We start from the raw sequence: 115,343 nt of genomic DNA on the forward strand, positions 1-115,343 counted from the left end.
ATAAATTAATATCGCCTCCATCACTTTGTAGAAACGGGCGGATTTCATCCAATGCTTTTTCTACGTTTAATCTAAGTTCTTCTGTGCTCATCTAATTTTTTTTAACAGCAGAACAACCTGCCATTGTTGTGATTTTTATAGCTTCGGTAGCTGGTAATGCTTCATTACGGTTAACCACTTGTTGAACAACATCTCTTGTAATTGCTTCAAAAGCGGCTTCAATTGGTGTTGCGGTTTGCATTGCTGCTGGTCTTCCTAAGTCACCTGCTTCTCTTATGCTTTGAATTAATGGTACCTCACCTAAAAATGGCACGTTTAAATCTTCTGCCAAGTGCTTAGCTCCTTCTTTTCCAAAGATATAGTATTTATTTTCTGGAAGTTCTGCAGGTGTAAAGTAGGCCATATTTTCTATAATACCTAAAACAGGTACATTGATACTATCTTGCTGAAACATTGCCACGCCTTTTTTAGCATCTGCTAAAGCTACATTTTGAGGTGTACTTACCACAACAGCTCCTGTAATAGGTAATGCCTGCATAATACTTAAGTGAATATCTCCTGTTCCTGGAGGTAAATCGAGTAGTAAGAAATCTAATTCTCCCCAAGCCGCATCAAAAATCATTTGATTTAATGCCTTAGATGCCATTGGTCCTCTCCAAATTACAGCCTGATCTGGTTTTGTAAAAAAACCGATAGACAATACTTTAACACCGTAATTTTCTACAGGTTTCATTTTAGACTTTCCATCTACATTTACAGATAATGGACGTTCATTCGCTACATCAAACATAATAGGAATTGATGGTCCGTAAATATCAGCATCTAAAACACCAACTTTAAAGCCCATTTTTGCTAAAGTAACCGCTAAATTTGCTGTTACAGTAGATTTCCCTACACCTCCTTTTCCAGAAGCAACGGCTACAATATTCTGAATGCCTGGAATTGCTTTTCCTTTAATTTCGTTTTTTGGTGCTGCTGCAGGTGCATCAACTTTTACATTGACTTTTATTTTAGCTTTTTCGTAAACCTTTTTATGAATGGTTTGTAAAATTTCGACTTCTGTTTTTTTACGTGCCTGAAGGCTTGGGTTTCTTATTGTAATATCAACAATTACCTCATCAGCAAAAGTGACGACATTAGTTACAGCTCCGCTATCTACCATATTTTCACCTTCACCAGGTGCTGTTATAGTTTTTAAAGCGTTAAGTATATCTTGTTTTTTTAGTTTCATATCAATTATGAGTAGAGAGAAAAGTATCTAAATTACAGCGCCTAATCTCTTTTTATTAAGATTAATTCTATGCGCAAAGGTACTTAGAAAAGTTTAGAATTTGAAGCGCTAAAATTGAATTGTGCAATAGGTGGATTTGGTTTAGTAATCGCTCTAGAGATAGACAAAAAAGCAAACCTAAAATAACATCTAAATAGGTTACCAATACTCTCATTAGAAAGTAAAGCTATTATTTAATTAAAACTAAAGCTCTTTGGCAGGATCCCAAAAAATAGCGTCTAAATTTTGGATTTGATGATCTACAACTTCAATACCTTCACTCTCTAAAAGTTGCTGCATAAGATTGGTTCCTTCAAAATGGTGCTTCCCTGTTAACAATCCTTTTTGATTGACAACTCGGTGTGCAGGAACATCTTTACCATGAGAACCATTCATAGCATAACCAACAATTCTGGCACTTTTGCCTGCTCCTAAATATTTGGCTATTGCGCCGTAGCTTGTTACTCTACCGTAAGGAATTTGCCTTGCAACGCCATAAACACGTTCAAAAAAACCTAAAGTTTCTGGTTGCATATTACCACGCTTTTATAATATTAATAAAAGTAATTAAAGCAACTATCCCTGTAACACTACCTATAATATAGTTCATGTTTTTTTGTGAAGTAAAGGCCTTATCTTTAATCTTATCGAAAAAGAAAATATAAAAATATAACACTACAAATGTTCCTGTTGAGGCACCAGTAACATAAGTAATTATGCTTAATTTTTCAAAATTCATCCAGCCAAAAGACACCAAAGTAATGGTCATATAAGCTTGATATGGAATAGGAAATACATTTAATGCAGACAATAACATGCCATGTAATAATCTACCATGCCTACTTTTTATTTCGGTTTCTGGTTTTGACTCTTTTTGCTTTGATGCCAACACCAAAAAGTATATGGTAATAAGTACAAAAATAATAAAAGCTACACGTTTAAGAATTTCTACAATGTCTTGATGATTGGTTAAATACCTTGCAAAAATAGCGGCAATATATGTTTGAATAAATACAACAATACTAACACCTGTAGAAAACATAATGCCTCGTCCTGCTCCTTCTTTTAGGCTTATCCTTGCAGCTGTCATGTTAAGCAAACCTGGCGGAATAACACCAATAATTGCCACTATAAGCCCTAAAAAAAAAATAACAGTGATACTCAAGTTTTAGTTGATTTTGAATCTAATATACGTAATTGCTTTGTCTTTCTCTAAATACTGGCTTTCGTAAAAGGTTTGAATTTCAGTAACATCTTTAGGACTGCCTTCTAATTTATAAACATTGTGGTTGGCATACAACACTTCATAACCCGAACCATGTAACAAACCTAAGGTGTAACCATGCATAAATTCGCTGTCTGTTTTTAAGTGCATTACACCACCTGGCTTTAATATTTTTTTATAGCGTTCTAAAAACTGTAAATTAGTCATTCGGTGCTTTGTACGCTGGTATTTTATTTGTGGATCTGGGAATGTAATCCATATTTCATCAACTTCATTTTCTTCAAACACATGAGCAACTAATTCTATTTGTGTTCTAATAAATGCTGCATTTGGAATATTTTCTTCAATGGCTGTTTTTGCTCCTCTCCAGAAACGTGCTCCTTTAATATCTATACCAATAAAATTTTTATGAGGATAACGTTTTGCTAAGCCAACAGTATATTCTCCTTTTCCACAACCTAATTCTAAGACTAAAGGGTTATTATTTTTAAATACTTCGGCTTTCCATTTGCCTTTTAATTGGTATGTTGCATCAACCAATTCTTCTCGTGTTGGCTGATATACATTATGAAAGGTTTCGTTTTCCCTAAAACGCTTGAGTTTATTTTTACTTCCCACAATTATTCTAATTTCTTATTTTTATAATAATTCGGTAAAATTAAGGAAACATTTTAGGTTTACCTTTGTTTCGTAGATACATATCTAAAATAAATAATTACTGAAACAGAATCAAAACAATAAAAAGGTTTTAGTCGCCCCATTAAATTGGGGTTTAGGTCATGCTACACGATGTATTCCTATTATAAATGAATTAATACGTCATAATTTTGAACCGATAATTGCCAGTGATGGGATTGCACTTCAATTATTAAGAAAAGAATTTCCTAAGCTTGAATCTTTGGAACTGCCTTCATACAACATAACGTATTCTAAAAATCCAAAGAACTTTAAGGTTAAACTTTTAAAAGACTCACCTCACCTTTTAAAAACGATTAAAAAAGAAAAAAAAGCCATTAAAGCGTTTATAAAAACGAATCCTATAGCTGGTATCATCTCTGATAATCGTTTTGGAGTAAGACATAAATCTATACCTTCTGTATTTATAACACATCAATTGCAAGTTTTAAGTGGGAATACTACTTGGCTGAGCTCAAAAATGCATCAACATATCATTTCAAAATTTGATGAATGTTGGATTCCTGACTATAAAGGCTCTAAAAATCTTAGTGGTGTTTTAGGACATCCTGAAAATTTTGAAGCAACTTTAAAATATTTAGGTCCTTTATCTCGGTTTGAAAAACAAAATTTAAAAATCAAATATCAACTTCTAGTAGTGCTTTCTGGGCCAGAACCTCAACGCACTTTTTTAGAAGAAAAATTACTTATAGAATTAAAATCCTATAAAGGAAACATCTGCTTTATAAAGGGTGTTGTAGCCCCTAAACAAACCCAAACGCAACAAGAGCATATAAGCATATACAATTATATGACTAGTACAGAATTGGAAACGGCAATTAATACAAGTAATATGGTATTGGGCAGGTCTGGATACACTTCTATTATGGATTTAGCAAAACTTGAAAAGAAAGCCTTTTTTATTCCTACTCCTGGACAATTTGAACAAGAGTATTTAGCTAAAAAATTAAAGGCAGAACATATTGCACCTTACGCCAGCCAGGATGAATTTGATATTGAACAATTAACTGAGATTGAAAACTACAACGGTTTTAAATTTGAAGCATTTCAGGTAAACTACAACAAATTATTTGGACTTTTCTAGTGTAAAAGAAAACTCACTACCAACACCTAATTGGCTTTCTATATATATTTTTTCTTCGTGAGCTTCTATAATATGCTTTACAATAGACAAGCCTAAACCAGAACCACCTTCTTTACGAGAACCACTTTTATCTACACGATAAAAACGTTCGAACAGCCTTTGCAAATTAGCTTTAGCAATACCTTCACCATTATCAGTAACTCTAATAATAGCTTTATTTTTAATAAGGTTCTCTATACTAACTTCTGTAGTCCCTTTTTCACGTCCGTATTTAATAGAGTTAACAATAAGGTTGGTTAAAACTTGTTGAATACGTTCCTTATCTGCATAGACCATAATAGGCTTAGGATAATCGATATCAAAAATTAAGGTAATATTTTTTTTAGCGGCTTTCATTTCAAAAAGATCAAACACACTCTGCACCAATTTAACGATATCAAAATTCTCTTTCTCCAAACTAAGATCACCAACCTCTAATTTGGTAATCATATCTAAGTCTTTAATTATATAAGTTAAGCGTTCAACTCCTTTACTTGCTCGTGTAAGGTATTTTTTTCTAATTTTTTCGTCTTCAATACCTCCATCTAATAATGTGAGTAAATAGCTTTGAACGGTAAACAAAGGTGTTTTTAATTCATGAGAAACATTACCTATAAATTCTTTTCGATACTCTTCTCTTATTTTGAGCGTTTCGATTTCAAATTTTTTGTTTTTGGCATATTTATCAATCTCTTTGGTTAAGGTGCCCATATCTGTAGTTATGGGTTGTTGTCTTAAGCTCGTAGATTCTAGCAATGTTAAATCATCGTATATTTTCTTAACACGCTTGTATATAAAACGTTCAACCCTATATTGAATAATAAAAAAACATAAGGGAAAGCATAGTAGAGGGTAAAATACAAGATGCCAATTAATGGCGTGGTAAAAATGCAAAAAAGCACTAACAAGAACCGTTGTAAACAACGTTACATATAGTGCTGTTCGCAATGCGAATTTATAAGATTTCTTTAAATTTTTACTTTGCATTAGTCTACAAACTTGTAACCAACACCTTTAACCGTTTTAAAAGATTTGTCTCCAATTTTTTCACGAAGCTTTCTAATATGAACATCGATGGTTCTACCTCCAACAACGACTTCATTTCCCCAGACTTTATCTAAAATCTCATCACGTTTAAAAACTTTACCAGGTTTGGTTGCTAACAAAGATAATAATTCAAACTCTTTTCTTGGCAAAGTAATCTCTACTCCTTTATTAATGATTTTATATTCTTCTTTATAAATCACTAAATCACCAATCTTTAAGATAGTTTCAACATCACCTTCGGTTTGTTTAAGTCTTCTAAGCAAAGCTTTTACTTTACTTATTAAAACTTTAGGCCTTATAGGTTTTGCAATATAATCATCTGCACCAGCATCAAAACCAGCCACTTGAGAATAATCTTCGCCTCTAGCTGTTAAAAACGTAATGATTGTTTCACTTAAATCTTGTTGCGATCTTATTCTTTCACAAGCTTCAATACCATCCATTTTTGGCATCATCACATCTAAAATAATTAAATGAGGTTTATGCTTTTTTGCTAGTTCTAAAGCTTCTAAACCATTTTCGCCTTTAATAACTTGATAACCTTCAGCAGATAAATTGTAACCTACAATCTCTAAAATATCTGGCTCATCATCTACTAATAGTATCTTAATGTCTTTCTTTTTCAATGGTATATTCGTTTTAATAATTGTAAATATAAAATATATCCATCTTAACTCTCTAAAAATATTGAATTGATAACAATTCCCTAACATTGAAAATATAAATCACTGAAACTAAGAAGCCCCTGATATTTACCATATTAACTTATTGTAAAATGATAAGTATTAACGAATCTGATTCTTAAAATTCACTATTTGTTGCTATATTTGTAATCTAAACTTTTATAAATAATCAATTATGAAGAAAATTTACTTTTTATTATTTACCTTATTAATCGCTTCTTCCTCTTATGGACAGGAGTTATTAGTAAATGGAACTTTTGAAGCATGGGATGATGCTACGACTCCAACGGGTTGGACTGTAGCTGAAAGTGCAGAACAAGAAACTACCGTAGTACATGGTGGTACTTCTGCTGTAAAACACACTGGTGGCACAAGTGATTTAGGACAAAGAATATCTGGTATTACTCCTGGAACTTCTTATACACTTTCTTTATGGTATAAAGTAGAATCTGGCGATGGTACAGATGCTAGAGTTTGGTCTAAATGGGCTTTAGATGGCGCTAATGACAATACTACAGATGCAGATGTCTTACAAGGTGTAGGTTCTTCTGGTTATTTTGACAATAACGGCAACGAATGGACAGAATATACTACAACAGTAACAGCTCCTGCAACTGCTAACGAATTTTATTTTGAAGTAAGAACTTATAATGGTGCTGTTGTATATTGGGATGACTTTTCTTTCTTCCAAGAAGCTACTGCAATACCTACATTAAGTGTAACTTACCCTACAAATGGAGCATCTATTCCAAGTGCTGATGTTGACGTTGAAATAAGCGTACAAAACTTTACCGTTGGTAATCCAGGTGCTGGTATTGATGGGCATATCCATTATACACTTGATGGTGGATCTGTTGTTATGAAATATGATACAGACCCAATTAGCTTAACAGGCTTATCAATTGGAAATCACACATTAGATTTAGAATTGGTAGATAACAGTCACCAACCTTTAGCTAGCCCGATAACAACTAGTGTTTCTTTTGAGATCACAGGAGTTAACCAAGTAGCAGATATCACAGCATTACGTGCTGGAACAATTGGTGATTTTTACGAATTAACTGGTGAAGCTATTATTTCTTACATAATAACTGATGGAACAAGAAACCAAAAATACATCCAAGATGGAGGTGCTGGAATCTTAATTGACGATAATGGTGGTATATTAACTACTGCTTTTAACAATGGTGACGGTATTACTGGCTTAAAAGGACAACTTACTGAGTTTAATAACACACTTCAATTTGTCCCTAATGAAAACGCAACAGCTTCTTCTACAGGAAATACATTAACTCCGATAGTAGTAAGTGCTTCTGAACTTATTAATAACGGAGAAGCTTACGAAAGCCGTTTAATTACTTTAAACAATGTAACTTTTGCTGATGCAGGAACATTTACAGACAATACAAGCTATGACGTGGCTGATGGTTCTGATATTACTGTTGTAAGAGTTAATTTTGGAGATGAAGATTTAATTGGTAGTGCAATCCCTGCAGGAGCTGTAAGTGTTACAGGAATAGGTGGTCAATTTATTGATGATTATCAAATTTTACCTAGATATATTAGCGATATTGCACCACCATTAAGTGTTGCTAATTTTAATGCTAATACATTTAGCTTATATCCTAACCCAACAAATACTGGTTTTGTTTCTATTACATCTAGAAATAGTGAAGCAATCTCTGTTCAAGTATTTGATATTTTAGGTAAGCAAGTTAAAAACGAAACTTTAACTAACAACACATTAAATGTTGCTAACTTAAAGTCTGGTGTTTACATTGTAAAAATCACTCAAAACAATACTTCAACTACTAAGAAATTAGTGATTAAATAAGTATATTTTAAAATCATACTTAAAGCGTCTCGAAAATTATCGAGACGCTTTTTTATTTTCCATATTTTTGCGGCATGATTTCTAAAGACGACATTTTTAAGATTACATCTAGAGCTGAGTTTGATAGCCTAGCTTTAGACGTTTTTAAATTTCAGTTTGAACACAATAAAGTGTATCGCTCATTTTGTGACTTATTATATAAGCATCCTTCAGATGTAAAGTGCACTTCAGATATTCCGTTTTTACCTATTCAGTTCTTTAAATCGTACGATGTTTTAAGCACTGTACAACCTATAGAAAAAACCTTTTCTAGCTCTGGTACAACTGGAAGTATAACAAGTAAGCATTTAGTCACCGACGTAAAACTTTATGAAGACAGTTATACAAAAGCTTTTAAGCACTTTTATGGTGATATTGAAGACTATGTGGTATTAGCGTTACTTCCTTCTTATTTAGAACGTGATGGGTCTTCACTTATATATATGGTGAATGATTTAATTGATAAATCTAAACAAACTGAAAGTGGATTTTACCTTAACAATATTGAAGAGTTAGCACATACATTAAAAGCCTTAGAAACTAAAAAACAGAAAACACTGCTTATTGGAGTGTCTTTTGCTTTATTAGATTTGGTTGAGCAATTTCAGCTTAACTTAAATCATACTACAATCATGGAAACTGGTGGTATGAAAGGCAGACGAAAGGAAATTATCAGACAAGAGCTGCATCAAATTTTACAAACTGGTTTTGGTGTCGAGCAAATTCACAGTGAATATGGTATGACTGAGCTTTTAAGTCAAGCTTATTCTAAAGGTAATGGCATTTTTGAATGTCCGCCTTGGATGAAAATTTTAACGCGCGATACTGAAGACGCACTAACCATACAGCGGCCTAACAAAACAGGCGGCATTAACGTAATTGATTTGGCGAATATAAATTCGTGTTCATTTATTGCAACTCAAGACTTAGGAAAAGTCTATGATAATGGCCATTTTGAAATCATTGGAAGATTTGATAATTCAGATATTAGAGGCTGTAATTTAATGGCTTTATAATTTAAATTTGATATTCTAAAAGCAATAGGGTCTGAACGCTATTTGTCCAACTTAAATTTAATTAATTCAAATATTGTAAGGATAAAGATTTAGCTACGACTATTGTAAAGCTATGAAAAAGAAAGGTTTTCAATAGTTGATTGATTGGTTAGAAGTGCTCAGAAGTAATTTTGGGCACTTTTTTTATACTATAAAAACTATTATTTAATTTTTTAATAGGATTTTTTTAATCAATACTATTTGCCCCAAATGATAATAACTATGCTCAATCATACCATCAATATTTCGTAAAAATGTACCGTATTTTTTATCTACAAACTCATTGTTTAAGGTTTCTTCCGGTAGTTTTTCTATTAAATTAGCTAGTTGTGCGGTGTCGTTCCAAAATTGATTTAAAAACCTTTCCCACTCTTGTTGTGATTGTATTGGGGAAAAATCAAAGCTATACTTATCCCTTATTTCAAGTGTATTATTAACAAACACATTTGTTATTCCAGAGATATAATAATGAATATGCTGAGCTAAATCTGAAATGGTATTAAAGGATTCAAATTTTACATTTGCAAGCTTCCAATCTAAATCTTCTAATTGGTTTTTATAATTAGTGTTTGCAATCCAAGTACCATTAAGAATAACTTCTCTTAATCGATTTGCTAGTTGTTTTGTTTGCTTCATCTGAAGTGTAAGTTAATAAAAACCTAGTAATTTACTTTTATAAGCCTACCAAAGTTAGCCATAAAGCAAAAAAAAGACCTATCTTGTTTTTTAACTAGACAGGTCTTAAATAAAATTATTTTATTAGATTATTAAACCACTTTCAAAATAAAATTGGTTTTCTTACCTCTACTAAGAATAATATATTTATCGTGAATTAGATCTTCTGCAGACAATATATAATCTTCTTTTACTTTTTCTTTATTTACAGCTATAGCATTTTCTTTTAAAGCACGTCTTGCATCTGCATTAGAGCTTAAAAAGTTGGTTTTTGCAGCTAAAGCTCCAATCATATCCACACCTTCATTAAATTCTGATTCAGAAATTTCGGCATGCTTTACTCCTTCAAAAACATCTAAGAACAAAGTTTCTGGTAATTGTTTAATTTCATTTTTAAAATCTTTACTAAACAATATTTTAGAAGCTTTAACAGCATTATCGTAATCCTCTTTGCTATGTACAAAAATAGTAACCTCTTCGGCTAAGCGTTTTTGCAACAATCTTAAATGCGGAGTTTCCTTATGGTCTTTAATTAAGCTTTCAATCGTTTCTTTATCTAAAAACGTAAAAATTTTAATGTACTTTTCGGCATCTTCATCTGTAGAATTTAACCAAAATTGGTAGAATTTGTACACAGAAGTTTTATCGGCATCTAACCAAACATTACCACCTTCCGATTTTCCAAATTTAGAACCATCTGCTTTTGTAATTAAAGGACAGGTCATAGCATAAGCTTTTGCTTGATCTTCACCATCATGCATACGTCTTACCAATTCTGTTCCTGTAGTAATATTTCCCCATTGGTCACTACCTCCCATTTGCAATTTACAGCCCATGGTTTTGTATAAGTGATGAAAATCGTAACCTTGAATTAATTGGTAAGTAAACTCTGTAAAAGACATACCAACGCTTCCTTCGTCACCAGAAAAACGTTTTTTCACAGAATCTTTAGCCATCATATAATTTACTGTGATACGTTTACCAACATCTCTAGCAAAGTCAATAAAACTAAAATCTTTCATCCAATCGTAGTTATTCACTAATACTGGAGCATTTTTTTTAGTAGAATTAAAATCTAAAAAGCGAGATAATACGCTTTTTATTCCTGCAACGTTATGCGCTAAAGCGACTTCATCTAATAAATTACGTTCGTCACTTTTACCAGAAGGATCACCAATCATACCAGTAGCACCACCTACTAAAGCCACAGGTTTATGACCTGCTTTTTCTAAATGAACTAATAATATTATTGGTACTAAGCTACCAATGTGTAACGAATCTGATGTAGGATCAAAACCAATATAGGCAGTTGTCATCTCACTATCTAATTGTTCTTCTGTACCAGGCATGATATCGTGTACCATTCCTCTCCAACGTAATTCTTCTACAAACTTATTTGCCATTGCTTTTTAGTTTCAAATTGATTTGCGCAAAGATATGTTTCCGCTTTTAAAGACAAAAGACAATTTTAAACCAATTTAGGAATCAATAATTATGATATCCCTAAGCTTATTAACAAAGCTCTAACACTAAAATAGCTGTAAGATTTTTAACTTCGCCTAATGACACCTATAATTCGTTTATTTTCTGCTTATTTTTCATTTGAAAAGACAACTGCAATTATTGGCTCACTACTATTTCCTACTTCAACTCATCTAAAAATAATTCAATTTATTTATGCCTAATTTTAAAGATCAATTGGTATTAGTTACAGGTGGAACAGGGTTAGTTGGATCGCATTTACTATTTCAACTTTTAAAAAGTAACATTCCTATTCGTTCAATATATAGGAATAAGAAAACATTAACACGCGTAAAACATGTCTTTTCTTACTTTTCTGATAATGCCGAAGTGCTTTTTAATAAAATTGAATGGGTTGAAGCAGATCTTAATAACGTTCCAAAATTAAGTGATGCATTTAAAGGCGTTACTCACGTCTATCATTGTGCTGCTTATATCTCTTTTGAACCTAACAAATATAATACACTACGAAAAGTAAATATTGAAGGCACCGCTAACATTGTTAATTTATGCATAAGTCATCAGATTAAAAAACTGTGTTATGTAAGCTCTGTTGCTACTGTAGGACATCATAGTGATCCCGAAAAATTAATAAACGAACAAACCGATTGGAATCCTGAAGACGACAATAGTGTGTATGCCATAACCAAATATGGAGCAGAACTAGAGGTTTGGCGTGGAACTCAAGAGGGTTTAAATGCTGTAATTGTAAATCCAGGAATTATTTTAGGTGCAGGATATTGGAATGAAGGAGGTAGCGGTAGTTTATTTAAGCGAATATTTAAGGGCATGAGATATTACACCAATGGTATTACGGGCTATATAGATGTTTGGGATGTCGTAAATGCTATGGAACAACTCATGAACAGCAACATTAAAAATGAAGGGTTTATTTTAGTTTCTGAAAACTTAAGTTTTAAAACTTTACAGATTAAAACCGCTAAAGCCTTAGATGTTAAACCTCCAACAAAAGAAGCTAAACCATGGTTATTAGAAATTGCTTGGCGACTAGATTGGTTAAATCATAAGATTCTAGGAAGGCCAAGAAATTTATCCAAACAAAACGCAAAATCTGCCGTTAGAATTTCGAAGTTTGATGCTTCAAAATTGAAAAAAGCTTTAGATTTTAAATTCAAACCTATAAATGATTCTATTGAGGAAGTGAGTCAATTGTACCTAAAAGACCTTTAGCATTTTGCTTTTTAACCTTTACCCCGCCTCTTTTACTTTTATTCAAACTTTTAATAGAATCTTTACGTCTTTTTATTGAGTCGTTCTCTCTTTCTGCTAATTCTTGTAATTCTTGTTTTTCTTTTTCTAATCTTGCTTTTACACGCTCTACAATAGCTTTATAAGCTTCTGTATCATAAGTGTAATACGTATTACTATCTGCAAATTGAGCGCTATCAATATTGTGTTTTGTTAAAATATAAGACTCTGGAATAACGCCATTAGCTTCCAATATTTTTTTGTTTACTCCTTTTGCTGAATTAACAATATATAAGTCGTACAAAAGCTCAGACATCTGAGTTTCTGAAATTAAATTATCCGGCTTTTTGGGTTTATCAAAACCATTACATGCTAAAACCAAAATTCCTAATATTAATAATAAGCTAATTCGTTTAAACATTTTATCTATTAAAAGTTAATCGTTGCCCTGCTTTAACGTCTAAAACCTTAAAATTGTTATAGGCTAATTGCCCATTAACAAAAGTATGTGTTATTCTACTTTTAAATGTATTCCCTTCAAAAGGAGACCATCCACATTTATAAAGAATATTACTTTTATTTACAGTCCAAGGACTTTGTGGATCTACAACAACTAAATCTGCAAAATATCCTTCTCTTATATAACCACGCTTTTCTACATTAAATAATATAGCAGGATTATGGCAGGCTTTCTCTACTATTTTTTCTACTGAAATTTTACCTTGATGGTGCGCTTCTAATAGCGCCACTAAAGCATGTTGCACTAAAGGTCCGCCTGAAGGCGCACTGGTGTATGGATTATTTTTCTCTTCAAGCGTATGTGGCGCATGGTCTGTTGCTATAACATCTATTCTATCATCTAATAACGCTTTCCAAAGTTGATCTCTATCTTTTGCTGTTTTTACCGCAGGATTCCATTTTATATAGCTTCCTTTTTTAGCATAGTCTTCATCCGAAAACCACAAATGATGTACACAAACCTCTGCTGTAATCTTTTTATCTTTTAACGGAATTTTATTAGAGAACAAACTCGTTTCTTTCCCTGTTGATAAATGAAACACATGCAGTCTAGCACCTGTTTTCTTGGCTAATTCAATGGCTTTAGAAGACGAAATATAACAAGCTTCTTCACTCCTAATAATTGGATGTTTTTCCATAGGAATGTCATCTCCATACTCCGCTTTGTATTTAGCCAAGTTTTCTTTTATAGTTGCTTCATCTTCACAATGCACAGAAATTACCATATCTGTACTTGAAAATATTTTTTCAATCACCTTAGGGTCATCAACTAACATATTACCTGTAGAAGATCCTAAAAACAATTTTAAACCTGCAACAGTCTTAGGATCGATTTTTAAAATCTCATCTAAGTTATCATTTGTTCCTCCAAACATAAACGAATAATTAGCATGTGAAGATTCTGCAGCAATAGCAAATTTTTCTTCTAACCTTTCTACGGTTGTTGTTTGTGGATTGGTATTTGGCATTTCTATAAAAGACGTAATCCCTCCAGCCAAAGCCGCTTTAGATTCGGTTTCTATATTTGCTTTATGGGTTAATCCGGGTTCTCTAAAATGCACCTGATCGTCAATCATGCCTGGCAATACGTAATTACCTTCAACATCAATAACGGTCATATCCGCAGACTTTACACTTATTGAGATATCTATTTCTTTAATAATATTGTCTTCGATAAGAATATCTCCTTCGACAATTTTTCCTTCGTTAACGATTTTAGCGTTTTTTATAAGGGTATTTCGCTTCATGTGCTCTTTCTTACTTTGCAAATAAACTTTTAAATTTTAAACTAATCACACCAAAAATAGCTTCAGATATAATACTTCCACTCATTTTTGACTTCCCTTTTGTTCTATCTTTAAAGATAACAGGAATTTCTACAATTTTAAATCCCTTTTTATGAGCTTTAAATTTCATTTCAATCTGAAACGCATAACCTACAAATTCTATTTTTTCGAGATTAATGGCTTCTAAAACGCTTCTTTTATAACACACAAAACCTGCAGTAGAATCTTTAACGCGCATTCGCGTTATTAATCTTACATAGCGCGATGCTCCATAAGACAATAAAATACGAGACATTGGCCAATTAACAACTGTAATTCCTTTTACATAACGCGAACCTACCGAAATATCTGCTCCATCGTTGGCGCATGCATTATATAATCTTATTAAATCGTTTGGATTATGTGAAAAATCGGCATCCATTTCAAAAAGGTATTGATACGATCGTTCTAAAGCCCATTTAAAACCTGCAATGTATGCAGTTCCTAATCCGCTTTTTTCTTTACGTTCTACTAAAAATAATCGGTTTTTAAACTCGTTCTGTAACCCTTTAACAATATTACCTGTTTGATCTGGTGAGTTATCGTCTACAACTAAAACATGAAAGTCTTTCTGTTGCGAAAACACAGCTCTTATGATTGATTCTATATTTTCAATCTCATTATAAGTAGGAATTATGACAATTGCGTCAGACATTAACTCACTTTTTAATACGCTTTTAAACGGTTTTTAAAATTTGAACAAAAATAAAGTTTTTAATGGACTATATACTTTAATTAACTTTTTTGATAGAACTTAACTTATTCTATTTTTCTTTATAATTTAGCACAATGCGAAATTTCATTACATACGAATGGTTTACCATCTTTACAATTGTAGGGTTGCTTTCTATTGTAGCTGCAAAATTTGTAAACACACTTAGGTTTAATGATTTTCTTTATGTTATTGGCAACTCTAAATACCTAAAGATCTACACCAAAGATCAAAAATTCATAGATCAGTTTGATAGTTTTCTGTTTATAAACCTCGCTTTATCTTTTAGTATTTTTATTTATTTTGCCCATTCTACATTTATTTCGCCAATACCTTTTGAATTAATTGCATTCTTAAAACTGCTGTTTGCGGTTTCTACAATTATTATCATAAAAACGCTTATAGAACGACTAATTGGTAGTCTTTTTGAAATAGATAGCCTAATAGACCATTATTTATTTCAAAAAACAACATTTAAAAATTATTCTGGTATTGTATTTTTAATTGCAAATTTGTTTCTACTATACACCAATATACCTCTAGAGATTACCTTGATATCCGCGTTTTCATTGGTATGCCTTATAAACGTCATAGGTTTTTTAACTTCTTTCAAAACTTATCAAAAGCTAATTAATCTCAATTTTTTCTATTTTTTATTGTATCTTTGCGCTCTCGAAATTGGACCTTATATTCTTTTATTTAAGGTAATTAGAGAATATAACACATAAAAACACAAGGTTTACGTATGAAAGTGAAAACAATTTTAGTATCACAACCAGAGCCTAAAATAGAGAACTCCCCATACTTTGATTTGCAGGAAAAGCAAAAAGTTAAGGTAGACTTTAGACCATTTATTCATGTTGAAGGTGTATCATCCAAAGACATAAGACAACAAAAAGTTGATCTCAGTAAATACACAGCTATTATACTTACAAGTAGAAATTCAGTAGATCACTTCTTTAGAGTAGCAGACGAAATGCGCTTTAAAGTTCCAGATTCTATGAAATATTTTTGCCAGTCTGAAGCTGTTGCATATTATTTACAGAAATATGTCGTTTATAGAAAGCGTAAAATTTATGTTGGCAAGCGCACCTTTGAAGATTTAATGCCGCTTATTAAAAAATATAAAGACGAAGCGTTTTTATTACCTACAACAGATAAGGTAAAACCTATTATACCTGAGACTTTAGATAGTCTTGGTGTTAATTGGAAACAAGCAACGTTTTATAAAACGGTTATCAGTGACTTATCTGATTTATCAAATGTTACTTATGATATCTTAGTATTTTTTAGCCCTTCAGGCATAGAATCACTTTTCCATAATTTTCCAGATTTTGAGCAAAACGACACACGTATTGCTGTATTTGGTAACACAACGGTAAAAGCAGTTAAAGAAAAAGGCTTACGTGTAGATATTTCTGCACCAACACCTGAAACTCCTTCTATGACTATGGCTTTACAGAAGTATATTGATGCTGTAAATAAAGGGAAGTAGTTATAAAACGATTATAACATAAAAAAAAAGCGATTCTAAAATTTAGAATCGCTTTTTTGGTTTATATAATTTCGTATTTAAAACGAATAACGTTGAGGCCCTCCACGTCTTACTTCTTCTGAAGCATAAGACTCAAACTTTTTAAAGTTCTCTCTAAAGGCATTAGATAATTTAAATGCCATAGTGTAATAAGCTTCATCATCATTCCATGTGGTTCTTGGACTTAACACTTCTGTTGGTACTCCAGGACAAGTTCTTGGCTGAGCAACACCAAATACAGAGTGTATATGATAATCTTCATAAGTATAATCATTTAAGTCACCATTTAAAGCGGCATTAATCATAGCACGTGTGTATTTTAATTTCATACGTGTACCTACTCCGTAAGGACCACCTGTCCAACCAGTATTTACCAGCCAAACATTAACACCAGCTTCTTTCATTTTTTTGCTTAACATCTGAGCATATTCTGTTGGATGCAATGGCATAAATGGTGCCCCAAAGCAAGCTGAAAAACTTGGCACAGGCTCTACAACACCTGCTTCTGTACCAGCAACTTTTGCGGTATAACCAGAAATAAAGTGATATGCTGCCTGACTTGGAGTTAATTTAGATATTGGAGGCAAAACTCCAAAGGCATCTGCCGTTAAGAAAAATATATTCTTAGGATTCTTTCCTATAGAAGGCTTTCTAATATTATCAATATGATAAATTGGATAACTTACTCTTGTATTTTGTGTAATAGATGTATCAGCAAAATCAACATTGCCTTTATCATCCATAATAACATTTTCTAAAATTGCACCTTTTTTAATAGCCGCAAAAATCTCAGGTTCTTGTTCTTGAGACAAGTTAATCACTTTAGCGTAGCAACCACCTTCAAAATTAAATACAGTATTTTCTTTAGTCCAGCCATGTTCATCATCACCTATTAAACTACGATTAGGATCTGTAGAAAGTGTTGTTTTTCCTGTTCCAGATAAGCCAAAGAAAATTGCAGTATCTCCATCCTTACCAACATTAGCACTACAGTGCATTGGTAATGTATTTTTATATACTGGAAGTATGAAGTTTAAAGCCGAAAAGATTCCTTTTTTAATTTCACCTGTATAACCCGTTCCTCCAATTAAAGCAATTTTACGCGTAAAATCTAAAATTGCAAAGTTGTGCTGACGTGTACCATCAACTTCTGGATCTGCCATAAAACCAGGTGCGTTTACAACAGTCCACTCTGGTGAAAAGTCATTTAATTCGTCTTCCGTTGGACGCAAAAACATGTTGTATGCAAACATATTGCTCCAAGGATATTCATTAATAACTCTAATATTTAATTTGTAATTCTCATCTGCACAAGCGTAACTATCACGTACATAAATTTCTTTTTCAGACAAATAATCAGCTACTTTGTCATAAAGTTTTTGAAATTTATCACTATCAAAAGCAATATTGATGTTTCCCCACCAAACTTTGTCTTTAGTGATATCATCTTTTACAATGAACCTATCTAATGGAGAACGACCAGTAAACTCACCTGTGTTAACTGCTAAAGCACCAGAAGAAGACTCTACACCTAATCCTTTAGAAATGGTTTCAGCGTGTAATTCATCTGAAGATAGTTGATAATTAACTTTTGCATTTTTAATTCCATATTGATCCAACGAAATCGTTTTCGTTGATTGGGAATGATTTGCCATAATATTTGTGTTGTTTAGTACTGCAAAACTATAATTTTATTTTGAATCAGCATATATGATTTACATTAATCGACCTTATTTCTAATTATACCGACTAACATCACCACCCAAGCTAAAATTAGTAGTAATCCGCCTACAGGCGTTATAACTGCAATCGTCTTAAAATCAAAGCTTGAAAGCGCATTTGTAGCCAACCCATAAATAGATCCTGAAAAGAAAACAACACCTAAAATCACTAAATATAAAATTGCTTTTTTTATTTTTAAATTCACAAAAGAAGTGCTTCCTATAATTAGAAGAAAGAAGGCATGGTAAAGTTGATAACGCACACCTGTTTCAAAGGTTTTAATAGCATCTGGCTCTACCAGTTTTTCTAAACCATGTGCTGCAAAAGCACCTAAAATAATACCTAAAATTCCTAAAACAGATCCAGTAACTAATAATGTCTTGTTCATAATAAAAAATGTGAATTCGGTTTATTATACCTCTTGTATTTATTACATTCGTACAATACAAAATTAGTTATATAAACTCATTATGCGAAACATATTAATCATTGGAGCAGGAAAATCTTGTTCTTATCTTATAAAATATTTACTAGACAATTCACAATCAGAAAAGCTTCATATTACCATTGGAGATCTCAATGTAGATAACGCTAAAAAACTCGTTGGATCGCATCCTAATACAGATGTTATTCATTTAGATGTCTTTAATGCCAAATCTAGAGTTGCTGCAGTTAAAAAAGCAGATATTGTCGTTTCAATGCTGCCTGCACGTTTTCATATTGAAGTTGCCAAAGACTGTATTACCTATAAGAAGAATATGGTTACAGCCTCTTATGTTAGCCCAGAAATGCAAGCCTTAGATGCCGATGCCAAAGCCAATAACCTCATTTTTATGAATGAAATTGGTGTAGATCCTGGTGTAGACCACATGAGTGCTATGCACGTAATAGACCGTATTAGAGATAAAGGTGGTAAATTAATTTTATTTGAATCTTTTACAGGTGGCCTAGTTGCCCCTGAAAGTGACAATAACCTTTGGAACTACAAATTTACTTGGAACCCAAGAAACGTTGTACTTGCAGGACAAGGTGGCGCTGCTAAATTTTTACAAGAAAACCAATTTAAGTACATTCCTTATAACCGTTTGTTTAGACGCACCGAATTTTTAGATGTTGAAGGTTACGGACGTTTTGAAGGTTATGCCAATAGAGATTCTTTAAAATACCAAGAAGTGTATGGCTTAGACCATGTTAAAACTTTATATCGTGGAACCATTAGACGCGTTGGATTTAGTAGAGCTTGGAATGCCTTTGTACAATTAGGCATGACAGATGATAGCTACACTATTGACGATAGCATTAATATGAGTTATCGCGATTTTGTTAATTCATTTTTACCATATAGCCCAACCGATTCTGTAGAGCTTAAATTTAGACACGCCCTTAAAATTGACCAAGACGATATGGTTTGGGATAAGTTTTTAGAACTCGATATTTTTAACCCTAAAAAGATGGTAGAGCTTGACAAAGGCACTCCTGCTCAAATTCTTCAGAAAATCTTAATGGATAGCTGGACGCTTAGTCAACAAGATAAAGATATGATTGTAATGTATCATAAATTTGGATACGAACTCGATGGTAAAAAACACCAAATTGATGCCACCATGGTTACTCTTGGTCAAGACCAAACCTATACTGCAATGGCTAAAACCGTAGGTTTACCTGTAGCGATTGCTACTTTAGCGATTCTTAACGGTAAAATTAAAACGCCAGGAGTTCAAATTCCAATTACAAAAGAAGTATACACTCCAATTTTAAAAGAATTAGAATCTTATGACGTTGTATTTAAAGAATATGAAGTGCCTTATTTAGGTTACAACCCATTAAGTATTTAAACAAAAATTTATATAGATTAAACAATGAAAGCGTTTCAAATTGAAACGCTTTTTTTATCTTTAGCTTTCAATTTATTAGAACCTAAATTCATGAAGATTAACGACAATGGTATTTATATCGATGGTATTGATAAAAAAATACTACGCGCACTAATGGAAGATGCTAGAACACCAATTTTAGAAATTGCTCGTAACGTCGGAATCTCGGGAGCAGCTATTCACCAACGTTTAAAAAAACTAGAAAAATCCGGCCTTTTAGCTGGTTCTAAGTTTATCATTAACCCAAAAGCATTAGGTTATACCACTATGGCATTTGTAGGTGTTTACCTCGATAAAGCCATAAGTAACCCAGAAGCCGTAAAACAATTACGAAAAATTCCTGAAGTGATCGAATGCCATTACACCACTGGGAATTGGTCTATTTTTATTAAAATTCTTTCAAAAGACAATGAGCATTTAATGCATGTTCTTAATTCTGAAATACAAAGTATAAAAGGAGTGTCTCGTACAGAAACGTTTATCTCTTTACAAGAACAGATTAATAGACAAATTAAAATCTAAATTTTATGGTGCAGGATTAGGAATCTCTGCATGCACAGCATTAATAGCTTTCAAGACCTCATCAGATAACGATATATTTATACTATCAATATTCTCTTCTAATTGCTTAAGGTTAGTTGCTCCTATGATATTACTAGTTATAAAAGGTCTTTCATTGACGAACGCTAAAGCCATTTGTGCTAAAGACATATTATAATCTTCTGCAATTTTTAAATAACGTTTTGTAGCTTCTGTAGCATTTGCACTATTATATCTTGAAAAATGCGAATACACATTTAGTCTTGCATCTTTTGTCGCTGTTCCTTTTATGTACTTCCCTGATAATACACCAAATGCCATTGGCGAATAGGCTAATAAACCTATATGTTCTCTATGAGCAACTTCTGCCATATCACCTTCAAAAACTCTATTTATTAAAGAATAAGCATTTTGAACTGTAATCATTCTTGGTAAGTGATGCGTTTTAGATTCTTCTAAATAGCGCATTGTTCCCCAAGCCTTTTCATTAGAAATACCGACTTGCCTTATTTTTCCAGATTTTATAATCTCATCTAAATTGTGAAGAATTTCATTAAAATTATCTTCCCATTTATCATTTAAATTATACTTATAATCTCTAACTCCAAAAGTATTGGTTTGGCGCTCTGGCCAATGTAATTGATACAAATCAATATAGTCGGTTTTTAAACGTTTCAAACTACTATTTACCGCATCGTTAAGCGCTTCTTTACTAAAACCGTTAGTTCTTATATGAGCTGTATAATCTCCAGTTCCAGCAATTTTTGAAGCTAAAACAACCTTATCTCTGTTTCCTGTTTTAGCAAACCAATTGCCTATAATACGTTCGGTTTCTGCATAAGTTTCCTTTCTTGCGGGAACAGGATACAGCTCTGCTGTATCAAAAAAATTAACTCCTTTATTTAAAGCAAAATCCATTTGAGCAAAACCTTCGTCCTGAGTGTTTTGATTGCCCCAAGTCATGGTGCCAAGGCATATTTTGCTAACTTTTATATCCGTATGTGGTAGTGTTGTGTATTTCATAGCACCTCCTGCGAAAGCAGGAATCTCATTTTAATTATACTTCATTTTCTAATCTAGGTTTCAACTTACTGCCTAAGCTATCTTTAAGCAAAATATATTTTGCGTTCAATTAATGCTTACCTAAACATGACAAACAAAAATAAGAAGACCTCACAGGTAATAACAACTTGTGAGGTCTAAATGTTTGTTAAGGTTTCTAACCTAAGGACTTCTGCGTTTGCAAGAATTTGTTATATCTCATTCAATAACTTAGAAATCTCATCTAACTTCGGTGTTAGAATCACCTCAATTCTTCTATTTTTTGCTTTTCCTTCTACAGTATCATTTGTGGCAATTGGCGCAAATTCTCCACGACCTGCTGCTGTTAAGTTTTCAGGATTAATCGCGTCATTTTCTCTAAGAATATTTACAATGGCTGTAGCACGTTTTGCAGACAAATCCCAGTTACCACTCAATTGCGCGTTGCCTTTATATGGTACATTATCCGTATGACCTTCAATTAAAACTGAGATTTCAGGATTTTCAGCCAATACACTACCTAATTGTTTTACCGCTTGCTTTCCTTGTGCTCCAACATACCAACTTCCAGATTCAAACAACAATTTGTTTTCCATAGAAATATAGACTTTACCATTGCGTTGCTCCACGGTTAATCCTTTACCTTCAAAATTAGTTAAGGCTTTAGAGATAGCATCTTTTAGTTTATGCATTGCAGCATCTTTTGAGGCAATAACATTTTCTAATTCTGCAACACGTTGTGAACGACTTTCTAATTCTTGTTTCAAAGTATTTAAACGTTCATTCTCCGCTGCTAAAGCTTGTTCTTTAGCTTCTAACTGCGCTAAAAGTTCTCTATTCTTTTGAGCATTTTTTGCAATTGAAGCCGAACTATTTTCTTCTAAAGCTTTGTAGGATGCTTTTAAAGTTTCAAGATTTGTTTTGGCTGCAGCATAATCTGCTTGAAGCTTATCACGATCAGCAACAGCAGCATCATAAGCTGCTTGAAGTTTATTTAAATCGTTACTTAGTTTCGTTTTATCTTTAGATAAGGTTTCTAATTCATCAGACATACTGCGATTTTCCTTTTTAAGGTTCGCGTATTTATCTTCAAGATCTGTGTAAATCTTCTTTGACACACAAGATGAAAACAATGTAATTGTTAATGCTAAAATTGAAAGTTTTTTAATCATGATTTTGAGGCTATTTTTATTTTTATTAATCGTTTTGTAATTGCTTAAGACCTTATATATCTAATTCAAGCATAATCGGGCAATGATCACTATGAACCGCTTCCGTTAATATAACGCTGCGTTTTATTTTTTCTTGTAATGGTGAACTTACCATGGCGTAATCCAATCTCCAACCTTTGTTATTTGCTCTAGAATTTGCTCTATAGCTCCACCATGAATATTCCTGGCGCTCAGGGTGTAAATATCTAAAACTATCTATAAACCCACTATCTATAAATGCTCCTAACCACTCACGCTCTTCTGGTAAAAATCCTGAAACCCCTTTCATTTTTGGGTTATGAATATCGATTTCTTCATGACAAATATTATAATCTCCACAAACCACTAAATTTGGTTTTTCAGTTTGTAATGCGCTCAAATACTCCTGAATAAGGTTCATATATTCAAACTTATGCGACAATCTAGCGTCGTTAGTCCCAGATGGTAAATACATACTCATTATTGAAACCTCATCGTAATCGACTCTGATATTTCTACCTTCAAAATCCATAGACTCTATTCCTGTTCCAAACTCAATATGATTAGGCTTTTTTTTGCATAAAATAGCAACTCCACTATACCCTTTTTTCTGAGCACTAAACCAATAATTATAATCGTAACCAGCTTCAGTGAACACATTGAGGTCTAATTGCTCTTCCATGGCTTTAATTTCTTGTAAACAAACCACATCAGGATCTGTTGCTTTTAACCATTCTATAAAACCTTTATTTAATGCTGCCCTGATACCATTTACGTTATAAGAAACTATTTTCATGTATTTATATTTATTGTTTTCCAATGGTCACATACGATTTGCTATTTATCACTCTTTTAACAAAAAAGTTTAAGCATGCCTGTTCCCTTATCATCATTTTTTTGATGAACTGCTAAATTAAATAATACGCTACTTTTACACCATTATTTTAAGCTTCATTTAACGATAAAATATTTTAAGTTTAAAACAGTTATTATTCTACATGAAACATTCGTTACTTTTTCTATTATTTCTAACTGCTTTTTGGGGCTTTTCCCAAGAACAGGACAATAATTTTAGACAAAAAAAAGTAGCCGTTAAAGATATTATTCATATTGATTCTGTAAGTATTAATCCATCGCGTTTTCTTGTAAAGACCAAAGACAATAAAATTATAGACTCTACACTATATACTGTAGATTTTGCTAAAGCCATCTTACGTTTTAAACAGCCTAGTGAACTTGACACCATTCAAATAGATTATTTACGTTATCCTAAATTTTTGACTAAGGTTTACAGGCAATTGGACGATGCTGTTATTGTAGAACGTTCGTCACAATTTCAACAACTTTATACCTTACAAAATACCACTTCAAAAGACACCTTTACTCCTTTTGACGGTTTAACAACTTCGGGAAGTATTTCTAGAGGTGTTACCATTGGCAACAATCAAAATTCCGTATTAAATAGTGAACTCGATTTACAAATTTCAGGAAAACTGAGTAATAAAGTCTCATTAAGAGCCTCTATTCAAGATGCTAATATTCCACTGCAAGAAAGCGGGTATTCACAACGACTAGATGAATTTGACCAAGTTTTTATTGAATTATTTAGCGACGATTGGAACATTCGCGCTGGAGACATCGATTTGGAAAACACAACTAGTTATTTTGCTAATTTTTCTAAACGTGTACAAGGACTTTTAGTAAGTGCTAATTTAAGTGATAAAACATCTGTTTTTGCATCTGGAGCTTTAGTACGAGGCCAATTTACGACCACGCAATTTACAGCACAAGAAGGCAACCAAGGTCCATACAAACTACGTGGTTCTAATAATGAACTGTATGTACTCATTGTATCTGGAAGCGAAACAGTTTACGTTAACGGACTACCTTTAGAACGTGGAGAAAACAACGATTATATTATTGATTATAATGCTGGCGAGATTATCTTTAATTCTACATTTCCCATCACTTCCGAAATGCGTATTACAGTAGATTATCAATTTAGTGAGCGGAACTATTCGCGTTTTACCATCTTTGGAGGTGGAAATTTTAAGACCGAAAAACTAAACCTAAATGTCTCTGTATATTCTGAAAGCGATGCTAAAAACCAACCTTTGCAACAAAATTTATCTACAGAACAAACTCAAATTTTAGCAGATGCTGGCGACAACCAAGAGTTAATGACAGCGTCTTCTGCTACACCAACTTCGTATTCTGAAAATCGTATTTTATACCGAAAAGAATTGCTTGGGTCTGAAGAAATTTTTGTGTTTTCTAATAATCCTGAAGACGAATTATTTAGTGTGCGTTTTACCTTAGTTGGCACAAATCAAGGTAATTATATCTTGAGTAATTCTAATGCCATTAACAATATTTTTGAATACGTAGCGCCAATTGCTGGTGTTCCTCAAGGAAATTACGAACCCATTGTTAAACTTATTGCACCTGAGCGTTTGCAAATTGCGGTTGTTAATGGGCAATACCAACCCAGTGAAAAAACAGATGTCTTTTTTGAATTAGCAGGAAGTAAAGCCGATAAAAATTTATTTTCAAAATTGGATGATAGCGATAATGATGGTTTTGCTGGAAAACTTACCTTAAAACAAAAGATCATTAAAACGGATAGCCTTTGGAATTTATCAGCTTTAATTGATGCCGATTTTATTCAAAAAGATTTTAGAACTATTCAACGTTTGTACAGGGCTGAATTTAATAGAGATTGGAACTTAGACACTTCAGAAACCGACCAAGGAAATTTTAACTTCGGTAACCAACTGTTATTTACAACAGGACTTAAATTATCCCATTTAAAAAAAGGCACAGCTACTTACAACTTTGAACACCTAAATTACTCAGAAAACTTCAATGGCAACCGACATCAAATCACAACTAATTTGAAGTTAGGAGATTTTACTATTTTTTCAAACTCTAGTATTTTAAATAATGAAAGCACCATTAATCGCTCTACTTTTTTAAGATCTTTTAATCGTGTCGTGTACGGTAAAAACAACAAATGGACTGGTGTAAAATTTGCTACTGAAGACAATGAGCAACGTGTTATAGCAACCGATTCCTTAACACCTTTGAGTCAAAAATTTAAAGCTTACGAAGCTTTTGTTGGTATAGGAGACAGCACCAAGGTTTTTGCAGAAGTTGGATACATTAAACGATTTAATGATAGTTTAAGAACTAATAATTTAGAACGTGTAAACAGTTCTAACACCTATTATTTAAAATCGCGATTAATTCAGAACAAAAACACAACGCTTCAGTTGTTTGTCAATTATAGAGATTTAAAATCCGAAGATAGTAGTATAAAGGATGAGCAAAGTTTAAATAGTCGCTTAAATTATAATCAAAAATTATTCAACAACCTTCTAGTTTTAAATACCAGTTTTGAAACCAATTCAGGAACATCACCTCAACAAGATTTTACTTATGTTGAAGTAGAAGCAGGACAAGGAGCTTACACATGGATAGACTATAACGAAAATGGCATTCAAGAATTAAACGAATTTGAAATTGCGCAGTTTACAGACCAAGGCAGTTATATTAGAGTACTATTACCCAATCAGGTTTTTGTGCAAACACATCAAAATAGGTTTGGACAAACAATTACTATTAATCCGCAATCTTGGAATGTCTCAAAAAATAAATCGAAGCAATTTTGGTCTCATTTTTATGACCAAACATCCTTTATTGTAGATAGTAAAAAATTTAAAAATGGGAATTCATTTAATCTAAATCCTTTTGAAGCATTAAAAGATGATTTAGATACTGAAGAATTTATATCCTTAAACTACAGTGTTAGAAATGTATTGTTTTTTAATAGAGGAAAACAACACTACACCACCTCATATACATTTTTAACTAATAAGAGTAGAAATTTACTTTCTACAGGTTTACAACAAAATAAAACGAACAGTCATCAGCTTAACTTTAACCATAAATTTAATGTGAATTGGCTCGTAAACACATTGGCTAGTTTAGGTAAAGACGACAGTAAAAGCCAGAATTTCACCAATAGAAATTACACCATTGAAGAATATCAATTAAAACCAAAATTGAGCTATTTATTTAGTGAGAATGCACAGTTTGATATATTTTACCAATACACCTCTAAAGAAAACACTATTGGAAGTTTAGAAAGTCTAGCACAGAATAATTACGGCTTATCTTTTACCTATAACAACGCACAGAAAATTGCTTTAACAGGTGAATTTAACTTCTTTCAAAATGAATTTGAAGGCAACTCTAATTCGCCTGTTGCATACCAAATACTCGAAGGTTTACAACCAGGAAAAAACTTTACATGGAGCTTATTAGCACAGAAAAAACTGACCAAATATTTAGATTTAAATTTGAATTACTTTGGACGTAAATCGGAAACTTCTAAAGTAATACATACCGGAACAATTCAGTTAAAGGCTTATTTTTAAGCGATATGTAACCATTATTACATAGTCTAAATACGAAAATTTGTATCTTCGTAATCGTTATGAACAAAATAGTAGCTTTTACATATTCAATTTTGATACTTTTTCAAAGTTTCAATATAGGCATAGAAGATCTTTCTAAGTTTGGAATATTATTGGAGCATGCTGAGTTTCATAAAGAAATGTACGGAGACACCTTTTATCAGTTTCTAGCAGAACATTATGGAGATGCCAAGGTTGATCACGATAATGAGCATGATGAACATCAGGATTTACCATTTAAAGATGCACATCAATTATGTTCTCACATGAGCATCCCTTTTATAAATCCTATAATTGCTTTTAATTTTACTCCTCAAAGTTTTATAAAAACTCCTTTCAACTTTTATTACACAGATTCTCATACTAATTTTGAGAAACTATCTGTTTTTCAACCACCCAAACACGCATAATTCATTTTTAGATTTTTAATCCTGTTTATTAAAACAGGCATTTATTAAATTTTATCTTTTTGAATTATGTTAGAACACATTATAAAGTTCAGCTTAAAAAACAAGCTGATTATTTTCCTGTTTACAGCATTTATTATTGGTTTTGGTGTTTTATCCTTAACCCAAATTCCTATTGGAGCTGTTCCAGATATTACTAATAACCAAGTACAAGTTATTACCACATCGAGCAATTTATCGACGCAAGATGTTGAACAATTCATTACCTATCCTGTAGAATTGGAAATGGCAAATTTGCCTGGCGTAGAAGAAATCCGTTCCGTATCAAAATTTGGCCTTTCTGTAGTTACCATTGTTTTTGAAGATGATATGGGCACCTTTCTTCCTAGACAACTGATTGCCGAGAAAATAAAATCGGCAACAGAAAAAATCCCAGAAGGTTTTGGAAGTCCAGAAATGGGACCAATCACAACAGGTTTGGGTGAAATTTATCAATACATTTTAGATGTAAAACCGGGTTATGAAGACCAATATTCTGCAACCGATCTAAGAACCATCCAAGATTGGGTTGTAAAACGCCAACTTTCTGGAATTCCTGGGGTCGTTGAAGTGAATACTTGGGGCGGATTTTTAAAACAATACGAAGTTGCCATAAATCCGAAGCAATTACATGCTATGAACATTTCGATTTCTGAAATTTACAATGCATTAGAAAAAAATAACAGTGTTGCTGGTGGTGGTTATATTGAAAAAAATGATGAATCTTTTTTTATTCGCGGTGAAGGTTTAGTGAAAACCTTAGACGATATTGAAAATATTGTAGTTAAAAATGTAACGACACCAATATACATTAAAGATGTTGCCAAAGTTGGTTTTGGAAGCGCTACACGCTTTGGAGCTATAACTGGAAATGGTGAAGGCGAAAAAGTTTTAGGGCAAATAATGATGATTAAAGATGGAAATTCTAAAGCCATCATAGATGCCGTAAAAGAACGCGTAGCATCCATACAACATACCTTACCAGAAGGTGTGTTTATCAATGGTTTTTTAGAACGTAGCGAACTCATTAACAAAACGACTTTTACAGTTTCAGAAAACTTAATTCTGGGCTCACTCATTGTCATTTTTGTGGTGGTTTTGTTACTTGGAAATCTGCGTTCAGGCTTAGTAGTCGCTTCTGTAATTCCTTTAAGTTTATTGTTTGCCATTTCTATGATGAATGTGTTTGGCGTTGACGCCAACTTAATGAGTCTTGGTGCTATCGATTTTGGAATCATTATAGATGGCGCTGTTATTATCGTAGAGTTTATTGCTTTTCAAATTATTTCGCAAAGCGATAAATTAAAAGCACTCCATAAAGAAGCAAAACAGACAGAAATTGATGCTATTACACTAAAAAGCGCCTCTAAAATGATGAATTCTGCCATTTTTGGACAATTAATCATCTTAATTGTTTTCATTCCTATTTTAGCTTTAAGCGGTGTGGAGGGCAAAATGTTTAGACCAATGGCTTTGACCTTTAGTTTTGCTTTAATTGGTGCCATGTTGTTGTGTTTAACCTACGTTCCTGTGGTAGCTTCGTTATTTCTAAAACCTAATAAACAATCATCAAAAAACGTTTCGGTACGTTTAATGAATATTATTAATAAAGGGTATCAACCTATTATTAATTGGTCCTTAGCCCATAAAAAAGTGGTCATTATAGTATCGTCACTTTTATTAGCAATTAGTGTTTTAATATTCAGTAAAATGGGAGGTGAATTTGTACCGACTTTAGATGAAGGAGATTTTGTGATTCAACCCGTACTTAAAACGGGAACTTCATTAGGAAAAACCATAGAAATTACTACAAAAATAGAACAGATTCTACTTGACAATTTCCCCGAAGTAGACCAAGTGGTTACAAGAATTGGTGCGGCTGAAGTCCCAACAGACCCAATGTCTATGGAAGAAAGTGATGTCATTATTAAACTAAAACCTAAAACGGAATGGGTCTCTGCAGCAAGTAAAGATGAATTAGCCGATAAATTTAAAGAAGCACTCGCCATAATTCCTGGCATGGATGTCGAATTCACACAACCTATAGAAATGCGTTTTAACGAACTCATTACAGGAGTTAGAGCAGATGTAGCCATTAAAATTTTTGGTGATGATTTATCCGTTTTAGCAAAAAAAGCAGATGACGTTAAAGCCTTAATTGAACATGTTGAAGGAGCTTCCGATATTATAGTTGAAAAAGTTGAGGGGTTACCACAAATGAGTGTGATTTTCAATCGGCAAAAAATAGCACGTTATGGTCTTAATATTTCAGATATAAATCATTTGATTTCAATGGGATTTGCAGGAGGAACGGTTGGTAATGTGTTTGAAGGAGAAAAGCGGTTTGATTTAGTGATGCGTTTAGATGCGCATAGTAGAAAAAATCTAGAAAGTCTTCAAAATCTATATGTTGATGTACCTAATGGCAATAAAATTCCATTGAGCGAATTGGCCGAAATTACATATACCGAAGGACCTGCTAAAATTTCTAGAGACGACACTAAACGCCGCATTGTTGTTGGTATTAATGTTAGAAATAGAGATTTAGAATCGGTAGTAGATGATGTCAGATCAATTCTCAACACCCAATTAAAACTTCCTGTTGGCTATACGATTACTTACGGAGGTCAATTCGAAAATTTACAAAGTGCTAAAGACAGATTATTAATTGTTGTTCCAATTGCCTTGGCTTTAATTTTTATACTCTTGTATTTTGCTTTTGATTCAGTAAAGGAAGCTTTAATTGTATATTCTGCCATTCCTCTCGCTGCAGTTGGTGGCATTTTATTATTATGGTTACGCGATTTACCATTTAGCATCTCGGCAGGAGTTGGGTTTATTGCACTCTTCGGAATTGCTGTCCTTAACGGCATTGTATTAATTGAACATTTTAAAGCTTTACAAGAAGAAAATGCGAATGAAACGATTGAATCCATAGTAAAACGAGGAACTACTGAACGTCTAAGACCTGTATTATTAACTGCTTTGGCAGCCGCATTAGGATTTCTACCAATGGCCATTTCAACCAATGCTGGCGCAGAAGTGCAACGCCCTTTAGCTACTGTGGTAATTGGAGGCTTATTTACCGCAACCATCTTAACCTTAGTGGTTTTACCCGTTTTATACACATGGTTTAAACAAAAAACAGTTTTAAAAATGAATAAAACAACTGTTGTTACCATTATTGGTTTTCTATGCATGTGGAATGGCAATGCACAATCTAAACTTACCGTAACACAAACTTTAGATTTAGCAATAGAAAACAACGCTAGCTTAAAAGCGTCTAAATTACAAATTGAAAAAAGCGCAGCTTTTGTTGGAAGCGCCTTTAGTTTTGATAAAACAGAGCTCTATTATAATTATGACGAAAACAATATGGCTATAAATAATGAGCCCTTAAAAGTGCTTGGTATTGCTCAAAATTTCAAATTTCCAACGGTTTATTTTGCTGAAAAAAATGTAAATAAAGCCTTGGTTAATTTAGAAGAATCTAAACACAACATACAGTTTCAGCACATTAAAAAGCAAGTTTATTCGGCTTTTTATCAGTTGAGTTATATGAAGCAGAAGGCTGAAACCTATCGGTTTTTAGATAGTTTATATCAAGACTTTGCTAAAAAATCGGCACGCCGTTTTGAGCTCGGCGAAACCAATTACCTAGAAACGATTACTGCAGAGTCTAAACAGAAACAACTTGAAACCTTGTATAAACAGGCTTTGCAAGATGTAGCGTTTTCTAAAGAGCAATTAAAAGCCATTGTACAAGTAGACACTTTAGACATTGTAGACAAAGACTTAGTAAAGCTTAACTTACAAAGCCCTTCGCTTCAAGATAATTCTGGTTTATTGTATTTTGAAAATGCTAAAAAGTATCAAAATGCACGTTATAAAGCTGAAAAGCAAAACCTATTGCCAGACCTTAATTTTGAATATTTTCAAGGAACAAACGACCAATTGAACACCCATATAAAAGGCTATCAATTTGGCATAAAAATTCCGCTACTGTTCTTTGGAAATTCTTCAAAAATTAAAGCCTTAAAAATTGCTAAAGACATTATTACAGAACAAAAACAAGATTATGAAGTGCAATTAAATGCCGAATATAAATCACTTTTAACCACACTAAGCAAATACAACGCAGCTGTAAATTATTACGATACACAAGGAAAACGTTTAAAAGATGAAATTATAAAAACAGCCAACCGCACGTTTAAAGAAGGTGAAATTGACTTTTTTCAATACATCCAAAGTTTAGAAACAGCTAAAGATATTGAGCTGTCTTATCTAGATAATTTAAACGCTTACAACCAAACTGTCATCAACATTAATTACCTTATTTTAAAACTATTTTAAAAATGAAATATCTACATATTATAATATTCGCGCTGCTTATCACAGCTTGCGGAAAAGAAAAAAACAATGTATTGGAAGTTACACCAACTGAAGAGGTTCATGAGGATATAACCGTCACACAAGCACAATTTAAAAGTGAAAACATGGCTTTTGGAAGTATAGAGGAATTTGATTTTAACGAAGGCATAAAAGTCAACGGCATGATTGATGTGCCACCACAAAACAAATCGAGTATTTCAACTTTTATTGGTGGCTACGTTACTAAAACACCTTTATTAATTGGTAGCGAAGTAAAAAAAGGCCAACTTTTAGTTACGCTTGAAAATCCTGAATATGTCGAAATTCAGCAAAACTATCTAGAAGTCGCCGAGCAATTAAATTACTTAAAATCGGAATTTAACAGACAAAAAACCCTATTTGATGAACAAATTACGTCTGAAAAAAATTATTTAAAAGCAGAAAGCACCTATAAAAGCAACTTAGCACACTACAACGGCTTACGTAAAAAATTACAGATGATGCATATTAATCCACAACGTGTAGAACAAGGCACTATTTCGTCAAGCATTAATTTATATGCACCAATTGACGGATTTGTAACTAAAGTAAACGTGAGTAATGGCACCTATGTTTCTCCAAGTGATGTTATTTTAGAAATTGTGGACACACATCATGTTCATTTGGAATTATCGGTTTTTGAAAAGGATATAATGGCTATTAAAAAAGGACAAAAAATTAGATTTCAGATTCCTGAAGCTTCAGATAAAACCTTTAATGCAGACGTTCATTTAGTGGGCACCACAATTGACGGAGAGAGTAGACGAGTTCAAGTTCATGGTCATATAGATAACGACGAAGATCATTTTATTGTTGGCATGTTTGTAGATGCTGAAATTATTACTGATAGTACAAAACGCGTAGGTTTACCAAAAGAAGCGATAATTAGCTTAGAAGAGGCTAATTATGTTCTGGTTTTAAAAACGAAAAAAAACAATGAATTTCATCTCGAAAAAGTAAAAGTAACTATTGGAAAAGCAACAGAAGACGTTGTAGAAATTTTGAATTCGGAAGGTTTAAAAAACAAACAAATCTTAGTAAAAGGTATTGGCATGTTACTTAATGAAAGTGAAGGTGGACACAGCCATTAATTCTTTTCTATTATTAACATGGTCTTTTATAAAAAAACACCCAAACGTTATAGGTTTGGGTGTTTTTCGCTAAATATGAATATTTGTAATTCTTTTTTTAAAGCAATTTACATACGTTGAAGCCAATGTTTAACATCTACTTCAGCTTTTATAATAGCTTTTAAGTCTTCAATCTTAACACGTTTTTGTTCCATAGTATCTCTATGACGAATCGTAACAGATTGGTCTTCTAAAGTGTCATGATCTACCGTAATACAAAAAGGTGTTCCATTAGCATCTTGCCTTCTGTAACGTCTTCCAACGGCATCCTTTTCATCGTAAGTCACGTTAAAATCCCATTTTAAATCGTCTACAATCTGTTTTGCTACTTCTGGTAAGCCATCTTTTTTTACTAATGGTAAAATAGCGGCTTTGGTAGGTGCTAAAACTGCTGGTAATTTTAAAACGGTTCTCGTCGTATTATTATCTAATTCTTCTTCCACTAGAGCATTTGAAAACACTGCTAAAAACATACGATCTAAACCTATAGAAGTTTCTAAAACATATGGTGTATAGCTCGCATTATCTTCATGGTCAAAATATTGAAGCTTTTTACCAGAAAATTCTTCATGTTGCTTTAAATCGAAATCTGTACGCGAGTGGATGCCTTCTAATTCTTTAAATCCAAATGGGAATTTAAATTCTATATCAGTTGCAGCATCAGCGTAATGTGCTAATTTTTCGTGATCATGGAAACGGTAATTATCTTCACCTAAACCAAGAGACTTATGCCATTTTAAACGTGCATCTTTCCAATACTCAAACCATTCTTTTTGAGTCCCTGGTTTAATAAAAAACTGCATTTCCATTTGTTCAAACTCACGCATTCTAAAAATAAATTGTCTCGCCACAATCTCGTTTCTAAATGCCTTTCCGGTTTGTGCAATTCCAAAAGGAATCTTCATACGTCCCGTTTTCTGAACGTTTAAGAAATTTACAAAAATACCTTGAGCCGTTTCTGGTCTTAAATACAAGTCCATTGCAGATTCAGCAGATGCGCCAAGTTTAGTTCCAAACATTAAGTTAAATTGCTTAACATCGGTCCAATTGCGACTTCCTGAAATAGGACAAGCAATTTCTAATTCTTCAATTAACGCTTTTACGTCTGCTAAGTCCTCTTTTTCTAAAGATTGCCCTAAACGTTTTAAAATAGTATCGATTTTTTCTTGGTAACCAACAACACGTCCGTTAGTAGAAACAAATTCTTCTTTATTAAAAGCTTCTCCAAAGCGTTTTTCTGCTTTTTTAACTTCTTTGTCGATTTTTGCTTCAATTTTAGCACAATAATCTTCTACTAAAACATCTGCTCTATACCGTTTTTTAGAGTCCTTATTATCTATTAAAGGATCACTAAATGCATCGACGTGGCCAGAAGCCTTCCATGTGGTTGGATGCATAAATATTGCAGCATCAATTCCTACAATATTATCATGCATTTGTACCATGGCTTTCCACCAATAGTCTCTAATATTTTTCTTTAATTCTACTCCATTTTGAGCATAATCATATACTGCGCTAAGTCCATCGTAGATTTCACTACTCTGAAACACGTAACCATACTCCTTTGCGTGAGAGATTACTTTTTTAAATTGATCTTCGTTTGCCATAATACTGCAAAAATAGAAAACCGCTCTGATTAACAGAACGGTTTTTCAAAAATTATATCGTTATTTATTTACTTCTATTATATTAGAATAATACTTGTACTCCCTAATTTTATATTTCTGTGAAAGATATTGATAAAATAATGTCCTTTTTGAAAAGGTTGCTCATCCTTATCTGCAATAATTGCAGTACAAATTTCTAGATTTTCGTTATCATAATTTACAATTTCTCTTTTACTGTAATTTAATGATGCATCACCAAAAACCACTTCTCCTTTATCAGAAATCACGTTTCCTTGTGGACTCACAATTTGAATATAAATATCTTTTTTTCCTTTTAATGCTAGTGGATTTTCATTCAACGTTACACACACATCAATGGCATTGGCACGTTTTGCTTTATCTGTAAAACGTTTTTTACCAGACTTTAATTTATAAGATGTTGCATTAACATTACTCGCTTTTAAAATCGCTGCATTATAAATAGATTTGTGTAATGAGTCATTGACTTCTTCCAAATCACTATTAACCACTACTAATTCATTAATAGTACTTTTATTTTTTTTAATAGTATTTAGAGCATAACGTTTTTCATTCTGCAATTTAATATTAGCAGAATTTAGCGAGTCAATGGTGCGAAGTAGCACTTTACTCTTAGATTTTAAAACTACAAGCTGCTCTTTAAACTTAGTGATAATGGATAAATCACTATTTAATAATCTTAAAGAATCTAAGGCAACCTTAGTCTCTAATTTTGCTTCTTGGAGCTGAGAAGCCATAAGATCATAGTCTTGGCTCAGTTCGTCATAACTTAATAACAAGTCTGATAGTTCGGTTTCTATCAAAACTTTTTCTTGTTTTAAGAATTCTTCATAGGATTCATTTGACTTATATTTATTAAAGCTATATATTCCTAAAACAGTTAAAACGACTAATAAAGAACTTATAATTAATCTATAGTTAAATAATTGAGGGTTAACTATCATTATTATTTTCTTAATTTAATGCGAAATTAGAGTTATTTGTACAGCGATTTTATTTTATTCGATTAAGTGATGAAAAACTTGTTAAACTTGTTCTTTCCTAAGGTTTGCGAAGCCTGTAATTATGTTTTAAGCGATAATGAGATGGTTATTTGCACATCTTGCAGACACCATTTGCCTATTACCAACTTTCATTTTGATAATGCTGAAGACGTAAAAAAGGTTCTTTACGGCAGAGTAAAATTAGAAAATGCAACAGCATTACTTCATTTTTCTAAAAAAGGAATTGTACAACAAATGCTTCATAATTTAAAGTACAAAGGCCATGAAGCTATTGGAGGCTTTTTTGGCAAATGGCTTGGCTCCGAATTAGCAACTGTTGAAGCTTACAAAACTATTGATGTTGTTGTGCCTGTACCATTGTATAAATCCAAATTGAGAAAACGCGGTTATAATCAAGTCGCTAAATTTGGTAAAGAAATAGCTAAAGCATTAAATATAGACTATAACGATAGGGTTTTAATAAAAACAAAAGCATCCAAAACACAAGTTTTTAAAGGCCGTATAAAACGTTGGAACGATGACGGAGCATTATTTGATATTTCTGAAAACAAATCTTTAACAAAAAAGCATATTTTATTGGTTGATGACATTATCACAACTGGCGCTACAATTGAAGCCTGTGCTTCTGTTTTGTTAAAAATTGATAAAATTAAGTTAAGTCTTGCTACAATGGCAATTGCCGATTGATTTTTTCGTTTTAACACTCAAAGCATATATGTTTTGAGTAAAGACATTTATATTGTTTCTTTGTGCTAAATTATTTTGATAGATGCGTTTACATTTAATGCGAATTTTAAGTCTGATTTTAATTGCAATAAGCATTATTAGCTGTGCCAATCGTGGTACACCAACAGGTGGTGAAAAAGATACAGAACCGCCTGTAATAACGCAATCTAATCCAAAGAATTATTCTACAAACTTTAAAGGAAAAACGATTAAAATTCATTTTGACGAATACGTTAAAATTAAAGATCTTAGGAAACAACTTATTATTTCTCCTCCAATGGATTTAGATCCTATTGTAACACCTGCAAGCGGAGCAAGCAAATATATTTCTATCACCATTCAAGATACTTTACAAGACAATACGACTTATGCTTTTAATTTTGGTGAAAGTATTGTAGATAACAACGAAGAAAATCCATACCCTTATTACCGCTATGTATTTTCAACAGGAAACACCATAGATTCATTATCTGTAAAAGGACATATTGAAGATGCTTTACTTAAAGAACCAGACACATTTGTTTCTGTAATGCTTTACGAGGCAGATTCTACCTATACAGACTCTATAGTTTATAAGCAAAAACCAAGATATATCACAAATACACTCGATAGTGTCACGACCTTTAATATTGAAAATATTAAGGCAGGCACTTATAAATTGATTGCTTTAAAAGACCAAAATTCTAACTATAAGTTTGATCAAAAAAACGACAAAATAGGGTTTAAAGAAGGTTTTATAACAGTGCCAGCAGATTCCACTTCTCACAAACTAACATTGTTTAAGGAAAATGTAAACTTTAAAGCCTTAAAGCCAAAGCAAGATGGAGAAACTAGAATTATTTTTCCTTATGAAGGAGACTACGAAAACATGCGAATTGAAGTCTTAAGCGACAAACCCGAAGGCTATAAAACCCGAATCGTTAAAGATAAAAAAACAGATACCTTATATTATTGGTATAAACCAAAATTTGAAATAGACACCACATTTTTCGTTGTTACAAATGAAAAATATGTAGACACTTTTAAACATCGTTTTAGAACTATAAAGGCAGATTCTTTAAAAATAACAGCCTTAACTAAAGGAACTATAAATTATGACGATGATTTTGCTATTGAAGCAAACATTCCATTAACTCAAATTGATACCACAAAAATTAAATTAACAACTAACGATTCGCTTTCTGTACCTTATAAAGTGAAGTACGACTCCATTTTTAATACCTATTTATTTGCTATTAATAAACAAGAAGGACAAAAATACGACTTTACCATGTTGCCTGGTACTTTTACTGACTTTTACGATAACACAAATAAAGACACGCTAAATTATTCCGTAAAAACAAAGATGAAATCTGAATACGGAAACATAAGAGTGAACTTAAAAAATGCTGAATTCCCTTTAATTGTTCAATTGGTAGACAATAAAGGTGAAGTGATGTATGAACAATACACTACTGACGCTCCTGCTGTAGATTTCACAAATTTAGCACCAAACCAATATGCATTACGTATTGTTTTTGACACCAATGGCAATGGCAAATACGATACAGGAAACTTCTTATTAGGTATTCAACCAGAACGGGTTAGTTATTCAGAACCCATAGACCCTGTCCGTTCTAACTTTGATTTTGTTATTGATTTTAAATTTCAAGAGTAAAATTATCTCTATCGTTTAAGAAATTTAATTTTTCTCGGTATTTTTTAATAGCCGCTTTATCTAAAGAGACCATTTCAACAACATCTTGGTTTTCTAAAATAATATCCAGCCTATTTCCTAAAACATCGTAAGCTGCAGAGTGTCCAGAATATTCAAAATTATTTCCGTCTAGTCCTACTCTATTCACTCCAATACAATAAGCCATGTTCTCGATTGCTCTTGCTTTTAACAAAGCATCCCATGCGCCTATTCTAATTTTTGGCCAATTGGCAACATAAATTATTAGATCGTAATCTTCAACATTTCTTGCCCAAACAGGAAATCGCAAATCATAACAAACTAGCGGACAAATTTTCCAACCTTTATAGCTAAAAGTTACCTTCTCTGTTCCTGCAGTATAAACCTTATGTTCTCCCGCTAAAGTAAAGGTGTGACGCTTGTTGTATGTGGTAATTGTGCCAGATGGCTCTACACAAACCATACGGTTATAAAACTTACCATTTTCAGAAATCACAAGACTTCCTATAATTACAGCTTGCTTTACCTTGGCTTGTTTTTTTAGCCAAACTATGGTGTTTCCTTCCATAGTCTCGGCAACCTCAGCAGGATTCATTGTAAAACCAGAGGTAAACATTTCTGGTAATACTACAAGATCAACGTCTGCTGAAATAGCAGCTATCTTATAACTTAGTAATCGTCTATTTTCCTCTGGGTTTTCCCAAACTAATGCCGTTTGAACAATCGCAACTTTCAATTCTGAATTCATAGCTTAAAATTACAAATTTGAATTCAAAAAAAAGCATAAAAAAAGCAACCTAAAAAATAGATACAATAATCTATCTACGTTTTAGATTGCTTTAATAAATTAATAAAGCTGACTTCTATAATTTACTTTTTGCCTTAGCTACTTTATTAGTTAGCTTATCCAGTTTATCAAGCCACTTGATTTCGTCTTGAGGCGATAGCTTACCTTTTCTTTTTAGCTTTTCGTATTTCTTTTGCGATTTTTCAAGATTGCTTTCTGCTTTTTGAAAATTCTTTTGAAGCTTTTCTTTTTTCTTTATTTCCTTTTCAGCCTTTTTCTGTGCTTTTTCTGCTTTTTTTTGAGCTTTCTCTGCTTTTTTATTCTCTTTTTCTAATTTTTCGGCTACATCTTCTTTTTTCTTTAATGCCTTCTCTTCTTCTTTCTTAAGCTTTGCAGCTGCTTTTTCAGATTTCACGGCTTCGGCCTTTGCTGTTTCTGCCTCTAATTTTGCCTTTGCTTCAACCTCTTTAGCTTTTGCCGCGGCTTCTACTTTAAGTTTTTCTGTAATTACAGCCGCTTCTTTAAAAATCAATGTTTTTTCTTCTAAAGTTAAGCTTTCAGTAACATCTTGTCCTCCTAAATAGATTTTCTCATTTTTTACTTCATACGTTTTTCCATCTTTAATTACTTCTTGTGCAAAAGTAGAAAGCGATAAACCTAAGAATAATAAGATCATATAATATTTCATGATATAAATTTTATGTTCATAGTTAAGACACAGAAATCTATAAAAAGTAACTTAAATTTTACATAAAATTTCAGAAGCCCTAATTAAAGTATCATCTGTTTTGGCAAAACAAAATCGCAATACCTTATCATCCTTACCATTATCATTAAAAACGGATAATGGAATGGCTGCAATCTTAAAGTCTCTAGTTAAGCGTTTTGCAAAATCCACATCATAATCATCTGTAATTTTAGAATAATCTAATACCTGAAAATAAGTCCCTTGTGATGGTTGAAACTTAAATCTAGATTCTGAAATTAAATTCAAAAACAAATCACGCTTCTGCTGAAAAAAAGCATTTAACCCAAGGTATGTTTTGGAGTCTTGCATATAATCTGAAATCCCTTTTTGAGATGGATGATGTACAGAAAACACATTAAACTGATGGACTTTTCTAAACTCAGACATTAATATTTCTGGCGCACAACAATAGCCAATTTTCCATCCTGTGTTATGAAATGTCTTTCCAAAAGAAGCCGTTATAAAACTGCGTTGCTTTAAATCTTCAAACAGACAAGCACTTTGATGTTGTGCATCATCAAAAACAATATGTTCGTAAACTTCATCACTTAATACAATAATATTAGTGTTATTAGTTAATTTTTGAAGTTGAAGCATATCCTCTTTAGACCATATCGTTCCACTTGGATTGTGTGGCGAATTAATAATAATCATTTTTGTCTGAGACGAAATTTTTGAAGCCACCTCTTCCCAATTCACCTTATAATTAGGTGCAGATAATTGAATCGGAATCGTTTGTCCACCATTAATTTCAACAGCAGGCTCATAGCAATCGTAGGCGGGCTTAAATATAATTACCTCATCATTTGGCCTCACAAAAGCAGAAATGATTGTATAAATGGCTTGGGTTGCTCCGGCTGTAACTGTAATTTCTTTTTCAGGATGGTAAGAGCTATTATACAATAATTCATATTTATGAGCAATAGCCATACGCAACTCTAAATTGCCTGCCATTGGTGCATATTGGTTATAACCATTATTCATCGCATTGGTAACAAAATCATTTAATTTTTGAGAACTTGGATAATTAGGAAACCCTTGTGATAAGTTTAGGGCATGATGTTCTTTTGCCAAAGCACTCATTACAGTAAAAATGGTTGTACCAACATTGGGTAATTTTGAATTGAAATTCATGTGTTTATATGTATTATCTTTTAAGAGTCACATGCTGGTAGTTAAAATCATTTGCTAGGATATTGAAACTTTTCACATGTTGTTTCATAAAAAGTAGTCTTTATATACAAAAACATTAAAGATATAAAACAAGCTTTTCTATCTTTACAAAAACTAATAAAATATTAATCATGCGCTTATTAAAAATTCTTTTTCTTTTCGTTGTTTTTCAAGCTTCTGCTCAACAAGGCGGTATGTGGATTCCTTCACTTTTAGAAGGTATGAATGAAGACGAAATGCAAAATTTGGGCAGTAAATTAACCGCTCAAGATATTTACGATGTTAACAATTCTAGCTTAAAAGATGCCATTGGTCATTTTAATGGTGGTTGTACTAGTGAAGTGATTTCTGACCAAGGTTTAGTACTTACCAATCACCATTGTGGTTATGGTCAAATTCAATCCCATTCATCATTAGAAAACGATTATTTAAAAGATGGATTTTGGGCCATGAATTTGGAAGAAGAATTACCAAATAATGGTTTATTTATTGAATTTATTGTGAGTATACACGATGTATCAGAAGTGGTTTTAAAAGGTATTACCGATACCATGACTGAAACAGAAAAGCAATCTCTAATTTCTAAAAACAGTAATGCAGCCATGAAAACATGGCCAAGAGAATCGTGGCAAGATGTAAAAACAAAAGCCTTTTACGAAGGAAATCAATATTTCCTTTTTGTTACAGAACGTTTTGATGATATTCGTTTGGTTGGTGCTCCGCCAAGTAGTATTGGTAAGTTTGGAAGTGACACCGACAACTGGGTATTCCCAAGACATACTGGCGATTTTTCTTTGTTCAGAATTTACGCCGATGCTAATAATCGTCCGGCAAAATACAGCAAAGACAACAAACCATACAAGCCAAAACATTTTCTTCCTATCTCTTTAGATGGTGTTGAAGAAGGCGATTTTACTATGGTGTTTGGTTTCCCTGGAACCACAAGTGAGTATTTACCAGCTGTTGCCATAGAACATATCACAAAAGATTACAACCCTACGAACATTGCAATTCGTGAAGCAGCTTTAAAAGTCATTGATCAAAAAATGAAAGAAAGCGATGCCGTTAGAATTAAATATGCCTCTAAACAAGCGAGAATTGCTAACGCATGGAAAAAATGGATTGGAGAAAACTTAGGTATTAAAAGAAGTAATGCTGTTGAAAAACGTCGCGAATTTGAAGCAACATTCACTAAAGCTTTAAAAGAAAAAGGACTTGAAGACAAATACGGAAATATTCTTCCTGAATTTGATAAACTTTATAAAGATTTTGCCCCAATTAATATTAAACGCAGAAACTTTATTGAAGTCTTTTTAGTGACTAATGAGCTTATGCAAATGACCTTTAGAGCTTACCAGGTTGAGCAAGCCTTAATTGCCAATCCTGAAAATCTTGAAAGAGGAAAAACCGTTTTAACAGGTCAGTTAGAGAGCATTCATAAGAATTACGATGTTAATTTAGACAAAGGTGTGTATCAAAATGTAATGCCTTTATACGGAAAACCTGTAGATGCCTCAATTTACGATAAAACAGCATTTACCAACTTAGAATCGGCTTTACAATTACTTGAAGGTGATACAGAGACTGTAATTAAAAATCTAAATAACGATGCTGCTTATGCGTATGCAAAACCAATAATCGAAGAATTTTTCAATACTATTGATGCTGAATACCAACAAAAAAATGCTCCTATAACAGCATTGCAAACACAATATATGACAGCACTTATGGAAGCGTTACCTAACGAGCGTTATTTTCCAGATGCAAATAGTACACTTCGTGTCACTTACGGCCAAGTAAGAGGCTATTCACCAAGAGATGCTGTGTATTACAATCCTGTAAGCTATTTAGATGGTGTCATTGAAAAATACATTCCAGATGATTACGAATTTGATGTACCTCAAAAATTAATTGAACTATACGAAGCCAAAGATTACGGACAGTATGCAGACAGCAACGGAAAAGTACCTGTTTGCTTTTTAGGAACGAATCACACAACTGGTGGAAACTCAGGAAGTCCTGCGATTGATGCTCATGGGAATTTAGTAGGCTTAAACTTCGACAGAGTTTGGGAGGGAACCATGAGTGACATGAATTACGATCCGGAAATTTGCCGAAACATTATGGTAGATTTACGTTATGTACTTTTTATTGTTGATAAATATGCTGGAGCAAAACATCTGATTGATGAGATGAAATTGGTTCACCCTAAAACCGATAACTCTAAGAAAAAGAAGAAAAGAAAGAAGAAGAAAAAGTAATCAGTTCTTTAGTCTTCTGTAGGTCTTTAACGACTTATATAATTAAAAAGCCCTCACAGGTTTAAACTTGTGAGGGCTTTTTATAGCTTGATATAAGCTTCTCTATACCGTTCTATCACATTTGATTTGTCTTTACACTGCATCGAGAATCTATAAGCCTTACAAACTATTTACTTCAATATCTGCTTTATAATTTTTAAATGATGATTGGTGTGCGCATCTAAGAATTGTACAACTCTTGATTTATTTACATTGCCAAACAAAGGGTGTTTAAAATAAGCATTGTTGTCTAAACTTGATATTGTTTTTATCTGCGCTCTCGCTTCTGCTAATTGTAATATAATATCAGCTTCTAAAATGACTTCAGGCGGTGTCACATATTTTGGAGCTTTTGCTTTTCCTCTTGGAAAGAATCTAAATTTCAATAACAACTTACCTATAAAACTAAAATTATCCTTATACAAGGCTGGATCTGAATCCTCCATATTTTTCACAACAGCATTAATCACTTTTAAACTATGATCTATATGCCATGCCACATTCGCTTTTGAAACACTTGTGTTTATAGCTTTACTTTTAGGAATTAAACCTTCTAAAACATCTAATTTCTTTTGCAAAACGGTACTGTTAACTGCACTCATTTTAATTTTTTATTGAAAGGTAACTATAATAAAAAAAATCCCAAACACTAATGCTTGGGATTTTTCAATTATAAGATTTCTGCTTGCGCAGGAATTTATTAGTATCTGTAATGCTCAGGCTTATAAGGACCTTCAACTGTTACACCAATGTATTCTGCTTGGTAGTCTTTTAACTCCGTTAACTCAACACCTATTTTTTCTAAATGTAATTTAGCCACTTTTTCATCTAAATGCTTTGGTAACATGTATACGTCATTGTCGTACTTATCACTGTTTTTCCAAAGTTCAATTTGCGCTAAAGTTTGGTTTGTAAATGAATTACTCATTACAAAACTTGGGTGACCAGTTGCACAACCTAAGTTTACTAAACGACCTTCTGCAAGAATGATAATGTCTTTCCCATTAATGTTATACTTATCTACTTGTGGCTTAATCGTATCTTTAGTGTTACCATGGTTTTTATTTAACCAATCCATTTGAATTTCGTTATCAAAATGACCAATGTTACAAACAATAGTTTTGTCTTTCATGGCTTCAAAATGCTCTGCACGTACAATATCTTTATTTCCAGTAGTTGTAATAATGATATCTGAATTAGCAACAACAGTTTCTAATTTCTTTACTTCAAAACCATCCATAGCAGCTTGTAAAGCACAAATAGGATCAATTTCAGTAACAGTTACAATAGAACCAGCACCTTTAAAAGAAGCCGCTGTACCTTTACCAACATCACCATAACCACAAACAGTAACACGTTTACCAGCTAACATAATATCTGTTGCACGACGAATAGCATCTACTGCAGATTCCTTACAACCATATTTATTATCAAACTTGGATTTTGTTACAGAATCGTTTACGTTAATTGCTGGCATTGTTAATGTACCATTTTTAACACGCTCGTAAAGTCTGTGAACTCCCGTTGTCGTTTCTTCAGATAAACCTTTAATTCCAGCAGATAACTCTGGGTATTTATCTAAAACCATATTGGTTAAATCACCACCATCATCTAAAATCATGTTTAATGGTTTACGATCTTCACCAAAGAATAATGTTTGCTCAATACACCAATCAAATTCTTCTTCTGTTAATCCTTTCCATGCATAAACCGCAGTTCCTGCAGCAGCAATTGCAGCAGCAGCTTGATCTTGCGTAGAGAAAATATTACAAGAACTCCAAGTTACTTCAGCACCAAGAGCTTGTAACGTTTCTATTAAAACTGCCGTTTGGATTGTCATATGTAGACAACCAGCAATTCTTGCTCCTTTTAAAGGTTGCTCATTTTTATATTCTTCACGTAAACTCATTAAGCCTGGCATTTCTGCTTCAGCCAATTCAATTTCTTTTCTTCCCCAAGCCGCAAGCGACATATCCTTTACCTTATTAGGTACGTAAGCAACTGTTTTTGTACTCATATTATTTTCTTTGTTTATATATTTTGAAACACCTTTGGGGTTAACACTTAAATAGTTAAATTCGCTTATCTAAAAAACGCTTAATCCGCCTTAGGCGATGCAAAGATAATCAATAACATTCATAATTCTAAATGCCACTATACAAATCCATTAGTGTAAATTCACAAACTACTGTTAAAATCTGGAAGATTGAAGAATCTTATGACGCATTATTTCAACCCTTAGATTTAAAACCACAAAGTTTACAACGTGTGTTAAGCATGAAAAGTGAGTTACATCAACGTGGTTTTTTAAGTGTTAGACATTTATTGCACGAGTTTGGATACACAGATCAGGATTTATATTATGACGAAAACGGAAAACCGCATCTTAAAGATGGTAAACACATTTCTATAACACATTCATTTACATTTTCTGGAGTCATTATAAGTGATGCTGAGGTTGGTATTGATATTGAAAAACAGCGTGAAAAGATAGGAATTATTGCACATAAGTTTGTCGATTATGAATCTAATTATGTAAAACCTACGGACGAAGATTATATTAATAGACTTACCGTCATTTGGGGAATAAAAGAATCCCTTTACAAACTTTTTGCTACTCCTGGCATGTTATTTAAAGAACATTTTTTAGTCATCCCGTTTATGATAGAGGATGGCTGTACAGTAGCGTGGATAGATTATAAAAACAAAAAATATAGATACCATACAGCGTTTTTAGAATTTGAAGGTTTTACTTGTGCTTATGTCATTCCTTAATGAATAGTATTTATAAAAATATAACCGCTTCAAAAGCTAAAGATGAAAAATTGTTAGCCGTTTTGATTGATCCTGATAAGATGAATCTTAATGATGCTTCTCGTTTCATCTCTAAAGTAAACCAATCGATAGCAACTCATATTTTTGTTGGAGGAAGTGAAGTTGATGAAGGCTTAACAGACTCCTTAGTTATTGAGGTAAAAAAATACACCAATCTACCAGTAGTTTTATTTCCCGGTGACGTCATTCAAATAACAGACAAAGCCGATGGAATCTTATTTTTATCCTTAATTTCTGGTCGAAATCCTGATTATTTAATAGGAAAACAAGTAGAAGCTGTTTCAAAACTGGCCAAGACCAATCTTGAAATTATTCCAACAGGTTATTTGCTTATTGAAAATGGAAAAGAAACGGCCGTACAACGTGTAAGTGAAACAAAACCCATACAACGAAAAGACCTTCAAACCATAAAAGATACCGCAAAAGCAGGAGAATTATTAGGCCTGAAACTTATCTATCTCGAAGCTGGTAGTGGAGCAACACATGCTATTGAGCCTCATATTATTTCCGAAGTTAAACAACAATTAAACATTCCTCTAATCGTTGGTGGAGGTATAAGAACCAAAACAGAAATAGAAGCTGCCTACAAATCAGGAGCAGATATCGTCGTAATTGGAACTGCTTTTGAAGATAACGAAGCCTTTTTTGATAAATTGAAAAAACAGCAAATACACAACTAATAAATAGTTAAGACAAGGACAATGAAGATATCCATCGAATTACAATTATCACCATTAAAAGACGATTACGAACCTCATATTATTGATTTTATAAAACACTTACGAGCTTCAGAATTCACGGTTTTAGAAAACCCTTTGAGTACTCAAATTTATGGCGATTACGATACATTAATGCCGTTTTTAACTCAAGAAATAAAACGTTCATTTTCAGAAATTGATATTGCCGTATTACAAATGAAAATTGTAAAAACAGACCGAAGCGACTATGAACCACATTTTTGATTTTCTTTTTTCGCAATATTCTGATTACGAAACCACTGATATTGTTTTAGAAATTGTAGCCGTTATTTTTGGGTTTTTATCGGTTTGGTATTCCAAACAGAATAAACTTCTTGTTTTCCCAACAGGAATGATAAGCACGCTGATTTTTGTTTACCTACTACTAAAATGGGAACTCCTTGGAGATATGATGATCAACGCTTACTACTTCTGTATGAGTGTTTATGGTTGGTATATATGGACACGTAAAGTAGATGCCACACACGTTACTCAAATATCAAAAACCACTAATAAAGAAAAAATACTAAGCCTTGCCATATTCTTAGCAACCTTAGTGTTTGTATTCATTGTATATAAAAGCTTTGACAAATGGAATGGCTGGGTAGCTTATGTAGATACCATAACAACAGCTATATTTTTTGTAGGCATGTGGTTAATGGCAAGGAAAAAAATAGAAAATTGGATCTTCTGGATTATTGGCGATGTGATTTCTGTACCTTTATATTTGTATAAAGGATTCACATTCACAAGTTTTCAATATTTAGGATTTACAGTTATAGCAATATTTGGTTATTTAGCATGGAAAAAAAGCTTAAACAACAAGCTAGCAACTGCATAAAAGTAGTATTATTTGGCCCAGAGTCTACAGGTAAAACAACATTATCTCAACAACTCGCCAGACACTATAACTCCGTTTGGGTGCCAGAATATGCTCGTGAATATTTACAAGATAAATGGAATAACGAACGCAAAACATGCGAACCTAAAGATTTATTGCCCATTGCAATTGGCCAGATGAATCTCGAAAACAAATTAGCTAAAAAAACAGATTCTGTTTTAATTTGCGACACCGATTTACTTGAAACTAAAGTTTATAGCGAAGTTTATTACTCAGGAACATGTGACCCGATTTTAGAAGCACATGCTCTAAAAAACTCTTACGATATTTACTTTTTAACCTATATTGACACCCCGTGGGAAGCTGATGACCTAAGAGACAAACCCAATGAACGCGAACGTATGTTTAATGCTTTTGAAACAACTCTAAAAACGCATAATAAACCTTATATTTTATTAAAAGGAAGTAAAGAGAAACGTCTTAAAATTGCAATACAACATATTGACAACCTACTATTGAACAAATTATGAAGTTTACCAAAAAAGACATAAAACAAATTGAATCTAAAGATTTAAACTTAGATGTTGTAAAAAAACAGATTCAAATTTTCGAAACTGGAATTCCGTATACAAACATTTCAAAGGCCGCGACTATTAACAATGGCATTACGGTATTAAACGATACTTTAATTGAAGAATATATTTCCTTATTTGAAAAAGAAAAAGACAACAAATCGTTATTAAAATTTGTTCCAGCATCTGGAGCAGCAACTAGAATGTTTAAATTTCTATTTCAATTTGTTAATCAATATAATTCCAATGAGCAATCGCTCAATTCTTACATCAATAGAAATAACCTTAGAGAATTATCTCTTTTTATGGTTGGAATGGAAAAATTTCCGTTTTACAATCAAGTTTTAAAACTGTTGAAATCTAAAAACATAGATTTTAAAACCTTGCCTAATACAGAAAAAGTATGGCAATTTGCAAGGGCCATGTTGGATCAAGATCAATTAAATTTTGGAAATCAACCTAAAGGCTTATTACCTTTTCATCAGTATAAAAAAAATCATATATCTACAGCTTTTGAAGAACATTTATACGAAGCTGCTTTGTATGCATCAAGTAACGGCTTAGCTAAGTTGCATTTTACCATTTCAGAAGATCATCAAAACAAATTCAAAAAAGAATTTAAAAAAATCCAACAAGATATTGAACAAAACACAGGAGTTAAATTCGATATTTCTTTTTCATATCAACAAAAATCAACAGATACAATTGCTGTAACTTTAAACAATAAACCCTTTCGGGACAAAGATGGCTCAATATTATTTAGACCCTCTGGACATGGAGCCTTATTAAAAAATCTAAATGCACTCGATGCTGATATTATTTTTGTTAAAAACATAGATAATGTTGTTGTTTATAAATATAAAGAAGAGGTTGCTACCTATAAAAAAATACTCGCGGGAATTCTTTTAAAATTGCAATCTAAAGCATTTGAATATTTACACGATTTAGATTCTGAAAACATTACGGAAGATAATTTAGCTGCTATTGAACATTTTATAACGGAAGAATTAAGTATTAAAATATCTGATGAGTATAGAAAATATACTGATTATTATAAAATTGAATACTTACATGAAAAACTAAACCGTCCGATCCGAATTTGTGGTATGGTAAAAAATGAAGGAGAGCCTGGAGGTGGTCCTTTCTGGGTAAAAGATCATAAATCTAACCAATCACTTCAAATAGTAGAGTCGGCACAAATCAATTTAAAAGATCCAAAACAAGAAGAAATTCTTAAAAACGCTACGCATTTTAATCCTGTAGATTTAGTTTGTGGCGTAAAAAACTATAAAGGTGAAAAGTTTAATTTAGAAAATTATGTCGATCACAATGCCGCTTTTATAACTCAAAAAACTAAAAATGGTAAGGACTTAAAAGCCTTAGAATTACCTGGACTTTGGAATGGAAGTATGGCACATTGGAATACTATTTTTGTTGAAGTTCCTATTATTACTTTTAACCCAGTAAAAACAGTAAACGATTTATTAAAATCACCACATCAAATTAAAGAATAGTGGATGTAACCTTACTTAAATCTGAATTAACCTATAAATACGTTCGAAGCTCGGGAAGCGGAGGACAACATGTAAATAAGGTATCTTCAAAAGCTGAATTATACTTTGATCTTGAAAACTCATCCGTTTTTAATGACGAAGAAAAACAAAAGCTTTTCGAATTTTTCAATAATCGCTTAACCAAAGATGGTGTTTTAATTCTAGCCTGTGACGAAAGTCGAAGTCAATTTAGAAACAAAGCTTTAGTCACACAACGCTTTATAGAATTGATTGAAGAAGGTTTAAAAGAAGAGAAAATACGTATTCCAACAAGAATTCCTAGAGGAGTTAAAAAGAAACGCTTAAAAAATAAGCGTATCCATGCTGATAAAAAAGCAAATCGGAAGCCTCCAACACTTGAGTAAACGCTCAATTCTTTTCACTAAAATATTAGAGTTTCAAAGCTTTACGTTTGCACTATCTTACCCGACGTTTTTGTGTCAAAAAAAAATCAAATTTCCTCATTCGTAATTCTAAAATCCGTTATATCTTTGCCGCGTTCTCAATAAAGGGGTGCCAATAAGTGGCTGAGATCATACCCATTGAACCTAGAACAGGTAATGCTGTTTAGGAAACGAGCGCAAAGAAAATGTCCTTTTTGGATGTTTTTGGCAGGTGCTATAAGGTTTTCAATGTTTATTTTTTACTTCTGAATTTAATATCGCCTAATGCTGCGCAAAAAAAATTCAAAATAAGAAATAACAAGGCCAAATAACAGCTGTTATAAGCTCACAATAATTAATTATTAACCAAGAATAATGACCTCTTTTTATTCGATTATAATACTATAGTCGTATGAAAATTTTATTCAACAATCTCTCAAAAAAAAGTAGGCAGAGATTAACACTTTCAATTGCATTTTTAGGTATTTGTTCAGTTTATGGACAAGAAAAACAACAAGACTCTACTAAAGTTGAAAAACTAGACGAAGTTCTGGTAAGAGCTGTCAGGGTTGATGCTAAATCGCCAATTACACATTCTAATGTGACCAAAGAAGCTTTAGCTAAACGTAACTTAGGACAAGACATTCCAATGTTATTGAACTTCTTACCTTCGGTAGTAACGACTACAGATGCGGGTGCAGGAATTGGTTACACTGGTATTAGAGTTCGTGGTGTAAGCTCACAATCTACCAATATTACTATCAACGGTATTCCGTATAATGATGCGGAATCATTAGGAACGTTTTGGGTTAATTTAGGAGATTTTGCGTCTTCTACAGAAAGTCTACAATTACAACGTGGTGTAGGGACCTCTACCAATGGTTCTGGTGCTTTTGGAGCTAGTATTAATGTGTTAACCGATGCCGTTTCAAAAGAAGCTTCAGGGGAAATTGCAAATTCTTTTGGAAGTTATAACACAAGAAAGCATACTGTAAAATTCAGCACAGGTTTAATCAATGACCACATTGAAATTGCTGGTCGTCTGTCTAATATTGCCTCAGACGGTTATATTGATCGCGCTTCGGCAGATTTAAAATCCTATTTTTTACAAGGGTCTTATGTAGATGACAACACCTTAATTAAAGCCATCACTTTTGGTGGTAAGGAAGTCACGTATCAGTCATGGAATGGCTTAGAAGATTTAGAAAAACTAAAAGACGACCGTACGTATAATACGGCAGGTGAATACACCGATGACAATGGTGTTATACAATTTTACGATAATGAAGTCGATAATTACAGCCAAGATCACTACCAATTACATTGGAACCAGCGCTACAACAACCAATGGTCAACCACATTAGGCTTAAACTACACCAAAGGTCAAGGGTATTTTGAACAATACAAAGAAGACGAAAGCTTTGACGATTATGGTTTTGAACCTATAGATTTCAATGGAGAAATCATTGATGAAACCGATTTAATTAGAAGACGCTGGTTAGACAATGATTTTTATGTTATCAATGCTAACGCTAGCTATAAAGACGACAATCTTAATTTAATTTTTGGTGGTTCTTATAGTCATTACGATGGCGACCATTTTGGTGAAGTGATTTGGGCAGAATACGCCAGTCAAACTGAAATTAGAGATCGTTATTATGATGGAAATAGTATAAAAAACGATTTATCTATGTTTACTAAAGCCAATTACAGACTCAACGAAAAAATAAGTTTATACGGAGATTTACAAGTTAGAAATGTTACTTACAAAACAACGGGTACAACGTCTGATCTTGTAGAGTTTGCTGTAGATAAAGATTTTACATTTTTTAATCCAAAAGCTGGAATCACCTACTCTTTAAATACGAACAATGACCTCTACTTCTCTTATGCTAGAGCCAACAGAGAACCAAACCGAACCGATTTTGAAGTTGATCAAAGTATAAAACCAGAACAGCTTAATGATTTTGAATTAGGCTGGAGACATAAAAAGAACAATTTTAACTTTAGTGCAAACACTTACTTTATGTTTTACAAAAATCAGTTAGTACTCACCGGAGAATCTGACGATGTAGGAAATCCTATAAGACAAAATGTAGATAAGAGTTACCGTATAGGTTTGGAACTAGAAGCTATTGTTCCTATAACGTCTAAATTAACGTTACAACCAAATATGACAATCAGCGCCAATAAAGTAGATGAGTTAAGCTTCTCTTTTGATGGAGAATCACAAAATTTAAACAATACAGACATTTCATTTTCACCAAGTTTTGTTGCGGCTAATGCCATCGTTTTTCAACCTATTGAGAATCTACAAATGTCTTTATTAAGTAAATATGTTGGCGAACAATTTATGAGTAATACTGAAGCAGACTTATCAAAGCTAGACAGTTTCTTTATTAACGATTTCAACATTAATTATACTTTAAAAACAGCATCTGTTTTTGATGCTATTGTATTTTCAGGTTTAGTCAATAATATTTTCAATGTAAAATATGTGTCTAATGGCTATTATTACACGTATGATGACAGCTGGTCTAACCCAGGAAGTATTACAACTATTGAAGGAGCTGGTTTTTACCCGCAAGCAACCACTAACTTTTTAGTGGGAGTAACCTTAAAGTTTTAGTTACTAACTAAATATGTATTATTACCGATAGGCTCAACTCTGTATGGCTTTAACGTACAGGGTTGAGGATTATCGCCTATTGCTGTCCCAGTAACTAAGCTATACTCGTTACCGTCATCACAACCACAAACGGCATTTAAACCTACAATTGTTAGTTTAGAACAAGACGAAGCTGTATGGTTAGGATCAGAACCGTCCCAAGCTAAAATTGAATTCGCATTAGTTCTCACCAAAATAATTCCGTTATTCCCATAACCATCAACTCTAATAGCATTTACAGGAAACAAAAGCTGATTAAATTGAGGAAGGTTAAGGTTTACTGTTAGATTCACTCCAACATCAAGCAAATAGTTACAATTATATATTGGATCTTTCTCTCTACAACCTAAAATAACAATACAACTTAGGATTAAAAATAATTTCTTCACAGTTTTAATTCTTTTTTTAAAAGTTTGAAATTTAGTGAATTGAAAAACAAAATCGTCTAAAGCCACGAGAACACTCGTTTTCTTATTCAGCTTTTAAATTATTAACATTTTTCATGAATTCTAACTTCAATTTTTGATTCGCAATTTACTATTAATTCAACAATACAGTAAATATTTTATATATTTGCATAGTAATCTCGTCAGCGCGAGGTTTTTTTTATGCTAACATTATAATTATAGAATAACGAGCTTCTAAGAAGTATATTATCTACAGTCATTTTTGAGCCTGTCTGATTTTCAGACAGGCTCAAAAATGATAAGGAATCTGCTAATTAGAATTCGTTATATTTAAAACGATTAAATTATGAGTAAAGTATCTTATTACACAGCTGAAGGTTTAAAAAAATTAAGAGAAGAGTTAAACCATCTTAAAGATGTGGAACGTCCTAAGGCATCACAAGCAATTGCAGAAGCTAGAGACAAAGGCGATTTAAGTGAAAACGCAGAGTATGATGCTGCGAAAGAAGCGCAAGGTATGCTAGAGATGAAAATTTCTAAAATGGAAGAAACTTTGTCTGGCGCAAGAGTTATTGATGAGTCGCAATTAGATTTAACTAAAGTTTTAGCCCTATCAAAAGTTAAAATTAAAAACCAAATCAATGGCATGGAAATGACTTATACGTTGGTCGCCGAAAGTGAAGCCGATTTAGCTAGTGGTAAAATCTCAGTAAATTCGCCTATTGGAAAAGGTTTATTAGGTAAATCTGTAGGAGATACTGCCGAAATACAAGTGCCAAGTGGTATAATGAAATTTGATATTCTAGAAATTTCTAGGTAACAATAATCATGTTTTAATTAAAATACCAAACTAATACTATAAAAAAGATTCCTCATTACAGGAATCTTTTTATATTTATAGAAGACAATAATTACTAGATTATGGCCACTATTTTTACAAAAATAATTTCAGGTGAAATACCATCGTATAAAGTCGCCGAAACTGAAGATTTCTTTGCGTTTTTAGACATTAACCCAAATTCTAAAGGACATACCTTATGTATTCCTAAAAAAGAAGTCAATAAAATTTTTGATTTAGACGAAGCAACTTACCTAGGCTTAATGAAATTTTCACGTCGTGTTGCAATTGCCCTAGAACAAGCTATCCCTTGTGAGCGTGTGGGTATGTCTGTAATTGGCTTAGAAGTACCGCATGTACATGTGCATTTAATTCCGTTGCATACTATGGACGATGCACGTTTTACAAACAAACAAAAAGTAACACCTGAAGAATTTAAGGCTATTGCCGAAAAAATTGGATCTTATTTGTAATACTTAGTTATGAAAATACTCCTGTTGCAAATAAAATAATTGCAACTAATACAATAATTCCAAAAGCCATTAAACCCCAAGCAATGGGTTTTAGTTTAGTAGACTTAGATTTTGTTTTGAGTGCTCTTTTATGGTAATTTACAACTTGCTCTATTTCATCTGTCCATCGAATTGGAAAAATTTGCACATCACAGTTAAGACAACGAATTTCACTTATTGTCTCATCTGTAATCGCTTTATAGAACCTTGTTTCTGTTAATTTTTGCTTAAACGTAAGTTCTAAACTATCATTAGAATAACATTCTGGACAGTTATTACCTATTCTAGCTTCTTTTAAAGTGAAAAATCGTGACGAATTCATGCCCAAATTTAAACTAAAATTTTGATATTTTTAATTTAAAATAAAAATGCTAACTTATTGTTTACTAGAAACTACACTCCTCTTTTTTACTAATAAATTATAATCTAAACTTGTTTTAATATAATTTGTATCGTTGTTCCTTTTCCTAATTCTGAAGTCAACACTTTTATTTTTCCATTGTGGTAGTCTTCAACAATACGTTTGGCTAAAGAGAGTCCAAGTCCCCAACCACGTTTTTTTGTAGTATAACCTGGTTCAAAAATTTTAGTAAATGACGCTTTTGGGATGCCTTTTCCTGTGTCAGAAATATTAATAAATACTTGGTTTTCTAATTGTGTTAACTCAAGTTTTAAATCCCCTTTACCTTTCATGGCATCAATGGCATTTTTCACTAAATTCTCAATCGTCCAACTAAAAAGCTGCTCATTTAAGTTAACTTGTATTTCTCTATCTGGAATTATAATTTCAAAATTAATAAGTTTAGAAGATCGTAATTTAAGATACTCATAAGATGATTTAGTCACCTCTACAATATCCATTGATTTAAGGGTTGGCGCTGAGCCAATTTTACTAAAACGCTCAGTTATGGTTTGAAGCCTATCAATGTCTTTTTCAATTTCTATAATATAATCTGGGTTTACATTTTCGGTCTTTAAAATTTCTGTCCAACCCACTAATGAAGACAAAGGAGTACCTATTTGATGTGCCGTTTCCTTTGCCATTCCTGTCCAAAGTTTATTTTGGTCAGCAATTTTTGAGCTTCTATAAAAGAAATAAACGACAGCTGCAAAAAGCAATATAATTAATAACAAGGCTAAAGGATAGTATTTTAATTTATTTAATAAGGGAGAATTACCATAATACAATTTCCCCTTTTTATCATCCTTTAAAGTTACCGATATAGGATCGTTTTGTGACATTAAGTCGTTCAGTGTTTTTACTATATCCTTAGGACTTTTAATTAATGTACTATCAATATTTCTATGACTTAAAATTCTATCATTTTCATCTAAAAGTAGCATTGGAGTTGTAACTGTAGTATCTGCAACAACTTTATCTGCAACCAAATTTAATTCAGCATCATCTTGATAAAAAAACTTAGAATATTCAGGATAAGCAAAAGTCCATGTTTTCATTTTATTACGTTCTTCTGCCTTAAAATTTTGAAAAAACGTATAAGTATTCCATAAAATGAGAGATATAATAATAAAGGAAGACGCAATTATAATCCAACGGATTACATTTCGGTTTAAGCTGAATGTCATTAGTTTATTTATTTCAATTTTAAATATAATGTAAATATGTTGATATTATTGCGCTTTAATATGTAGAAAATACTTTCGTTAGCAAATCAATATAATTATATTTGTTGAAAATCAGTCTAATACATGGTATCATTCAATCCACAGGATCTTACAACAGGCATTTTACACGGTTATTTATTAAGCGCCGTTGCTCCAAGGCCCATCGCCTTTGCGAGTACAATAGACGCAAAAGGCAATCCAAATTTATCGCCTTTTAGTTTTTTTAATGTCTTTAGTGCTAATCCTCCTATACTTATTTTTTCACCAGCAAGGCGCGTTAGAGACAATACCACTAAACACACATTAGAAAATGTTGAAATTACCAAAGAAGTGGTTATAAATGTGGTAAATTACGATATGGTACATCAAGCGTCTTTATCGAGCACAGAGTATCCTGAAGGAGTTAACGAGTTTGAAAAAGCAGGATTAACAATGTTACCTTCGGATAAAGTAAAACCGTTTAGAGTAGCAGAATCACCTATACAACTAGAATGTAAAGTCAATGATATTGTACATTTAGGTACTGAGGGAGGAGCTGGGAATTTAGTGATTTGCGAAGTGGTAAAACTTCATATTTCAGAAGAGGTTTTAAATGATGACAAAACGATAAACCAAGAAGCTTTAGATTTAGTTGCTAGAGCAGGCGGAAGCTATTATAGCAGAGCTAAAAAAGGTTTTTTTGAAATCCCTAAACCATTAGCAACAAAAGGAATTGGTGTAGATAATATGCCAGAACATGTTAGAAACAGTATGATTTTAACAGGAAATAACCTTGGAATGTTAGGCAACGTTGATGCCCTACCTACTAAAGATGAAGTTAATCAATTTGTTGAAAATATTAGTGAACGTTATCCAGACATTAAAACCGCATCACATAGAGAAAAACATAAATTAGCTCGAAATTATTTGAGCTATGGAGACGTAAAAAGTGCTTGGAAGTTATTACTTTCGTAGCCTGAAAAAAATAAGTATAAAATAAATTATAGATTAAGCGAAAATGGAAGTACAAGGACGTATTAAAATGGTAGGAGAGACTCAAACTTTTGGTAGTAATGGGTTTAGAAAAAGAGAGATTGTAGTGACTACAGAGGAGCAATACCCACAACATATTATGGTAGAGTTTGTTCAAGACAAAACAGATTTATTAAACAGCTACCAAGTTGGTCAGCAGGTTAAAATAAATATTAACCTAAGAGGAAGAGAATGGGTAAACCCACAAGGTGAAACTAAATATTTTAACTCTATTCAAGGTTGGAGAATTGAAGCTGTACAAGCACAAGCTGCAAGCGGAGATATGCCACCTGTACCACCAACTGAAGCTTTTGAGCCAGTTAATAACTTAAACGAAGGTGATAACGACGATTTACCTTTCTAAAAAGGAAACTGTAAACTGATATAAAAGACTTGTTTTAATTTAAAACAGGTCTTTTTCTATTTAATACGTAAATTAAAAACTCCTAGTTATCATTCAACATTAACACCTTTTAATAGCAAAATGCTATGCACTTTCTAACTAATAAAATAGAATTCCCAAATGTAACTGAAGCTTCTGCCGATGGTCTTTTAGCCATTGGAGGCGACTTGTCTACAGCACGTTTGTTACAGGCCTACAACAATGGCATCTTTCCGTGGTTTGATACTGCAGAACCAATTCTTTGGTGGTCACCAGATCCTCGCTTTGTTTTGTTTCCTGAAGATTTAAAAGTTTCTAAAAGCATGAAACAAATTTTAAAAAAGGATCTATTTAAAGTCACAACAAACCAAGCATTTAAAGCTGTTATAGAAAATTGTGCTCAAGCCAAACGTCCAGAGCAACATGGTACATGGATTACGGACGAAATGATAGAAGCCTATTTCAAATTGCACCAACTTGGTTATGCTAAATCTATTGAAGTTTGGCAAAATGACGAACTTGTTGGCGGCTTATATGGTATTGCAATTAATGATGATGTTTTTTGCGGTGAAAGTATGTTTGCCAAAGTAAGTAATGCGAGTAAGGTTGGTTTTATCACATTTATAAAAAACAGCAATTATAAACTAATAGATTGCCAACTACATAGCAAACATTTGGAAAGTTTGGGTGCTATAAACATATCTAGAGCAGATTTTATAAGCTACCTTCAACCTCGTGGTATCTAAAACAAGAGACTTCATGATCGTTCACCATTCCAGTAGCTTGCATGTGTGCATAAATAACGGTTGAACCTACAAATTTAAAACCACGCCTTTTTAGATCTTTGCTTATAGCATCACTCAATGGAGTATTTGCTGGAGCGTTTTTATAATTTTCAAGCCTGTTTTTTATAGGTTTACCATCAACAAAATTCCATATATATTGAGAAAACGATCCAAACTCCTCTTGGACTTTTATAAAGGCCTGCGCATTAGTTATCGTAGCATTTACTTTTAATTTATTTCTAACAATACCAGCATCTTGTAACAAATCTTCAATTTTTGAAGGTTTGTATGCGGCGATTTTTTTATAGTCAAAATTATCAAACGCCTTTCTAAAATTGTCTCGCTTTTTTAAAATAGTAATCCAACTTAAACCCGCCTGAAAAGTTTCTAATATTAAAAATTCAAATAAAGTAGCATCATCATAAACAGGAACTCCCCATTCTTCATCATGATACGCTTCATACAAATCACTACCAACACACCAACCACATCTATTTTTACTCATTTGTAAGGAATTATTTTTAACACCACTAATGTAACAACAGTTGCATAAAAAATGTAATAGAATCTTATTTTTGTTCTATGGAAACAGACACACTTACAATAAATAGTATCATTTCAGAAAGTCTAAAAAACAGTATGACTTATGCTGAATATAGAAATTTAGTTATAAAATTAGTTGAAGAAAAATCAACCACAGGAGTCGATAAATCTGAAAATTTAGTAGAATATACTCAGCTTAACGATAGACGAATGAGACGTTGGGATAAAACAGCTAAAGTTTCTGAAGATATCAAATCTAAGCTTAAAAACTTTGACAAAAAAGTAACCTGGTTGGTTATTTCAGAGAGTTGGTGTGGTGATGCCGCTCACATTATGCCAATTATTAATAAGGTCGCTGAATTGAGTGAAAATATTGAATATAAAGTGGTGCTTAGAGACGAAAACGAGGCATTAATGAATCAGTTTTTAACCAATGGCGGAAAAGCCATCCCAAAGTTAATTATGCTAGATTCTGAAACAAATACTGTTTTAAACACGTTTGGTCCACGACCAACTGTAGCTACAAATTTAGTACAGGCCTATAAAGCTGAACATGGTATGTTAACGCCTGAATTTAAAGAAGATTTACAACGTTGGTACAATAAAGACAAAGGACAGTCTACAATTGAAGATTTAATACATCTGTTAGGATAAACAATCTTTAATTTAAAAGGAGGTTTTTCCTTTAAACAAAAATGTAATTGTACCTATTTGGTCTGTTCGGTTTGAGCTATCAAATTGTACAGATTCTGCATATGCAATAGCATGATCAATTAAGCATTTATTATTAGAGTTTGACGATCCATTAACATAGGCTTCAATTACATCTCCAGTTTTGTTTACTGTAATATTTACGATGATTTTTCCGCCAATTTCACATAGATATCGTGGTATTTCGTAATTCACTAAAGTTCTACCTTTTAAAGAATATGTAAGTGTCCCTTTATTTTTGGCATGTTCGTCTGCTAGCTTTTTATTCTTTAGTCGCTGACTTAATTCCTCTTGAAGTCTTTTATAAGACTCTGTTTCATTTGAATTTAAAGCATAGGCATTACTATTAGTGTAAGAAGAATTGAGACTCGTTTCTTCTTGTTCTTCTAGTTGTGACTCACTTGTTTTAGCCGCTTCTATCGCTTTCGTCGTACGTTCAAAATCATTTGCGTCAACAGTTCTAAAATTACGCATCATCTCTTTGTACTCTTGGTCTTCGTTAAATGCTTTATTGGTAGACTCTGCATTTAAATCTTCTAATTTTTGAAGTTCTTCTTCAGGTTTTTCAGGTTCTGGCTCAAGCAGGTAATAGCTTTCGGTAATTAAATCTTTGTGTTGTCTTATTTGAATACTAAACAAGCCAAAGACTATTATTCCTGCGATAAGAACAGTAATGATTAATGCTTTATGTTGTTCAATTAATTTCAGAAAAAAAGATTTTTAGGTGTATAACTATATACGAATATAACGTAGAAATAGTTTAAAAACCGATGTAAAATTCTTATTTCGAAGGTAAATTAGCTATAAATGCTTCGGGAGTTAAGGCATCATCAACTTTAAAATCGCCAATTCTAGTACGACGCAAAGACGACAAATGAGCTCCTGATTTTAAGGCTTTTCCAAAGTCGTGCGCCAAAGACCTAATGTAAGTTCCTTTACTACAAACGACTCTAAATTGTAATTCTAGTTGATTAATTTTAGTGATTTCGAATTCAGTAATTTCTACTTGTCTCGATTTTATTTCAACTTCCTCGCCTGCTCTAGCAAATTCATACAAACGTTTACCATCTTTTTTAATAGCTGAAAACACTGGTGGAAATTGATTTATCTGTCCTATAAATTGTTGCGTAGTGCTATGAATTAATTCATCTGTGATATGTTCGGTAGGAAAAGATTTATCAACTTCTGTTTCTAAATCAAAAGAAGGGGTTGTACTTCCTAAAATAAAAGTCCCCGTATATTCCTTTTCCTGGCCTTGAAAAACATTAATTTGCTTAGTCATTTTTCCGGTACAAATCACTAACAAACCGGTTGCTAATGGATCTAATGTACCTGCATGACCAACTTTAATTTTCTTTATATCAAAGGCGTGACGAATCTCCCAACGTAATTTATTTACGGCTTGAAAAGAGGTCCACGTTAACGGTTTGTCTATTAATAAAACTTGTCCGCTTAAAAAATCGTCTTTAGTGTGCATTAAATTTGAGTCCAGATTATTGCCGTAATTCCAACAACAACGCAATAAATAGCAAAATAGGTTAATTTACTTTTCTTTACCAAGGCAATCATCCAAGTACATGCAAATAAACCAGAAATAAAAGCAGCTATAAAACCAACACTTAAATATCCAAAGCTTGTACTATTATAAGTTAATTCGCCAGATAAAACGTCTTTTGCTATTTTACCAAATATAAGAGGAACAACCATTAAAAATGAAAATCGTGCCGCTTTAGTTTTATCTATTCCCAAAAGTACAGATGTTGATATTGTTGCGCCTGATCTAGAAATACCAGGTAACATAGCAATACCTTGAGCAACACCAATTATAAGACCATCTAATAAAGATACTTTTTTATGTGTTTTCTTAGCTCTATCAGCCAAAAACAGCAATAGTGCAGTAACAATAAGCATAGATCCAACTAGCAATATATTATTACCAAAAAGTTGTTCGAATTCACGTTCATATTTATAACCAATAATAACGGCTGGTATCATTGATATGATAATTTTTACAGAAAACTTAGACTCTTCATTCCACTCTAAATGTTTAATACTATTAAATATGCCTTGAAATATTTCAATAATATCTTTTCTAAAAATAACCATAGTACTTAATGCCGTTGCAAAATGAAGAACTACGGTAAACATTAAGCTTTCTTGTGGAATAGCTTCACTACCTAGAAGCGCTTCGCCAAGCTCTAAATGACCACTAGAAGATACAGGTAAGAATTCTGTAAGCCCTTGGATAATTCCTAAAATAATAGCATCAATAATTTCCATGGGACAAAAGTATCATTTTAGAATAATGAAACGATACAAAATTAAGTAAAATGAGTGTTATTTTTTGGAACCTTTATTTGGGTTTAGTAAAATGGCATAAACTTGAATACCAAATCCAATTAATACTAAAGTTGGTGCTAATCTAATACGTCTCCAGTTATAAATAGACTCGTCAAAAACATTAGGATCATCGCTTCCGCCACCAGACATCAGAATAAAACCTACAACAATAAAGGCTAAACCTATAAATAAGAATTTATAATTTTTCTTTCCAAAAATGAACTCAGACTTCGATTCTTCTTTACGTTTTTGTTCTCCCATGGTCTTTTCAGCTATTAATTAGTTCTTTGCAAAGTAACAGTTTTATTTATAATTGGAACGTTAAGAGATTGTGAATTTAAAATCTAGTAGTATAACTGATCTGTCTTTAAATTCAAGAAACGTTGCGTAGCTATAAATGTACTAATCCAAGTAATTAAAATACCTAATAGAAAAATTCCAACAAAAAGTGCTCCTATTAATACGGTATTTCTCAATAATTCTAATTCTGGAAATGTAAGATCTAAATAATACAACACAACAGCCATTCCTGCTAAAGCAACTAACGCTCCAATAATACCAAGCTGTACACTTTTCCATACAAATGGTCTGCGAATAAAACGTTTTGTAGCCCCAACCATTTGCATCGTTTTAATAATAAAACGTTTAGAATACACTGCTAAACGAATAGAACTATTAATTAATAAAACAGCTATTAATGTAAATAATGCACTAATAATTAACACCCAAAATGTAATTTTCTTAACGTTATCATTCATTAACTCGACCAAATCATTATCGTATCTGATCTCTTCAATAAAAGCTTTATTAGATAAGCCTTCGGAAATTTCGGCAAGCTGTTCTGTGGTAACAAAATCGGCTTTTAAATGCACATCTATTGAATTTTTAAGAGGATTATAACCCACAAAATCCATAAAGTCTTCACCGGTTTCGGCTTTCATAAATTCAGCAGCTTCTTCCTTAGAGACGTAAACCGCATCTTTAGTATAATCTGCCATCGCTAAACTCTTTTTTAGCTGATTCACTTCAACATCTTTTGCCGTGTCGTTTAAATAAATGGTCATAACCACTTGCTCTTTAAAGTGATCGGCAACTTTTTTAGAGTTAATCACTAAAAGCCCTAAACAGCCTAAAAGAAACAATACCAAAGCGATACTTATCACTACAGAGACGTAAGATGAAATGAGTTTACGTTTTTGATATTTGTCAAAAGATGATGCCATGAATAAATGCGAATTTAAGTTGTAAAAATAATAAAGAATTTGCTTATGATAACTATTACAACGGCTAACTTTTTATAGTGTTGTAAACGATGTAAAAAAGATGTCAAACAATAAGCATTTACAATCTAAGTCATTTCTATTTTATGTTGGCACAATAATTGTCTAATTCTAGGCTCAACAATTTATCTTTAAAATCAATTATTATGAAAAAAATTTACATCATTGTAGTACTTGCAACTTTAGGGTTAATGCAAAAAACAAATGCTCAAGACATCCAATTTGGTGCCAAAGCAGGACTTAACATCTCTAATTTTACAGGAGGAGATGCAGATAGAAATAGCCTCTTCGGATTTCATGTTGGCCTTATTTCTGAAATCCCATTAAGTGAAAAATTTTCGCTTCAACCCGAACTTTTATACTCAAGACAAGGATCAGAAGTACAAGATGTCATTAAAGTAAAAGTCGATTATTTAGCCATTCCAATTATGGCAAAATATTATTTAGCAAAAGATTTTAGCTTAGAAGTTGGTCCACAATTTTCGTTTCTAGTAAACGATAAAGGCGAATATATTGATAGCGACCTTCCTGATGAAGATACAGATGCTTCTAGTATTGATGTTGGAGCTAATGTAGGCTTGGGATATAACCTTAACTCTAATATGTTTGTCCAAGCGCGTTATAATTATGGTATTTCAACGGTTGCCGAAAATCCAGACATTAAGAATAGTGTCTTTCAAGTCTCTTTAGGCTATAAATTCTAAGCTATTAAGCCTTAAATTTTAAAACGCATCTTACACTTTAGTAAGGTGCGTTTTCTTTTCTAATACCTATTGATTTTAAAATAGGCAGTTTAGATGGTTATTATTAAATTTGCGCCATTATTACAAGGAAAACAAGACAATGACATACAATTTCAACGACATAGAGAAAAAGTGGCAAGACTACTGGGCAAAAAACGAAACTTTTAAAGCCTCAAACAGCAGCGATAAACCAAAATATTACGTTTTGGATATGTTTCCTTATCCCTCTGGAGCAGGTTTACACGTTGGTCACCCCTTAGGTTATATTGCTAGTGATATCTATGCGCGTTACAAACGTCATAAAGGGTTTAATGTTTTACATCCGCAAGGCTATGATTCTTTTGGATTACCTGCAGAACAGTATGCCATTCAAACTGGTCAGCATCCCGCAGTAACTACAGAAGCGAATATAAAAACGTATCGTCGTCAGTTAGACCAAATTGGGTTTTCTTTCGATTGGAGTCGTGAAGTACGTACCTCTAATCCGGAATATTACAAATGGACCCAGTGGATTTTTATTCAATTATTTGAGTCTTGGTATAATAATGATTCTAACAAAGCCGAGCATATTGATACTTTAGTTGAAAAATTTGCTGCAGAGGGAAATGCAACGGTAAATGCCGCTTGTGATGATGATATTGCTACTTTCACTGCGGAAGACTGGAATAATTATTCCTCAGAGCAACAGCAAGAAATCCTTTTAAAATACAGATTAACCTATTTAGCAGAAACCGAAGTGAACTGGTGTCCAGAACTAGGAACCGTTTTAGCTAACGACGAAATCGTTAATGGCGTTTCAGAACGTGGTGGTCATGCTGTGGTCAGAAAAAAAATGACCCAATGGAGCATGCGTATTTCAGCTTATGCAGAACGTTTACTTCAAGGACTAGATACGGTTGATTGGACCGATGCATTAAAAGACATTCAAAAAAACTGGATTGGAAAATCGGTTGGAGCTTCTGTAACATTCAATGTCATTCCTGCTGTCTCGTCGAGCGCAGTCGAGACGTCTCACAAAATAGACGTCTTCACCACAAGACCAGATACTATTTTTGGTGTGTCTTTTATGACCTTAGCGCCAGAACACGAATTAGTAACTAAAATTACAACCGAAGCACAAAAAGAAGCCGTTGAAGCCTATATAGAAAAAACAGCAAAACGTAGCGAACGCGATCGTATGGCCGACGTAAAAACCATTTCTGGAGTCTTTACTGGGGCTTATGCTGAACACCCGTTTTCTAAAGAACCAATTCCAATTTGGATTGGAGATTACGTACTAGCAAGCTACGGAACAGGTGCTGTAATGGCGGTGCCTTGTGGCGATCAACGCGATTACGATTTTGCAAAGCATTTTGATATTGCCATTCCAAATATCTTTGAAGGTGCCGATATTTCTGAAGAAGCTTACGCCTCTAAAGACCATGTGAAAATTGCCAATAGCGATTTCCTAAATGGCATGAACTATAAAAAAGCCTCTAAACACGTTATTTTTGAGTTAGAAAAATTAGGCCAAGGCGAAGGTAAAACCAATTACCGATTACGTGATGCCGTGTTCTCTCGTCAGCGTTATTGGGGAGAACCATTCCCAGTATATTACGTTAACGGGATGCCTCAAATGATAGACCAAGCACATTTACCAATTGTACTGCCTGAAGTTGAAAAATACTTACCAACCGAAGAAGGCGAACCACCTTTAGGACGTGCAGACGTTTGGGCTTGGGATACCGAAAGTAATACTGTAGTTTCTAATGATAAAATTAACAATACAACCATTCATCCTCTAGAATTGAACACCATGCCAGGTTGGGCAGGGAGTTCTTGGTATTTCTTCCGTTATATGGAAGAGGCTGCCAATAGAGATGGTGTTTTTGCCAGTGAAGACGCGCTTAAGTATTGGGAAAATGTCGATTTATATATTGGTGGTAGCGAACATGCTACAGGTCACCTTCTCTACTCGCGTTTCTGGGTAAAACTTTTAAAAGATCGCGGTTTTGTAAATGTGGAAGAGCCTTTTAAAAAGCTGATTAACCAAGGAATGATATTGGGGACTAGTGCTTTTATTTATAGAGTTGATCTTTTATCTCATTCATCTACAACATCAAAAGATTTTAAAGACCCTAGTTTAAGTAAAGCTATTTACGTTTCTTATGACAGCTACAAGAAGTATGAAGACTTATATAAATTTATACTAAATTCTAAAATTTCTGCAGAGGATAAGAACACATTTGCCAATGGTAATGGTTTAACCAAAGGTTTAGCTAGTATTATTGAAGATACTGTGTTTTTTGATTTATTAAATGAAGAGCAAAAAGAAACCGTAAATGCTTTTCAAGAATTGTTTGAAACAGTTCAAAAAGATATATATAGTCAGAATACAGGAGCTATTATTGAAGGACTTAAATTTTCACCTATTCACGTAAAAGTACAATATGTAAATGCTTCCGATGAATTAGATATTGAAGGTTTAAAAACGGATGGTGAATTTGGTGAAGATTTTAAAGATGCTGAATTCATTCTTGAAGACGGTGTATATAAAGTTGGTAGAGATGTCGAAAAAATGTCCAAATCCAAATACAACGTTGTTAATCCAGATAACATTGTTGCAGATTACGGAGCAGACAGTCTAAGACTTTACGAAATGTTTTTAGGACCATTAGAACAATACAAACCTTGGAATACAGCCGGTATTACAGGAGTACATAATTTCCTTAAAAAATTATGGAAATTGTATGTAGATGATAATGGCTTAAAAGTCAATGACGCAGAACCAACAAAAGACAACTTAAAAACATTACATAAAACCATAAAGAAAGTACAAGAAGATATTGAAAATTTCTCTTTCAATACGTCGGTATCTACCTTTATGATTGCCGTTAATGAACTAAGTGCTCAGAAATGTACGAGTAAATCTATTTTAGAACCATTATTGGTTTTAATTTCACCTTATGCACCACATATTGCTGAAGAATTATGGAGTCAATTAGGAAACAGCACATCTATTTCTACTGCAGCATTCCCAGAATTTGAGGCGAGTCACCTAGTAGAAAGTAGCAAAAAATACCCAATATCGTTTAATGGTAAAATGCGTTTTACGTTAGAACTACCAATGGATATGAGCAAAGATGATATTGAAAAAACCGTTATGGCTCACGAAAAAACCATAGCACAATTAGATGGCAGAACACCTAAAAAAGTGATTGTGGTGCCAGGTAAAATTGTAAATATTGTTGGCTAAACTTCTAAAACATATCATCATAACTTTGTTGCCAATTTTAGGTTGGTCGCAAAGTTATGTTGGTACGGTTTCCAACTATCCTATTCATTTAGAATTTAGTAGTTATCCACATGATAACGCCTCCTCTTCTGGCGAATTAGAAGGCTATTATTTTTACGATTCTAAATTGATTAGCATTCCTCTAAGAGGACGCTATAATGATGAATCTATCACTTTAATTGATGGTTATTATTTCAATCCTGACAGAGTTAGTGATGCTGATGAAGTTTTTCAATTAACTAAAAAAGGCAACCAACTTATTGGACATCTTACTTTAAAAGAAGAAACCTATAATGTTATTTTAACTGAAACAGACGAAGAGCCCTTAGAGGAATTCAGAAATCCTAAACTGACATTTATTAAAGATAGTATCGTTAATTACAAGGACAAACAATTAGTTTGGTTTCATGAAAAATATTCTAAGCTCCCCTTATTTAGATTAGGCAACGGATTTTCAAAAGAACAACGTACGGTTTTTAATCCTATTCTAGATGCTATTCATTTGGAAGATGCCAAAGATAATTTAGATTGTAATTCTTGGTTCGAAATTTCATACGACATCAACCTCGTCGATAGTAAATTTATAAGTTATTTAAAATATTACAGCGTCTATTGTGGTGGCGCGCATCCTTCTCATGGCAATGTTGCTTATAATTTTAACCTTGAAACCTTAGAAGTTATTGAGAAGATTGAATCGTTATTTCCGAAGGTTGATTTCTTTCAAAAGTTAAAAACCAAATATGCTAATGCCGAAGCTGATCTACAAGAAGAATGCGAAACTTTTGTTGACGACAGTTATTGGCAGTACAAAACATGGAATTTAACACCCGAAGGTGTACTACTTATTCCTAGTTATCCGCACGCTTTAACACCATGCGAAGAAAATTATTTTTTAAATTATTCTGAACTTACCAAAGCCTAGCCTTATGATTTCAGATAAACCATCTTTAGAGAAACCAACACCAAGAAAGAAGCACAAATCGCTCAAAGATTATTTTGATTTTCGTAATAATCAGGTGAATCAAATTGGTTTAATACTCTTTTCCGCATTTATAATTAGCACCTCTTTACATTTCGTTTTTGAAGAACGTTTTACTGAAGAGCAATGGAAGACAAGACCGATGACTCGCCATAAAATTGTAGATGATCTTATTGACTCTCACGTTTTATTAAACAAATCGAAACCTGATGTTATAAAATCCTTAGGCCAACCAAGTTTCACTATTACAAAAGACATCATGTTATATGAGCTTGGCTTAGCGCCACAATTTAACAGCAACCAAGTAGAACATCTATATATTGAGTTTAATGATGAGACCGTTTCTAAAGTGTCTTTAACACTGTACGACTACTAATGCGTCAGCTTAAACCTCATTGTTTATAATTTTATCTCGAGTATCACTAATCATAACCGCACTTCATCAAAAGTTTCTTGCATTATCTCAATATCATATTACCCTCAAAATCAACCCTATTTTTAGAAATTTATAAATTAAAAGCTTCAAAATAGTAAATCCGTAAAAGTGATTTCAAATTGACATTCAGATTTGGAACATCAGATTTATTAATAGTAATTTTCAAAAGCTATTAATCTTATAAATCATTAAAAAATGAAAATCGGAGTCCCAAAAGAAATCAAAAACAATGAAAATAGAGTTGGAATGACACCAGCTGGTGTTTTTGAATTAACAAAAAACAAACACGTTGTTTACGTACAAAAATCGGCCGGATTGGGTAGTGGTTTTTCAGACTTAGATTATATTGACGCTGGTGCCATTGTTTTGGATACTATTGAAGACGTGTACACCTCTAGTGACATGATTGTAAAAGTAAAAGAACCAATTGCTGAAGAGTACCCTCTAATACAATCGCATCATGTGGTATTTACTTATTTTCATTTTGCCTCTAGCGAACCACTAACAAAAGCCATGTTAAAAAGTAAAGCTGTTTGTATTGCTTACGAAACTGTTGAAGACAAAGATGGTTCTCTGCCATTATTAACACCAATGTCTGAAGTTGCTGGAAGAATGGCAATACAACAAGGTGCAAAATATTTAGAAAAACCTATTAAAGGACGTGGTGTTTTATTAGGAGGAGTTCCAGGTGTACCACCAGGACGTGTCTTAGTTTTAGGGGCTGGCATCGTTGGTATTCAAGCAGCAAAAATGGCTGCTGGCTTAGGTGCTCATGTCACTATTATGGATATTAACATGAAACAGTTGCGCTATGTGAATGATGTAATGCCTAGTCATGTAGTGACAGAATTCTCGAGCGAATACAATATTAGAAAGCGTATAAAAGATCACGATTTAATTATTGGTGGTGTATTAGTTAAGGGCGCAAAAGCCCCCAAATTAATTACTAGAGATATGCTTAAATATATGCGACCAGGAACAGTTTTGGTAGATGTTGCCGTTGATCAAGGCGGTTGTATAGAAACAACTAAAGCAACAACACACGAAGACCCAACTTATATTATTGATGATGTGGTGCATTATTGTGTCGCTAATATGCCTGGTGCTGTACCATACACATCAACTTTAGCATTAACTAATGTAACCTTACCTTATGTGTTGCGTCTAGCAAACCAAGGATGGGAAAAAGCTTGTGAAAAGGATCCTATGCTAGCTAAAGGTCTAAATATTGTAAATGGTAGAATTGTATACGAAGAAATAGCCGAAGCTTTCAATTGGTCTGTTGATGCCGTATAAACTAATACTGTCATAAATAATCCTGACAAAATTTCTTAACTCAAATTTGGCTTACTATTTGCTATTCATTTAGTAAATTTACATGAATTAAAAATTTCAAATTATGAGTGGAATGCTAGGATATTACATATTAATTGGTGCTATTGCTTTAGTGAGCTGGTTAGTAAGTAGCCAACTTAAACGTAAATTCGCTAAGTACTCTAAAGTACAACTAAGAAATGGCTTATCTGGAAGAGAGATTGCAGAAAAAATGTTGGCTGACAATGGAATTTATGATGTTGAAGTAATTTCTACACCAGGACAATTAACCGATCATTACAATCCAAAAAATAAAACTGTAAACCTAAGTGAATCTGTTTACAACCAAAGAAATGCGGCTTCTGCTGCTGTTGCTGCCCACGAATGTGGACACGCCGTACAACATGCACAAGCTTATAGCGCTTTAGGTATGCGTTCTGCATTAGTACCAATTGTAAGCGTTACGTCTGGAATGTCGCAATGGTTAGTTATTGGTGGTTTAGTTTTAGGAGCTGCAGCAGGAGTTGGTTTAGGTTATTGGGTAGCCGTTGCTGGATTAGTCTTTATGGGCTTTGCAACGCTATTTAGCTTTATCACTTTACCTGTAGAGTATGATGCAAGTAATAGAGCTTTAGCATGGTTAAAGAATAAAAATATGGTAACACCAGAAGAATATAAAGGTTCTGAAGACGCACTTAAATGGGCTGCAAGAACATATTTGGTGGCTGCTATTGGAGCATTGGCCTCTTTATTATATTGGGCACTTCAGGTGTTTGGAGGTAGAGACTAACAGCTTAAAACATATAAACACAATTAAAGCTCTGATTACTCAGAGCTTTTTTATTTGAATTACAACTGAAATTACATACATTAGTTAAACTAATCAATTTTTAAATTTAAAATGGAAAATCAATTCCCCGAAAAAATAATGGTCAATAGCCTTTCAGAAGTTGATCGTGTTGCTTTTTACAAAAAAACATATTCACATGTTGCTGCAGGTGTACTTGTCTTTGTGTTATTTGAGTATTTACTCTTACAAAGTGAAACTGTAGTTGAGTTTATGTTATCTATGACACAAGGCTATAAATGGCTATTAATGTTAGGTGGTTTTATGCTAGCAACCAATTATGCCGAAGGTATGGCAATGCGTACAACAGATAGAAACAAACAATATTTAGCTTACGGAATTTATATCTTTTTTGAAGCTTTAATTTTTGTACCTATGCTATATATTGTTACAGAATTAATGGGACCTGAGGGCTCAGATCTTCTTTACCAAGCCTCTATAGTAACCTTAGCCCTATTTACAGGATTATCTGCAACCGTACTAATGACAAAAACTGATTTTTCATTTCTAAAAACAGGATTAACCATTGGTTTCTTTATTGCTATTGGATTAATAATTGCAGGTTCCTTATTTGGTTTTGACTTAGGCTTATGGTTTTCTGTAGGTATGTGTTTATTAGCCGGAGGATCTATCTTATACCAAACATCTAATTTAGTAAAAACTTATGGTGTTGAAGATTACATTCCTGCAGCCTTAGGCTTATTTGCGTCTTTAATGTTATTATTTTGGTATATCCTTAGAATTTTTATGTCTAGAGATTAATTTAAAATGGTCTCTAACAATAAAGCCTAACTAAAATTTTTAGTTAGGCTTTATTGTTACATATTTTATTTTATCCTGTTTTTTATTAAAAAAGCGAAACAAATGGTAATATACCATACAATGTTATTAAACCTGTTGTTTTCTATACTCTATAAGTGCCGTAAATTTGCACCCGCTTTAAAAAGCCCAAGATAGATAAATATAAAGATTATGAAAACAAGTAACAGAACAGTAGCAGAAAGTAAAGTAGGAACAAAAACTTTAAAATTTAGTAATTCAAGTGCCATTGTTTGGAATACGAAAAGACGTTACAAATAAATACAAACCCATATTAAAACAAAAAGCCCAACTAAAATTTTTAGTTGGGCTTTTCTAATAGATATTATTTGATTTTGTTACCATTTTTATCAAAAAAATGATATTCAAGATAAGTGTAAGCATCTCTAGGTAAAACTTTTACCCATTTTTTATGTTCAAAAAACCACTTTGAACGCACTGATGGAAACCCTTTGGTTAAAAAGGCTGCTATAAAAGGGTGTGTATTAAGTGTTACCTTTTTATAGTCTTTTTTGAAAATACGTTGTAAATCTTGATTAATACGTTCTACCACTTTAATTGGTGCTTCGATTTCATCTCCTCCTACTAAATTCGGATTTTCTTCTTTCGTTTTAATATTGCGTTCTGGCCTAACGCGTTGTCTGGTGATTTGCACTAATCCAAACTTACTCGGCGGCAATATTTTGTGCTTTGCTTTATCATCTTTCATCTCATCTCTAAGATAATTATAAAGCTTTTTTCTATTTTCTGCTTTGCCCATATCTATAAAATCGACAACGATAATGCCTCCCATATCACGTAATCGTAATTGGCGAGCAATTTCTTGGGCTGAAATCATGTTGACTTCTAAAGCAGTGTCTTCTTGGTTTTTCTCTTTATTAGAGCGATTACCACTGTTTACATCTACAACATGAAGGGCTTCGGTATGTTCTATTACCAAGTAAGCGCCTTTTGCCATAGAGACAGTTCTACCAAATGATGTTTTAATCTGACGTTCTATGCCATATTTTTCAAAAATTGGAACACCATTTTTATAGTACTTCACTATAGATTCTTTTTTTGGTGCAATTTGCTGCACATAATCTTTTACTTGTACATACATTTCTTCATCATCTACAACAATACCAGAGAATGAATCGTTAAAAATATCTCTCAAAATTGAGGATGCTTTATTCATTTCTCCCAATACTTTTGTTGGGTGATGTGCTTTGTACAGTTTTTTACACATTGCTGTCCATCGATCCAGCAAATTTTGTAAATCAGTATCGAGCTCGGCAACTTTTTTGCCTTCTGCTACGGTACGAATAATAACTCCAAACCCTTTAGGTGTAATACTTTTTACGAGTCTTTTTAAGCGGTCTTTTTCTTCTTGCGATTCAATTTTTTGTGAAATTGAAATACGATTAGAAAATGGTACCAAGACAATGTATCTTCCTGCAATAGACAATTCTGAGCTAATGCGTGGTCCCTTTGTAGAGATTGGTTCTTTTACTACTTGTACTAATATGGATTGATTCGATTTTATGGCATTCGCAATGCTGCCATTTTTATCTAAATCCTTTTCCATAGGAAAGTCTTTAAGGGTGTAATCCCTTAATTTCCCTGTGCTTACACGCTTAATGAATTTTAAAAGCGAAGGCAATTGCGGTCCTAGATCATGATAGTGTAAAAAACCATCTTTCTCATACCCTACGTTTACAAACGCAGCGTTTAGACCAGGCATAACTTTACGGATTTTGGCAATAAAAATATCGCCTACCGCAAAGTCATTGTCCTCTTCGTCTTTGTGTAATTCAATAAGTTTTCCATCTTTTAATAAGGCAAAATCAACAATATCTGAACTCGATCTTACGATTAATTCTTTGTTCATAATGTTAATTTATATCTAGCTCTTCATTGAGTTAGATGGAGTTTACTAAATTATTTGACACAGGATGTAATATCCAACAAACCATGGCATACTCTATTAAATACACCAGATTCTATATCAAAGAACGTTTCTTTAAAACTGAAAAAAGTAGTTATAAAACTACTTTTAACAATTTATTTCTTTTTATGACGATTAGCGCGTCTACGTTTTTTACGCTTGTGCGTCGCTACCTTGTGTCTTTTTCTTTTTTTACCACTTGGCATAATAAATAATTCTTTTTAATTAATATTTTGTTTAAATGCTTTCTTAGTTAACCTCAACATTAGATTTAACACCTTCTAAAAATACTTTAGCTGGCTTAAATGCAGGAATGTTATGAGCAGGAATTTTTATTGTAGTATTCTTTGAAATATTACGACCTGTTTTTTCAGCTCTTGTTTTAATAATGAAACTTCCGAAACCTCTTAAGTATACGTTATCTCCGCTTTCTAAAGATGTTTTTACTTCTTCCATAAAGGTTTCAACAGTTGCTTGTACGTCACCTTTTTCAATACCTAACTTGTCAGATATTTTTGCTACCAAATCGGCTTTTGTCATTGTTATTAGTTTTAGGGTTACTTTAAATTCTAAGGGATTGCAAATATAGGTAATTTAATTTCAATAGTTCAAACGTAATTAATTAAAATTTAACACAATAAACATTTAATTTTGTTTTTCATTAAAAACACTAAATGGATTTCAACCTCAAACTAATTAACTGGTACTCAGTCAAAAAAAGAGAATTACCTTGGCGAAAAACTAGTAATCCGTATTACATTTGGCTATCAGAAATAATTTTACAACAAACACAAGTTAAGCAAGGATTACCTTATTATGACGCATTTGTTACCAAATATCCTACAATTTTTGACCTTGCTGAAGCTTCTGAAACATCCGTTTTAAAATTATGGCAAGGATTAGGATATTATTCTAGAGCTAGAAATCTTCATACAGCAGCAAAATATATTGTTAATGAATTAGAGGGTCAATTTCCAAACACTTATAAAGACTTACTTAAGTTAAAAGGGGTTGGAGATTATACAGCAAGTGCTATTGCATCTATTGCATTTGGTGAAGTTGCTGCTGTAGTAGATGGTAATGTATATCGTGTACTCTCTCGTTATTTTGGAATTGATACTGCTATAAATTCAACTTTAGGTATTAAAGAATTTAAGTCTTTAGCAGCTTCTCTAATAAGCAAAGATCAACCTGCCACATACAACCAAGCTATCATGGAGTTTGGCGCGCTGCAATGCAAACCTAAAAATCCCGATTGTACAACGTGCCCACTTGCATCGGGTTGTGTAGCACTTCAGAAAAAACTAGTCGATACGCTTCCTGTAAAATTGAAAAAAACTAAAGTTACCACTAAATATTTCAACTTTTTAGTCTGTATAGACCCTAATAAAAAGGTTCTTTTTGAAAAACGTACTAAAAAAGGAATTTGGCAAAACCTCTATCAGTTTCCTTTAATTGAATCAGAAAAAAGTCTAAGTATTAATGAATTTGATTTACTAGATATTGAAAACACATTTTTAAAAACAACTCCCTTCGATTACTCTTTATATAATGAAACAGATATTGTTCACAAATTATCTCACCAACATCTGTATACTAAATTCTGGATTATTGAAACAGAACACTTACCAAAAGAAGCAATTTCTATTGAATCACTAACAAAATATCCTGCTCCAGTGCTTATTAGCAACTTTTTACATAAGTTCACATTTTAGAATCTTAAAGAAATCACATTTTTTTATTACTTTTAATGGAGTACTTTCAAAAAGACTAACTTTACAAAAAATAAATAATTATGGCTGGAACATTAAATAAAGTGATGCTCATCGGAAACTTAGGTGACGAAGTAAAAATGCATTATTTTGATGATAAAAATTGTGTTGGTCGTTTTCCTATTGCCACTAGCGAATCTTACGTAAATAAGCAAACAAACGAACGCATAACCAATACAGAATGGCACAATATTGTGGTTAGAAATAAAGCGGCTGAAATTTGTGAAAAATACCTTACTAAAGGTGATAAAGTTTATATTGAAGGTAGAATAAAAACTAGAAAATGGACAGATGATAAAGGTATGGATCGTTATTCTACAGAAATTCAATGTGATGAATTTACATTCTTAACACCTAAGAATGACCAACAACAATCCAATAAACCTAACACGCAAAATACCAATCCTCAACCACAACAACCTGCACCAACAAATGCAGAACCAGAGGGAGATGATGATTTACCATTCTAACCAACTTTTAAACTAACCTTATCTTGGACCCAGAACCCACGGTTTTAATTTCACATTTAGTAGTTATCAGTAGCTCGTTTATAACAAGTATTATCATTCTTATTATTTTATTAATGTGTTCTGCTTTAATTTCTGGAGCTGAAGTTGCTTTATTTTCACTTACCAAATCTAATATAGATGAAGGTATAGAAAAAAAATCTCCTGCAATGTTAATTATTGCAACACTTTTAGAACGCCCAAAAAAATTATTAGCCACCATATTAGTTGCTAATAATTTTATAAATATTGCTATTGTTCTATTGTTTGCATATATAGGAGAAACGCTTTTTAGCAGTATTACAAGTACCTTGTTTAGGTTTTTAGTTGAAGTTGTTTCGGCAACATTCTTAATATTATTATTTGGAGAAATTATTCCTAAAATTTACGCGAGTAGAAATAGTGTAAAATTTTCTTCTTTTATGGCAAGACCATTACGCTTTTTAGATGTGGTTTTTTCTCCTTTAAGTTTACCAATGCGCTTTGTAACCATTCAAATTCAGAATAAATTTGGGAAACAACGCTCTAATCTTAGTGTAGACCAGTTGTCTCAAGCCCTAGAATTGACCAACGACGAAGACACCACAAAGGAAGAACAAAAACTATTACAAGGTATTGTATCGTTTGGAAACACAGATACCAAACAGGTAATGCGACCTCGAATGGATTTGTTTGCTCTAAATATAAACACGCCTTATGAAACCATTATAAAAGAAATTATTGACAATGGTTACTCTCGTATTCCGGTATATGAAGAAAACATCGATACGATTAAAGGAGTGCTTTACGTTAAGGATTTATTACCACATTTAAATAAGAAAACATTTGATTGGACCACCATTTTACGAGAACCTTTCTTTGTACCAGAAAACAAGAAATTAGATGATTTAATGGTAGAATTTCAAACCAAAAAAGTACATCTTGCTGTGGTTGTTGATGAATACGGAGGTACCTCTGGATTGGTGTCTCTTGAAGATATTATTGAAGAAATTGTTGGAGATATTAGTGACGAATATGATGATGACGATTTAATCTATACCAAATTAAACAATAACAATTATAGCTTTGAAGGCAAGACTCCTCTTAAAGATGTATATAAAATAGTTGGTATTGAAGATGATATTGAACTTTTTGAAGCTCGGAAAGGAGAAGCAGAAACACTTGCAGGTTTTGTTTTAGAAATTTCAGGTGGCTTCCCAAGAATAGGAAGTAAAATAAATTTTGAAAATTACGTTTTTACAGTAGAAGCTTTAGAACGTAAGCGTATTAAACAAATAAAACTTACGTTATTAGGGACACACGTTTAAAACGAGCACATTACACATTATCCAATAAGGTGATAATAACTAAAATAATACGTGTCCTACAAAAACAATAAATACAAACACATGAAACGCATAGTTCTTCCCATTTTAAGTTTATTAATGTTAAGCTGTGGAGATGATCCATTACCAAAACCAAAAGGCTATTTAAGACTCGAATATCCAAAAGCCGTCTATAAAAAAGCTACAGTTCCATTACCGTTTTCTTTTGAAAAAAATGAACTTTCGGATCCTATAAAGTTTGTAAAATCTACGGCAGACATTAAAGGCATTGATGTTAATTATCCTTCTTTAAAGGCTACAATTTATCTCACCTATAAAGAAGTAAAAGATGGAAACTTAGAGAAGTTGTTACGAGATGCTCAAAACCTTACTCAAAAACACACCATGAAAGCAGATGAGATTGCACAAGGTGAATTTGTAAATGCTGAAAAGCAGGTTTATGGAATGTTTTATGAAATTGGAGGCGATGCTGCATCACAATCTCAATTTTATGTTACAGATAGCACCAATCATTTTTTAAGTGGTTCGCTTTATTTCTATGCTAAACCTAATTACGATTCTATTTATCCTGCTTCAGAGTATCTAAAAAAAGATATTAAGCGTATTATGGAGAGTGTTGAGTGGAAAGATTAAACTCTTAGTCCATTTCAAATTAGTATTGTTAAACAAATCTTGAGAATAAGCCCTCTAAGCATGAATCAGGGATTAGCTTAATCATTTATCCATTCCAAAAATTAACGGCATTTAGCTAGACTTATTAGCCTTAAACCAGCAACAACTAAAGCTTGTTTGCTTTACAATTAAATGGTATTTGACAGACAACTTAGATTCTTGTATAATCTTATTTAATGAACTACTATTTTATAGTTATGAAAATAGCACAACAAAAAAAAGACAGCCAAATGGCTGTCTTTTTTTATTATAGTTTATGCTTTACAAACTTTAGAAGTTATAACGTAAACTCGCATTGAAAGTTCTTCCAATACCTAAATAGTAACCAAATGCATCTTTTTGGTTGATATAAGCTTCGTTAAATAAATTATATATGTTAGCTCTAAATGTTAACGGGTTATCTCCTAAAGAAAACTTATAAGTTATACCAGCATCTGCTAAAGTATAAGCTGGTAATTTTACAGATTCATAAATCTCATTAGATAAAGCAGCATCAGCTACATCTGCAGGATCTACAAACTCATATAAACCAGAGTAAATATTGTAATCCATATCTACAGAAAGTCCTTTTGCAACATCAGCTCTAAAACCAAAACCAAAAGATGTTTGAGGAGCATTACCAATTTTAACATTTGTTAAATCTACATTACCATCAGTTGTGATAAAATCACCTGTATCATCATTTTGTAATGTATATGGTGTTTCACCATCATATTTCCAATTTCCAATAGAACCAAATGCTCTAAAAGACCAAGACCCACCATATGGACGGTATTCCATATCAAACTCAATACCATTGTGTCTTTGGGTTACATCTGTTAATCTATAAGTACTAAATTCATCATCACCAGAAACCTGACCATCTTCACCATCAATAATACCATCAGCACCTGGCTGAACTGGTCCATTTATAGAAAGAAATCTATTACCCCATTCTGTACTATAAACATCAATATTAACTCTTAATGTTTTATTTTTAAAACGGTAACCCGCTTCAAAACCTGTAATCTCTTCATTATCTACATCTGGCTCAGCAAGTGCATTATCATATCTAATATCTGTAAAAATATTATCTAAGAAAGGCTGACGAGAGTAAAAACCTGCATTAGCAAAAACAGAGTGCTCTGTATTAATTTTATAAGCAGCACCACCTTTAATGTTATAACCTTGTTTAGTTACTTTATCTGACTTACCTAAACCATTTCCTCGTCCTGTAAAAAATCCTTCTCTTTGGTAAGATTGTGTAGAAACAGCACCTTGAATAAATGCAGAGAAGTTATCATTAGAATACTCTGCTTGACCAAAAGCACCTAAATACTGAATTACTTCTTCATAGTTGTAATCATATCTTTGATCATTATCAGCAGAATTAAATAAAGCAGACCATGGATCAGCATCAAAAGTTTCTGTAATTACATAATCACTTGGGCGATCAGTTCTAAAATTATCGTTATAACCATCTAAACCTAATGTGTTTTCTAATTGTCTAAAGTGAATACCGTTATAAGTTCTAGCATCAATACCAAAATTCATTGACCAGTTTTCGTTAGCATCGTACTGTAAGTTAGAAAGTAAACCATACCAGTTATGACTGTTCATTGAAGAACGTCTTAAATAAGAATCTCCAAACGTACCATATTGACCTCCATTAATAGTTGTTGCACTAGCAATGTTGTTTTCTTCGATTTGATCAAAGTCAATTTCTTCAGCATTTAAACCATCTCCACCAACTCTAACTCTACCGTTACCAACATTACCTGTTCCACCACCACGTCCCCATGATGCATATAATACTGTAGATAAATCTAATTTATCATTGATATCAAAATCCCAGTTTAAGTTAGCCACTGGCTTGTGATAGAAGTTACGACGTTCTGTATAACGCTCACCTTCATAAAAACCTGAATTACTGTTTGCTTTTTCTCCATATTCTTGATAAAACTCAAGATCTTGAGAGAAATTTTGGTCGTGCCATTGAGGTGCACCAGTCAATAAGAAGTTAAATGTGTGAGTTTCGTTTGGCTTATAACCTACAGAGAACATATAATTTTGTCCTTGACCAGCTGTACCAATTGAGTATTTTCTATGTGCTTGCCAGTGATCTAATAATACAGAAAAAGCCCATCCTTTTTCGTTTATACCAGAATCATAACTAACAGTACTTTTAACATAACTATCGTTACCTCCTAAAAACCTTACAAATCCTCCTTTTTGTTTGTCTGTAGTTTTAGAAACAATGTTTACTGTACCACCAACAGAAGAAATCGCTAATTTAGAAGATCCTAAACCTCTTTGAACCTGTACTACGTTAGCTACATCTGACATACCAGACCAGTTAGACCAGTACATTCTACCATCTTCCATACCATTAATTGGCTGACCGTTTAATAAATAAGCGGTATTAGTTTGATCAAAACCTCTTAAGAAAATTTGACTATCACCAAATCCACCAGCTTGGTTTGAAACATAAACAGAAGGTGTGTTTTTCATAGCTTCACCAAATTCAACATTACCAGAAGATTTTAATTGAATATCTCTACCTCTAATAGTAGAAACAGCGACAGGTGTTTCTCTACTATTAGCTAAATCAATAACTCCTGTACCAACAACAACAACTTCATCTAAAGTATTGTCAGGGTTTAAAGCTATAGTACCTAAATCTACACTTCCACTAAACTTAACTATTTTAGTTTGAAAACCTACATAAGAGATTGCTATTTCACCAGAGTTAGAATTAACTGATAATACAAAATTACCATCAAAATCTGTATCAACTCCGTTTGAAGTTCCTCTTTCAAGAATATTCGCACCTGGAAGCGGCGAGTTTGTTTCAGCATCTATTACTTTACCTTTAATAGAGCTTTGAGCGTATGCAATTGTTGTTAAGCCTGTCAAAACAACAACACATAAAAAAAGACTAAATTTTTTCATATAAAATTTCAGTTAATTGGTTTTTATCAGCGCAAAATTACGCATTACAATAGCTAAAACATTAACTCAATGTTAACAATTAAGCCTTACGAAGATAAATATAGAATCAACAACTTTAACGCATTAACAGTTAAAATTACTAAAACTTTTTAACAATTTTTAACAATTTTTCTTATAAAAAGCCAATAAATTTTGCGTAGAAGCATCATGATTAGCGTCTGTACTAACATCAGTTAGCTCATTTAGTATAGATTTAGCGAGTTGTTTACCTAATTCTACACCAAATTGATCATAACTATAAATGTTCCAAACAATACCTTGTACAAAAATTTTGTGCTCGTACATAGCTATGAGTTTCCCTAAACTCTTTGGTGTTAACTTTTGAATTAACAATGACGTTGTTGGTTTATTACCTTCAAACACTTTAAAAGGCAGCAATTTAGACATCTCTTCTTGCGACAATGATTGCCCTTTTAATTCCGACAAGACCTCCTCTTCAGTCTTACCATTCATTAAGGCTTCGGTTTGCGCAAAGTAATTAGACATTAATTTATTATGATGATCTTTATTACCATGTAACGACTCAACATAACCAATAAAATCTGTTGGAATTAACTTTGTACCTTGATGTATTAACTGAAAAAACGCATGTTGCGAATTTGTACCTGGCTCTCCCCAAATTATGGTTCCTGTCTGGTAGTTTACCTTGTTCCCATTTCTATCTACACTTTTTCCATTGCTCTCCATAATACCTTGTTGAAGGTAAGTCGCAAATTGATTTAAGTATTGTGTGTATGGAATTATAGCTTCACTTTCGGCATTAAAAAAATTATTATACCAAACCGTCAATAATGCTGAAATAACAGGTATATTTTGGTTAAAATCTGTCGTTTTAAAATGCTCATCCATTTGATGTGCTCCTTCTAAAAGGCTTTCAAAATGCTTGTAGCCTAAAGCTAAACTTATAGAAAGACCAACAGCACTCCACAATGAAAAACGACCACCAACCCAATCTTTCATAGGGAAAATATTAGCTTCGTCTATTCCAAATGCTTTTACACTTTTAATATTTGTAGAAACCGCTACAAAATGTTTAGACACTGCTTCTTGTGGTAACGACTTTAAAAACCAAGCTCTAATTGAATTGGCATTAGATAAGGTTTCTTGTGTTGTAAATGTTTTTGAAACTATTACAAATAATGTTGTTTCGGGATTTAACGTTTTAATAACCTCTTGATAGTGGTCTCCATCTACATTACTTACAAAGTGTGTATTTAGATGATTTTTATAATATTGAAGCGAATCTACAACCATTGCTGGCCCAAGGTCTGAACCACCAATCCCAATGTTTACAACATCTGTAATAGCTTTACCTGTAAAGCCCTTGTGCTTACCACTTACAACTGAATTGGTAAACGCTTCTATTTTTTGTTTTACTTCATAAATTTCAGGAATCACATTTTCACCATCTACAAAAACCGCTGCATCTTTAGGTGCTCTTAACGCTGTATGTAAAACAGCTCTTCCTTCTGTAGCATTGATGACGTCTCCTTCAAAATATTTTGAAATTGCACCTTTTAAATCCAACTCGTTTGCTAACGCAACCAATAAATCAATTGTTTCTGTAGTGATTCTATTTTTAGAAAAATCAACATAAAAATCTTCCCATTGTACAGTTAGTTTATTTGCTCTTTCAGCATCAGAGCTAAATACATCTTTTAAATGCTGAGACGCAATAGATTCAAAATGCGCTTGTAATTGTTTCCACGCTTTTGTAGTGGTTGGGTTGGTTGCTTTTAATGCCATTATTATATATCTACGTTAGTATCTTCAGTGATTGTGTTTTCTGGTTGAATTGGATCTGCTTCCAAGAAAAAGATATTGTCTAATCTTTGTTTTATAGGCTTAATATGCTCTAAGAATTTAACTTTTAAACTGTCTGAAATTGGTTTAGCTTCTGGCAGTTTTTGTTTAAATGGATCTACTTGTTGTCCGTTTTTCCAAAAGCGGTAACACACATGAGGGCCACCTGTATTTCCTGTCATTCCAACCTTACCAATAATATCTCCTTGTTTTACAAATTGCCCTTTTTCAACTAAGCGTTTACTCATGTGAAGGTATTGTGTAGAATAGGTATCGTTATGTCTTATTTTAACATATTTACCATTCCCTCCTCGTCTTGTAGACTCTACAACTGTTCCATTTGCTGTTGCCATAATTGGTGTCCCTATTGGTGCTGCAAAATCGGTTCCTTTGTGAGGGCGCACTTTATAACCATAAACCGCAATACGGCGTTTTAAATTATAGCGCGATGATATTCTACTAAATTGAACAGGAGCTTTTAAAAATGCACGTCTTAGGTTTTTTGCATCTTCATTGAAGTAATCTACAATCCCTTTTACAGAATCTGTTTGAAACCGAAAAGCATACAAAGAATCTCCATTATGTTCAAAATACGCCGCTTTTACATCATGTACTCCTGCGTATATACTATCATCAATATATTTATCTGTATAAATAACCTTAAAGCGATCTCCTTTTTGAAGTCTTCTAAAGTCTATAGTCCATGCATATATATCATCAGCCATTTTATAAGCTAATCGCTGACTCAGTCCTTTATCTTCTAATGTTTTAGAAATACTACTCTCTATAACACCAGTCGCTATTTTTTCAATATACGTTACTGGTTTTTTACTTGTATAGGCGTGAATAGAATCTTTTAAATTTACCACAACATACTCTACTTGATCTGTTTGATAAATAAACGTTTCTGGACTTGGCAGGCTATCTTTTTCTGATTCCTTTGAAAATAATAATGTATAAGGTTTACCTGGATGAAGTTTTCTAATATCAAAAGTATCTTTTGTTTTTTCTGCAATTTGAAAAATATCTGGATATCCTATATTGTTTCGTTGCAAAATTTCGCCAAAACTATCTCCTTTTTGAATGGTATCTCGTTTTACAATATAGTTATTGATATCAAAACCAAACTCTAGAATTTTTTCTTCTTCAACTATTTCTGCTAATTCTTTTTCGTATGCTACTTCTGCTGAGTTATCTTCTTTACAAGCATATACACTTACTGCAATTACAGCAATTGTTATTAATCGTTTTAACTGCATTAATTAAGCTAATTATAAATTATTTCCCCAATTTTCTAATTCTTCTGCACTCCATAATTCTGGAAAGAAAATACGTCTTTGATATTTTGGATGCATGTATTTTTTCCAATCACTTCCGCCAGTTGCTTCTCCATCACCAATACCGCTATCTATATAATGTTTGGCGGCATTATAATGTGCCATTACCCAAGAGACATTCACAGTATAATCGTAATGACGCATAGCTTTAATAAGCTCTTCGTTTTCCTGATCTTCTTTTGGTAATTCTTTAAAACGTGTCCAAAGATTTTTAGTATTATAGGTTTTCATAAACCTTAAAAACTCATCCTTGTATCGTTTTTCAAAATTAACTAAAAGTGTGGATTTTTTTCCTGTTTTATAGTCTTTTCCTGCAGCTTGCCAATATAAATGTTCAAACGCATGTGTATAAGAAGTATCTCTATCAATATTTTTTCGGAACCTATAATCAATAAGGTTAATCAATTCTGTAGATGCAAATTCTATAAATCTATATTGTGCACTTTGAAAACCGCTCGCAGGAGTTAAGGTATATCTAAATTTCATATACTGTTCAACATCCATACCCTCTCTCATAATATTAAATGAGGTTGATAACATATCGAAATAGCGGCTAATTCTCATGAGTTTACTTTCAAAAAAAGTAACATCCATATTTTCTTTTTCTGCTACTTGAGAAATTTCCCAAAGTATCATTTTAAAAATCAACTCATTAATTTGATGATAAGCGATAAACACCATTTCATCAGGAAGTGTTGTACGCTGAATTTGTAAGTTCAACAAAGCATCTGTCTGAATATAATCCCAATACGTTATTGGTTTGCTATACAATAAACCGTATAAATGGTCGTCTGTATCTTGGTCTATTTTTTCGTACTTCTCTTGAAGTGCTTTTATAATTTCGTCGTAATTTGGTTGATCTGACATATATTTGGTTAATCTTAAAATTCTATTTGAAAGGAGTGTTTTAATCCTTTAAACTCCACAAGATCTGCACGTAGAGAACCTACGGCTAAATCTGCTTTAATTCTTAAAGGGATTTTATTTTTATCGGCACTGACCCACAGTGTTAAACTTTCTTCTTCTTTAAAAACACGACCAGCCATAACATAAGGTCTAAATTTTAAAGTTTTTACTTTTACATCAGAATCATTAACATCTACTTTAATAGTTTCTTCGCCTAAGTATTTGAGTTTAAATCCGTAATTTTCTGCATCAAAGAACATGTTGGTTTTTATTTCGTCACCAACTTTTAAAGCAGCTACATCTATGTTGTTTCTTAGATAATAGTACATTGAAACCATATCTTGTACATCCTTTTCTGTAGCTACGGTCTTAATTTCATTTTTCTTTTTATTATTGACTTCTGCTATTCGTTTAGCATGATCAAATTTAATTTCAATATTTTTTGTGTGACCACCTTCATCAATTTTTCTTATAAATTTATAAGGTGCTCCTGTTTCTTTATCAAAATAGCTTTCATAACGGTCTTTAACTTTAAAAAACCATTTTATGGCTCCAGTAGTCCACCCTTTACCTACAACGTGAAAAACAGGTTTTCCGTCTAAATTAGTATCTTTTACAGATAGTGTTGCGTTACCTGCTTTAAGAAAACCACTATAGCTCATTTTGAATTTAAACCACTCTCCATCTTGAAATGCGGATTCCTTTTCAATATTTGATGTTTGAAATCCGACTAAGAATAATATGATTGTAAAAAAATATTTCATGTGTTTATATTTTTGTTTTAAGTCACATGTAGTCCACTATTAGTTTTCTGTTTGGCAATATATTTTTTTAAATGCTCGCCTTATAACCTTTAGCTTGTAAATGTAATTAATGTAACGGATTTTTTCTGTTACAATTATCTTAAATACAATTACTATTCCAAATGTAATAAATCATTAAATCACAACGCAAAAACCTTAGTTAATTTAAAACTATTTTTAGATTAATGCTTACCTTCTTAAATTCAATTTATCTTAGTATAGAGCTATCCATTTCTCCTCATTTGAGTTAAGATTATATGAAATGGAAATTAAAATTTTAAGCGCGTTTACTTGTAAGAAGTTAAACGCGCTTTTTTTTTACAATGTCCCTCTTTTGGCTTGCTCTCTCTCAATAGATTCAAACAAGGCTTTAAAGTTACCTGCACCAAAACCTTGAGCTCCCATTCGCTGAATAATCTCAAAGAATAATGTTGGTCTATCTTCTACAGGTTTTGTAAAAATCTGTAATAAATAGCCTTCTTCATCAGCATCTATCATTATAGATAACTTTTGAAGCTCACTAATATCTTCTTTCATCATGTCCATATGCTCACCTAATCGTTTAGGAATATCATCATAATAGGCTTGTGGTGGAGGTGGTAAAAACTCAACACCTCTTGCTTTTAATTGTGAAACGGTTTTAATAATATCGTCTGTAGCAACTGCAATATGTTGTACTCCTGAATCTTCGTAAAAATCTAAGTATTCTTCAATTTGAGACTTTTTAGCTGCTTTTGCTGGTTCGTTAATTGGGAATTTAATTCGGCCATTTCCATTACTCATTACCTTACTCATTAAAGCAGAGTATTCTGTGTGGATTTGTTTATCATCAAAAGATAAAAAGTTTACAAATCCCATTACGTCTTCATACCATTTTACCCATTTATTCATTTGTCCCCAACCTACATTACCAACCATGTGGTCAATGTATTTTAAACCTACAGGTTCTGGATTGTAGTCACTCTTCCACTCTACAAAACCTGGCATAAATGTTCCTGTATAGTTTTTACGTTCTACAAACATGTGCACTGTTTCTCCGTAGGTATAAATTCCTGCTCTTACAACTTCTCCAAACTCGTCTTTTTCTACCGTTGGTTCCATGTAAGATTTTGCGCCTCGTTTTGTTGTTTCTTCGTAAGATTTACGTGCATCCTCTACCCAAAGTGCAACAACTTTAACACCATCTCCATGCTTAACAATATGTTTGTTTATTTCAGAACTACTATTTAACGGAGTTGTAAGTACAATACGAATTTTATCTTGTTTTAGCACATAACTTACAGAGTCTTTAGAACCTGTTTCTAATCCTTTATATGCATACGACTGAAAACCAAATGCTGTTTTATAAAAATGAGCTGATTGCTTTGCATTACCAACATAAAACTCGACGTAATCTGTTCCTAAAAGCGGCAAAAAATCTTGCGCTCCTTCAAATATTTTTTCTAAACCGTAGTTTACACTTTTAACTTCTTTTGCCATACTATTTTATTTAATGTTTTAAAATCAAAACTTTTATTGCTTATTAAAAAAACTCTTTTTCGTTTGTATCTACCTCTGTAGAATCCTCCTCAATGATATAAGTATCATCTTCATAAGTATCATCTTCCCATGTATTTAATGAGTCTGACTCCATTTCCGAATCATAGTAATAATCATCATTTTCAAAATCATTAAAATCATCTAACATTCCCGAAGACAACATCGTTCCGTAAAAAATTAAAACGGCTGCGGCCATAAGCACTATTAATCCATTAATTACAATAGCGATAATATTTATAATCTTAGCCGTATTAACGTTACTTCTAGACTGTGGTGAAAAAGCTTCTGGATTTTCTCCAAACTCTTTTAAGCTTTTATTTGCTACAACAAGACCTATTATGGCCATAATTAATGGTACAATTGCTGTTATTCCGTAACAGCAACAACTTGCAATACCAATAACTAGAGCTAGCACACCTAAAATAAGTGCTAATGGGTCTGCTGATAATTTGTTTTGATTCATTTATTTTAAGTGATTTTTTTTAATGTAATAATTAGTGTTCTAACCAAGATTTAAAATAATCTTCGTCAGCTATTTTTAAAGCCTCTTCCGTTACTTTTAAGGGCTTAAATGTATCTACCATTACAGCTAGCTCGTCTGTTTTTACCTTACCTATACTGCGCTCCATAGCTCCTGGATGCGGACCATGCGGAATTCCTGCAGGATGTAAAGAAATATGACCTGCATCAATATCATTTCTACTCATAAAATCACCATCTACATAATACAACACCTCATCACTGTCTATATTACTATGGTTATATGGAGCAGGAACTGCAAGCGGATGATAATCGTATAGTCTTGGCACAAAACTACAAACCACAAAAGCGTCAGTTTCAAATGTTTGATGTACTGGTGGTGGTTGGTGTACACGCCCCGTTATAGGTTCGAAATCGTGAATTGAAAATGCATATGGGTAATTGTAACCATCGTAACCTACAACATCAAAGGGATGTGAGGCATAGACCATTTCTATAATTTCATCTTGTTTTTTGACCTTAATCAAGAAATCACCGGACTCATTATAGGTTTCTAACTCTTGAGGTTGGCGTAAATCGCGTTCGCAAAAAGGTGAATGCTCTAACAATTGCCCAAAATAATTACGGTAACGTTTAGGTGTATAAATTGGCCTGTACGATTCTACAATAAATAAGCGGTTATCTTCTGTATCAAAATCTAGTTGGTAGATAATTCCTCTTGGCACTAAAAGATAATCTCCGTATTTGAAATCGAGATTACCTAACATGGTTCTTAATTTCCCTGTGCCTTTATGGATAAAAATTAACTCGTCTGCATCCGTGTTTTTATAAAAATAATCTCTTGTAGATTCTTTTGGTGCAGCTAAAATGATATTACAATCAGTATTGGTTAATACAATTTTACGACTGTCTAAATAATCGTTTTCTGGTTTTACTTGAAATCCTCTAAAACGATACGATTGTATATTGTTAGCTTTCGCAATTTTGGGAGCTACGCTATATTGCTTTTTAATTTCTTTTACCTGAGTTGGTCGTTGCTCATGGTAACTGTTGGTAGACATACCGTCAAAACCAATAGTTCCGAACAATTGTTCGTAATAAAAATCGCCATTTGGTTTTTTAAACTGTGTGTGGCGCTTTGGTGGAATTTCCCCTAATTTATGATAAAATGGCATTTTTTGAATGGTTTAAAAAGTTGAATTGATTATCCGTTTATTTGGTATATATCAAACTATGCTTAAAGGTACAAAAAATGTGTATTTATTCTGGATTCCTTTTCATAAGGAAGTGAAGATGTAATTTTATGTTTTGCCAGAAGGGTTTCATAATACACAAATATCGAAAATTTATGTGAGATGCTGAAATAAATTCAACACTAGAAAATAAGTTTTTAAAACCAAAACCCAAGATTAAAAAGCCAATAGCTTTTACCTGTATCTGGCGAATGCGTAAATTTACCTTCCAAAGGCCCTAAAAACGTTTCTAAAGAATATCCAACAGCATAACCACTATAGCTTGGCGATAAGAAAAATTCACCCGACTCAAAAAGTCCATCATCTATATTAGCAAAGTTACCAGCCAAAAGAATATGATGATTTTTAAAAATCTCATAATCTAAAGTTAGTGTTCCTTTTACAAAACTATCTCCAGTTAGGGTTAAATAATCGTAACCGTAAAAAGAATAAAAACTATTTATAAGGTTTTCGCCATAACCACCTAAAGCAAAACTTAATGCTTTTGTAGATTTATCTCCTATTTTAAAACCACCACTTGCTTCCGTTTTTAATGCTAATTTATCATTAAAACTAAAGGCATAACCAAAATCTGCTTTAGCTATTGAAAACTTGTCAAAACTCTTGTTTAATCCTGATGCTTTTAAATACAAATGAAAGTTTCCATCAAAGTAAAATCCTCTTTTTGGTAAAAGCGCATTATCGTAATCATCGAACTTTAAATTTCCAAACACACTAAAGTAATCTGTGTTTTCAAAAGTTATTTTATCTTCTCGTACGTTATCAATAATAGTTTCCGAAGTTATTTTTAGATGCTTATGCTCTGCACCTATCTTTAATGCAAAATCCTTTCTAAAAATAGTTTGCAAATACAACTGATTTGTAAAATCTGAAATTTTTGCATCAATTTTATTTAAACCTACTAAAAAAGGTGAATCTGCGTCTAAGGCCAATAAAGGATTAACATTTTTATTAAACTGATTGAAACGCGATTTTACTCCAATACTAATATAAAACCCTTTATCTATAAAATAGTCAAAATTATACCTACTGTTATCTCCCAACACCAAATCTAATGAAGCTATATCATTACTAAACAATAACTTTTTTTGCGTAATATTTGCAAGTATGGCACTTTTGTATAATTCATCATAATGCAAACCTAATCTTAAGAATGTACTAGTTCCGGACTCTTTTACACTACCTACTAAACTATATTCAGATTCATTTTCTGTAGCTTCTAATTGGTATCTAAACGTATCAAAATTATTAGTGGCAATAAGGTTGTTTATTCCTTGTTTAAAATCTGCGTAACTTATTTTTACTTTTTCTTTTAACTTTAATTTTCCAAGAAGATATGCTCTGGTATAACGTTCATTACCATCAATATTCACATTTCTAATTTTAAGACTATCTAAAACCTTAACTTCTTTTGGTTTTTTATAAGTTGATTGCTGCTGCTTTACACCTTGTAATTTAGTCAGTTGAGTTCTGGCTGCGGCTTCACCATTAGCAATAATATTCTCGCCTTCATCAAAAGAGATTACAGAAAAATTACTAATATCAGGTTTAATATAAATATCGGTTAATTCCGACTTATTTCTCATTGCATTTATAGTCCTAAAATTATTAATTTGCATTAGAATATCTGGCGCCGAATTTAAAGATTCTCTATCTTTTAAACCGTCCTGAACATCAACTCCAATTATAATATCCATGCCTTTGGCTCGTAATTCTTCGACCGGAAAATTATTAGTAACTCCGCCGTCAATTAAAATTCTCTCACCAATTACTACAGGCTGAAATAAAGAAGGCAAAGCGCCACTTGCTGTAACAGCTTCTGCCAATTTACCTTTATCCATAATTAAAGATTCTCCTGTTTCAATATCAGTGGCAATGCAAAAAAAAGGAATAGGCAATTGATCAAAATCTGAAATAGAATTAACCGGAAGCATGAGCTGAAATAGTAAATTATAGACATTTTGTCCACGAGATAAGGCTGACGGCAAACTGATTTTAAAATTATCAAAAGGTAAGGTTACAGCATATCGTTCTGAATTTTCGCGTTCGTAAAATGATTTTGAACTTCTTGGAAATGCATCATTTATTAATTCATCAAAATCTTGAGCTTCAAACATTTTTTCGAGTTGCTTACCAGAGTATCCAGACGCATACAACGATCCTATAATTGCCCCCATACTTGTACCAGCAATATAATCTACTTTTATTTCTAGACTATCTATTACTTTTAAGACTCCAATATGAGCAAACCCTTTAGCACCACCACCACTTAATACTAGACCTACTTTTGGTTCAGAATTAGCAGTGCTATTTTGTGCTTTTGCAGAAAAAAGCACAATTAGAAATAGTAATACTATTAGATGTTTATTTTTCATTATGCTGAACCTCTCAAGATATTTGTTTCTTTAATTTATTCTTTATGATAATAGTTATACACTTTATTTGCTCGCGATACTCCAACAACAGCTTCCAATTCATCTAATTTAGCATTCGCAATTCGTTTTACCGTTTTAAATTGCTTCATTAAATCTATAATAGTTTGCTCTCCTACTCCTGGAATGTTTTCTAGCTCTGTTGTCAATGCTCCTTTACTCCTTCTATTCCTATGGTGTTCTATACCAAAACGATGCGCTTCGTTTCTTAACTGTTGTATGATTTTTAAAGTTTCACTTTTCTTATCTAAATACAGCGGAATAGGATCATCTGGATAAAATAATTCTTCTAATCGTTTGGCAATACCAATGATAGCAATTTTTCCTCGTAATCCTAACACATCTAAGCTTTTTAACGAAGAGGACAACTGTCCTTTTCCTCCATCTATAATTATAAGCTGTGGCAAAGGCTCATCTTCATCTAACAAACGTTTATATCGCCTATATACAACTTCTTCCATAGATGCAAAATCATCGGGACCTTCAACTGTCTTTATATTAAAATGACGGTAATCCTTTTTACTCGGTTTTCCGTTTTTAAAAACCACACATGCTGCTACTGGATTTGTGCCTTGAATATTAGAATTATCAAAACACTCAATATGTCTTGGTTCTTCAGACAATCGTAAATCGGCTTTCATTTGCGCCATTATTCTATTAGCATGCCTATCTGGATCTACAATTTTTACTTGTTTGAGTTTATCCATTCGGAAATACTTTGCATTTCGAATAGACAAATCTAAAATACTTTTTTTGTCTCCAAGTTTCGGAACTGTTATCTTTAATTCCGTTCCTAAATTTACTTTAAAAGGTACATAAATCTCTTTAGAATTAGAATTAAAACGCTGTCTTATTTCTGTAATTGCTAATTCTAACAAATCAACATCTGACTCTTGCAGTTTCTTTTTTAATTCTAAGGTATGTGACCTAATTATTGAGCCATAACTCAATTGCAAAAAGTTAACGTAAGCGTAAGTTTCATCACTTACAATAGAAAACACATCTACATTGCTAATCTTAGGGTTTACAATAGTAGATTTGGCTTGGTAATTTTCTAAAACCTCTAGCTTTTCTTTTATTTTCTGGGCATCTTCAAATTGCATAGCTTCTGCATACTGCCGCATTTGTATTCTAAATTGCTGTAAGGAATCTTTAAAATTTCCTTTTAGAATCTCTCTAATTGCCGTAATATTAGCAGCATATGCTTCTTCGCTTTCATAACCTTCGCAAGCTCCTTTACAGTTTCCTAAATGGTATTCTAAACATACCTTGTATTTCCCTGCCTCGATTTTAGCTTCAGACAAATCATAATTACAAGTTCGCAATTGATACAAGCCTTTTATTAAACCTAAAAGAGTCTTCACCGTTTTCATACTTGTGTATGGTCCAAAGTATTCTGAACCATCTTTAATAACACGCCTGGTAGAAAACACTCTTGGAAATCGTTCCTTTTTAATACAAATCCACGGATAAGATTTATCATCCTTGAGTAAAACATTATACTTTGGCTTGTATTTTTTTATGAGGTTATTTTCAAGTAGTAAAGCATCATTTTCTGTTTCTACAACAATGTGTTTTATTGACGCAATATTTTTCACCAAAACACGTGTTTTACCATAGTCGTGATGCTTATTAAAATAACTGCTTACACGCTTTTTTATATCTTTAGCCTTTCCAACGTATATTAAACGTTCGTCTATATCAAAATATTGATATACACCTGGTTGGTGAGGAAGCGTTTTTATCTGAATTTGTAAGGTCGATTCTGGCATTTAACCAAAGGTAATAATTCGTAAAAATATTCGTGTATAATTAATGCACTTTATCATTACCTTGTGCCTCTTTTTATATTTTTAATTTATGACAAAAAAGATTTTGGGACGTGTTGATAAAGTTGACTTTCCCGAACTAAAACTTAAGGCTATTGATGTTAAAATAGATACTGGAGCTTATACTTCTGCTATTCATTGCTCAAAAATCAGAGAAGTAGACAATAAACTCTATTGTATTTTTGAAAGTAAAGGACATCCAAATTTTAAAAGTGATGAAGTTATTTTTGACACTTACACTTACACAGACGTAAAAAGTAGTAATGGACATAAAGAAAATCGCTACAAAATAAAAACAACAGTTGTGTTTTTTGGTAAAAGCTATAAGATTAACTTAACTTTAAGCACCAGAGAAGACATGAAATTCCCTGTATTAATAGGTCGCCAGTTTTTAAAACACAAATTTTTAGTCGATGTCGATATCGAAAATCAATCCTATAAACAAACCATAACTAAATGAACATAGTAATTCTTTCGCGCAACGCCGAACTCTACTCTACACAACGCCTTGTTGAAGAGGGCGAAAAGAGAGGTCATAAAATTGAAATTATTGACCCCTTAAAATGCGATATTATTATAGAAAAGGAAAAACCAACCATCTATTATAAGGATCGTTACTTAGATTATGTTGATGCGATTATTCCTAGAATTGGAGCCTCTATTACCTTTTATGGTTGTGCTGTTGTAAGACAGTTTGAAGAAATGGGCGTTTTTACCATTGCTCCTTCTGATGCTATTACACGTTCTCGAGATAAACTAAGAAGCTTACAACGCTTAAGTAAAGCTGGAATTGGCATGCCTAAAACGGTATTTACCAATTATTCTAGAGATGTAGAGGAAGTTATTAATTATGTAGGAGGTACACCTGTAATTATAAAATTACTTGAAGGCACCCAAGGTCTTGGTGTGGTTTTAGCCGAAACAAAAAATGCAGCAGAATCTGTTTTAGAAGCCTTTAATGGCTTACAAGCGAGGGTTATTGTTCAAGAGTTTATAAAAGAAGCCAAAGGTGCAGATTTAAGAGCATTAGTTGTAGATGGCCAAGTAGTTGGTGCCATGAAACGCCAAGGTAAAGAAGGAGAGTTTAGATCTAATTTACATCGCGGTGGCTCTGCTAATATTATAAAATTAGATGATGATGAACTAAAATTAGCAATGAAAGCTGCTAAGGTTCTAAAACTACCTGTTTGTGGTGTAGACATGCTACAATCTTCGCGTGGCCCATTATTATTAGAGGTAAATTCAACACCTGGATTAGAAGGTATTGAAGCAGCAACACAAAGAAATATAGCAAAAGCCATTATTACTTTTATAGAACGAAACAGAAGATAAACAGATGCCAAAAGATATTTTAAATATTTTAGGAGTTGAAGTCGCTCCTGGTAAAAGTACTACTGTAACTTTTGAAGTTGCAAAATTACACACCAGAAATACTTTGGCTGTTCCTATTATAATTGAACGCTCCAAGCAGCCTGGCCCAACCGTATTAATGACTGCTGGTATTCATGGAGATGAAGTCAATGGTGTAGAAATTGTAAGACAAATTATAGCAAAAGGCATAAACAAACCCAAAATTGGTACAACAATCTGCGTGCCTGTAATAAATGTATTTGGCTTTTTAAATATGGACCGCCTTTTTCCTGATGGTCGTGATTTAAATCGTGTTTTCCCCGGAAATCCTAAAGGTTCTTTAGCAAGTAGAGTGGCTAATTTTGTAATGACAGAATTGGTACCACATGTTGATTTTGCTATGGATTTTCACACTGGAGGATCAGACCGATTTAATGCGGCTCAAATTAGAATAGTAAAAGACAATCCAAAACTTACAGAACTTGCACATGTTTTTGGTGCTCCTTTTATTTATTATTCGCAAAATCTAAATAAATCCTTTAGAAATGCTTGCGATAAAGCAGGCATACCTATGCTACTGTTTGAAGGAGGAAAATCTTTCAATATCCATAATACTATTACCAACACAGGTGTTAATGGAGCCAAACGCGTATTACATCACTTAGGAATGCTAAGAAGTAAATATAAAGTATCACAACCTAAGGTAGACGCTGTCGTAATTAAAGATAGCAAATGGCTAAGAGCTAAATACTCTGGAATGTTTAAAGCCACAGTAAACATAAATGCCTTTGTAAACAAAGGGCAGGTTTTAGGTAATATTACAGATCCTTATGGCAGTTTTAATTACTTTGTAAAATCACCAAATGCAGGTTATATTTTTAATGTAAATGAATCTCCTATTATATATCAAGGTGATGCTATTTTCCATATTTCTACCGAAATTGAAGACTAATGAAAAAGCCTTTATTAAGAAAAAAATATAAAGAGTTACGCCAACAGCTATCTAACACTGAAATTGACAATTTTAGCTTGGCCATTGCTAATCAATTATTAACACTAGATATTTGGAATAAATCCTTTTATCATATTTTCTTAACTATTGCAGAACAAAAAGAAATTGATACCGATTTTATCCTAAATATTTTAGCAGGAAAAGACAAACACATTGTGATTTCTAAAAGTAACTTTGAAGATTACAGCATGTCACATGTTCTGCTAACGGATAGTACAACCATTAAAAAAAACAGTTATAACATTCCTGAACCTGTAGATGGTATTGAAATTCAATCTTCACAATTAGAAGTGGTATTTATTCCGCTTTTAGCTTTTGATAAATTAGGTCACAGAATTGGCTACGGAAAAGGATTTTACGATCGATTTTTAGCAGATTGTAAGCCTGAAACTTTAAAAATAGGACTGTCTTTTTTTGAAGCCGAAGTTGAAACTATTGAAGCTTCCGAAGATGATATTAAGTTAGATTATTGTGTGACTCCGAATCAGGTGTTTCAATTTTAGAAGACTCATCAAAGGCTTTTTTATTAAACACAATTAAAATGCCAATTCCTGTACTTATGGCCATATCAGCCACATTAAAAACAGGATCAAAAAACGAAAAGTATTTTCCACCTATTAACGGCAAATTATCTGGCAGTACACCGCTCCAAATTGGAAAATGAAGCATATCTACAACATTTCCATGAAACACCTTAGCGTACCCGCCTTCTTCTGGTAAAAATGAAGCCACTTGCATTACACTATCATTAAACAAAACACCATAGAATACTGAATCTATAATATTACCTAAAGCACCTGCAAATATTATAGAAATCGCAAATATCAAAGTTTTAGATCTCTTCTTTTTCGTTACATCTATAAGCCAAAATGCAATACCAGTTACGGCAACAATTCTAAATAAGGTTAAAACTAATTTTGCAGTTTCATCTGAAATAAAACTCACAAAATCGCTCAATTTTGTACCCCAAGCCATGCCGTCATTTTCTATAAAAGCAATTTTAAACCATGAAAACACAGTAATATCTTCTCCCAATTGGAAATGTGTTTTTATATACACTTTACTAATTTGATCAATCAGCAGAATTACAACAATAACAAATGTGGCTTTCTTTAAAGACATAATTTTTCCCACAAAAGCGAGAATCTATTTTAAGTTAAATAATAGTATTAAAACAAAAATAACCGATTATTCCTGTTTGGCAACCTTAATATTGCCATTTATAGACGTCAATTTCCAATATGTCCTTACACTTTTAAATTGATCTAAAACAACGCTTCCATGATTAGAACTGGCCTCAATTTTTGCGTGTTTCGTCTCAACATTAATATCTCCATCTAAAGTGTTTATAGTTGCTGTTTCTGCTTCACCAACAACACGGCATTGCCCTTGTAACAATTCAACATATAATGATTTAAAATCACCTTTTAAATCTACCGAGCCAATATCACTAAGGATTGTTAATATAAGCTGCTCTGGAATTTCTAGACGTAACGTTGCCGCTATAACCTTGTGCGCATTTCGCTTATCATCTGGAATTTCAAATAACGACAAATGTTCTAAACCTAAATTAAGCACATGATTTTCTTCCTCAATAACAACTTGAAAATCATTCTGATACTCACCATCTAACATAGATGTTACTGTAATTTTATCGGTTTTTGAAGTGGAAACAGAAATATTAAAAATTTGATTTCCATTAATAGCTATCGTTTTAATAGACGTTGCCGACAACTGTTTTTGTAATGTATTCTGAGACCGAATGCTTAAAAAGCTAAACAGAAAAACAATACAGATTATATACCTCAAAGACTTTAAAAGAAAAAGCCTCGTAATACAATTACAAGGCTTTATGATTTTGTTTTTATTCAAAATAGAATCTCAATATAATGAGATTCCTGCTGTCGCAGGAATGTTACTGCATATTCTTTGCTTCAATACTCAACGTTGCATGAGGTACTAATTTTAAACGCTCTTTGTTTATTAGTTTTCCTGTTACACGACAGACACCATAGGTTTTGTTTTCAATACGAATTAACGCATTTTTCAAATCTCTGATAAACTTTTCTTGACGAATAGCTAAGGCAGAGTTCGCTTCTTTACTCATCGTTGCACTACCTTCTTCAAATGCTTTAAAAGTAGGAGACGTATCATCTGTACCATTGTCATGGTCATTCATATACGCACTTTTTATCAACTCTAAATCGTGCTCTGCTTTTTTAATTTTATCTTGAACTATTGCTCTAAATTCTTCTAAATCTTTATCCGAATATCTGTTTTTGGTTTCTGTTGACATATTTTTTTAATGTTTTTTAATAAACAATCTGATATTTACTTCATCAAAAGCAATTTCTATACCATTGTCTACTTGGTCTATAATTTTTAAATCTTCAGTCAATGTTTCTGATTTAATGTACGCTTCATTTGAAGAAACTGCTTCTACGACATGTGCGTCGCTTTGAAGTTGTACATCAATTCTGTCTGTAACCTCAAATCCTGAATCTTTTCGTAAATTTTGAATACGATTTACAAGCTCTCTTGCAATACCTTCTTTACGTAAATCTTCACTAATAGTAACATCTAAAGCCACTGTTAAAGCACCTTCATTAGCGACTAACCATCCTTCAATATCTTGCGAGGTAATTTCTACATCTTCTAGCCCTAAATTAATCATTTTTCCGTTAATTTCAACATCAAAATTACCATTTTGCTCGATTTTTTTAATATCATCCGAACTAAATGCATTTACGGCACCTGCAATCAACTTCATGTCCTTACCAAACTTAGGTCCTAAGGCCTTAAAATTTGGTTTAATCTGTTTTACTAATATATCTGAAGCATCTTCTAATAGTTCAACTTCTTTAATATTTACCTCATGTTTTATTAAGTCGGCTACAGCTTCAATTTCTTCCTTCTGTTCTTTATTGTCAATAGGAATCATAATTTTTTGAAGTGGTTGGCGTACCTTAATTTTCTCTTTAGCTCGTAACGACAAGACTAATGAACAGATCGTTTGAGCGCTCTCCATTTTTCGCTCTAAAACGTTATCTATTACACTTTCATTTACCTTTGGAAAATCTGCTAAATGCACACTTTCAAAAGCTTCTTTTTTAGTCACAGCATTCAAGTCTAAATACAAACGGTCCATAAAGAAAGGTGCAATTGGTGCGCCTAACTTTGCAATGGTTTCCATACACGTGTATAATGTTTGATATGCCGAAATTTTATCGGTTTGGTAATCGCCTTTCCAGAAACGTCTTCTGCTTAAACGCACATACCAGTTACTTAAATAATCTTGTGTAAAGTCTGAAATTGCTCGCGCAGCCTTTGTTGGTTCGTATGCCGCGTAATAGGCATCTACTTTCTGAATTAATGAATTTAATTCTGAAAGAATCCAACGGTCAATTTCTGGACGTTCTTCTAAAGGAATATCCGCTTCACTATAACTAAACCCATCAATATTGGTATAAAGGGTGAAGAATGAATATGTATTATAAAGTGTTCCGAAGAATTTTCTACTCACCTCAGCAATACCTTCGCTATCAAATTTTAAGTTATCCCAAGGATTAGCGTTGCTTATCATATACCAACGTGTGGCATCTGCACCATATTTAGATAAGGTTTCAAAAGGATCTACGGCGTTACCTAAACGCTTAGACATTTTTTGACCGTTTTTATCTAAAACCAAGCCGTTAGACACAACATTTTTGTAAGCCACAGAATCAAAAACCATAGTTCCAATAGCATGTAAGGTATAAAACCATCCACGTGTTTGGTCTACTCCTTCAGCAATAAAATCTGCAGGAAAGGCTTCGTTATTATCAATTAAGTTTTTGTTTTCAAATGGATAATGCCATTGCGCATAAGGCATAGACCCTGAATCGAACCACACATCTATTAAATCGCTTTCACGTTTCATGGGTTGACCAGATGCTGAAACTAAGACGATTTTATCCACTACGTTTTTGTGTAAATCGATCGTTTCGTAGTTGGCTTCAGACATGTTACCAACTTCAAATTCTGCAAAAATATCTTCAGACATCACGCCTGCTTCAACAGCTTTTGCCATTTCCACTTTTAATTCAGCAACAGAACCAATACAAATTTGTTCTTTTCCATCCTCTGTTCTCCAGATTGGTAATGGAATACCCCAAAAACGAGATCTAGATAAATTCCAGTCGTTTGCATTAGCTAACCAATTTCCAAAACGTCCTTCGCCTGTTGATTTTGGTTTCCAGTTAATTGAAGTGTTTAACTCGTGCATTCTCCCTTTAACATCAGTGATTTTAATAAACCAAGAATCTAATGGATAATATAAAATTGGTTTATCCGTTCTCCAACAATTTGGGTAACTGTGCTTATATTTTTCAACCTTAAAGGCCTTATTTTCTGTTTTTAATTTAATGGCAAGCTCAACATCTATAGAACGTTCTGGCGCTTCACCATCCTCATAATATTCGTTCTTCACATATTTACCTGCAAATTCGCCCATTTCTGGTCTAAACTTACCTTGTAAATCTACCAATGGCACTAAATTACCATTCTCATCTTTAACTAATAATGGTGGAATTTCTGGTGTGGCTTGTTTGGCAACCATAGCATCATCTGCTCCAAAGGTTGGTGCCGTGTGTACAATTCCTGTTCCATCTTCAATGGTTACAAAATCTCCAGAAATGACTCTGAAAGCATTTTCAGGATTATCGTTTGGCAAAGCGTATGGTAATAACTGTTCGTAAGTAATACCTACTAAATCTTTTCCAACGAATTCTTTAACGACGTAATAAGGGATTTTTTTATCTCCTTCTTTGTACGCAATTAATTCTGGTTTGGTTTCAACACGTTTAAATTTACCATCAAATTGCTTGTTGACTAAATTCTTAGCCAATACCACATTCATAGGTTTAAAGGTGTATTGATTATAGGTTTCTACTAAAACATAATCAATCTTTGGCCCAACCGTTAGTGCGGTATTACTCGGTAATGTCCAAGGCGTTGTGGTCCAAGCTAAGAAGAAAATATCTCCTTCATCTTGAAGAAAATCTGGCAATGAATCTGCGTTAGCTTTAAACTGAGCTACAACTGTTGTATCTGTAACATCTTGATACGTTCCTGGTTGGTTAAGCTCATGCGAACTTAAACCAGTACCTGCCTTAGGCGAATACGGTTGAATAGTATAGCCTTTATATATTAAGTCTTTTTCGTAAATCTGTTTTAACAACCACCATACACTCTCCATGTATTTAGACTTGTAAGTAATATAGGGATCGTCCATATCTACCCAATAGCCCATTTTTTGCGTAAGATCATTCCAGATATCTGTATAACGCATGACTGCTTTTTTACAAGCTTCGTTATATTCTTCTACGGTAATTTTTTTACCAATATCTTCTTTGGTAATACCCAATTCCTTTTCTACACCAAGTTCTACAGGTAAACCGTGCGTATCCCAACCTGCTTTACGTTTTACTTGAAAACCTTTCATGGTTTTGTAGCGTGGAAAAATATCTTTAATCGCACGTGCTAAAACATGGTGTACACCAGGTAAACCGTTTGCCGAAGGTGGCCCTTCAAAAAACACAAAAGGAGGTTTTCCTTCACTTGTAGTTACACTTTTATCGAAGATATTATTAGCTTCCCAATAGTTACCGATTTCATCTGCAACGTTTGGCAAGTTAAGTCCTTTGTATTCAGGGAACTTTGTGCTCATTATTCTGTTTTCTTATAAGTCTGCGAAATTACAGAATTTTGAGGGAAAAATTAAAAGTTTTATAAGCTATGTCCCTAAAGCTTATTTTTCACTTTTATAACTTAAATTTTTACTAAATGGCAACAGGCTTTATACTCCTTAAAAAAAATAGGTCTTGCTAAATATTAACAAGACCTATTCAATTTAGTTGACTAGAATTTTCTTTGTTAAAATTCCGTCTTTCGTAGTTATTTTAATAACATAACTCCCAGTACTAACTCCGGTTAATTGATACTCATTATATGAGCCATCAAAATAGTTCTCTATACTGTAAACCGATTGTCCTAACATATTATAAACCTCTAAGGTTTTTATTTCAACATGAGTAGGATTTAAGACTACTATTTTATTTCTACTTGAAGTGTAGTAAAATTTGAGTGACGAAATGGTATTATCTACCTGAGAAAGTGTTTGAGAGCTATCTCTAAAAACAATTTCTAATCTATTGTCGTATTTACCAGCTTCTGAAGAAAATTCAAAAGGCAATTCATTTCTCAAATTAAAATAGTCTCCAGTAAGATTATCTTTTACGTAAATGTCTTGGTCTTCAGGAATATTTTCTGTTTCTGTAACCTTTAAAGTATAATTAAAATTTCCTGAAGCTTTTAAACTTAACGGAATTGTTTTATCATCAGTTATGGGAGCATAAGCCTGAATAGTCATGAGATCGTCATTTAAAATTAAATTTAAATCGTCATTATTTTCATCAACGTTTACGGCTTCATAACCATAATCGTAGTCATCTGATGTATTTTCGCTAAATCCTAAAAGCAGCTCTCTTTTGGTTAAAGGACCATCAACAGAATTAAATTCTAAACGAATTTTTTGCATTAAACTTTCTTCTGTATCTGTATCGTCTTCAATAGTGTCATTGGTTGAATTAGCGCTTCTAAAAAACACACTTCCATTATTATACGAGCCGTTAGCATCATCTTCCTTAACAAACACTCTTTGGCTGTTTTGAAAAATCACATTACCATCACCAACAACCTCTACCATAAAACCTTGTCCAACGGGCAAGTATCTTGTCTGCATCTTAGTCCCTAATTGCTCTCCATTTGTTTCTCCATAGATATCAACAAACTGGTAAGCTCTTGTAGATCCTGTTTTAGTGACTTGTGCATAGCCTCCATTATATTCATTTAAATAATGTGAAGAACCACTCCATTGTTGCCAAAGAAATAATGATCCACTAATTATCCCTTGATTGTCATCAATAAATTTATGTATATCTATAGCAGATGGGTACGGATTTCCTAGTAAGTAATCGGTTTTTGAAGTCGCAGGAACAGAACCATTACCACCTTTATCTAATACATCTATAAGAATAGTACCATTATTAGGTTTACCTTCAAACAGGTATTGTTGTTCTGCTTCTGAAATACCTGTTCCTTTCTGCGTATAACCAACTCCTGGACTTAGACTAGAATTTTCATCTAAGGATTCATAGTCATAGTAAGTGACTCCATTTTTGTATGTATAGAGCCAAGATCTGCTTATTTTGCCTGTTTCATCATATTGATTTGTAAATGCAAAATTATTACCATCCTGATCTTTGAGCAGCCCTAAATTATACGTTGAATTATTAACATTGTTAGCGCTACTATTATTATCTATAAAAGGGGTGTTTTTAGGAACTCCTACAGGTGAAGACCAATAGTTATACCAATATTTATTTGCCGTTCCTTCTTGACGTCTTAAAATTTTACCACTTACAGACGTCACTAAATCACTATACTCGTTTTGAATAAGTTGAGAATCTTCTTTTAAATCTAATGTTCCCTTGAGTTCTAGATACCAATTATTAAAAATCGCATTATCATTTTTAACTGTAAGCGTTCTATGGGTATCTATAAAAAGACCTAAACTTTTATGGGAATTTGTTGTAGTTATATCATGTTTTATTTTAACAATAGACCAATCTCTGGCACCTAAATCTGCTGTAATATCCCATACATTACCATATAACCACGAATTAGAATGAGACCAATCTCCATCTGCACCAGTAATGTAAGGCATTGGTGCTGTTTGTTCTTTAACAGAAGTTATATTATGTATTTTTAAGGTATGTCCATAATTTGATTCATCAGCTATTTCTGATTTTAAAATATTAGACATAGGATAATATGCTTGTAGCTTATCCCAAGATACTTGTTGTAAAGATTTTAGATCTTCAATGTTTTTAGGTATAATTTTCCCTCTAACAGCACCACCATTATCTTCAATTTCTTGATATACCATTTGCTGTATTTGCTGAGTAGTCAAAGCATCTTGAAAAATTCTAACCTCATCGATACTCCCCTTAAAATGAGCAGAACCAGAAACACTTGTGTTAGTTGGATAACGTCCTATTGTAAATGGTCTTGTAGCATATACGTGAGAGCTACCGTTATAATTTTTGGTAAGCAATTCTGAATTTAGATCAGGGTCTATAACCGTATTTAATAATTCTCCATTAAGATAAACTTTTAATGAGTTTGTTACGGAGTCAAAAACACCAGCAACATGATACCATACACCATTCTCTATTTGCCTATTGTCTGAAGGTAGTGGTTGTACACTAATATTACTGCTAGGATAATTACTTGAAGCTGTGACTTGGTCTTGAGTAATAACAACAAAAGATGGTTTTCTTCCTTTGGTTATGTATAGCCTCATATTTTCCTGACCTGCAATACTATAATTGGTATTTAGATTTCCAGCAGAGTTAGCTTCAATTTTCACCCAAGCCATTACAGTTCCTTCTGTCCAATCTGTTATAAAAGGATTGGTGTCTAAATAATCGTCTACACCATCAAAATTAAGGGTTCCTGAAGAAAAATAAATATCAATATGATCTCTATAATCTAAGTCGCCACCTAAAGCCAAATCATTATCTGTATCGGGTAAAATTGATGTAGCAGGATTGTTAATTTCATCATTAACATCTAGTGAATCAGCTGTAACACTACCTTCAAAATTATCATCTAATCCATCTAAATCTGCATCACTACCAGAGACCACATTTAGCATTCCGTTTTCTTCAATATCTAATTTGCCATCATTATCACTATCTAAATCAAGAAAATCATATATACCATCACCATCTGTATCTACAGGAACAAGACCTGTATTATAAACATCATCAATACCATCTCCGTTAGTATCCAAAATAGCATCAGCCATACCACTAGGTTCAATATATCCAAATGTTGACTGTGCCTCAATATTATCAGGAATACCATCGTTATCTGAATCAATATCTAGATGATTTGGAATACCGTCTCCATCGGCATCTAAATTGGCACAAACTCCATGTGTATTTAAGGTACAAAAATCCGAATCTTTATAATTAGGAACACCATCACCATCAGCATCCAATGATGGGTTTATGTTATTACTTTCTACTAAATCACTGATACCATCGTTATCATCATCAAGATCTACCGTATCAATTATACCATCATTATCCGAATCGGGAGCTGGCGGTGTAAACGCTCCACCAATATTAATGACATAATCTTCTACTTCTCCGTTAGAATAATTGTAATTACAAGCCGTAAAGTTTGTTCCGCTACCACCTCTAACACCAATACGTACTTTAGAAAGTGCTTCATCCGCATTGCTTGGCAAGGTTAAACTAATAGGAACCTCAACAACTTTAATTCCGCCTACGTTATTAGTATCTTGAAACGGAAATAAAAATCGTTCTCCAGAATCGTCAAAATCATCATCTAAACTCTCATTGAGATTAATCCATATAGCAATGGTGTTTTTAGACGTGTTCCAACCGTTTAGAGTTACGCTAATGGTTCCTGTAAGCGGCTGACCAATTGGGATGTTTTCTGATGAAAAATCAGAATAATTAGTAAAATCTCCTGTTGCGCCTGTACTACTATTATTAATCCCAGCAAAAGAAACGTTAGAAATAAAAAGTGTACTGTAGGATTGAACATTTATGGTTTCACAGAAGTTAGGTTCTACATCTCCAGGGACATTGTCTGATATGATATTAACCATATAATCCTCAACTTCGCCTGTTTTATAATTATATTCACACGCCGTAAAATTGGAGTTACTTACGTTGATTAGACCAACGCGCATTCTTGCAAGACCCGCTTGAGCTGTTGAAGGAATAGGAATGCTTATAGGAACTTGGACCTCTTTTTCTCCATTAACATTGCTGGTATCTTTAAATGTAAATAAAAATTGCTCACCAGGATCGTCAAAATCATCATCTATTTCATTGAAATTGAACCATACTGCAATAGTGTGCTTTTGCGTATTCCACCCATCCATAGTAACGGTAATATTACCATTTATAGTTTCGCCAGCAATAACATCTGTTGGTGAAACATCTGAATAAAAAGTATACGCACCTATAGCTCCATTACTTTCATTTTGAATATCTCCTAATTCTACTTTAGAGATATGAAACGTCCAATTGTAACCTCCATTAATATGGGCAGGCTCACAATATTGAGCATTTAATTTTGTTAAAAAAAAGAGCACAAAAAAAGGCAATACTAATACACCACGAGAAGGGGTAATGCTATTTGTTTTCATAAGTAGGTTAAAAAATGTATTATATTTTACTATAAGATTTGAGGGAGATAATCTTATTTATGTACAAAGGTTAAAATTACATTTGTTTGGATTAAAAAATCAGATGATGTGTTAATAAAATCCGATGAAAAGCAATATTACGTACTATATTTTATTTCCGCAAGTAAAAAGTTTAAAACATTCAAATTAAAAATGATTATACAAAATGAATTAAACAACATTTTAGGATAGATAATTTACCTTGATCCATTTTTGGGTTAAATTCATGATTATGGTATTCTATATATCTAAAAATGAACGCATAGCTTTTCAACTTCTAATATTAGAAGAATTAAAGATCTCTTTTTATCATTATTTATTTTAAGCTATTATTAAGACTTCATTTTTCAAAGGGTTTAGTTATACCAAAAAGCCAACTAAATCTTCAATCTTAGAAATCAATTGAATTTTAATTACCGTATTTTTTAAAGCTATTTTATTGTATTTAGACACAAAAATTGTTGAAAAGCCTAATTTTTCTGCTTCAAGAATACGTTGTTCTACACGTTGCACAGGTCTAATTTCACCAGACAAACCAACTTCTGCTGCAAAGCAAAAATCACTTTCTAAAGCAACATCTTCATTTGAAGATAATATGGCTGCAACAACAGCCAAATCTATAGCAGGATCATCAACAGTAATACCACCTGTAATATTTAAAAACACATCTTTTGCCCCTAACCGGAAACCGGCTCGTTTTTCTAAAACAGCCAATAACATGTTTAATCGTTTTGCATTAAAACCTGTAGCTGAACGCTGTGGTGTTCCGTAAACAGCAGTACTAACCAAAGCTTGCACTTCTATCATTAATGGTCTTAACCCTTCAAGAGTTGCAGCAACAGCATTTCCAGACAATTCACCATCCTTTTCAGAAATAAGTATTTCTGATGGATTAGATACTTCTCGCAATCCTGAGCCTTGCATTTCATATATTCCCAATTCGTTGGTTGAACCAAATCGGTTTTTATTTGCTCTAAGAATTCTAAATACGTGATTTCGGTCGCCTTCAAATTGTAAAACGGTATCAACCATATGCTCTAAAATTTTTGGCCCTGCAATATGTCCATCTTTAGTGATATGTCCAATTAGCAAAACAGGTGTTGCTGTTTCCTTAGCAAACTTTATCAATTCGGTTGTGCATTCCTTTATTTGAGAAATACTCCCAGCCGAAGATTCTATATAATCACTATATAAGGTTTGAATGGAATCGATAACCACAATATCCGGCTCTAATGCTTCAATTTGTTTAAAGATATTTTGGGTTTTCGTTTCAGTAAGAATATAGCAGTTATTGCTATTAGGATTAATACGTTCTGCACGCATTTTTATTTGTTTTTGGCTTTCTTCACCAGAAACATATAAAGTTTTGTAGTGTAGTTTTAAGGCTATTTGTAGTAAAAGTGTACTTTTTCCTATTCCTGGCTCTCCTCCTAAAAGTGTTAACGACCCATTAACCATTCCTCCTCCAAGTACACGATTAAATTCTGCATCTTGCATGTCTAAACGCGCTTCCTGAGAAGTATCAATTTCATTAATTAACAATGGTTTTGAGGCTCGTTTTGACGTAGCACTTGGGGTTTTCCAATCGCTTTTTTCTGGTTTCTGAATGACTTCTTCTGCAATGGTATTCCACTCCTTACAAGACGTACATTGACCTTGCCATTTAGCGTATTGACTACCACAATTCTGACAAAAAAAAGTTGTTTTTACTTTAGCCATATTAATGCTCCGTGAAATCGGAAATTTCTTTAGTTATAAACATGACAAAATTAAGACAATTTTAGTTGATGTCTTTAAACCAACTCATAATCGCTAAAACCTTTAATGCCACTAATTTTGAAGACAAATCTGAAAATAAAAATGCCTTTGCTTTTATATATAATGCTTCAAAAAAATAATCGGTAGATATGTATTTTTTATTTCTCTTCATTATCATCCTCTACTTTTAATTCTTCTAACTCTTCATCTTCAACATCTACTAAGGCAACAGTAAGTTCCTCAATTTTTAAGGCGATATAATCTTTGTTAATATTGGTAGCATCATCTAGTATTAATGCCGATTCGTAGAGTTTCTTTGCTTTCTTTATTTTTCCAAGCATTTCTGTAGAATGAGCAATATAATAAGTACCTAATAGTGTCTCAGGAAATAGCTTATTGGCCAGCTTTCCTAATTTACCTAACGATTTATAGTCTTCGCGTTGTTCCGCTACTTTTGCTACTTTCTCTAATTCTGCTTCACTAATCTCTTTTTCAATACCAAATAAACGGTCTATCCTATTATATCGATCTATTAAATATTGATCTAAGGTACCTTCGTATGGTAATACTTTTTCTTCAAGTTCTTTTTCTCGTAATGGATTATAGATATCAAAAATTTTATCAAATGACCTAGAAATGGCTCCTGTAACTAAAGTGTAATGTGTATCACTTTCAAAATCATCAAAATAATAAGTTAAGTGCTTGTTTGATACTTCTTTTATTTTTGAATCTGTAAATAGGATACTCTCACGAATTTCTGGAATATCTTTTTCTGACGTTGCTAAATAATAAAAGATATCGTCTTTAAAAAGTTCTAAGCGTTTTGAAATAAAATTATTTAATGAGCCAACAAAATCTGGACTAATACAAACATAGGCCTGAAATGCTAGTTCTTCTTTAAAGATATAGGAATTAATAAAATTCCCCATACGATCATGGCCAACAGCTACTCTAAACTTACTTGTATTGTATTGCTTATCTATGTAGGGCAATAGTTCCTCTGAGACAAATTCATGGAATCTAAGACCCGATTCTGTTGGTAAACCTGTTAACGGATCGTAATAGGCATCGTAAAAACGATCTTCACCTTGCATAATACCAACAACTATTGAACTTGGCATATCATCAAAGTAAGTTTGAAAATCAACTTGACCTGCAACAGGTTCAAACAGATAATCTCCATCAAAAACAATAATCACAGGATATTTTACATCTGCTTTAGGATCGTAATCTTTTGGTAATTTAATTTTTAACTTACGCTCAGAATTTAGGCGCGATGAGGATATCTCTTTATAAGATACTTGCGCAAATGAAAACGCGTAGATTAGACAAGTAAGAACAACTAAGGTAGTTTTTCTCATAATAAAGTAGGTTTAGATTTGGGACTCCAAACATACTAAATTATCGTTAAGTTGTCAATTTTTTTCGATGAAATACACCTAATCGTTTAATGCTTCTTCTGCATCATACATTTTTTCGAGTATAATTTCTTTGTCTATAAACTGTGAAGGCTGTAAAAGCAAGCCCGATTTATATTGCAACAAAGCTTTTTTAAAGTTGCCTTCTTTTTCATAATACATACCCAAATAATAGGCACCTAACATAGAATCCGGGAATTTTTTCTTAACTAATTTGGCTAATTTTTCTAAAGAATCGATATCATCTTTTTTGTTACTAGCAGCTGCGATTGCTCTGATATCGTTTTCAATTAATTCTTTTTCAAATCCATAGAAATGCTCAATATCTTCGTATTTTTTAATCAAATAATCGTAAGGTGAGCCTTCAAAAGGGATTAGCTTTTCTTTATATTCCTTAGCATTAATAGGTTTAAAAAGTCCAAAAATCTCATTCAATGCTTTAGGAATTCCTCTCCCTACTAACGCATAATGGTTGGCATCTTTAAAATCATCAAATTTATAAAGTAGCTTTTCATTTTGTATTGCAGAAATAAGAGAATCTGCCTTTAATGTTGAGGCTCTTAATGCTTTTATATCAGCATCTGCAGTTGCCATATAATAAAACGTTTGCTCTGTTAATATAGATAAGCGCTGTTGCAATCTACTAATCATTTCTGGAGCAAACTCTGGACTAAATGCAATATAAGCTCTAAAAATAGGTTCATCCTTAAAGAGGTAATAATTGATAAAATTAGCACTTAGATCGTGCCCAAAAATGATTCTAAAATTTGATGCCTTATAATTTTTTTCTATATAAGGTAATAATTCGGCCACTATAAATTCATAAAACTGTGCTCCAGAATCTTTTGGAAAATAATTCTCATCATCATAGAATAAATCTTCTGGTCTAGTATCTGCTTGATTAATACCAACAACTATACAATCTGGAATATCCTCCCAATAGGACTGATAATCTATATTACCAGCAACGGGTTCAAATAAATAATCGCCATCTAAAACTACAATTAAAGGGTAAGTCCGTTTTTCATCTGGATTATAATTTCTTGGTAATTGAATTTTTAATTCACGCGTTGCACCAAGTCTTTCTGAATCTATTGTTTTATAAATCGCTTGAGATTGAAGATTACATACGACAAAAAAAGTGAGGACAAGTGTGTAAAAATTCTTCATAATTATAAGGACTAAAAATTTAAAGCAAGGTAAAAAATATTTCTATACTGTTGTTTTCTTTCTATTGAAAATAGGCAAGTATAATAATGACAAACCTCCTAAAACAACAATAACTAATGTTTGGGTAGACCACATTATCCAGCCAAAAGCTCTACTTGGATCATCTGCCATACCAAATAACGAAAAGGCAATAACTACAGCTTCTGGAAACGAACCAATGCCTCCATTTGTGGCTGCAATACTAAAACTAGCGAGTATAAATCCAATAAGAATAGCTACAATTGGTATGTTTTGCAACTCTGGTAATGCAAATGTGGTAACGTAAAACATAAGCACATACATTAGCCAAATAAAAAACGTATGACCTATAAAAGCCCATTTCTTTTTCATTTTAAAAATACTAAAAGCACCTTCTATAAGACCCGAAACAAATCCCTTTACTTTTAAAGCAAATTTAGACCTACTCTTCTTTACAAATAGCAATACTAACAGTACTCCTAGTAGCAATACAGCAATACCTAGTATTAATGAGGAAGGATTAAATTTTTGGGCAAAAAAATCATAAATAAATTCAAACTCTAAAAAAAAAGCGATGGCAACTATTGAAAGTAACATGATAGTATCAGCCACACGCTCTGCAACAATTGTCCCAAATCCTTTATCAAAAGGAATCCCTTCATAATTGGTTAAAATTGAAGCTCTAGCTATTTCTCCGGCTCTTGGAATGGTAAAATTTATAAGATACGCAGAATAAACTGCCATAATGCTATTGCCAAAATTAGGTTTAAACCCCAAAGGCTCTACCATATAAATCCAACGATAAGCTCTAGACACATGGCTAAGAATTCCCATAACAACACCAAGAACAATCCAACTATAATTAGCGTCCTTGAAATACTGTATTAAAATAGGAATCGAAATTTTAGATAAAGAATACCACACTAAACCCACTCCTAAGAGTAAGGGTAATACAACTTTTAGGATAGATTTTGGCTTACTCACCTACTTATTTTAGAAGATTTGTAGCTTCATCTGGGAAGACCAAACAAGGCTTAAATACTTTAGCGTCTTCAATATCCATAAACGCATATGTAATAAGAATTAAGGTGTCGCCAACAGCAACTTTACGTGCTGCAGCACCGTTTAGAGTAATTTCTCCACTTTTTCTAGGACCAGGAATACAATAGGTTTCTAAGCGCTCACCATTGTCATTATTAACAATTTGAACTTTTTCTCCTTGTATAATATTTGCCGCATCCATTAAATCTTCATCAATAGTAATACTACCAATATAATTTAGTGCCGCTCCCGTAACCTTTACACGGTGAATTTTTGATTTTACAACTTGTATTTGCATATTACAAAGATAATTAATTTAATGCGATATTATCTATAAGTCTGATATCACCTGCATATACTGCTATAAACGCCCTATATGACTTTTTTGTTGACTTTCTTTTTACTGGTTTTAAGGTTGTTATATCTGCAATAATAAAATACTCTAATTCTAAAAGCGATTGTTTTTCAAATTGCATATAAACCCATTCCGTTACTTCTTTAGCACTTTTTGTGCCAAACTTTGCTTTGGCAGCTTCTAATGTTTTATATATAAAAGGAGCAATTTCCCTATGTTCTGGTGTTAGTCTCGCATTTCTAGAACTCATTGCCAAACCGTCTTTTGCCCTATGAATTGGACAACCAACGATAGTTACAGGTATGTGGTGTAACTCAACTAATTTTCTAATAATTTGTAATTGCTGAAAATCTTTCTCACCAAAATAAGCAAAATCCGGTTTTACAATCTCAAATAAACGCTTAACAATAGTACCAACACCATCAAAATGACCTTGCCTAAAAGCACCTTCCATTTTATGTTCTAACCCATCATAAAAAAAAGATTCCGATGCTATATTATCATCATATATATCTTCAACACTTGGTGCATAAGTAATTATTTTATGATTACTAACGGTTTTCAACAACGCAATATCTGCGTCTAAGGTTCTTGGGTATTTAACCAAGTCATCCTTATTATCAAACTGAGTAGGGTTTACAAAGATACTAACAACAACGAGGTCGTTTTCACTCAATCCTTTATTTACCAATGACAAATGCCCTTTATGCAAAGCTCCCATTGTTGGCACAAACCCAATTGAGCTTCCTTTTGCTTTTAAAGCACTTATGTAATTTGATAATTCGGTTTTATTCTGAAAGTTTTTCAATGTCGTAACAAAAATTTAACGCATGCAAACATAATATAATACTAGCAATCTGCACAAATTTTTGTAATTTTGCATGTTTTTTACTATTAATTTCAAAAGCAGCAGATTTATGAAAGATAAACGAATATTGTATGTGTCCTCGGAAGTTGTTCCATATTTACCAGAAACTGAAATCTCTTCAATGTCATTTGAAGCACCACGAATGGTAAACAAACAAGGAGGTCAAATACGAATATTTATGCCTCGCTTCGGAAATATTAATGAAAGGAGACACCAATTACATGAGGTTATCAGACTCTCTGGTATCAACCTAGTAATTAATGATTTAGACATGCCTTTAATTATAAAAGTAGCATCAATACCTAAAGAACGTATTCAGGTCTACTTTATAGATAATGAAGACTACTTTAAAAGAAAAGCCACTTTGACAGATGAAAACGGAAAACTATTTTCCGATAATGACGAACGTGCTATTTTCTTTGCTAAAGGTGTTATCGAAACAGTTAAAAAACTAAACTGGGCTCCTGATATTATTCACGTTAATGGTTGGTTGGCCTCACTACTACCTTTATACTTAAAAGAGTTTTATAAAACAGAACCTTTATTTACTGAAAGTAAAATTGTAACCTCTGTATACAATCAAAGCTTTGAAGGTACGTTAGATAAAAGCATGCTCTCTAAAGTGAATTTTGATAGTTTAGATGCGGAAGCAACAAAACTATTAGAACAACCTAATTATATAAATTTAATGAAAGTTGCAATTGATAATTCTGATGCTATCATTAGAGGCTCTGAAGAATTACCTGAAGAATTAGACACTTATATTAATGATTTAACAAAACCTGTTTTAGACTATTATCCTATTGAAGAATTTGCAGACCCTTATACAGAGTTTTACAATAACACTGTCTTAAACAGTTAATTTCCACCTATGAAAAAAAATAGAACTGCCCTACAAATCATAGCATTTACTTTAATAGCCATAACTTTTATTGCTTGCGATAAAGACTATGCCAATCTAGAATCTGATGTTATAAACAACGATGTTGCTACGAATTTTGATATTCTTTCTAAACAATACGATGTTATTACTAAAACTAAAGCTTTTGATCCTATACTAAACCCTGTTCAAACAAATAATCTTGGTCTTAGTACTTTAGGTGTTTATGATGATATCTATGGCAGAACCACATCCAGTTTTGTAACACAACTTACAACTAGCACTTATGATCCAAATTTTGGTGATGATGTGCAAATAGATTCTGTAGTCGTAACCATCCCTTATTACAGTACAGTTACTGGTGTTGATGATGATGGCAATACAACTTACGAGATAGATTCTGTAATCTCTAAAGGAGATAGTTATAAGAGCATTGTACTAAGAATCTTTGAAAACAACTATTTTATTAGAGATTTTGATCCTAATGCTGGCTTTAATGAAAATCAAGCTTATTTTTCTAATAAATCGGCTTCTGCTTCAGAAATGATAACAAATTTAGAAGGAGAAGAACTCACTTTTGTTGATTACGATGATGCAACAGGGACTGATATGACTGTCGTTAGTAATGTTATAGATATAAATAACAATGGGCATGTGTTAAAAGACGTCAACAATTTAGATGACAATGGAAACAAACCTATACTATTTAGTCAAGCTCCAGCTATAAGAGTAATGTTAGAACCTACATTTTGGCAAAACAAAATCATAGACAAAGAAGGAGATATTGACCTAAGTAATCAAAACAATTTCCTAGAATATTTTAGAGGACTTTATTTTAAAGCAGAAGCTTACAATGATGATGGTAGCTTCCTCATTCTAGACACAAATAATGACAGTGCAAATGTCACAATATATTATAACCGACTGACACCATCTACTTCAGATGATGCTGACGAGAGAGACACAGCTGCATTTGTCCTCAATTTTGGTCCAAATAAAATTAATTTCTTAGAAACCGATTTCACTGTTAATGAAGAAGAATCTGATACAGGAGATAGTAAACTATATTTAAAAGGCGGACAAGGCTCTGTTGCCAAAATAAAACTTTTTGATGGTTTTTACGATGAAGAGGCTGGCATTACTAATTTTGAAAAATTTAGAGATGAGTTTGTTAATTTAGAAGATGGTGAGTTTGAGAGTTCTAAACGTTTGGTTAACGAGGCTAATCTTGTTTTCTATGTAGATAGAGACCTATTAGATTCTGCAAATGAAGACCCAAACAACGAACCTAATCGCCTATATTTGTATGACATAGATAATAAAACACCTTTAGTCGATTATTATTTAGATGCTACCAATACTAACTTACCTTCGTTTTCGAAATATAATCACCTTGGTGCTTTAGAACGTGTAGATGAAGATGACCCAAGTAGCAAAGGTGTTAAATACAAATTAAAAATCACAGAGCATATCAATAATTTATTACTACGAGACTCTACCAATGTTGAACTTGGCTTAGCCGTTTCTCTAAATATTAATTTAGAAGATCCTAGCTTAGGTTTCACACAAAGTAAAGTACAAGGTTCTGATGAATTAGCTGTTCCTGTAAGTTCTGTATTAACACCAAGAGGTACCATATTACATGGTAACAACAGTGAAAATGAAGATAAAAAAGTGTATTTAGAAATCTATTACACAGAACCAAATAACTAAAAATAACCTATGTGCGGAATTGTTGGATACATTGGCCATCGAGAGGCTTATCCTATTGTAAT

104 protein-coding genes (2 of these 104 only partly in view) are annotated in these 115,343 nt (G+C 32.7%); 47 read left to right on the plus strand and 57 right to left on the minus strand.

The window, feature by feature from the left end:
- The 5 genes from ABD730_RS16190 to trmB all read right to left on the minus strand — a co-directional run.
- Nucleotides 1–91, minus strand: the 5' portion of a protein-coding gene (locus ABD730_RS16190; RefSeq protein WP_215926929.1) for a NifU family protein. The gene continues 149 nt to the left of window position 1, outside the view; only the first 91 of its 240 coding nucleotides appear in the window; the start codon lies at nt 89–91; the stop codon falls past the left edge of the window.
- A complete protein-coding gene (locus ABD730_RS16195; RefSeq protein ID WP_334465608.1) occupies nt 92–1,231 on the minus strand; it encodes an Mrp/NBP35 family ATP-binding protein in 1,140 nt (379 codons plus the stop codon).
- Between the two features lie 243 nt (nt 1,232–1,474).
- Entirely contained in the window at nt 1,475–1,804 is a 330-nt protein-coding gene (locus tag ABD730_RS16200; RefSeq protein ID WP_215926925.1) for an MGMT family protein, read from the minus strand.
- A gap of 1 nt (nt 1,805) precedes the next feature.
- Nucleotides 1,806–2,435 carry a LysE family transporter gene (locus ABD730_RS16205; protein ID WP_334465615.1) on the minus strand — a complete coding sequence of 210 codons (630 nt, stop codon included), beginning with the start codon at nt 2,433–2,435 and terminating at the stop codon, nt 1,806–1,808.
- A gap of 3 nt (nt 2,436–2,438) precedes the next feature.
- Nucleotides 2,439–3,113, minus strand: a complete 675-nt coding sequence (gene trmB, locus ABD730_RS16210) for a tRNA (guanosine(46)-N7)-methyltransferase TrmB (protein ID WP_334465618.1) — start codon at nt 3,111–3,113, stop codon at nt 2,439–2,441.
- Between the two features lie 280 nt (nt 3,114–3,393).
- On the opposite strand from trmB, the gene ABD730_RS16215 reads away from it, so the two are divergent.
- Nucleotides 3,394–4,275: a glycosyltransferase gene (locus ABD730_RS16215; protein ID WP_344715973.1), complete on the plus strand. Its 882-nt coding sequence runs from the start codon at nt 3,394–3,396 to the stop codon at nt 4,273–4,275.
- Here the strand turns inward: ABD730_RS16215 and ABD730_RS16220 are convergent.
- Both ABD730_RS16220 and ABD730_RS16225 read right to left on the minus strand, forming a co-directional pair.
- Nucleotides 4,258–5,301 (minus strand): sensor histidine kinase, encoded by a 1,044-nt coding sequence (locus tag ABD730_RS16220; protein ID WP_334465624.1) that lies wholly within the window; start codon nt 5,299–5,301, stop codon nt 4,258–4,260. The genes ABD730_RS16215 and ABD730_RS16220 overlap by 18 nt on opposite strands.
- Nucleotides 5,301–5,987 carry a response regulator transcription factor gene (locus ABD730_RS16225; protein WP_215926917.1) on the minus strand — a complete coding sequence of 229 codons (687 nt, stop codon included), beginning with the start codon at nt 5,985–5,987 and terminating at the stop codon, nt 5,301–5,303. The genes ABD730_RS16220 and ABD730_RS16225 overlap by 1 nt, the downstream gene beginning before the upstream one ends.
- Before the next feature lie 232 nt (nt 5,988–6,219).
- Here ABD730_RS16225 and ABD730_RS16230 point away from each other — a divergent pair, with 232 nt between their 5' ends.
- Nucleotides 6,220–7,878: a T9SS type A sorting domain-containing protein gene (locus ABD730_RS16230; protein WP_344715975.1), complete on the plus strand. Its 1,659-nt coding sequence runs from the start codon at nt 6,220–6,222 to the stop codon at nt 7,876–7,878.
- Between the two features lie 74 nt (nt 7,879–7,952).
- Complete coding sequence (locus ABD730_RS16235; RefSeq protein WP_344715976.1) at nt 7,953–8,933, plus strand: LuxE/PaaK family acyltransferase; 981 nt, start codon at nt 7,953–7,955, stop codon at nt 8,931–8,933.
- A gap of 204 nt (nt 8,934–9,137) precedes the next feature.
- On the opposite strand, the gene ABD730_RS16240 is transcribed toward ABD730_RS16235, so the two are convergent.
- A complete protein-coding gene (locus tag ABD730_RS16240; protein ID WP_344715978.1) occupies nt 9,138–9,608 on the minus strand; it encodes a DUF1572 domain-containing protein in 471 nt (156 codons plus the stop codon).
- A 131-nt stretch (nt 9,609–9,739) separates the two neighbouring features.
- A complete protein-coding gene (tyrS, locus tag ABD730_RS16245; protein WP_334465637.1) occupies nt 9,740–11,050 on the minus strand; it encodes a tyrosine--tRNA ligase in 1,311 nt (436 codons plus the stop codon).
- A 274-nt stretch (nt 11,051–11,324) separates the two neighbouring features.
- On the opposite strand from tyrS, the gene ABD730_RS16250 reads away from it, so the two are divergent.
- On the plus strand, nt 11,325–12,359 hold the full coding sequence (locus tag ABD730_RS16250; RefSeq protein ID WP_344715980.1) for an NAD-dependent epimerase/dehydratase family protein: 1,035 nt from the start codon (nt 11,325–11,327) through the stop codon (nt 12,357–12,359).
- Here the strand turns inward: ABD730_RS16250 and ABD730_RS16255 are convergent.
- Genes ABD730_RS16255 through ABD730_RS16265 form a run of 3 tightly spaced genes read right to left on the minus strand, consistent with a single transcriptional unit; the run spans nt 12,319 to nt 14,876 of the window.
- Nucleotides 12,319–12,798 carry a DUF4296 domain-containing protein gene (locus ABD730_RS16255; RefSeq protein WP_344715982.1) on the minus strand — a complete coding sequence of 160 codons (480 nt, stop codon included), beginning with the start codon at nt 12,796–12,798 and terminating at the stop codon, nt 12,319–12,321. The genes ABD730_RS16250 and ABD730_RS16255 overlap by 41 nt on opposite strands.
- Nucleotide 12,799: 1 nt before the next feature.
- Nucleotides 12,800–14,143, minus strand: coding sequence for a dihydroorotase (locus ABD730_RS16260; protein WP_334465643.1), 1,344 nt, complete (start codon nt 14,141–14,143; stop codon nt 12,800–12,802).
- Between the two features lie 10 nt (nt 14,144–14,153).
- Entirely contained in the window at nt 14,154–14,876 is a 723-nt protein-coding gene (locus ABD730_RS16265; RefSeq protein WP_334465645.1) for a polyprenol monophosphomannose synthase, read from the minus strand.
- Between the two features lie 134 nt (nt 14,877–15,010).
- Between ABD730_RS16265 and ABD730_RS16270 the strand changes: the two genes are divergently transcribed.
- Complete coding sequence (locus ABD730_RS16270; protein WP_344715984.1) at nt 15,011–15,661, plus strand: DUF4271 domain-containing protein; 651 nt, start codon at nt 15,011–15,013, stop codon at nt 15,659–15,661.
- A 17-nt stretch (nt 15,662–15,678) separates the two neighbouring features.
- Entirely contained in the window at nt 15,679–16,428 is a 750-nt protein-coding gene (locus tag ABD730_RS16275; protein ID WP_215926908.1) for a uroporphyrinogen-III synthase, read from the plus strand.
- A gap of 77 nt (nt 16,429–16,505) precedes the next feature.
- On the opposite strand, the gene pckA is transcribed toward ABD730_RS16275, so the two are convergent.
- The gene (gene pckA / locus ABD730_RS16280) at nt 16,506–18,122 is read right to left on the minus strand and encodes a phosphoenolpyruvate carboxykinase (ATP) (protein ID WP_334465654.1); all 1,617 of its coding nucleotides are present in this window, start codon (nt 18,120–18,122) and stop codon (nt 16,506–16,508) included.
- 65 nt (nt 18,123–18,187) lie between these two features.
- On the minus strand, nt 18,188–18,577 hold the full coding sequence (locus tag ABD730_RS16285) for a DUF423 domain-containing protein (RefSeq protein WP_334465657.1): 390 nt from the start codon (nt 18,575–18,577) through the stop codon (nt 18,188–18,190).
- 82 nt (nt 18,578–18,659) lie between these two features.
- On the opposite strand from ABD730_RS16285, the gene ABD730_RS16290 reads away from it, so the two are divergent.
- Together ABD730_RS16290 and ABD730_RS16295 are read left to right on the plus strand one after the other, a co-directional pair.
- Nucleotides 18,660–20,024 carry a saccharopine dehydrogenase family protein gene (locus ABD730_RS16290; RefSeq protein WP_334465660.1) on the plus strand — a complete coding sequence of 455 codons (1,365 nt, stop codon included), beginning with the start codon at nt 18,660–18,662 and terminating at the stop codon, nt 20,022–20,024.
- Nucleotides 20,025–20,114: 90 nt separating this feature from the next.
- The gene (locus ABD730_RS16295) at nt 20,115–20,585 is read left to right on the plus strand and encodes an Lrp/AsnC ligand binding domain-containing protein (RefSeq protein ID WP_215927423.1); all 471 of its coding nucleotides are present in this window, start codon (nt 20,115–20,117) and stop codon (nt 20,583–20,585) included.
- A 3-nt stretch (nt 20,586–20,588) separates the two neighbouring features.
- Here the strand turns inward: ABD730_RS16295 and ABD730_RS16300 are convergent, their stop codons facing one another.
- The 3 genes from ABD730_RS16300 to ABD730_RS16310 form a co-directional block, all read right to left on the minus strand.
- Complete coding sequence (locus ABD730_RS16300) at nt 20,589–21,626, minus strand: aldo/keto reductase (protein WP_344715985.1); 1,038 nt, start codon at nt 21,624–21,626, stop codon at nt 20,589–20,591.
- A 230-nt stretch (nt 21,627–21,856) separates the two neighbouring features.
- A complete protein-coding gene (locus ABD730_RS16305) occupies nt 21,857–22,816 on the minus strand; it encodes an OmpA family protein (RefSeq protein WP_334465666.1) in 960 nt (319 codons plus the stop codon).
- Between the two features lie 52 nt (nt 22,817–22,868).
- A complete protein-coding gene (locus ABD730_RS16310; RefSeq protein WP_215926897.1) occupies nt 22,869–23,630 on the minus strand; it encodes an exodeoxyribonuclease III in 762 nt (253 codons plus the stop codon).
- Between the two features lie 202 nt (nt 23,631–23,832).
- On the opposite strand from ABD730_RS16310, the gene ABD730_RS16315 reads away from it, so the two are divergent.
- The 4 genes from ABD730_RS16315 to ABD730_RS16330 all read left to right on the plus strand — a co-directional run bounded on the left by ABD730_RS16315 (nt 23,833) and on the right by ABD730_RS16330 (nt 33,259).
- Nucleotides 23,833–27,273 carry a hypothetical protein gene (locus tag ABD730_RS16315; protein WP_344715986.1) on the plus strand — a complete coding sequence of 1,147 codons (3,441 nt, stop codon included), beginning with the start codon at nt 23,833–23,835 and terminating at the stop codon, nt 27,271–27,273.
- A gap of 92 nt (nt 27,274–27,365) precedes the next feature.
- On the plus strand, nt 27,366–27,722 hold the full coding sequence (locus ABD730_RS16320; protein ID WP_252723668.1) for a hypothetical protein: 357 nt from the start codon (nt 27,366–27,368) through the stop codon (nt 27,720–27,722).
- 66 nt (nt 27,723–27,788) lie between these two features.
- On the plus strand, nt 27,789–32,111 hold the full coding sequence (locus tag ABD730_RS16325) for a CusA/CzcA family heavy metal efflux RND transporter (protein WP_344715988.1): 4,323 nt from the start codon (nt 27,789–27,791) through the stop codon (nt 32,109–32,111).
- A gap of 2 nt (nt 32,112–32,113) precedes the next feature.
- Nucleotides 32,114–33,259 (plus strand): efflux RND transporter periplasmic adaptor subunit, encoded by a 1,146-nt coding sequence (locus tag ABD730_RS16330; RefSeq protein WP_334465677.1) that lies wholly within the window; start codon nt 32,114–32,116, stop codon nt 33,257–33,259.
- Between the two features lie 107 nt (nt 33,260–33,366).
- On the opposite strand, the gene ABD730_RS16335 is transcribed toward ABD730_RS16330, so the two are convergent.
- The gene (locus ABD730_RS16335) at nt 33,367–34,905 is read right to left on the minus strand and encodes a glycine--tRNA ligase (protein WP_344715990.1); all 1,539 of its coding nucleotides are present in this window, start codon (nt 34,903–34,905) and stop codon (nt 33,367–33,369) included.
- A gap of 77 nt (nt 34,906–34,982) precedes the next feature.
- Nucleotides 34,983–35,888, minus strand: a complete 906-nt coding sequence (locus ABD730_RS16340) for a hypothetical protein (RefSeq protein ID WP_344715991.1) — start codon at nt 35,886–35,888, stop codon at nt 34,983–34,985.
- A 69-nt stretch (nt 35,889–35,957) separates the two neighbouring features.
- Here ABD730_RS16340 and ABD730_RS16345 point away from each other — a divergent pair, with 69 nt between their 5' ends.
- Nucleotides 35,958–36,635 (plus strand): ComF family protein, encoded by a 678-nt coding sequence (locus tag ABD730_RS16345; protein WP_252723667.1) that lies wholly within the window; start codon nt 35,958–35,960, stop codon nt 36,633–36,635.
- Nucleotides 36,636–36,717: 82 nt separating this feature from the next.
- Nucleotides 36,718–38,331: an Ig-like domain-containing protein gene (locus ABD730_RS16350; protein ID WP_334465688.1), complete on the plus strand. Its 1,614-nt coding sequence runs from the start codon at nt 36,718–36,720 to the stop codon at nt 38,329–38,331.
- Here the strand turns inward: ABD730_RS16350 and ABD730_RS16355 are convergent.
- The 3 genes from ABD730_RS16355 to ABD730_RS16365 all read right to left on the minus strand — a co-directional run bounded on the left by ABD730_RS16355 (nt 38,315) and on the right by ABD730_RS16365 (nt 41,018).
- Entirely contained in the window at nt 38,315–39,097 is a 783-nt protein-coding gene (locus ABD730_RS16355; RefSeq protein ID WP_344715993.1) for an amidohydrolase, read from the minus strand. The two genes, ABD730_RS16350 and ABD730_RS16355, sit on opposite strands and share 17 nt — an antisense overlap.
- 115 nt (nt 39,098–39,212) lie before the next feature.
- On the minus strand, nt 39,213–39,824 hold the full coding sequence (locus ABD730_RS16360) for a hypothetical protein (protein ID WP_334465693.1): 612 nt from the start codon (nt 39,822–39,824) through the stop codon (nt 39,213–39,215).
- Nucleotides 39,825–39,875: 51 nt separating this feature from the next.
- A complete protein-coding gene (locus tag ABD730_RS16365; protein WP_334465696.1) occupies nt 39,876–41,018 on the minus strand; it encodes a methionine aminotransferase in 1,143 nt (380 codons plus the stop codon).
- Between the two features lie 170 nt (nt 41,019–41,188).
- Here ABD730_RS16365 and ABD730_RS16370 point away from each other — a divergent pair, with 170 nt between their 5' ends.
- Nucleotides 41,189–43,318, plus strand: coding sequence for a S46 family peptidase (locus ABD730_RS16370; RefSeq protein ID WP_344715995.1), 2,130 nt, complete (start codon nt 41,189–41,191; stop codon nt 43,316–43,318).
- A 170-nt stretch (nt 43,319–43,488) separates the two neighbouring features.
- Here the strand turns inward: ABD730_RS16370 and ABD730_RS16375 are convergent, their stop codons facing one another.
- Entirely contained in the window at nt 43,489–43,959 is a 471-nt protein-coding gene (locus ABD730_RS16375; RefSeq protein ID WP_344715997.1) for a DUF1569 domain-containing protein, read from the minus strand.
- Between the two features lie 98 nt (nt 43,960–44,057).
- On the minus strand, nt 44,058–45,374 hold the full coding sequence (gene ahcY / locus ABD730_RS16380; protein WP_334465704.1) for an adenosylhomocysteinase: 1,317 nt from the start codon (nt 45,372–45,374) through the stop codon (nt 44,058–44,060).
- 131 nt (nt 45,375–45,505) lie between these two features.
- Between ahcY and ABD730_RS16385 the strand changes: the two genes are divergently transcribed.
- The 8 genes from ABD730_RS16385 to ABD730_RS16420 all read left to right on the plus strand — a co-directional run bounded on the left by ABD730_RS16385 (nt 45,506) and on the right by ABD730_RS16420 (nt 52,907).
- Complete coding sequence (locus tag ABD730_RS16385) at nt 45,506–46,132, plus strand: 4'-phosphopantetheinyl transferase family protein (RefSeq protein WP_344715998.1); 627 nt, start codon at nt 45,506–45,508, stop codon at nt 46,130–46,132.
- Nucleotides 46,132–46,872 carry a phosphoglycerol geranylgeranyltransferase gene (locus tag ABD730_RS16390; protein ID WP_334465708.1) on the plus strand — a complete coding sequence of 247 codons (741 nt, stop codon included), beginning with the start codon at nt 46,132–46,134 and terminating at the stop codon, nt 46,870–46,872. The genes ABD730_RS16385 and ABD730_RS16390 overlap by 1 nt, the downstream gene beginning before the upstream one ends.
- 21 nt (nt 46,873–46,893) lie before the next feature.
- Complete coding sequence (locus ABD730_RS16395; protein ID WP_020898157.1) at nt 46,894–47,154, plus strand: hypothetical protein; 261 nt, start codon at nt 46,894–46,896, stop codon at nt 47,152–47,154.
- The gene (gene pnuC, locus ABD730_RS16400) at nt 47,138–47,770 is read left to right on the plus strand and encodes a nicotinamide riboside transporter PnuC (RefSeq protein ID WP_344716001.1); all 633 of its coding nucleotides are present in this window, start codon (nt 47,138–47,140) and stop codon (nt 47,768–47,770) included. Before ABD730_RS16395 ends, pnuC begins: the two co-directional genes overlap by 17 nt.
- Complete coding sequence (locus ABD730_RS16405; RefSeq protein WP_215926863.1) at nt 47,731–48,300, plus strand: AAA family ATPase; 570 nt, start codon at nt 47,731–47,733, stop codon at nt 48,298–48,300. The genes pnuC and ABD730_RS16405 overlap by 40 nt, the downstream gene beginning before the upstream one ends.
- The gene (locus tag ABD730_RS16410; protein WP_344716002.1) at nt 48,297–49,856 is read left to right on the plus strand and encodes a DUF4301 family protein; all 1,560 of its coding nucleotides are present in this window, start codon (nt 48,297–48,299) and stop codon (nt 49,854–49,856) included. The genes ABD730_RS16405 and ABD730_RS16410 overlap by 4 nt, the downstream gene beginning before the upstream one ends.
- Nucleotides 49,856–50,260 carry an alternative ribosome rescue aminoacyl-tRNA hydrolase ArfB gene (arfB, locus tag ABD730_RS16415; RefSeq protein ID WP_344716004.1) on the plus strand — a complete coding sequence of 135 codons (405 nt, stop codon included), beginning with the start codon at nt 49,856–49,858 and terminating at the stop codon, nt 50,258–50,260. The genes ABD730_RS16410 and arfB overlap by 1 nt, the downstream gene beginning before the upstream one ends.
- A gap of 430 nt (nt 50,261–50,690) precedes the next feature.
- Nucleotides 50,691–52,907, plus strand: coding sequence for a TonB-dependent receptor (locus ABD730_RS16420; RefSeq protein ID WP_334465724.1), 2,217 nt, complete (start codon nt 50,691–50,693; stop codon nt 52,905–52,907).
- Here the strand turns inward: ABD730_RS16420 and ABD730_RS16425 are convergent.
- A complete protein-coding gene (locus tag ABD730_RS16425) occupies nt 52,904–53,335 on the minus strand; it encodes a hypothetical protein (protein ID WP_215926859.1) in 432 nt (143 codons plus the stop codon). The genes ABD730_RS16420 and ABD730_RS16425 overlap by 4 nt on opposite strands.
- 364 nt (nt 53,336–53,699) lie before the next feature.
- Here ABD730_RS16425 and greA point away from each other — a divergent pair, with 364 nt between their 5' ends.
- Together greA and ABD730_RS16435 are read left to right on the plus strand one after the other, a co-directional pair.
- Nucleotides 53,700–54,173 (plus strand): transcription elongation factor GreA, encoded by a 474-nt coding sequence (gene greA, locus ABD730_RS16430; RefSeq protein ID WP_215926858.1) that lies wholly within the window; start codon nt 53,700–53,702, stop codon nt 54,171–54,173.
- A gap of 101 nt (nt 54,174–54,274) precedes the next feature.
- Entirely contained in the window at nt 54,275–54,664 is a 390-nt protein-coding gene (locus ABD730_RS16435; RefSeq protein ID WP_215926856.1) for an HIT family protein, read from the plus strand.
- 7 nt (nt 54,665–54,671) lie between these two features.
- Here ABD730_RS16435 and ABD730_RS16440 read toward each other — a convergent pair whose 3' ends face one another.
- Both ABD730_RS16440 and ABD730_RS16445 read right to left on the minus strand, forming a co-directional pair.
- Entirely contained in the window at nt 54,672–55,025 is a 354-nt protein-coding gene (locus tag ABD730_RS16440) for a hypothetical protein (RefSeq protein WP_334465730.1), read from the minus strand.
- Nucleotides 55,026–55,129: 104 nt separating this feature from the next.
- Nucleotides 55,130–56,290 (minus strand): sensor histidine kinase, encoded by a 1,161-nt coding sequence (locus ABD730_RS16445; RefSeq protein ID WP_344716007.1) that lies wholly within the window; start codon nt 56,288–56,290, stop codon nt 55,130–55,132.
- 123 nt (nt 56,291–56,413) lie between these two features.
- Between ABD730_RS16445 and ABD730_RS16450 the strand changes: the two genes are divergently transcribed.
- From ABD730_RS16450 to aat, 3 genes are all read left to right on the plus strand, one after another.
- A complete protein-coding gene (locus ABD730_RS16450) occupies nt 56,414–57,283 on the plus strand; it encodes a flavin reductase family protein (RefSeq protein ID WP_334465735.1) in 870 nt (289 codons plus the stop codon).
- Nucleotides 57,284–57,326: 43 nt separating this feature from the next.
- The gene (locus ABD730_RS16455; protein ID WP_215926848.1) at nt 57,327–57,704 is read left to right on the plus strand and encodes a DUF3127 domain-containing protein; all 378 of its coding nucleotides are present in this window, start codon (nt 57,327–57,329) and stop codon (nt 57,702–57,704) included.
- A 125-nt stretch (nt 57,705–57,829) separates the two neighbouring features.
- Nucleotides 57,830–58,468 carry a leucyl/phenylalanyl-tRNA--protein transferase gene (aat, locus tag ABD730_RS16460; protein ID WP_344716010.1) on the plus strand — a complete coding sequence of 213 codons (639 nt, stop codon included), beginning with the start codon at nt 57,830–57,832 and terminating at the stop codon, nt 58,466–58,468.
- Here the strand turns inward: aat and ABD730_RS16465 are convergent.
- A complete protein-coding gene (locus tag ABD730_RS16465; protein ID WP_334465743.1) occupies nt 58,437–59,012 on the minus strand; it encodes a DNA-3-methyladenine glycosylase I in 576 nt (191 codons plus the stop codon). The genes aat and ABD730_RS16465 overlap by 32 nt on opposite strands.
- 77 nt (nt 59,013–59,089) lie before the next feature.
- On the opposite strand from ABD730_RS16465, the gene ABD730_RS16470 reads away from it, so the two are divergent.
- Complete coding sequence (locus ABD730_RS16470) at nt 59,090–59,704, plus strand: thioredoxin family protein (protein ID WP_215926842.1); 615 nt, start codon at nt 59,090–59,092, stop codon at nt 59,702–59,704.
- Between the two features lie 12 nt (nt 59,705–59,716).
- Here ABD730_RS16470 and ABD730_RS16475 read toward each other — a convergent pair whose 3' ends face one another.
- The 5 genes from ABD730_RS16475 to ABD730_RS16495 all read right to left on the minus strand — a co-directional run bounded on the left by ABD730_RS16475 (nt 59,717) and on the right by ABD730_RS16495 (nt 63,324).
- On the minus strand, nt 59,717–60,400 hold the full coding sequence (locus ABD730_RS16475) for a hypothetical protein (protein ID WP_344716012.1): 684 nt from the start codon (nt 60,398–60,400) through the stop codon (nt 59,717–59,719).
- Between the two features lie 142 nt (nt 60,401–60,542).
- On the minus strand, nt 60,543–61,238 hold the full coding sequence (gene truB / locus ABD730_RS16480) for a tRNA pseudouridine(55) synthase TruB (protein WP_334465755.1): 696 nt from the start codon (nt 61,236–61,238) through the stop codon (nt 60,543–60,545).
- The gene (locus tag ABD730_RS16485; protein WP_344716014.1) at nt 61,238–62,041 is read right to left on the minus strand and encodes an undecaprenyl-diphosphate phosphatase; all 804 of its coding nucleotides are present in this window, start codon (nt 62,039–62,041) and stop codon (nt 61,238–61,240) included. Before ABD730_RS16485 ends, truB begins: the two co-directional genes overlap by 1 nt.
- A gap of 57 nt (nt 62,042–62,098) precedes the next feature.
- Complete coding sequence (locus ABD730_RS16490) at nt 62,099–62,362, minus strand: DUF3098 domain-containing protein (RefSeq protein WP_334465759.1); 264 nt, start codon at nt 62,360–62,362, stop codon at nt 62,099–62,101.
- An 83-nt stretch (nt 62,363–62,445) separates the two neighbouring features.
- Nucleotides 62,446–63,324 carry a cell division protein FtsX gene (locus ABD730_RS16495; RefSeq protein WP_344716016.1) on the minus strand — a complete coding sequence of 293 codons (879 nt, stop codon included), beginning with the start codon at nt 63,322–63,324 and terminating at the stop codon, nt 62,446–62,448.
- Between the two features lie 203 nt (nt 63,325–63,527).
- Between ABD730_RS16495 and ABD730_RS16500 the strand changes: the two genes are divergently transcribed.
- From ABD730_RS16500 to ABD730_RS16530, 7 genes are all read left to right on the plus strand, one after another.
- Nucleotides 63,528–64,085 (plus strand): porin family protein, encoded by a 558-nt coding sequence (locus tag ABD730_RS16500; protein ID WP_344716018.1) that lies wholly within the window; start codon nt 63,528–63,530, stop codon nt 64,083–64,085.
- A 139-nt stretch (nt 64,086–64,224) separates the two neighbouring features.
- The gene (locus ABD730_RS16505) at nt 64,225–67,359 is read left to right on the plus strand and encodes a leucine--tRNA ligase (protein ID WP_344716019.1); all 3,135 of its coding nucleotides are present in this window, start codon (nt 64,225–64,227) and stop codon (nt 67,357–67,359) included.
- Complete coding sequence (locus ABD730_RS16510) at nt 67,352–68,320, plus strand: polysaccharide deacetylase family protein (RefSeq protein WP_344716021.1); 969 nt, start codon at nt 67,352–67,354, stop codon at nt 68,318–68,320. Before ABD730_RS16505 ends, ABD730_RS16510 begins: the two co-directional genes overlap by 8 nt.
- A 4-nt stretch (nt 68,321–68,324) precedes the next feature.
- On the plus strand, nt 68,325–68,753 hold the full coding sequence (locus ABD730_RS16515; protein ID WP_344716023.1) for a hypothetical protein: 429 nt from the start codon (nt 68,325–68,327) through the stop codon (nt 68,751–68,753).
- A gap of 255 nt (nt 68,754–69,008) precedes the next feature.
- The gene (gene ald / locus ABD730_RS16520) at nt 69,009–70,109 is read left to right on the plus strand and encodes an alanine dehydrogenase (protein WP_334465777.1); all 1,101 of its coding nucleotides are present in this window, start codon (nt 69,009–69,011) and stop codon (nt 70,107–70,109) included.
- Between the two features lie 112 nt (nt 70,110–70,221).
- Nucleotides 70,222–70,917, plus strand: a complete 696-nt coding sequence (locus ABD730_RS16525; protein WP_215927421.1) for a zinc metallopeptidase — start codon at nt 70,222–70,224, stop codon at nt 70,915–70,917.
- Between the two features lie 111 nt (nt 70,918–71,028).
- Nucleotides 71,029–71,736, plus strand: coding sequence for a Bax inhibitor-1/YccA family protein (locus tag ABD730_RS16530; RefSeq protein WP_334465779.1), 708 nt, complete (start codon nt 71,029–71,031; stop codon nt 71,734–71,736).
- Nucleotides 71,737–72,118: 382 nt separating this feature from the next.
- Here the strand turns inward: ABD730_RS16530 and ABD730_RS16535 are convergent, their stop codons facing one another.
- On the minus strand, nt 72,119–73,663 hold the full coding sequence (locus tag ABD730_RS16535) for an Rne/Rng family ribonuclease (RefSeq protein WP_215926819.1): 1,545 nt from the start codon (nt 73,661–73,663) through the stop codon (nt 72,119–72,121).
- Nucleotides 73,664–73,969: 306 nt separating this feature from the next.
- Complete coding sequence (locus ABD730_RS16540; protein ID WP_008270198.1) at nt 73,970–74,260, minus strand: HU family DNA-binding protein; 291 nt, start codon at nt 74,258–74,260, stop codon at nt 73,970–73,972.
- A gap of 134 nt (nt 74,261–74,394) precedes the next feature.
- Between ABD730_RS16540 and mutY the strand changes: the two genes are divergently transcribed.
- The 4 genes from mutY to gldD all read left to right on the plus strand — a co-directional run bounded on the left by mutY (nt 74,395) and on the right by gldD (nt 77,956).
- On the plus strand, nt 74,395–75,435 hold the full coding sequence (gene mutY / locus ABD730_RS16545) for an A/G-specific adenine glycosylase (protein WP_334465795.1): 1,041 nt from the start codon (nt 74,395–74,397) through the stop codon (nt 75,433–75,435).
- Nucleotides 75,436–75,515: 80 nt separating this feature from the next.
- Nucleotides 75,516–75,962, plus strand: a complete 447-nt coding sequence (locus ABD730_RS16550) for a single-stranded DNA-binding protein (RefSeq protein ID WP_215926817.1) — start codon at nt 75,516–75,518, stop codon at nt 75,960–75,962.
- Between the two features lie 23 nt (nt 75,963–75,985).
- Nucleotides 75,986–77,305 (plus strand): gliding motility-associated protein GldE, encoded by a 1,320-nt coding sequence (locus tag ABD730_RS16555; protein WP_215926816.1) that lies wholly within the window; start codon nt 75,986–75,988, stop codon nt 77,303–77,305.
- Nucleotides 77,306–77,386: 81 nt separating this feature from the next.
- Complete coding sequence (gldD, locus tag ABD730_RS16560; protein ID WP_344716032.1) at nt 77,387–77,956, plus strand: gliding motility lipoprotein GldD; 570 nt, start codon at nt 77,387–77,389, stop codon at nt 77,954–77,956.
- A gap of 309 nt (nt 77,957–78,265) precedes the next feature.
- Here gldD and ABD730_RS16565 read toward each other — a convergent pair whose 3' ends face one another.
- The 10 genes from ABD730_RS16565 to uvrC form a co-directional block, all read right to left on the minus strand.
- Nucleotides 78,266–80,926 (minus strand): TonB-dependent receptor, encoded by a 2,661-nt coding sequence (locus tag ABD730_RS16565; RefSeq protein WP_344716033.1) that lies wholly within the window; start codon nt 80,924–80,926, stop codon nt 78,266–78,268.
- Nucleotides 80,927–81,085: 159 nt separating this feature from the next.
- Nucleotides 81,086–82,732: a glucose-6-phosphate isomerase gene (pgi, locus tag ABD730_RS16570; RefSeq protein ID WP_344716034.1), complete on the minus strand. Its 1,647-nt coding sequence runs from the start codon at nt 82,730–82,732 to the stop codon at nt 81,086–81,088.
- A gap of 2 nt (nt 82,733–82,734) precedes the next feature.
- A complete protein-coding gene (locus ABD730_RS16575) occupies nt 82,735–84,048 on the minus strand; it encodes a peptidoglycan DD-metalloendopeptidase family protein (protein WP_334465815.1) in 1,314 nt (437 codons plus the stop codon).
- Nucleotides 84,049–84,060: 12 nt separating this feature from the next.
- The gene (locus ABD730_RS16580) at nt 84,061–84,993 is read right to left on the minus strand and encodes a tryptophan 2,3-dioxygenase family protein (protein WP_344716035.1); all 933 of its coding nucleotides are present in this window, start codon (nt 84,991–84,993) and stop codon (nt 84,061–84,063) included.
- A gap of 14 nt (nt 84,994–85,007) precedes the next feature.
- Nucleotides 85,008–85,796, minus strand: a complete 789-nt coding sequence (locus ABD730_RS16585) for a DUF3108 domain-containing protein (RefSeq protein ID WP_334465821.1) — start codon at nt 85,794–85,796, stop codon at nt 85,008–85,010.
- 357 nt (nt 85,797–86,153) lie between these two features.
- Entirely contained in the window at nt 86,154–87,314 is a 1,161-nt protein-coding gene (gene hppD / locus ABD730_RS16590) for a 4-hydroxyphenylpyruvate dioxygenase (protein ID WP_215926809.1), read from the minus strand.
- Nucleotides 87,315–87,357: 43 nt separating this feature from the next.
- Entirely contained in the window at nt 87,358–87,837 is a 480-nt protein-coding gene (locus ABD730_RS16595) for a CCC motif membrane protein (protein WP_344716036.1), read from the minus strand.
- Nucleotides 87,838–87,868: 31 nt separating this feature from the next.
- Nucleotides 87,869–89,029 (minus strand): homogentisate 1,2-dioxygenase, encoded by a 1,161-nt coding sequence (locus ABD730_RS16600; protein WP_344716037.1) that lies wholly within the window; start codon nt 89,027–89,029, stop codon nt 87,869–87,871.
- Between the two features lie 215 nt (nt 89,030–89,244).
- Nucleotides 89,245–91,482 carry a patatin-like phospholipase family protein gene (locus ABD730_RS16605; protein ID WP_344716038.1) on the minus strand — a complete coding sequence of 746 codons (2,238 nt, stop codon included), beginning with the start codon at nt 91,480–91,482 and terminating at the stop codon, nt 89,245–89,247.
- Between the two features lie 35 nt (nt 91,483–91,517).
- Nucleotides 91,518–93,311 carry an excinuclease ABC subunit UvrC gene (uvrC, locus tag ABD730_RS16610; RefSeq protein ID WP_334465837.1) on the minus strand — a complete coding sequence of 598 codons (1,794 nt, stop codon included), beginning with the start codon at nt 93,309–93,311 and terminating at the stop codon, nt 91,518–91,520.
- 88 nt (nt 93,312–93,399) lie between these two features.
- Between uvrC and ABD730_RS16615 the strand changes: the two genes are divergently transcribed.
- Genes ABD730_RS16615 through ABD730_RS16630 form a run of 4 tightly spaced genes read left to right on the plus strand, consistent with a single transcriptional unit; the run spans nt 93,400 to nt 96,233 of the window.
- Nucleotides 93,400–93,828, plus strand: a complete 429-nt coding sequence (locus tag ABD730_RS16615; protein ID WP_215926804.1) for an ATP-dependent zinc protease family protein — start codon at nt 93,400–93,402, stop codon at nt 93,826–93,828.
- Nucleotides 93,825–94,700 carry a 30S ribosomal protein S6--L-glutamate ligase gene (gene rimK / locus ABD730_RS16620; protein ID WP_344716039.1) on the plus strand — a complete coding sequence of 292 codons (876 nt, stop codon included), beginning with the start codon at nt 93,825–93,827 and terminating at the stop codon, nt 94,698–94,700. Before ABD730_RS16615 ends, rimK begins: the two co-directional genes overlap by 4 nt.
- A 4-nt stretch (nt 94,701–94,704) precedes the next feature.
- Nucleotides 94,705–95,670, plus strand: a complete 966-nt coding sequence (locus ABD730_RS16625) for a succinylglutamate desuccinylase/aspartoacylase family protein (protein ID WP_215926802.1) — start codon at nt 94,705–94,707, stop codon at nt 95,668–95,670.
- Entirely contained in the window at nt 95,670–96,233 is a 564-nt protein-coding gene (locus ABD730_RS16630) for a 5-formyltetrahydrofolate cyclo-ligase (RefSeq protein ID WP_344716041.1), read from the plus strand. Before ABD730_RS16625 ends, ABD730_RS16630 begins: the two co-directional genes overlap by 1 nt.
- Here the strand turns inward: ABD730_RS16630 and ABD730_RS16635 are convergent.
- The 12 genes from ABD730_RS16635 to panC all read right to left on the minus strand — a co-directional run bounded on the left by ABD730_RS16635 (nt 96,187) and on the right by panC (nt 112,628).
- On the minus strand, nt 96,187–96,852 hold the full coding sequence (locus tag ABD730_RS16635) for a lipoprotein signal peptidase (protein ID WP_344716042.1): 666 nt from the start codon (nt 96,850–96,852) through the stop codon (nt 96,187–96,189). The genes ABD730_RS16630 and ABD730_RS16635 overlap by 47 nt on opposite strands.
- Nucleotides 96,853–96,918: 66 nt before the next feature.
- Complete coding sequence (locus ABD730_RS16640; protein ID WP_344716043.1) at nt 96,919–97,539, minus strand: DUF4097 family beta strand repeat-containing protein; 621 nt, start codon at nt 97,537–97,539, stop codon at nt 96,919–96,921.
- 106 nt (nt 97,540–97,645) lie between these two features.
- Entirely contained in the window at nt 97,646–98,026 is a 381-nt protein-coding gene (locus ABD730_RS16645; protein ID WP_334465857.1) for a TraR/DksA family transcriptional regulator, read from the minus strand.
- Nucleotides 98,027–98,032: 6 nt separating this feature from the next.
- The gene (gene ileS, locus ABD730_RS16650) at nt 98,033–101,437 is read right to left on the minus strand and encodes an isoleucine--tRNA ligase (RefSeq protein ID WP_344716044.1); all 3,405 of its coding nucleotides are present in this window, start codon (nt 101,435–101,437) and stop codon (nt 98,033–98,035) included.
- 183 nt (nt 101,438–101,620) lie between these two features.
- Nucleotides 101,621–106,021 (minus strand): LamG-like jellyroll fold domain-containing protein, encoded by a 4,401-nt coding sequence (locus tag ABD730_RS16655; RefSeq protein WP_344716045.1) that lies wholly within the window; start codon nt 106,019–106,021, stop codon nt 101,621–101,623.
- 399 nt (nt 106,022–106,420) lie between these two features.
- Nucleotides 106,421–107,779, minus strand: a complete 1,359-nt coding sequence (radA, locus tag ABD730_RS16660) for a DNA repair protein RadA (RefSeq protein ID WP_344716047.1) — start codon at nt 107,777–107,779, stop codon at nt 106,421–106,423.
- A 61-nt stretch (nt 107,780–107,840) separates the two neighbouring features.
- Nucleotides 107,841–107,990 (minus strand): hypothetical protein, encoded by a 150-nt coding sequence (locus ABD730_RS16665; protein WP_334465866.1) that lies wholly within the window; start codon nt 107,988–107,990, stop codon nt 107,841–107,843.
- On the minus strand, nt 107,977–109,179 hold the full coding sequence (locus ABD730_RS16670) for an alpha/beta hydrolase (RefSeq protein WP_334465868.1): 1,203 nt from the start codon (nt 109,177–109,179) through the stop codon (nt 107,977–107,979). The genes ABD730_RS16665 and ABD730_RS16670 overlap by 14 nt, the downstream gene beginning before the upstream one ends.
- Before the next feature lie 78 nt (nt 109,180–109,257).
- Nucleotides 109,258–110,406: an alpha/beta hydrolase gene (locus ABD730_RS16675; protein ID WP_344716048.1), complete on the minus strand. Its 1,149-nt coding sequence runs from the start codon at nt 110,404–110,406 to the stop codon at nt 109,258–109,260.
- Nucleotides 110,407–110,448: 42 nt separating this feature from the next.
- Entirely contained in the window at nt 110,449–111,408 is a 960-nt protein-coding gene (locus tag ABD730_RS16680) for a lysylphosphatidylglycerol synthase transmembrane domain-containing protein (protein ID WP_344716049.1), read from the minus strand.
- 4 nt (nt 111,409–111,412) lie between these two features.
- Nucleotides 111,413–111,763, minus strand: coding sequence for an aspartate 1-decarboxylase (panD, locus tag ABD730_RS16685; protein WP_215926776.1), 351 nt, complete (start codon nt 111,761–111,763; stop codon nt 111,413–111,415).
- 13 nt (nt 111,764–111,776) lie between these two features.
- On the minus strand, nt 111,777–112,628 hold the full coding sequence (panC, locus tag ABD730_RS16690; protein ID WP_344716050.1) for a pantoate--beta-alanine ligase: 852 nt from the start codon (nt 112,626–112,628) through the stop codon (nt 111,777–111,779).
- A 109-nt stretch (nt 112,629–112,737) separates the two neighbouring features.
- Here panC and ABD730_RS16695 point away from each other — a divergent pair, with 109 nt between their 5' ends.
- The 3 genes in view from ABD730_RS16695 to glmS are tightly spaced (at most 9 nt apart) and all read left to right on the plus strand, a layout consistent with a single transcriptional unit that may run on beyond the window.
- On the plus strand, nt 112,738–113,550 hold the full coding sequence (locus ABD730_RS16695) for a glycogen/starch synthase (protein WP_344716051.1): 813 nt from the start codon (nt 112,738–112,740) through the stop codon (nt 113,548–113,550).
- A 9-nt stretch (nt 113,551–113,559) separates the two neighbouring features.
- Nucleotides 113,560–115,281, plus strand: coding sequence for a BamH family beta-barrel-assembly machinery protein (gene bamH / locus ABD730_RS16700; RefSeq protein ID WP_344716052.1), 1,722 nt, complete (start codon nt 113,560–113,562; stop codon nt 115,279–115,281).
- 9 nt (nt 115,282–115,290) lie between these two features.
- A protein-coding gene (glmS, locus tag ABD730_RS16705; protein WP_215926768.1) for a glutamine--fructose-6-phosphate transaminase (isomerizing) crosses the window boundary here: on the plus strand, nt 115,291–115,343 show its start. It continues 1,795 nt past the right edge of the window; only the first 53 of its 1,848 coding nucleotides appear in the window; the start codon lies at nt 115,291–115,293; its stop codon lies off the right edge, out of view.

Source organism: Winogradskyella damuponensis, assembly GCF_039538385.1.
GTDB classification, from domain to species: domain Bacteria; phylum Bacteroidota; class Bacteroidia; order Flavobacteriales; family Flavobacteriaceae; genus Winogradskyella; species Winogradskyella damuponensis.

What these genes read in the sequence shown, in the direction of transcription:
- ABD730_RS16195 (WP_334465608.1), bottom strand. Translation starts at nt 1,231, where the DNA reads ATGAAACTAAAAAAACAAGATATACTTAACGCTTTAAAAACTATAACA.
- ABD730_RS16200 (WP_215926925.1), bottom strand. Translation starts at nt 1,804, where the DNA reads ATGCAACCAGAAACTTTAGGTTTTTTTGAACGTGTTTATGGCGTTGCA.
- ABD730_RS16220 (WP_334465624.1), bottom strand. Translation starts at nt 5,301, where the DNA reads ATGCAAAGTAAAAATTTAAAGAAATCTTATAAATTCGCATTGCGAACA.
- ABD730_RS16230 (WP_344715975.1), top strand. Translation starts at nt 6,220, where the DNA reads ATGAAGAAAATTTACTTTTTATTATTTACCTTATTAATCGCTTCTTCC.
- ABD730_RS16235 (WP_344715976.1), top strand. Translation starts at nt 7,953, where the DNA reads ATGATTTCTAAAGACGACATTTTTAAGATTACATCTAGAGCTGAGTTT.
- ABD730_RS16240 (WP_344715978.1), bottom strand. Translation starts at nt 9,608, where the DNA reads ATGAAGCAAACAAAACAACTAGCAAATCGATTAAGAGAAGTTATTCTT.
- tyrS (WP_334465637.1), bottom strand. Translation starts at nt 11,050, where the DNA reads ATGGCAAATAAGTTTGTAGAAGAATTACGTTGGAGAGGAATGGTACAC.
- ABD730_RS16250 (WP_344715980.1), top strand. Translation starts at nt 11,325, where the DNA reads ATGCCTAATTTTAAAGATCAATTGGTATTAGTTACAGGTGGAACAGGG.
- ABD730_RS16255 (WP_344715982.1), bottom strand. Translation starts at nt 12,798, where the DNA reads ATGTTTAAACGAATTAGCTTATTATTAATATTAGGAATTTTGGTTTTA.
- ABD730_RS16260 (WP_334465643.1), bottom strand. Translation starts at nt 14,143, where the DNA reads ATGAAGCGAAATACCCTTATAAAAAACGCTAAAATCGTTAACGAAGGA.
- ABD730_RS16265 (WP_334465645.1), bottom strand. Translation starts at nt 14,876, where the DNA reads ATGTCTGACGCAATTGTCATAATTCCTACTTATAATGAGATTGAAAAT.
- ABD730_RS16270 (WP_344715984.1), top strand. Translation starts at nt 15,011, where the DNA reads ATGCGAAATTTCATTACATACGAATGGTTTACCATCTTTACAATTGTA.
- ABD730_RS16275 (WP_215926908.1), top strand. Translation starts at nt 15,679, where the DNA reads ATGAAAGTGAAAACAATTTTAGTATCACAACCAGAGCCTAAAATAGAG.
- pckA (WP_334465654.1), bottom strand. Translation starts at nt 18,122, where the DNA reads ATGGCAAATCATTCCCAATCAACGAAAACGATTTCGTTGGATCAATAT.
- ABD730_RS16285 (WP_334465657.1), bottom strand. Translation starts at nt 18,577, where the DNA reads ATGAACAAGACATTATTAGTTACTGGATCTGTTTTAGGAATTTTAGGT.
- ABD730_RS16290 (WP_334465660.1), top strand. Translation starts at nt 18,660, where the DNA reads ATGCGAAACATATTAATCATTGGAGCAGGAAAATCTTGTTCTTATCTT.
- ABD730_RS16295 (WP_215927423.1), top strand. Translation starts at nt 20,115, where the DNA reads ATGAAGATTAACGACAATGGTATTTATATCGATGGTATTGATAAAAAA.
- ABD730_RS16300 (WP_344715985.1), bottom strand. Translation starts at nt 21,626, where the DNA reads ATGAAATACACAACACTACCACATACGGATATAAAAGTTAGCAAAATA.
- ABD730_RS16305 (WP_334465666.1), bottom strand. Translation starts at nt 22,816, where the DNA reads ATGATTAAAAAACTTTCAATTTTAGCATTAACAATTACATTGTTTTCA.
- ABD730_RS16310 (WP_215926897.1), bottom strand. Translation starts at nt 23,630, where the DNA reads ATGAAAATAGTTTCTTATAACGTAAATGGTATCAGGGCAGCATTAAAT.
- ABD730_RS16315 (WP_344715986.1), top strand. Translation starts at nt 23,833, where the DNA reads ATGAAACATTCGTTACTTTTTCTATTATTTCTAACTGCTTTTTGGGGC.
- ABD730_RS16325 (WP_344715988.1), top strand. Translation starts at nt 27,789, where the DNA reads ATGTTAGAACACATTATAAAGTTCAGCTTAAAAAACAAGCTGATTATT.
- ABD730_RS16330 (WP_334465677.1), top strand. Translation starts at nt 32,114, where the DNA reads ATGAAATATCTACATATTATAATATTCGCGCTGCTTATCACAGCTTGC.
- ABD730_RS16335 (WP_344715990.1), bottom strand. Translation starts at nt 34,905, where the DNA reads ATGGCAAACGAAGATCAATTTAAAAAAGTAATCTCTCACGCAAAGGAG.
- ABD730_RS16340 (WP_344715991.1), bottom strand. Translation starts at nt 35,888, where the DNA reads ATGATAGTTAACCCTCAATTATTTAACTATAGATTAATTATAAGTTCT.
- ABD730_RS16345 (WP_252723667.1), top strand. Translation starts at nt 35,958, where the DNA reads ATGAAAAACTTGTTAAACTTGTTCTTTCCTAAGGTTTGCGAAGCCTGT.
- ABD730_RS16350 (WP_334465688.1), top strand. Translation starts at nt 36,718, where the DNA reads ATGCGTTTACATTTAATGCGAATTTTAAGTCTGATTTTAATTGCAATA.
- ABD730_RS16355 (WP_344715993.1), bottom strand. Translation starts at nt 39,097, where the DNA reads ATGAATTCAGAATTGAAAGTTGCGATTGTTCAAACGGCATTAGTTTGG.
- ABD730_RS16360 (WP_334465693.1), bottom strand. Translation starts at nt 39,824, where the DNA reads ATGAAATATTATATGATCTTATTATTCTTAGGTTTATCGCTTTCTACT.
- ABD730_RS16365 (WP_334465696.1), bottom strand. Translation starts at nt 41,018, where the DNA reads ATGAATTTCAATTCAAAATTACCCAATGTTGGTACAACCATTTTTACT.
- ABD730_RS16370 (WP_344715995.1), top strand. Translation starts at nt 41,189, where the DNA reads ATGCGCTTATTAAAAATTCTTTTTCTTTTCGTTGTTTTTCAAGCTTCT.
- ABD730_RS16375 (WP_344715997.1), bottom strand. Translation starts at nt 43,959, where the DNA reads ATGAGTGCAGTTAACAGTACCGTTTTGCAAAAGAAATTAGATGTTTTA.
- ahcY (WP_334465704.1), bottom strand. Translation starts at nt 45,374, where the DNA reads ATGAGTACAAAAACAGTTGCTTACGTACCTAATAAGGTAAAGGATATG.
- ABD730_RS16385 (WP_344715998.1), top strand. Translation starts at nt 45,506, where the DNA reads ATGCCACTATACAAATCCATTAGTGTAAATTCACAAACTACTGTTAAA.
- ABD730_RS16390 (WP_334465708.1), top strand. Translation starts at nt 46,132, where the DNA reads ATGAATAGTATTTATAAAAATATAACCGCTTCAAAAGCTAAAGATGAA.
- ABD730_RS16395 (WP_020898157.1), top strand. Translation starts at nt 46,894, where the DNA reads ATGAAGATATCCATCGAATTACAATTATCACCATTAAAAGACGATTAC.
- pnuC (WP_344716001.1), top strand. Translation starts at nt 47,138, where the DNA reads ATGAACCACATTTTTGATTTTCTTTTTTCGCAATATTCTGATTACGAA.
- ABD730_RS16405 (WP_215926863.1), top strand. Translation starts at nt 47,731, where the DNA reads ATGGAAAAAAAGCTTAAACAACAAGCTAGCAACTGCATAAAAGTAGTA.
- ABD730_RS16410 (WP_344716002.1), top strand. Translation starts at nt 48,297, where the DNA reads ATGAAGTTTACCAAAAAAGACATAAAACAAATTGAATCTAAAGATTTA.
- ABD730_RS16420 (WP_334465724.1), top strand. Translation starts at nt 50,691, where the DNA reads ATGAAAATTTTATTCAACAATCTCTCAAAAAAAAGTAGGCAGAGATTA.
- greA (WP_215926858.1), top strand. Translation starts at nt 53,700, where the DNA reads ATGAGTAAAGTATCTTATTACACAGCTGAAGGTTTAAAAAAATTAAGA.
- ABD730_RS16435 (WP_215926856.1), top strand. Translation starts at nt 54,275, where the DNA reads ATGGCCACTATTTTTACAAAAATAATTTCAGGTGAAATACCATCGTAT.
- ABD730_RS16440 (WP_334465730.1), bottom strand. Translation starts at nt 55,025, where the DNA reads ATGAATTCGTCACGATTTTTCACTTTAAAAGAAGCTAGAATAGGTAAT.
- ABD730_RS16445 (WP_344716007.1), bottom strand. Translation starts at nt 56,290, where the DNA reads ATGACATTCAGCTTAAACCGAAATGTAATCCGTTGGATTATAATTGCG.
- ABD730_RS16450 (WP_334465735.1), top strand. Translation starts at nt 56,414, where the DNA reads ATGGTATCATTCAATCCACAGGATCTTACAACAGGCATTTTACACGGT.
- ABD730_RS16455 (WP_215926848.1), top strand. Translation starts at nt 57,327, where the DNA reads ATGGAAGTACAAGGACGTATTAAAATGGTAGGAGAGACTCAAACTTTT.
- aat (WP_344716010.1), top strand. Translation starts at nt 57,830, where the DNA reads ATGCACTTTCTAACTAATAAAATAGAATTCCCAAATGTAACTGAAGCT.
- ABD730_RS16465 (WP_334465743.1), bottom strand. Translation starts at nt 59,012, where the DNA reads ATGAGTAAAAATAGATGTGGTTGGTGTGTTGGTAGTGATTTGTATGAA.
- ABD730_RS16470 (WP_215926842.1), top strand. Translation starts at nt 59,090, where the DNA reads ATGGAAACAGACACACTTACAATAAATAGTATCATTTCAGAAAGTCTA.
- truB (WP_334465755.1), bottom strand. Translation starts at nt 61,238, where the DNA reads ATGCACACTAAAGACGATTTTTTAAGCGGACAAGTTTTATTAATAGAC.
- ABD730_RS16485 (WP_344716014.1), bottom strand. Translation starts at nt 62,041, where the DNA reads ATGGAAATTATTGATGCTATTATTTTAGGAATTATCCAAGGGCTTACA.
- ABD730_RS16490 (WP_334465759.1), bottom strand. Translation starts at nt 62,362, where the DNA reads ATGGGAGAACAAAAACGTAAAGAAGAATCGAAGTCTGAGTTCATTTTT.
- ABD730_RS16495 (WP_344716016.1), bottom strand. Translation starts at nt 63,324, where the DNA reads ATGGCATCATCTTTTGACAAATATCAAAAACGTAAACTCATTTCATCT.
- ABD730_RS16500 (WP_344716018.1), top strand. Translation starts at nt 63,528, where the DNA reads ATGAAAAAAATTTACATCATTGTAGTACTTGCAACTTTAGGGTTAATG.
- ABD730_RS16505 (WP_344716019.1), top strand. Translation starts at nt 64,225, where the DNA reads ATGACATACAATTTCAACGACATAGAGAAAAAGTGGCAAGACTACTGG.
- ABD730_RS16515 (WP_344716023.1), top strand. Translation starts at nt 68,325, where the DNA reads ATGATTTCAGATAAACCATCTTTAGAGAAACCAACACCAAGAAAGAAG.
- ald (WP_334465777.1), top strand. Translation starts at nt 69,009, where the DNA reads ATGAAAATCGGAGTCCCAAAAGAAATCAAAAACAATGAAAATAGAGTT.
- ABD730_RS16525 (WP_215927421.1), top strand. Translation starts at nt 70,222, where the DNA reads ATGCTAGGATATTACATATTAATTGGTGCTATTGCTTTAGTGAGCTGG.
- ABD730_RS16530 (WP_334465779.1), top strand. Translation starts at nt 71,029, where the DNA reads ATGGAAAATCAATTCCCCGAAAAAATAATGGTCAATAGCCTTTCAGAA.
- ABD730_RS16535 (WP_215926819.1), bottom strand. Translation starts at nt 73,663, where the DNA reads ATGAACAAAGAATTAATCGTAAGATCGAGTTCAGATATTGTTGATTTT.
- ABD730_RS16540 (WP_008270198.1), bottom strand. Translation starts at nt 74,260, where the DNA reads ATGACAAAAGCCGATTTGGTAGCAAAAATATCTGACAAGTTAGGTATT.
- mutY (WP_334465795.1), top strand. Translation starts at nt 74,395, where the DNA reads ATGGATTTCAACCTCAAACTAATTAACTGGTACTCAGTCAAAAAAAGA.
- ABD730_RS16550 (WP_215926817.1), top strand. Translation starts at nt 75,516, where the DNA reads ATGGCTGGAACATTAAATAAAGTGATGCTCATCGGAAACTTAGGTGAC.
- gldD (WP_344716032.1), top strand. Translation starts at nt 77,387, where the DNA reads ATGAAACGCATAGTTCTTCCCATTTTAAGTTTATTAATGTTAAGCTGT.
- ABD730_RS16565 (WP_344716033.1), bottom strand. Translation starts at nt 80,926, where the DNA reads ATGAAAAAATTTAGTCTTTTTTTATGTGTTGTTGTTTTGACAGGCTTA.
- pgi (WP_344716034.1), bottom strand. Translation starts at nt 82,732, where the DNA reads ATGGCATTAAAAGCAACCAACCCAACCACTACAAAAGCGTGGAAACAA.
- ABD730_RS16575 (WP_334465815.1), bottom strand. Translation starts at nt 84,048, where the DNA reads ATGCAGTTAAAACGATTAATAACAATTGCTGTAATTGCAGTAAGTGTA.
- ABD730_RS16580 (WP_344716035.1), bottom strand. Translation starts at nt 84,993, where the DNA reads ATGTCAGATCAACCAAATTACGACGAAATTATAAAAGCACTTCAAGAG.
- ABD730_RS16585 (WP_334465821.1), bottom strand. Translation starts at nt 85,796, where the DNA reads ATGAAATATTTTTTTACAATCATATTATTCTTAGTCGGATTTCAAACA.
- hppD (WP_215926809.1), bottom strand. Translation starts at nt 87,314, where the DNA reads ATGGCAAAAGAAGTTAAAAGTGTAAACTACGGTTTAGAAAAAATATTT.
- ABD730_RS16595 (WP_344716036.1), bottom strand. Translation starts at nt 87,837, where the DNA reads ATGAATCAAAACAAATTATCAGCAGACCCATTAGCACTTATTTTAGGT.
- ABD730_RS16600 (WP_344716037.1), bottom strand. Translation starts at nt 89,029, where the DNA reads ATGCCATTTTATCATAAATTAGGGGAAATTCCACCAAAGCGCCACACA.
- ABD730_RS16605 (WP_344716038.1), bottom strand. Translation starts at nt 91,482, where the DNA reads ATGAAAAATAAACATCTAATAGTATTACTATTTCTAATTGTGCTTTTT.
- uvrC (WP_334465837.1), bottom strand. Translation starts at nt 93,311, where the DNA reads ATGCCAGAATCGACCTTACAAATTCAGATAAAAACGCTTCCTCACCAA.
- ABD730_RS16615 (WP_215926804.1), top strand. Translation starts at nt 93,400, where the DNA reads ATGACAAAAAAGATTTTGGGACGTGTTGATAAAGTTGACTTTCCCGAA.
- rimK (WP_344716039.1), top strand. Translation starts at nt 93,825, where the DNA reads ATGAACATAGTAATTCTTTCGCGCAACGCCGAACTCTACTCTACACAA.
- ABD730_RS16625 (WP_215926802.1), top strand. Translation starts at nt 94,705, where the DNA reads ATGCCAAAAGATATTTTAAATATTTTAGGAGTTGAAGTCGCTCCTGGT.
- ABD730_RS16630 (WP_344716041.1), top strand. Translation starts at nt 95,670, where the DNA reads ATGAAAAAGCCTTTATTAAGAAAAAAATATAAAGAGTTACGCCAACAG.
- ABD730_RS16635 (WP_344716042.1), bottom strand. Translation starts at nt 96,852, where the DNA reads ATGTCTTTAAAGAAAGCCACATTTGTTATTGTTGTAATTCTGCTGATT.
- ABD730_RS16645 (WP_334465857.1), bottom strand. Translation starts at nt 98,026, where the DNA reads ATGTCAACAGAAACCAAAAACAGATATTCGGATAAAGATTTAGAAGAA.
- ileS (WP_344716044.1), bottom strand. Translation starts at nt 101,437, where the DNA reads ATGAGCACAAAGTTCCCTGAATACAAAGGACTTAACTTGCCAAACGTT.
- ABD730_RS16655 (WP_344716045.1), bottom strand. Translation starts at nt 106,021, where the DNA reads ATGAAAACAAATAGCATTACCCCTTCTCGTGGTGTATTAGTATTGCCT.
- radA (WP_344716047.1), bottom strand. Translation starts at nt 107,779, where the DNA reads ATGGCTAAAGTAAAAACAACTTTTTTTTGTCAGAATTGTGGTAGTCAA.
- ABD730_RS16665 (WP_334465866.1), bottom strand. Translation starts at nt 107,990, where the DNA reads ATGAAGAGAAATAAAAAATACATATCTACCGATTATTTTTTTGAAGCA.
- ABD730_RS16670 (WP_334465868.1), bottom strand. Translation starts at nt 109,179, where the DNA reads ATGAGAAAAACTACCTTAGTTGTTCTTACTTGTCTAATCTACGCGTTT.
- ABD730_RS16675 (WP_344716048.1), bottom strand. Translation starts at nt 110,406, where the DNA reads ATGAAGAATTTTTACACACTTGTCCTCACTTTTTTTGTCGTATGTAAT.
- panD (WP_215926776.1), bottom strand. Translation starts at nt 111,763, where the DNA reads ATGCAAATACAAGTTGTAAAATCAAAAATTCACCGTGTAAAGGTTACG.
- ABD730_RS16695 (WP_344716051.1), top strand. Translation starts at nt 112,738, where the DNA reads ATGAAAGATAAACGAATATTGTATGTGTCCTCGGAAGTTGTTCCATAT.
- bamH (WP_344716052.1), top strand. Translation starts at nt 113,560, where the DNA reads ATGAAAAAAAATAGAACTGCCCTACAAATCATAGCATTTACTTTAATA.